Here is a 115,343-nt window from a genome sequence, read left to right on the forward strand (position 1 = left end):
GGAACATTTATGGTTAGCTTTCTTTAAGTTGGCGGAAACCAAGTGAACATCACATTAATATACTTTATGAGAAACTATCCGGTCAATACTTGGTAACGTATCCTAGAGGTTTTTATAAAGTAGAGTTATTTCTTAATGTTCTATCAATCATTGCCCTTTCTGGCTGCACAGCTTATATTTCCGAAGAAATAAAAGAAGCTAGAGGAATAAGGAGACATCAATCCCTAAGGATGGACGCGGTAATGCTGCATTGTATTCTAATTCTTGCTAATTACGCTTGTCTATAATTAGTACAATATATTAACCTTTACCAATCAACAAAATCGCAATATATTTCCTGCTAATAGTGCCTGCACCTAGGGAGTATCTATGAATACATAAAGCAATAAAACTGTCAGCTGTATAACTGACAGTCGAAGTGTTTAGAAGATAACACCCAATGCTATCAAGATAAGGATGGCAATTGAGATTATTCCAGTGCCTATTCCATAGGTGGTGTTAGCATAATATCCAGCCCCGCAACCCGCTACAACTCGTGAGGGAGAGAATCTCCCTGGAGTAGAAGCTGCGCCAATTAGCCATGCTCCGTAACCGCCGTAGCCACCCAGCCACCGTATCCGTACATTTTCTATCCCCATTTATTTCAAATACAGTTTTCGTTAAAAACCAATATCCATGGCAATAAAATCACATTGACGAAAATTTCACCACTACATTTATTTTAGCCATTGGTATCTGTCCCTAAAGCATTAGAAGATGACTCCATCTGAATCTAAGTTGAACTTAACCAGAGGCTTAGTGGCGATTAGCCATCGGATAAAAAATTAGGGGGTTTTAACCCCCCCTAATACTTTTGAAATTGTTAGAAGATCACGCCAAGAGCAATAAGGATGAGAATGGCAATAGCAATGATTCCTGCTCCAATGCAGCCACCGCCGCAGCCACCGCCATAACCACCTCCGAAGCCACCGCCCCAGCCACCATATCCGTACATCAAATCTCCTCCTTTCAAAAAACTTCAGGTCTTAAGTGTTCGTTAAAAAACGATTCCCATTGCGATCAATAGAAGAATGATGACGACAACAATACCGATTCCGGCTCCCCAGCCAAAGCCTCCACCGCATTCTCCGCCGCCTGCTCCAAAAGCCATATCTCTTCCTCCTCCTGTTATATTTTGGTAATCACAATATACTATATGTCCGACGTTCAGTACTTGCTCATCGATTACCAGAAAATATTATAATAAATAACAGAACATCAGTTCTTCTTTAAATAGAATTCCCGCACCACCGTAGTGTTGCGGGAATACAAAGAGCATTTGCTTAGGTTATTAGAAGACACTACCCATCGCAAAGCGGTCTCAGATAAGTTCATCTCTCTAGCCATATAAAGCATACTTTAAGAATAGGAAATTCATCTAAAACACATACACCTGCTGGATTGCCCTTGAATCGTTCAGTAGTAAAAGAGTCTACTTGGAAAATATCAACCATAATTAACCTCCATTATTAGCGAAATCGAAATATATCATGACATGTAACTACGATATTCCCACAATGATGTCCAGAGCTATTGTATGTAAATGGCTCCGGACATCATTGTGGGAGTATTGTCATAAACATCATTTACCAAATTTCTTCCACTATCTCAATGCAATCTATTATTACAGGTCGACAAATTTTCTCAACTATTCATTGTTGCTGGTCCTTATAGGCTTCCTTGATTAGGTTGTACTCGGTTTTGTCATGTCAACGTTGGCAGCCAGGTCTAGCTCATCAATAAAGCAACTGGCCGTCCAACTCGCTCCTGTAATGGATGGAAAGGTGATCATATAGGTGTCGATGTGCTACTTACGAACTTGTTGTAGAGTAAATTTTGACCGTAATCCGAGGTATCGAAGAAACCTTCCACGGTGAACTTTCCGGGATCAGCAAGTCCGGCAATGAATTGTTTAAAACCATTCGGGCTGGACAACGTGGTTACGTCAATGGACGTTCGTTTCATCTGGGGGCTGGTGATCTTGGTAATTGTGTCGATAGCCGTGGCTCCAACCGTTAATTTGGCACTGACTTGTCCACACTCTCCACAACCACGACGACTGCATGGGGTCGGTTCTAATACTGTGCGCATCTTGTTGATTAAGAATAGTTTAGGCGGTCAAAGTGTTTTTCGAGGAGGCATATCCATTTTGCAATACTATGGAATTTCCAATTGCAACTTTCGGTACTTTTATCTTACAACAAACACTCCTTTCTTACTCGGGATGGTGGGTGATTTCGAAATCTAAGACTCCCTGGAACACTCGGGTTCTGACCTCCTGTAGCAGAGACGGCATCATGTGAAAATCGTCCTGGACTTCTAAACTCTGAACAAAAACACCGCCTACTGTCGTAAGCGGCAAGGTTTCCAGGAGATGGCGAATGCGTTTTTGTAAATCGAGAAGCGCCCAGGAATCATCGTGATAAAGTTCAACCATGTAACTGCTGGCGAGCATTTTATAGCTTGAACTCAAATCCATCTCCGGTTCACGCTTATAGCGGCGAAAGACACAATACGGTGTTGGAACAGGATCAAGGACAGCAATATAGTACATTTTATAATCACTGCCGGACTGAAAGTCTGGGATACTCGCTTTCATGAGGGAGTACAAACACCGTCTTCAAGGATATTAATCACCACGCTCATGGTTTATCACAAATGTTCAATCAAGGAATACTATTATATAAGGAAGAAGTTCTTATGTTGCACCAAAGGGATATGGTGTTTAGGGAATACATACCCGCAACATAGGAGACTTCTTCCGCCATTTTTTAGCTTTCATTTTGTACTGCCTTATCAATCCCTTTGGACAATTCTTCAAGGATGGCATTCTTTATTTCGCTCTTTGGTAAGTGTTGCTTTCAAATAGAGAAATTGAGTTATTTTAATTGGCTTAGGTTGGGCAATGGTAATTGGTTCAGTAAACCCTATGAATTTTGATTGCTGGGATAAAAACGATTTCGATTCATATTGTGACGGTGATTGGGATGAAGACCTGTTTTAAACTCCCGAATAAGCACTAAAACCGCCGTCTACCGGAATTACCACACCGTTGATAAAGCTTGAAGCAGGCTTGGCAAGCAGAAATAAGAGTGTACCGATGAGCTCCTCTTCTTCACCGAAGCGTCCCATGGGCGTACTGTCAAGAATCTTGGCCGTTCTGGCTGTAGGAGTTCCATCGTCATTATATAATAGCTGGTGATTTTGTTTGGTAACAAAAAATCCCGGAGCCATAGCATTAACACGAATACCGGTTTTTGAAAAATGCACCGCCAGCCACTGGGTAAAGTTGCTGATCGCAGCTTTGGCACCCGAATAGGCAGGTATTTTCGTAAGAGGCGTATAAGCATTCATGGAAGAAATATTAATGATACTGGCATCTTCTTTGCCCAACATATCTACGGCAAACACCTGACTAGGAATCAGCGTACCCAAAAAATTTAGGTTAAAGACAAATTCAACACCCTTAGGATCAAGATTGAAAAACGTTACAATATCCTTATCCAGGTCACCTTCAAGATAGTATTCGTTTGTTGTTGTTGCCCGCGGATGATTTCCCCCTGCTCCGTTAATCAGAAGGTCACAGCTCCCTAAATCAGCGTTTATCTGAACTCTAGCCTGTTCTAAACTTGCTTTATCAAGCACATCAACTTTATAGGCCTTGGCAAATAATCCTTCTGCGACGATATCATCAGCATATTGCTGGGCATTTTCTATATTACGGTCTAACAGAGCAACCTTTGCTCCACACTGGGCAATGGCTTTAGCAAACATGCTGCAAAGAACGCCGCCCGCACCGGTCACAACAGCTACCTTATTATTCAAATCAATATCAAAAGGTATTTTCACTAAATATTCCTCCTCATTTTTCCAAGAGTCTCCCAGATTCCGGTGATATAACTGGCCCCAAGTGCCCGGTCAAATAGGCCATAGCCTGGTTTACCCGTTTCGCCCCAAATCATTCGGCCATGGTCAGGTCTTAAGTAACCTTCAAAGTGATTTGCGTGGAGAATAGATAAAATTTTTACGATATCCAAGGAACCAGAATCTGAAAAGTGAGCACTCTCTTCAAAACCGCCATCATCAAGAATTTTCACATTGCGAACATGCATGAAGTGAATTCTGCCTCGTGCGCTGTATTTATCAATCATTGCATAGATATTATTGAGTCTTGAACATCCTAGTGACCCTGTACAAAAAGTCAAGCCATTATAAGGGCTATCAACGAGCTTGAGAAAACGATCAAGATTCTCTGCACTGGTGATAATCCGCGGCAGGCCAAAAATATTCCACGGTGGATCATCCGGGTGGATGGCCATTTTGACGTCAGATTCTTCGGCAATGGGAATAATTTCTTTCAAGAAATATTCAATGTTTTCCCATAGCTGCTCTTCATTGATTTTGGCGTATTGCTCAAAAAGGAGCTTTAAGTCTTCTTTTTTGTAACTGGAATCCCATCCCGGCAGGGCTAATTCGCCTGAAAGAGGATCCATCTTTTTCAGCTGATCTTTGTAATAAACCAGGGCTGTTGAACCGTCGGACAGTTTTCTATCAAGCTGGGTCCGAGTCCAATCAAAAATGGGCATAAAATTATAACAAATGCATTTAACGCCAAATTCACCTAGTCTGCGAATAGTTTCTTTGTAATTTTTAATGTATAAATCACGCGTTTGAAGGCCTAGTTTAATGTCCTCATGGACTGGGACACTTTCAACAACATCAAACAACAGGCCTTTTTCTTCAACCATTTCCTTTAGTCTTGAAATACTCTCACGACTCCACACTTCTCCAACCGGCACGTCATAGACGGCGGAAACGATGCTTTGCATATTCGGAATCTGGCGAATATACTCAAGTTTTATAGAGTCTGTTTCACCATACCATCTAAACGATAATTTCACTTTTTCACCCCACTTCTAAATGCGCCCAATGATAAATAGGGTTTCCAACAAAATAGGGTAATATATCGGCAAACACCAAAAACTTTTCTTCGTAAGAAGTGAGATAGTGGGCCCCAAAAATTGACTTTGCTATACATTAATGGGGATTAAGCATCGAAATATAAATTTCACAACTAAAAAATAGGCAAGAATAGACATATCTAAAATGACTGTTTGTTTAATAATTGTGTAGTCTTTAATTTGTTTGCAAGGAGATTAAAAGCAACATAAACAAGCCAAAATCGAATATTTTTTCTTAGTACTATCTTCCTTGTTCCGGCTTAAGTATGGGTAATATCTCCCGTTAATGAAATGGTAAATTTCACGAATCATTACAAAAATGACTATAATGGATACCATTATGTTTGTTATAAAAATAATGAAGCATATTATTTTCTCCCCTAACCAATTCTCTTGGATTAAATGCAACGTTTTTATCTTTAATATTTTTAAATTACTTTAAAAATATTATAGGTAAAGTAACGGTTAAATATCGAAACATTTGGACTATTTCACTTTAAGGTAACCCTCATCGACCAAAAATTGATGAAGGTAGATTAGCTATGTTCTTTAATAAAATAATTATGTTTTTCAGAAGGCCCATCTCCCCTTTTATATATTCACTTTTTAAGGCGAATTGTGTATAATATAAATAAATTTAATAGCGAGGTGAATCAAACCATGAAATATTCCTTTATTACGTCATTTTCTGTCGAAGAATGTGAAAATAAGATAGATCACATTAATAATATTAATGACGAGTCAATTTCCATTATTTCGAGTCCCCATCAAATTGCAAAAATCAACCGAAAAAACAACACATTTTGGACTAGTTCCCCAAATTTGGCAAGAGACGCTTTTCCTTGGATTTTCAAAGGACAATTCACAAAAACAAATGAGGGGACGCTGATCAACGGAGAATTCAGTTTGTCCAAATTTGTCTTAACCATAGCGATAGCGTGGGAACTATTAGCATTTTACGTTTTACTTACCGGTATTGAAACAAACCATCTTAAAGTAATTTTAGCTGCATTTGTAATGACAACAGGCATATTATTATTGTTGTTTGCCGGCATTAATATGAAACGTCAGATGATAATTGATTTTATCATCAAAACCTATGAAGCCAAAACACTTACCCCAAACAGTATTGATTTACCTGTTCTCTCTATTAAGTCAAGTAAAATAAGATACGTAACCGAACCCCGACGACAATAGCCGCCGGGGTTTTAATCTATTAAAAAGATGCCAGTTAAAAAATAACGGAGATTATCTGATTGCTAAGCATGGGAAATATTTGAATTATGTACCGGTACAAACACTATATATTTTTTTCATTAATGATCAAATTTCTATAAATCAAATCACTTCTTCTACTAAAACCAAGGGACTGCCAAAATTTGTTTCCTAAATCATTCGACGAAAACACAACAAGTGCGACTTTGTTTATTTCTTCTTTTTTTAAAGCATTAATCACGTTATCAACCAATGCTCTACCTATTCCTCTTCCACGATAATCCGTTTTGACCGCAGTATGATAGATATATCCTCTTCTACCATCATGACCACACAATATTACACCAACAATGATATTTTCTACTTGAGCAACAAAATTTGTTTTAGGATTTCTTTTAATGAATTTTTCAATACCTTCAATTGAATCATCTAAACTACGCATACCCATACCTTCAGTACTTTTCCATAATTGATTAACTTTGTCATAGTCCTTAACGGACATTAATCTTATATTCACAATTCTCCCTCACCATGCCATTATCTACCCCTTTACATGCTCGGCATAGGTGCCCCGTAGTAACTATCTAAAATTAAGCCATAATTCTTGACCTGCCAACGAAAAGAATCTATTGTAAACAGGTGCATTATCCTTTCCTTTCATCTTTCATGCCGCGTTTGCCGACACTCTCTCCATCTAAAACCTCCGGACTAGGGTAGATGCCCTGTTTTTCCAAAAGTTTGCGCAGTTTTTCAATCTCGCGCACAATAACTGCAGTCGGACTATATAATCCCAGCACATATTGCTGGTATTTGCGTGCCGTGGCAATGGATGCCGCTTGTTCCGGTGAAGAACATTCCAAAAGGCTGAGACGCAGGAACGTGACTTGGCCAAAGGACTCAACCCACTGCTGAACCGTCAGAACGAGATTATCGGGCAAAGGATATGTACTTAAAATTCTCAGGGTTGGCAGAACTTCGGCCGCCGGCATTCCCCGTTTCAGAGCATTCAGAAGATAGGTTTTATCCAAGCGGTATTTTAGCATCTGATCCTCCTGCACAAGCTCCGCGATTTGGCTTAGTTTCCAGCGGGCAGACCAAGAGGCGGAATGAGGCAGCAAGATTTCGAAGTTAGGTTGGACATAGGCAGTATCAGGACCGCTCATGGGATAAATTTGGTCTGTCATCTTCTTTATTTCTGCAGTCTCTGCTTCAAGCCCGTGATTTTGTAATAAATTTTCCAGGATTAACTGACCGAGTGGCGTTACCCGCACTAAAATATCCTTTTCATACTTGCCCCAATCTAATAAACCCAGAAAACGCAGGGGATCGAGAAAGCTGACGACAATTTCATAGTTTAAGAGATTACATATATCTACCCCAAACAGCTTGCCGACCAAATAACCCCAACTAGTCCAGTTAGTACAGCTGCTCAAAACAGGCAGTACTAAGAAAAAGCCCTTATTCCGAACAGCCTCAAAGTGCTCCGGATAAATCGAACAAAGCAGTTCTTCTACTTTAATACTTTCAGGCAATTCTTTTGCTATCGTTGTCAGCACCAAACGATCACCTTTTTGCCCGAGCAGGTGGAAATGCCGGGCAATGGCAAAGAGCCAGAAGAAATAGCTTTCCGGATCAAATTCTTCGGCTGATCCCGCCGGCTCAGTCAGGACTGCCAAAATACGTTTTAAGGAGTGTTTGTTGATCTGGTGACTCTGGGTGACAAGCACGTCTCCCTGATCCACCATAATCAAAAATTTAAAAAGATTATCTAAAGTGCTCAATAAATCTGATTGATAAAGCTTTTGCGGTTCAATGTCTTCATTAAATTGGACTTGAGCGTGAAGAAACCGCCAAAAAGATCGGGCAGCCTCTTCTTTAAAACTATAGGTATTCGGATATCGTCCCTCGTATAAAAAGCCAATCTTAAACCATTTTGTGAGAAGCCTTATTACCTCAGAATAACCCAGCCCCGTTACATTCCAATCTAAATAGTAAAAGCTGGCATGATCATCGTGATCATAACTGCAAAAATAATTGGTGCTTTTATCCTCCAGCCGGGCATAGGCCATGTAGGCAAAGAGAATTCGCTCCACAGCATCCATTCTGGCAAAATAATCCGGCCAAACTTTCGGCTTAAGCCTCTTTACGGGAGCTTCCTTGGGTTTCAACCGAGGTTGTGAACTTGACCGAGGAGAATTCGTTTCAGCCGAAGCCGGATTTTCCCTTGTTTCCTCTGCATAAATGGGCGATTTAAAACCTGACGGCAACTTTTGGCCAAATACGGGCCGCCACTTTTTGGATTGTTCTTGGTCAGAGGGTATCGGCTTCTTCATGGCTCGAGATCCTCCTCTATCATGATTTTATAAGCATACCCCTGTTCTGTTAGAAAAAGCTGGCGATGCATGGAAAATTCCTGTTCTTTGGTATCTTTAGAAACCAGACTGTAAAAATACGCTCGGCTTTCACCCTGCTTGGGGCGGAGAATACGGCCGAGCCTTTGGGCCTCTTCCTGCCGGGAGCCGAAAGTTCCGGAAACTTGGATAGCTACATTAGCGTCTGGCAAATCTATTGCAAAATTGGCAACTTTGGATACCACTAAGCAGTGCAGATGACCGCTGCGGAACTCTTCATACAGGCGTTCACGTTCTCGCTGCGGTGTTTTACCAGTGATTAAAGGGGCCTTCAATTCTCGGGCAAGCAGTTCCAATTGATTTACATACTGCCCGATCACTAACACCAGGTCCTCCTTATGACGCTCCATTAATTCAGAGACTTTGTCCAGCTTGCGGGGATTCTCTGCTGCTAAGCGGAATTTCCCCTTTTCTTCAGCTAAAGCATAGTCCATACGCCGGTCTTTACTCATATAGATTCGCCATTCCAAACACTCAGCCGTGGCAATCCAGCCTTGAGACTCTAAAACCTTCCAAGGAACATCCATTTTCTTGGGGCCAATCAGCGTAAAGACTTCTTCTTCGTTGCCGTCTTCCCGTACCAGGGTCGCTGTCAAACCTAAGCGGCGCTTGGCCTGAAGTTCTGCTGTGGCACGAAAGACGGGGGCAGGTAAGAGATGCACCTCATCATAAATGATAAGTCCCCAGTTCTTTTCATTAAATAGTTGAAAGTGATCGAAATCTCCACCCGCCTTAGAACGGTGAGTAAGGATCTGGTAAGTGGCCACCGTCACCGGACAGATTTCCTTTTTTTCGCCAGTGTATTCGCCCATTTGTGCGACTTCAAGGGTTGTTTTATCCTTTAACTCACGCAGCCATTGTTTGACAGCACTATTATTCGTCGTCAGGATCAGAGTTTCACACTGCAGCTCCATCATTACTCCCATACCGATGACGGTCTTGCCGGCGCCGCAGGGAAGAACCAAGACGCCGCTCCCACCGCGCTCTGAACCCTGTTGGTGAAAGGATTTGACGGCTTCCTGCTGATAGGGCCTCAGGCCAAAGGACTCACCTTTGACATTTACGCTGCGCCAGGCCATGGGCAAAGGACTGCCCTCACTATAACCTGCCAGATCTTCCACAGGGTAGGCGAGTTTCATTAAGAGCTGCTTTAATTGCCCCCGGGCTTCCGGGTTGATTTCTACCTGAGTCAGAGACGGGCTTGAGAAATCACTGTTCCTGGCCTGTTCAGCAAAGGCCAGCAAAAGCTTGACCTCTTTATGACGAACAATTTCCAAAAGAATTACCGGGTCTGCAGTCGTGAGCCGGAGCTTATCTCCATCTCGCAGGAGCTTTACCAGGCCGTACCGGCCCATGAGCTGCTGAATTTCCGTGCGTACAGAATCCGGCAGCGGAAATTTACTGTAACGCTCCAGACCGTTCAGCACTTCCGCAAGTCTTACTCCACTTGAAGCCGCGTTCCATAGCGATAACGGAGTGATCCGATAGGTGTGGATATACTCCGGGCTTTTTTCCAGTTCGGCAAAGATAGCTAACGTATCGCGCGCCTCTTCGTAAAGTGGATTATGTACCTCTAAGAGAACGGATCGATCACTCTGAACGATCACTGGATTTGTCGCAGATAGCATGTTATAGTTTCTCCTCTTGGCGAATAATTTGTACTAATTATAGCATAAATTTTCGCACCGAAAGAATCATTTGGACAGTACTCATGGAGAGTGCCGTCAGATCGTTAAACATACGTTCTCATGTCTGGGACTTAGTTTTTAAAACACGGATGATTTCGACCACCACCTCAACTAGAGTTTAGTGAACTTTCTCAGCGGTACACCATAGTGATTGTTACCCATGATTTGCAACAGGACCGGTCCAACATACGGATCAACTTAGGCAGCTATAATCATAAGGTCAACGAGACTTTTACATCCGTTGACCTTAGTTGTTTGTATTTTTGCCAAATTTCTAGTTTAACTACTACTTGTTTAGCTCAATCTTAAATTTCAAATCTTCTCTTAATTCCACATTATCTAGCGCTGTTGTGCTAACGTTGTATTTCTTGTTTGGATCTAATGCTGTAAAACCAATTGTGAATTCATTAGGGTTCTGTATGTCTTTTCGCTTCACATACGTTTTAGGGGTCAATATTTTCCCAGTATTATCTTTTAAAAAGAACTCAGTTGCCTGAAAATATGGGGCTTTACCTTCTGCTGTGAAATTAATAGTGGTAGTATTATTTTCTGTATTGATTTCATTAATAATCAGCTTCCCAAATCTACCTTGAGGAAGTTCAATAGGATATACTCCATTAATTACTTTGTTTATTTCTACAGGCTCCTTAGTTTCAACACTTAGCTTTGTTTCCTTACCATCTGCATCCATCTTCACACCGCCTCCAGCTGAAGGGATAATCCTACAGGGAATAATCGTTAAATATTTAGGCATATTATTCATGGTCTCATAATCCATTTCACTGTGAAAAGTCTGCGTATTTGAGTTACTGCTTCCTCCGCCAATACCTTTCGGTATTAGTTCTACTCCCTTATCATCAAAAGCGAGCCAATAATCATAATCAAAAAGACTATCTTTTAGTTTCCTATTTTTATCCGTATAATTTCCGCTGACAAAAATAGCTGTATCGATTGGTGAAAAGACAACTTTATCGATAGTTACCTTACTATCTGGGAAATCAACTACTTTTTTAGGGGTAAACACAGTACTATGTTTAGTTAATCCGTCCTTAGACACACTGAATGCAAAATCCCATTTCCCTTTTATGCCCCTGATATCATCAATATCCAAATCCACATTAAATAGATCCGAGTTTTGAGGCAAGTTAGTATGAATTTCTTCACTGCCCACATAAGTATTATCGTCCTGATAATTCCCCATACCGCTGCCGCCTCCTGAAACAGCTTTTCCATTTATCTTTAAGAATTTAGAAATCCCTACTACCTCTAAATCATTAATCTTTTTAGCACTTTTTATTGTATAGCCTATAATCAATTTCGAATTATCCGCAAGAGCTTCATTTATTGTGACTGTTATCCCATTGTCCGTTACGCTTTTATTTATCATTTGTGAATATTCAGCATAGTTTCCATGATATCCAAATTGGTTATTAAGGGCTTGGGTGATCGAGTTCAAGACAGGAACATTTTCGGCAAAGGCAGGATAAGCTGTGCCGATTCCAATTAAGCACACTAACCCAACGGCAACTGCCGTGGAACAATATTTAAATAATTTTAAACTAAAATTGCCTTTAATCCTTTTATTTAAATATTTTTTGATCCTTTCTTTTTGAAGCTTCGATATTTCATCACAATCCATATCATTTATCTCACTTTCATTTTCCTCAAAGCTTACTTGATTAAATAATTTAAAGATATCTTTTTCTTCAAGATTAAAATCTTTGTAATTCATCTTACATCTCTCCTTTCAAAGGAATAAGCTTCTCCTTTAAGAATTTCCGTCCTCTTGAAAGCCTCTTATCAACTAAATTTCTATCAACATGAAAGGTTTTGGCTATGCTTTCAATTTCCTCAAACAAGAAATATCTTCTAATGAATATTTCTCGATCCTCATCTTTCATGTCATATATTGCCGTTAATAGTTCCTCTCTGTTTTCCTTTGAAATTATTATGTTTTCCGTACTTTCTTCATCAGGGAAGGTATAATCATGAATACATTCAGTAGTATTTTGTTTCAAAAGCTTTCTTTTGAAGTCAATTGCCTTGTATTTCGTTACCGCAGTAATCCAATATTTAAAATCACCTTTACTCTCGTCAAAACTTTGAATATTGTTCCACACTGACCAAAAAACTTCATTGACACATTCTTCAATATGTTGAGAAAAGAAACTTGTATTCAAAACACTACGTACAACTTTGAATGCCAAATTACTGTAACTGTCAACTACAAATTCCAAAGCTCTACTCTCTCCCTTTTTCATTTGTAGGATAAAGTTAGTTTCATTTAATTCCACCCTTTAACCCCTCTCTTTTCATTTAAGAAACTTCTCACTTTCTAATACGAGAGAACAAGTAATTATCTGACAAAATTATCATTGATTTATAAAATAAATATGACCATGATCGATGCATCAATTTCTTAATTATAGCTGATATTCTTGCAAAAAATAGGGGATGTGTAGTGTAGAAACTTAACCTTTAAAAATAAAAGTGGGTTCAGATAGCGAAAGGCGATCTCGCTTCACTGATATTGTGGAGTGAGATCGCCTTAAATTGAATGATTAGCAAGGAAAAGTGGGGACTCAATTAGGGTTAGATTATTCAATTTTTTACTTACCGACTCGATAAGACTCAGCCAAGATTTGAACAGTATGCAATACTTCTCGGTCAAATCCAGCATTTTCGATCCCACTTTGCAGCTGCAGCCGACAAGCCGGACAACCCGTTGCTACAGTATCCGTATTAGTCGTCTGGATATCTGCTGTTTTACGATCAGAAATTTGTACGGAGAGATCCGGGTGTACAAGACTGAATGATCCAGCCATACCACAGCAACGACCCGGCTCTTTCATTTCAATCAATTCCACACCGGGAATGCTTTTTAAAATTTCACGCGGTTCTTTGCTAATCCCCTGTCCACGGTTTAAGTGACAAGGTTCATGATACGTCACTTTACGCGTTACTCGACCCAAACCTTCTTTCTTAAAGGGAACTTGATGAATCAGGAACTCAGAAATATCATAGGATTTTTTAGCCCATTTATCCGCCAGGGCTTTAAATTCGTGATCATTTTCAAGCAACTCTCCATAAACATGCTTCCAAGCAGTACCACCTGAAGAACAGGCGACAACTAAGGCATCCGCCCCCATTCTCTCAAATGCCCGCAAATTACGTTTGGCCAAAGAACGTGCTGAATCCACATCCCCATTGACCGAGGCTGGGATACCACAACAGGCCTGGAACTTAGGAATGACAACTTCGATGTTATTTTCTGTAAGCACCTCGATCACAGCTCTGCCGATGTCCGTGTAAAAATAGTTGATCATACAGCCCGTGAAGAACCCAACTCTCATATTTGGGTTTTTAATCGTAACCACTTCAGGGAACTCGGAACGCAAGGTCTTCTTGGACAACATTGGGAACAATTTCTCCTTACCTATCCCAACATCCACGCGCATACGTGCTAATTTGCTGTGTCTACTCGGCGCGTTTTTCAAGGCAACACCTTGGAAGATACTTCCCGCCTTCATCCCGAAATCGAACATTCGCTGCATCTTCAACGCAGTAAAGGCAATTTTTTTGACTGGATGCAGCCCTTTTTTTCGGACGGCTTCCGCTCTTGCTGCCAGAATAATTTTATCGAACCGAACCCCGCAGGGACAGTTGGTATTACAAGCCATACAGGTCGTACAAAGGGAAAAACGATCTGCCATTCCCTTAGTCATCTCTGCTTCTCCCGAGAGAATGTATTCCGCTAAACTAATCTTTCCCCTGGCAACTCCGACTTCTTTGCGTGTTTCCTTGTAAATGGGGCATACCGCCATGCAATTTCCGCATTTCATACATTTATGGAGTTCTTCGGTAATCGAATCCAGTGAATTATATACGGACACGATCAGTCCCTCCTTACCATCTTCAAGGGGTTCAATACATAGTTGGGATCCATGGCTTCTTTAATACGCCGCAAAGCCGCCACACCTGCTTCTCCAAATTCCAAGCCAAGATATTTCATTTTGGCGATACCAATTCCATGTTCACCGGAAAGGGTTCCTCCAAGCGCTATCGCCGTTTCGAAAATCTCGTCTACTGCCATGTGCACTCTTTTCATTTCTTCTAATTCACGTTCATCGGTTAAAATTGTGGGATGTAGATTCCCGTCTCCTGCATGGCCGAATGTAGCAATTTGCAGATTGTATTTTGTTGCAATTCTACGGATTGCTTTAAGCATATCCGGAATTTTACTTCGGGGAACGGTCGCATCTTCAAGTACGGTCGTCGGTCGTTTTTGAGCGAGAGCAGGAAGCGCGCTGCGACGAGCCAACCACAAAAGATCGCGCTCTTTATCATCTTTAGCGATTTTTACCTGAACAGCTCCTTCCTCTTTCAAAATGCGTTCTACCAAAACAGCTTCTCGTTGGACAACTTCCTTGTAGCCGTCCACTTCACATAAGAGGACTGCTTCCGCGTCCATCGGAAGTCCCGCATGCACAAAGTTTTCCACGGTCTGAATAGTCGCATTATCCAAGATTTCAAGCGTCGCCGGAATAACTTTATTGCGAATAATGGCTGCGATGGCCCTCCCCGCTTTATCAATGTCATCAAAGACCGCTAAAATGCTTTTGCGTGCTTCTGGAGCTGGAATTAGTTTAACGATTATTTCAGTGATAATCCCCAACGTTCCTTCGGCCCCAGTAAAGAGAGCTACTAAATCATACCCTGTAACGTTCTTGACCGTTTTTCCTCCCCAACGAATGACTTCTCCGTTCGCCAAGACCATTTGCAAGCCCATAATATAATGTTTGGTTACACCGTATTTCAGCCCACGCAATCCACCCGAACACTCTGAAACCGAGCCGCCCATAGTTGCTGTGGTGACTGTACCTGGATCCGGCGGGTACAACAAGCCGTATTTTGCCGCTTCATCATTGAGAGCCTGAATGATCACCCCAGGTTGAACTGTTGCTGTTAAGTTATCCTGGTCAACTTCCAGGATTTTGTTTAGGTTAAGCATTGAGAGAACGATACCCCCTTCAATGGGAATAGTTCCCCCACTTAGGTTCGTTCCAGAACCACGAGGGTAAATAGGGACATGGTGACGAAGGGCGATTTTCACGACATCTGCCACCTGTTCAGTAGATAGAGGTGCAACCACAACATCTGGCTTATGATGTTTCATCGCCGCAGTTGCGTCATAAGCATAGGTCAATAAGTCTTCCTGCTCTGTGAGGACATTTTCACGACCGAGCACTTGAACAAGGTCTTCCAAGACTTCATGAGCTAACATCCTTATACCTCCTTATAACCCTTCGGATATGTACGCCGGTCAGACCACATAATGTAAAATCATTTTAAGCAAACTTAAATTTAAATAAGTAATTATAATTCTCGACTTAACAAACTAAGTGGGAAGGGTCACATATCACCTCTTCCCACAAAGTCAGGATGCAAACAAACAACAAGAGACATTACCTAAAGAGATACGCTTTAAATTTCTATTAACTTATAATTCAGAAACAAGTTCAATTCAGAAATAAGTTTTCTACACTTAGAAATTACAGCATTTCACTAAAACTTTGAACTCTGGTTTTAGTCTGTTCAAAGGATGTTGTTTCAAGGTCAATTTCTATAAATAAGCTTTTAATTCCAGCTTCTTCAAACTGTCTATAGTAGATTGGATAGTCGAATTCTTCGGGGTCACAGAACTTCATCATGCAAACCACAACGGCATCTGCCTTAGATGATTTAACCGTATCGATAAGCATTGGACCTCTTGATTTCTTCGCATCTGTAGCAAGAGAACAACCATCGAATTCTTGCCACCATTTAGCCAATCTATAGAGTGGGTCTGGGCCTAATGGAACATCATTTCTGAACTGTCTCGATTCCTGTGCAAGGTCGTCTGCAACAACAGCAAAACCGTTTTCTTTTAGAATTTCTAATACTTCATTTGGTTCAGCCATAATTCCTGTTAAAACAACCCTTTTACCTGTAAAATCTTCAACAGGTAACGATTTAAGCTCTGAATTCAATTCTTTTACCATAGCCGTATGTTTAGATTTTTCCATAAAAGATCTTGCTTTTATAATAGCATGACGTTTTATGGGATCAATAATCTGAGGATAAGCAGCGGCTATGTCCACAAATTCACGCATTACTTTACGATTTTCGTTATAAATGTCAATGCTTTTGGTTAGTGCCTCATCAGTAATCTTAACATCCAATATTCTTTCGAGTTTTTCACGAACAAGCCTATATTCCTCAGCAAGAAACTTATTTGCTGCTTCTAGTTTTCTGTTTTGAGGATGAGTAAATACGATAACAGGTGATGTTCCTTTCCATTTTTGGCTAAGACATTTTAAGGTGTCACAAGGAACGGGGAAAAGTATAGCTTCTAAATTATCATATACACCTTCCAGCTGCATTTCCATAACGGATTGCATAATCGAACACGCAAAGGGAGGTAAAAAGGCACGGGCTTTAGAAATACTCTTCTGTCCTCCCCAAATACCTACTGGAAGAAGACCTGCAGCATGAATTATTTCTTCAGGAGCATAATAAGGCATAACACCTACTGCCCCTTTGCCGGTTTCTTTTTTATAATCTTCCATAGCCTTTTTGGGATTATTTGAAATAGAAGATAATTCACTTATAATAGTTTCAATTCTACTCATTAGAAACTCCCTCCTTATTCTGCTTCATCATTTCATCTAATGCCTGTATACGTGTATCGAATTGTGCAGGAGAAAAGTTACGAGGGTCAGTTTGGTCTCCATCAAAGCTCACATAGGGTAAATGATTTCCTTTTTGTAATATATCGGCAGTTTCTACATTTAGAAAACTCATTAGCTTACAGCTTCTGTTCTGATGATAAATAACTCCGTCACACTTTCCTCCACTAATTATGTCACTAAGAACCTTAACTTTGTTATCGAGACAAGTATTTATATAAATTCTAGTATAAGCTTCTGCCATTGAACTCATATCACCTGGTGTATAAGAAAGATTCCACAGACCAGGATAGGCTGAACCTGTCATTATATTTCCAAGATTCTTTAAGCCTTTAAATGTATGTCCAAGGTGTGGCCAAACAGCTATACCCTCCCATGTTACACGCTTTTGTTCATTTCCTTTAAACGCGTAGATACCATTTTTAAGATTTTCCTCAAGTTCATCTGCAAACTTTTTAAAGGTAATTTCTGCGTAGTCTCTACTTCTTGCACAAACTATCAGTGCCATATAGTTGAAAAGATCAAAACCGTTTAATGGTGATGGTTTATGTGATGACAAAGAAGCGATTCTGTTCCATTGGGCAACAGAACGTTGTGTTTGTTCCTGTACTTTTAAGAATTTGTCGTAGTCGAATTTCTTACCACAGATTTCCTCAAGCTGAGAAATGGCATTCTTAAACTGTTCTGCGATATAGTCCTTAGAATACTGTGGTATTGGCATTGTATGATTAAATGGAACATCAATGATGATCAGAGGAATATTTAATTCAACGGCAAGATTCTCATACCACTTAAGCAATGTGTTACAAATATTGTTGCATGTTATTACTAAATCAGGAAGTGGTATTCTTGCCGCTGGAGATTTTTCAAGCTTTTCTGGTGTTTTTCCCGTTAAAGCCTCTTGTTTTAAAAGTTCCATATAACCCATATTTACTCTTGCATAAGAGCAAGTATCCACGTTATAGCCTTTTTCATCTGCAACTTCAAGAACATCTAAGGCACCTTTTCTTGCACCAATACCCGCAGCGTGTGTTTCAGGATATATCATAGCAATATCCATAGTGACACAAAACTCAGAAGGAGCAACAGATGCAGACCAACAAACAAGTTTTCCTTCTTTTTTTGCCCGTCTCGCTTCTTCATATAATTCTTCTTGATAGAAACCTAACAATTCTTTGGCACTCATATTCGATGTATCAGTCATTTTCCATACCTCTTTCCTTTATTTATTTGCTCCAATAACTTCGTCGAAGGCAAATATAGCAGCTCCAAGTGCAGCTGTAGTTTGAGGATTAGGCGCTACGATTACTGGTTTTTTTAGTTCTTTGCTTATTGCCCTAACTACCCCTAAGTCTTTGGCAACACCTCCGCACATAACAATGTCCTCTTCCACCCCACATCTATAGGCAAGTCCACAAGCTTTGCTGGCAACTGACTGATGAACCCCCGCAATAATGTTCTCTTTAGCAACTCCGTTTGCAAGCTGAGATATTACCTCAGATTCCGCAAAAACTGTGCACGTGCTGCTAACAGTGGCAGGTTCCGTTGCACGAGAATCGTATTCTGCCATTTCATTAAGACTAACTTCAAGTACTCGTGACATAACATCAAGAAAACGTCCTGTTCCAGCAGCACATTTATCATTCATAAAAAACTGCTTAACGCAGCCTTTACCGTCAAGTTTAATTGCCTTAACATCTTGACCACCGATGTCAATAATTGTTTTTGCTGAAGGAACTAAAAAGAAAACTCCCTTAGCCTGACAACTGATTTCGCTGATTTGTTTGTGTGATTCTTCTACTGAAGATCTTCCGTAACCTGTAGCAATAATTTTAGCCATGTCTTGCAATTTAAGACCTGACTTTGAAAGAGCTTCATCTAGTACACGTTTTGGTCCAGTAGAACCTGTTCCAATTTGGATGACTTCAGCAGCGATAATATTCGATCCATCTTCAAGTATTACAACCTTTGAGGATGATGAACCAATATCAATCCCCATAGTAAACATAGATTAATCTCCTTCTTTAATTATTTCTTCAACTATTTCAATCATTATTTCTTCAGGTTCATTTTTTCTTCACTAAAAAGCCTTGGGTCCATAGTCTTAACATTTTTGTCAATCATAGGGGCAAAATCCATTAAATCTATAATTTGTGTTTGGATATCAATTCCAGGAGCAACTTCTATTAAGTTAAGCCCACCTTCTTTTAATTCAAATACAGCTCTTTCTGTTATATATAAGACGGGTTGTTCGGTTTTAATTGCATATTTTCCACTAAATGTAACTTGTTCTACTTGTTTTATAAATTTCTTTTGTCTTCCTTCTTGTTCTATTATTAATTTTCCATCTTCAATTTTTTCTTTTAGGCCACCCGCCGTAAATGTACCAAGGAAGAATACTTTTTTTGAATTTTGGGTTATATTGATAAAACCTCCACAGCCTGGTATTTTGGGACCAAATTTACTAACATTAATGTTACCCTCTTCATCGCATTCAGCTAAGCCTAAAAATGCCATGTCAAGACCGCCGCCATCATAAAAATCAAACTGACTATTTTGGTCAATAATAGCATCAGGATTTAACGTAGCACCAAATCTAGCTCCACCTTGCGGACTGCCTCCAATTGCACCTGATTCTACAGTTAATGTCATGTAACTTGCAATTCCTTCTTCACTTGCAACTTGAGCAACATACTCAGGTGTTCCTACACCTAAATTAACAACAGTATCCTTTACCAATTCCATAGCTGCTCTTCTGCCAATAACTTTTTTAATAGTCAAGGGGGTCATTTCAACATTACCTTCAGGTGCTCTTACTTCCCCGCAAAGTGCCGGATTATATTCTTGTCCAACACTTTGTTCATGATCTTTCATATCAACTACTTCTACAACAGCATGAACATAAATACCAGGTATTTGAACCAGTCTGGGGTCTAAAGTACCACCCTTTACAACCTTTTCCACTTGAACAATTACTTTTCCACCATTATTTTTAACTGCCTGTGCTATAGATGTAACCTCAATAGTAGCTACTTCTTTTTCTAGGGTTACATTTCCATACTCATCCGCATAAGTACCTCTAAGGAAAGCGATATCTAAAGGAAATGCTTTGTAGAAAAGCTTTTCTTCATTGCCAATTTTTATAACTTCTACTAAATCTTCTGTCGTCCTGGCGTTTATTTTACCTCCGCCATTTCTTGGATCAACAAAAGTACCCAATCCAACATGGGTAATTGTACCAGGCCTATGTCCCGCGGCATCTCTAATAATATATTCCAAAGTACCTTGTGGTAAGTTGTAACCTTCACATTTATTAGCTAGACACAGTTCGCCTAACTTTGGAGCGGTATTATAATGACCTGCTATTACTCTTTTTACCAAACCTTCGTGGGCAAAATGATCACCGCCTGTGCCGTTCCTGCTGCCTTGTGATGCTGGATAAAACAAAGTTATATTTTTAGGGCTGCCGGTCTCTAAAAATTTCTTTTCTATGGCTTTATAAAGTGCTTCTGCAAGAAGATTTCCAACAAATCCACATGTACAAAGAGTGTCCCCATCTTTAACTAAATCAACAGCCTCTTCTGCTGTCAGAATAGCAACCTTTCTCATATTAGGCCCCTCCTCCAATGTTTTCCTCAGTGACTTAACCTGCCCCGCAAATTGCGGGGCATTGAATAAGAATATTCCAATTATTAAGTCACTGCGGACACGTCAGTCATATGTGAGAGATTTCTTATGTCGCAAACTATTTGGTAACAGTTATTTTAAATATAGTCCTCTGCATAAAGATTTATGAATCCACAATTTAAACAAACATACTTTATTATCTTTTGGCTTTGTGGAGGACTGTCAACTACTTCACTATTCTCTATTAAGATAAATGCATCATCTTTTGTTATGATATCCACCTGTTTTATTTGGCCAGAATGACAAGCAATACACTCTTTCATTCGTATCTCTCCTATCAACTTAACGACATCACTCCACAAACCGTCGGTTGTTCTTAAAAAAATAAATTATTTGAAAATATTTCCGGCAATAATCATTCTCATGATTTGATTTGTTCCTTCATAGATCTGAGTAATCTTAGAATCTCTCATCATTCTTTCAACATGATAATCCTTCATGTAGCCATTTCCACCAAGCATTTGAACGCATTCTACAGTTACATGCATCGCTGCGTCTGTGCAAGCCATTTTTGCCTTCGCTGCTGAAACTGAATAAGGTCTTCCAGCTTGTTTATCAAGAACTCCTTTGTACAAGAGATACTTAGCTTGTTCAATTTCGATCTCTAATTCAGCCATTTTAAATGCTAAATACTGATTCTTGTATAAAGGCTTGCCAAACTGGATTCTATCTTTCAAATATTGTTTCGCTATATCAAATGCTCCTTCTGCGAGACCAAGTCCTTGGGCTGCAACTCCGAATCTTCCGCCATCAAGAGTCTTCATTGCAATGCCAAAACCTTTTCCCTCTTGTCCTACTAAGTTTTCAGCTGGGACAATACAGTCATCAAAAAGCAGTTCTGAAACTTGAGTAGCTCTGATCCCACATTTGTTTTCAATAGTACCTATTGAAAATCCCGGGAAACTTTTTTCAATAATAAACGCTGATAATCCTTTTGTTCCTTGACTTATATCCGTTGAAGCAAATACTAAAAAGGTCTCTGAGAGAGGACCATTTGTAATAAAGCATTTAGAACCGTTTAATACATAGTGATCTCCATCTCTTTTAGCTGTAGTTCTTACACCTGCTGCATCTGAGCCCGCATTTGGCTCAGTTAATCCGAAAGAACCAAATTTCTTTCCAGAACATAGATCTGGAAGATATTTTTTCTTTTGTTCCTCTGAAGCATTTTGATATATTCCTCCCATACAGAGAGAGGTACTTACCGAATATGAGATACCAACGGCACTATGCACTTTGGAAATTTCTTCGACGGCTAAGATGTAAGATAAGTAATCTCCGTCGGAACCACCATATTCTGATGAGAATGGTAAGCCCAACAAACCCATCTCGCCCATCTTCTTATACTGTTCTACAGGAAATATACTATTTGCATCGCTCTCATAGACAATAGGTTGAAGTTCCTTTTGTGCAAATGATCTTGCCGTGTTCATAATCATTTCCTGTTCTTCCGATAAACTAAAAGAATTAACATCCATTTTTAATTGCCTCCTCCTAAATTTTAAATAGCCTCTCGGCATTTGCCGAGGCAGTTGGGACAAGAGTTTCCTTGAACCAACTTTATTTTCCCCGGTGTTGGTACCTTCTACGACTTCTTCAAACGCCTTTGGGCTGCCCGTAGAGACAATCTCAAGCCCAAAAAAAGGCCGAGAGACGCAAGAAGAAAACTAAGAGAGGTAAAAAGGGAGAAAAGGCTCAACGACCACGCCGGGTAAACTTAAACGTTTGGTCGAGCGGATGATTCTATTCCACATTTTTCGGACTCGAATTCTTGACATCTCCGCGAATCATGGTTTACTTGGAGACGTGAAGGCGCTTACTATAAAAGTGTTACCATTTGCTCAGCTGGCTTAGAGATAAAACCTAATGGCCGCGGCAACCTCAGAAATCGTCAAATGTCGTTTTGCTCAAGGACAACTTACGACTGTTCCCTGAGAAACTGTGTATTTCAGACAAATGAAAGTGAACAAGCCTGAAAAACGATTATTTGCCTTGTTCATCTTTAGAAAGAATATTTAATTGTTCGATACTTGTCTAAAAAATATAGATTTTCTATTCAGCCTACTTCAATAGGTTCACTTGATGTTTCGTAACACAATAAAAATCCCATACCACCTCCCCTTGCCGAATTTGCAATTTCACAAATATTCAAATATGCTTGACAATTATATAATACATCGAATTTTCAATTTAATCAATATTCATATTTAAATGAATATTATAATTAATTGTCGTGTCTTGTCGCCTCTTACCTCACATGCATTTTTTGCTTGTAACATCTTTATGTTAAAAATAAAAAGAAGCGCCAAAACGCTCCCTCATCGCCAAAAAACTAATATATTGTTGGCATCAACGTGTATTGATGTGTTTACTGCAGCAGAGTAAAAAAGCAACTAAGTCCGATGCTTAGTTGCTATATGTTTCAAGTTGAACTTAATGCCCTGCGCTCCTAGCTTATTCGACGGGCACCAAGGTAAGAGCTCTTATAGTAAGGATCATCAAGGTTAGAAATACAAATGCCCTTATTGGAATCAGCTGCGATGAACTTTCCGCCGCCGATATAGATACCGACATGCGATGCTCCCGGAGCATACGTAGAAAAGAATACTAAATCACCAGCCTGCAGCTGCTCCCGGCTCACTGAGACTCCCGATTTAAATTGTTCTTCAGCAGTTCTTGGTAAAGAAATACCGACACCCTTAAATACGTATTGAGTATAACCCGAGCAATCAAACCCACTACGACTGTTTCCACCGAAAACGTAGGGAACACCTATTAGGCTTAGAGCATCATCCACTAGTTTTGAACTATCTGATCGCGAAACTTCAGGCACGGATGCCGTATCCGTAACAGTCTTCACGGTTAGATATAACCCAGAAACCCATCCAGTTTGACCATTGTAGCTGACGTTATACCAATTACCGGTATTCTTGGCTATCACCTCAACTTGGGTGTTTTTGGGAATAGTAGTAAGTACTGCTGAGGTAGCTGCATCTGTTTTACGTAGATTAAGGGCCGATGCTGTAACTATTCCAACTGTCTTCGTAATAACTGATATAGTTTTACCGTTCCCGGATATTGCACTTGGCGTAGTTTCTGATGATGTGTCAGTAACCGTCTTAAGTATTAGGTACGCTCCCGAAACCCAACCAGTCTGACCATTATATTTGACATTGTACCAATTACTTGGGTTTTTAGAAATCACATCAACTTGAGTGTTTTTAGGAATGGCAGTAAGTACTTTCGAGGTAGATACATCTGTCTGACGTAAATTAAGCGCCGATGCAGTTACAATTCCAACTGTTTTAGTTCCGACTGATTTCGTTTCACTATTCCCGGACGTTGCCGCCAACAAGCTTCGAGGTGATGCCAGTAGACACATAACGATAACTAATAATGTAACTATTTTCTTCAACTATTTCACCCATCTTTATTACATGTATCATTTATATATTCTACCTTTCTACAATATTTCCTGTAGGAATTGAATATTTTTATTAAAAGTGAGTTAGGCAAGTAAAAATTGAGGAACACCAAGCACAGGGTGGTTTATTTTAATCAAACGGGTGCCATAAACACTGGTAATAATTTCTTGGTCCATTACCTCTGTTGCATTTCCGCATGCTCTAATATGTCCCTGTTCCATCAAGAGGAATTTATCACAGTATTGTCCGGCAAGGTTTAAATCGTGTAAGACCATGATTACAGTAATGCCTTTTTTAAAGCGCCAGCGGCGTACATGCTGCATCACCAAGACCTGATGACCGATGTCCAAATAGGTGGTAGGTTCATCCAGAATCAACACAGTAGGCTGTTGAGCCATAGCACGTGCTAAAGATACCAGTTGTCTTTGGCCTCCGCTGAGGGTATTAACCGATTGGTCTTGTATCTCCCACAGACCTAGGGTCGTGAGCACCTCTTCGACAATCAAATCATTTTGGCGGTTAAGCTCACTAAAAGGTTTTAACCAAGGATAACGGCCCATGGCAACAACTTCTTTTACTGTAAAAGGCAAGGGGGCAGTTCCTTCTTGTTCTAATACCGCAATCTGCCTGGCAAGTTCCCTCTTGCGGTATGAATGTACAGTTTTGCCCCGAAACCGTACTTCACCTTGGCTCGGAACGAGCAGACCGCTAATAACACGAATCAACGTCGATTTACCGCTGCCGTTCGGCCCGATAATACCAGTGCTTTCGCCTTCGGTTAAGTGAAAGTTAATGTTTTGCAGCACTGGCCCCCAGCCATAGTCCTGGCTGACACCGCATATTTCAAAAAGACTCACTTTTGCCCCTCCTTAACCCTTTTTTTAATAGATAAGCAAAAAACGGCGCACCTACAAAGGCTGTCACAACCCCTATAGGTAATTCCTGAGACGGTATTACAGCTCGGGCAATTGTATCTGACCAAAGGAGGAAAATAGCACCTGCCACAGTAGATAATGGTAAGAGAACCTTGTGATCCGGTCCAATTACCAAACGCATCAGGTGAGGTACGATTAACCCTACAAAGCCGATAATGCCAACTTGGGATACAGCCGCAGCCGTAAGTAGAGTACCCGCAGCCAGTATAGCAATTTTCTTTTTCTCCACTTCCATCCCTAAGTAAGTTGCCGCCCGTTCACCTAAAGCAATGACATTAAGATCGCGGTATTGCAGTAACAGGTAGACCATACCCGCTATAAAGTAAGGCAGCAGAATAACCACGTTCTGCCAGCTGCTATTAGCCAGGCTGCCCATCATCCAAAAGACAATCTCTTGCATCTGGTGCCCTGCAATGGCAATGAGGAAGGTCAAAAAAGCGCCAAAAAGAGACTGAATGACTACACCGGAAAGAATTAAGGTTTCTCTATCCCGCTGCCCATGATGTTCCGCGAGTACCAAGACCAAAGCTAGAGATACGATGCCTCCGGCAAAAGAGACTAAGGGCAGACCCAGTTGGCCTAACCATGCTATGTTGTGCAAATAAACAATGTAGCCTGCAGCACCCAGTGCTGCACCAACCGAGACCCCTAAGATATAAGGATCAGCTAAAGGATTGCGTAAGATTCCTTGAAAGGCAACACCGGAAGCCGAGAGCATTGCTCCCACTAAGACAGCCAGGAAAATTCGCGGAAGCCTCAATTCCCAGATAATTGCATTTTGAACCAGGCTTCCGGCCGGGGGCATATACGGTAAATGATCGAGAAGAATTCGGAAAGACAAGCCAAAAGGCACATACACAGACCCGATTGATAGGCTGGCCAATATTGTAAGAAAGAGCAGGAAGAGTAATCCCACCGTCCATGGTATAATTTTACGTTTCATAAACATACTCATCTTATTGGAATAAACTGGGGTACAATGCCTTAGCGATGCTTTCCATGCCGTCGATAATCCTTGGGCCTGGTTCTGTGACCAAATCGCTGTTAAGCTCGACAACCCTGTTATTCTTTACTGCGTTAATATCTTGCCAACCTGGTCGTTTCATAATAGTTTGTTTGGCGTTGACGTTATACTCGCCATAGGTATATAAAATTACTTGGGGATTTGCCGCCATTACCTTTTCACTACTGTATTGAACCCAACCCTTGACATTTGCCGCGATGTTTATACCACCAGCCTTGCTAACCAATTCATCCATAAACGTGCCGCTTCCTGCTGTATACAAAGTCGGGTCAACTTCAATCCAAACCTTGGGACGATCTGTATCTTTTACCAGGGCGACTTTCTTTTCAATCGCTCGTTCTTCATTTTGCATACTGTTGATGACTTTCGCCGCGGAAGCTTGAGTATCGGTAATTTTGCCAAATTCCTTGATGGTAGTGTAAACATTAGCCAGATCCTGGGGGTTACTAACAATTACCGGTATCTTTAAATTGCGAATTGCTGCAGTGGTTGTAGGGCTAATCTCTCCCAGAATGATTAAGTCCGGTTTGAGCTTAACAATCTGCTCTATGTTCGGGTTTAAAGTATCCTGAAACACATACTCTACCTTTTTTTGTACATTAACTGGATTGTTATCATATTTGGTTACAGCAATAACATTGTTGCCCGCTCCTATCGCGAATAAGGTTTCCGTGGCACTCGGTAAGATACAAATAATTCGCTCTGGCTTAGCCGGTATAGAAACTTCTGTCCCGGAATCATCTTTAATTGTTAGGGGATAGTTGGTTTGTGCTGAGTTTACTTTGTTTGTTTGATCCGTCGGATCCGTTGCTTGTTTAGCAGTTTGAGTCCCGCAGCCAGTCAATATTCCCAAAACTAAAACCATTATGAGTAACAAAGGCAAAGCTTTTTTCATTACGACTAACCTTCCTTTCATAAGTTAACCTTTTAAAAACAAAAACCCTTCACTAACGGAAGGGTAAAAGTCTTGCCGGTATCAGGTATGATTACCGTTAACTTAGGTATTTATATCCTAACATTCCCGTAGGCAGTTGAAATTTGTGGAATTTTTCATAGTTTAGTATACGACATGTAGGTTGTCAAGCTATTTCGACATTATATTGTTTTACGTCGTGCATTCTGATTACCATCCTCTGTTGTAACTTTTAAAGCAATCGCCGCATACTGTTTTGCCATCCTGTAAACGCATTTTGTGCTCGGGAGCGCCTTCGCCGCAGATTTCGCACACGACAGTATTAAAGAGCCGCGCTCTTTCGGGCAGCTCAAATTTAGGTTCGGAAAAAGTAAAGATTTCATCTACAGGAGTGTTTAAGAGGTACTCTTGCCACTGCGTCCGATCCAGGTCTTTGTTTTTCCCAGGTTTCAGGCAAACGCGCAGCTTTTTACCGTTGCTGCGATTAAAGAATGAGAACGCCTGTTTGCCGGAATCGTGATATATCAGATTTCCTTTTCCCATTGTGCAGCTTAGCAGCGCCTGAACGGCATCCACTCCGCAGGCATCGTTTTCAGTTACACAAACGATCTGCTCATCATCCGAGGTTCCGATCCCCATTTTTTCGATGGCTGCTTCGCATGCTTTAAACCCGATTGCAAGTCCGGGACATTCATGGCCGTGAAACTCAACAGCCTTTTCCCAAAGTTTTTGGTCCATTTCATTTCCTCCCTTAAAAGTTCTTATAACTTTTGTATATTCTCCGAACAACTAAAGCTTACTAAATCTAGCTGAACGAGTTCACTGACTAAAAAAAACCGCCTGTGAGCATAATTTGCAAACTATCTTTAACTGTTCGTACAGGCGGTTTCAAAAAGGAGGTGTATTACCAGATTCTGCCCGAATCTAATAACCAAAACATTAAAGACAACCAAATAAACTGTATTCAGAGTCTAAGTGTTACAATATAGAAATTGACAGATCTCATTCAGTATCCCCTCAAACAAAAAAACCATGAAAATCCGCCCTTCCTAAAGGCAAGACCTTCATGGTCATGTTTAAAATATAGAGTTTTCTGTGTAACAAATTGATCTTGGTATCTTCTTGATACAGTATCATCTTTTTTATATTCTATACTTTTCTTAAAATTCCTTCTTAAAATAAAGGCTATTTCCAAAAAATTCAGATCACTATCCCTCAAACACATAAGTATATAGAATATTTCGTTTCCCTCAATTGATTATATCGTGGATAACCCCAAATAATGGATGTTTATAGGTATATGTCATTTTAGCTTTTAAACGCTAAATAATTTTGTTGTTTTAAAGCGGGTATTTCTCTCCTTCTTCCAACATAGTCATATCAAGGATAAGGTCGGATGGAGGGTAAAACAGTGCAATTCAATATCTCTCAATTATTTCTTTCTACATTTCTAATTCATATTATTGATACCTTTGCTTATTCCGTACGGCTTAATTCTGTTAAAAGCAGGCAATTCGCCTTGTCCAATACTTTTTTTAACCTTTTCTACCTGGTTTCTCTGGCGGCACATACCCTTCAAGCCCCTTTAATTGGAGGATTGATGGATATTTCTCTTAATCAAAAGAACAATCCACTTCCATCTATGCGCAAAGTCATCTGGATAGCGGCATTAGGGGTTCTTATGGGTAGTTTGTTAACCCCGACTTTTTTAAGTTGCTTCTCTAAAGCAGTAAGCAACCTCGAACGATCAGGTTCTGTACCATCCATTATTATGAATACCTTAAGATTCGACAATATCCGAAAATTCTTTTGGTACATTAAATTACCGTCAAAGAACATGGTAAATACTCTGCCCTTTCGTAAAATCCCGGGCGAATTAATGGCGCTCAATGCTTTCGTCACCGGCCTCTATACAATTGGAGTGATGTCGGCTTTCTATTCCACATTACTGGTTAATACTGAACACCGTCTGGCAGCTTCGGCGTCGGCAGGTATCATTAACACTGCTGCCAATATTATTCTCATGCTTTTTGTCGATCCAAAGTCTTCGATTATTACTGATCAGGCTTTAAGGGGAAATCGACCCTACGAAGATGTCAAGGCCCTTGTCGTTATGCTGATCGGTTCTAAGTTAGCTGGAACCTTGATGGGGCAAGCGCTTCTTATTCCGGTTGCCCACGTTATTGCAATTATCTATCGGTAATTATATAGTGAAACAAGAAATGTGAGGGATATTATGGAAGGTCAACGTCATCTGGGCATTTTCTCTTGGTTTGGCTTTGTACTCCCTTTTCAAAAGCGTCTCAGCTTGATCAAGGAAGCTGGATTTGACGCAACATCCATCTGGTGGGAAGACGAAGATAAACCATGGCTAACCAAAAAAGAGGATATGCCTAAGTTAGTTGAAAATATGGGGTTAGTGTTAGATAACTTACATGTACCATATAATAACTCTAACGAATTATGGTCGGAGCATACATCCGTCCGATCAGAATTTATTCAGCGACATATTCGCTGGCTTAATGACTGCGCCATTCATCACATACCGGTTATGGTTATGCATTTGACGGAAGGTCTTAATCCTCCTGACCCCAACCACTATGGACTACAGAGTTTTTGCCAGCTTGTAGAGGCTGCGGAAGAGCTTGGAGTAACCATCGCCATCGAAAACACTCGGCGCAGTGATAATCTTCCTTATCTGCTCTCCGGAATCCCATCGAACAGTCTGGGTTATTGCTATGATAGTTCTCATTACTTTTTATCTAACAAACAGGATTATGACTTACTGGATAATTTCAGTGAGCGCCTTGTTGCGACTCATCTGTCAGACAATGACGGACTGGAAGACCGGCACTGGCTGCCCGGGCATGGCATTATTGACTGGGTAGGTCTAAGCAGACATTTTCCGACGGCTTATCACGGAGGCTTAACCTTGGAAGCTTATCCTACCGTCGAAGAACGACAGCAATCTCCTGAAGCTTATCTTGAAGCTGCCTTACAAAAGGCTAAAGATGTCTGTATTCTATTGGGAAACTCTACAGTTTCAGCGATCCGGTAATCTCTTCAATTCTCTCCGGTTCTCAAAATCAACACCATAATATATTTATTAGAGTAGTTTATATTCGACCCCGGGTTCATTAATATAGTCCATAAATACTAAGTAAAAATTTTGTAAATGTTGTATAAAAAGGAGGCCACCGGCCTCCTAAAATATCAAACCTCTTCCACATCCTGTTTTACAATCATATTTTATCCAAGAGTTTCTTTTGTGGGAACATATTGTAGTAGAAGAAAAGATTAAAATAAATATTAACGTTCCTTTCGATTAGAAGAACCACCGCGTCTTCCAACTATATTCTTTTTGAACTTAGCACTTCCATAAAGGCAATCATATTCTTCTTCTTCTCCAACAGGCGTGATTACGTCGGTTAGACCTGCTACCATAGTAATTTCATTATTTGTTGAGACATCTAATAAAGCCGCAGCTTCAAATAGAGCAACTACGACATCTTCTTCAGTTTCGATACTTACATCAATTGGTTCAAGAAGAGCCACAGAATGATCGTTCGGATGGGAAATATAGACTTTGGTCAAATCAATAATTGTTTCTGCTCCTTCAGGAAGGCTCATTGAAACTGCCACTCTACCATTCGGTCTGACATACCCACGTTTAATTTCAACAGTTACTTTATAACAGTTCATATAATCCCCCTCAAATTTTTTTTTTACATTGCCCGCATCCATCTTCCCCATCCTCTTCTGCTGAAACAGGTACAAACCCCAAAATGCTGCGTATCGAGTAAACTCCAATTTTAGGTTTGGCCGTTGCTTCACCGTGTGAGAGTTCTAATTTAAGAAGCCCTCCATCAACCTCTTTGACAATACCAGTAATATTTGGGGGCCTCCCCGCTGGAGGACTTGTACTCATTAGAAGCTGAATCCTTTGTCCTTTTACAGACATCAATGCCTGTTGCATGTTATTACTACATACATAATGCACGATTTGCAATACTAATTCTTTAATACCTAAGGCATTACCATCCAATAATAATCCCCCCATTCCATAACCATACTAACTTATTATATGGCAAAATCTTCCACGTGTTATTCGGCATGTCTTTGAAACCATGCATAATCTACTTTTCGATATTTTGTTAGCTTGTCGCCTTAGAAACTACTGAAACATAAAATAATTAAAACTGTAATGATTGGAAGAGATATTATGTTTTTACAAAACTGTAAATCTGAGGACATTAAAACCATCTGGACTAATCTTATAACATTTTTGGGGTATATCAACTCAATATTGCTCAAGACAGACATCGAACAAAATCTAGGGAACTGGTCTCAGGGACAAAGAGTTTTTATAGCTTGGGAAGGCGGTACAGCTCAAGGCCAGATTGCGAGAATCAACATCGGCGGAATTACACTTTATAATGTCGTTGTAAATAATATGGCTATGGAAACGCTGAACATTCGCATGGCCAAAATCATTGCAATCGGTATTTCTGCGCCAGAACCAGAACCAGAACCAGAAATAGAGAAAACGCCCGTGTGGAAAAGACTTTAAGAAATCATCTGAGGATATTGAGAAAATCTTTGTGCTTGTCACACCTGTCCCTTTCAAACATACATTAAATTAGAAAGGGACGACAGACCTTTCGAAAACTTGGATAAGGAGGTGTTTTATAATGCCTGAAGGTGGAGGCTTGTTTGATTCTTGGACTCAGGGACAACAATTAGTAATTGCCTATTCAGGTGGAACCGCCAGAGGTTACCTCGCTGCTATGCAAGGTAACATTGTATCCCTTTATAACGCAACCCTCAACGGAGTAGCAGTCACGACTCTCAATATATTAATGCCTGACATTATATCCGTCGGCTTAGTTGGAACCTAAAGCACGATATTATTGTTAAACTTGTCATAATCACAAGTATTAAAAGAACTATAAGAATTCTGGTAAGGGAGCGTCGCTAAACTACTTTTTGAAGTAGTAAGTGATGCTCCTCATATCTATCAGCTTTAGCTGAACAAGTTCACTGATTAATGAATAATCCGATTTAAATAGAGTATTATATTTTATTTTATAAAGTTTAAAAATAAAAACATTATTCCAAGCATTGTAAGCTAATTTTAAATATGTAATAATTAGTACAAGCAGAAGGAAATATCAGGTTTAATATAAAATTTGCTTCTAATGTACATTAGAAGCTGCTCTGTATAGAAAGGAGTTGACTATAGATTTGCTTAACAAAAACTTTTTAAGCGATGTTCGGGAAGCTTTAACAATAAATCAAAAATTCAGCGAAAATAATTTTCTAGTTAAGAAAATTGAAACCCAATCCAATATTACTCTTTCTATCATTTACCGTTTTGACCCGGAGTTCTATTTCCAAGCCAGCGTACCTAAGTCAGAGGATATTAATTATAGTATCCCAACCCAATTTAACCCTAAAACTACAGCAAATGCTGAATTGAAGAGAGTTACTGATTTGAAAAATTCTATATCTTCATGGACTGAGCAAATATACAAAGAACTCATGGTTAGATTTTATAACTAATACGATAATGTTTTACCAAACTTTCTTGTTTTAATACAACTTTGACGTGCAGATCAATACACCGGCTTTTCTTTATTGTTGGAAAAGCCGGTGTATTTTTATCTATTGTCTTAAAGCAGGCCATACCGAAGGTGATCAATCTTAGAAACCTATATCCCATATAGCTATTTTGTATATTCACGTTTTAGATAGAGGCTTTATAATTTATAAATGGCTATTGAGATAATTGTCGAATTGTATGGTATTGTTGCTGTTATTCTAGAATATTGTCATTATCGTAATCAGTTTATAATTTTGGGGGAGGGCTTTATGACTGAAAGTGAGAAGTTTACAATTCCGATTTCTAGTGATCTCTTTAGGTTATCCAATTATTGCTTATGGAGTGGAAAGGACGTTCAATTATGAGTAAAAAAGAGCAAACACCGGTTTCTTCCGAGCGTACTATCGATTGGAAGCAGGGCCTGGCCATTGCAATGGGTGTGCCCTTGCTGATTCTGCCATCCATCGGTTACTTTACAAAATATGTTCTGGGTTTTTCAATCATTGTCTGGGTTCTTTCCATATTTCAGGGGTTCATGCAAAATACGGCATATGGCGAAATGGCTTCCGTTTTCCCCCAGGCATCTGGTTTGCCCGGTTTTTCTCAGGAAGCCTTCAAGGGAACCACCATTGGCAAATATGACATCGGCAAACTTGTAGGTGGATTCAGCGCATGGGGCTACTGGTTCTCCTGGAACTCCGTTTTAGCCGTATACGCCATGTTAATCGGCCAGTATCTGCACAACCTGCTGCCCGCATTTGCAAATGTCGATACCACGGTTTTATCGATTCTTTCCGGCCTCGTTGTGTTCTCTCTTTTAATTCTAATCTGTTATCGCGGTCTGGCCAGTGGAGCCATCCTCGGCTATATTCTGAGCATCGTTTCCATTGTTCCCCTGGTGGTGCTCTCTGCCGCCCCAATGCTGAACGGAAAATTCCATCTCAGCAATATCACGCAAAATATGCTTCCCGCTGCTTGGAGCTGGAGCAGCGGCCGAGATCTTCTGATATTCGTAGGAATTATGGCCATGGCTGAATGGAGCGCCTGCGGCTGGGAAACTGCGGCTATCTACGGACCAGAGTATAAAAATCCCAAGACAGACATTCCCAAATCCCTGTTCTCCTGCGGCATTATCTGCGCTTTTATTTATGTTTTCGTACAGGCGGCTTGTATCGGAGCGCTTGGGACAAATGCTGTAATCAATGAGCCAAACTCGCCCATGTTGTTGCTCGCCCAGCAGTCTTTCGGAAGCGTCGGTGCGACGATTGCCGTGTTTATGCTGATTGCCTCTATGATTCTGATCATCCAGACTGCGTTTTTCGGCTCCGCCAGAGCGATGGAGTCTATGGCGAAGGAGGAGAATCTCCCGGCAATTTTCGGAAAAACGAATATGTATGGAACTCCAGTGATTGCAATGGTGGTCACAGCACTATTTAATATGGCGCTGATCACGCTAAAATCTCCTGCGGCCGTTCTTGCCGCTTCAGCAATTGGCTACATATGTGCCAACGGCATCAGCCTGTTCGCCTATGTAAAAGTATACTCCGACAAAAAGCTTCGTTCGCTGCACAGAGAATTTAAGGCTCCTTCTGGATGGAAGATCATCGCGCTGATTTGCGCACTGGTCAATATTCCGCTGTACTTAGTCGGAATCACGTATCTGAACGCCATGGACTCCGGTTGGTCGTCCACACTTGTGGGAGTGGGTGTGCTGCTTTTATATATCCCGCTGTGGTTTTATACCCAGCACCTTGTCTCGAAAAATCAACAATACCATGCTGGCAAATCAAAAGCAGCTTAAGCGTTTTACAATCAGCACCTTGTTTAGAAGATGCACCTCTTCCCCTAAAGCCGCCTACATACAAGGACGAGTGTGCAGACCTTATTCACAAAAAGCACGTGTCGGAAAAACTCCAGTCACGTGCTTTTGTGCTTTTGAAAGGGCGATCATTCTCGATTTGCATATTAATGACGGACTCTTTTGCTCCCCCATAAAATAACTCAAGACCATCAGCTATCTCAAGGGATGAGCCACATAGGATTCATCGACAAAACATACATTGCTGTTGTCACAAACGTGGAACCATTGTACTACCCATTTCTACTCGATTTCTTCCATTTTCTTTTGCAATATATAAAGCTGCATCAGCGTTATTTAATAGCTCGAAATAACTACTATTTTTCGCTGGAACCATTGTGGCTAGACCAACGCTAACTGTTAAATAATCACATACTAACGATGATTCAAATCGGATTTTCAAATCTTCTACTGATTTTCTAATATTTTCGGCGATATTGCGTGCTCCTTCTAGGTTGGTATTAGGGAGAATAACCGCAAACTCTTCCCCACCAAATCGTGCGGAAACGTCACCGGCTCGCTTAATTTCTTTTATTAAGGCTTTTGCAACCTCTTTTAAACAATAATCACCTGTATTGTGGCCATATGTATCATTGAACTTTTTAAAGTAGTCTATATCGACCATAATTATGGAAATCGGCTTTTGTTCACGTATAGCCCGAAACCACTCCTTGGTAATTGCTTCATCAAAATACCGTCTATTATGTATACCCGTTAAAAAATCGTGGTTAGAACTAAAACTAAGTGTTTCATTAATGAGCTCTAAATCTCTTGTTTTCTTTATTAGGTCATTTTTTAAAGATCCAACAATTAAAATCATTATTGGCATAAATATACAACTTATGAGAACACGTTTCCAATTATCTGGAGAATACCTTAATAGATGTCCAGAACTTGAGAAAAAAACTAGCGAATAAGTTATTGTAAGCAAACAACTTATAGCACCGGAAATATAACCACCTAAAAAAGTAAAATAAACGATTAATGTGATTAATATAATATTCGGATTTGGTATTTTAGTAAGATATAGAACTATGATCGTTATAACTGTCGAGATAAAACTAGTTATTGGAACATATTTTTTAATACTATGTTTGTCACTCAAATAGATCCTCTCCAGTTTTTACCACATCCATATTAACTTTCACTGTGAATACATATATTTACATACGCATTCATTATTATAATCTTCTTTTTTTCTAACCATTCCACATCTTTCCTCTATTTCCTCCTATGTTCGTGAAATTAATCTAAAATAAGCATAAATTTAATTCTACTTCATAGAGAATAGTTCTAACATTCCTTTTAGGTAGTATCTACCCTAAAAGTGCATACTTCCATATTTTTATCTATTATATATAATTATACATATAGCTCGCACATAAACTAAACGTTGGAGCAAAAATAAGAACATGTTTAAAAGTATTTATTAAAGCAAAAAAGAAGGGGGATTTATCATGGAAATTAATGAATGGCACAATGAAACAATTGGGCGCAAGGCTGTTGAAGCTTTAAAAAAGAATGAGTTTGACGCAGTGTATTTTGCAACCGCTGAAGAAGCGGCGGCTTTTATTATGAATCACGTTAAACCAGAAATGACCGTGGGTTTTGGCGGCTCAATGACAATCAAGAACATGGGAATTCAAGATAAGGTTAACGCTGTCGGCGGCAAGGTTTTGGACCACGGTGCACCAGGTATTGCCCCGGAAGAAAAGATAGCTATTTCCAGGCAAGAAATGCTGAGTGACTTATATCTATGCAGCAGTAATGCCATTACTCTGGACGGTATGCTTGTAAATGTTGATGGCTTAGGAAATCGAGTCGCTGCCATGAGTTTCGGTCCCAAAAAAGTAATTATCGCAGCTGGTGTCAACAAACTCTGCCAAAATGAAGCTGCCGCCTTTGCAAGATTAGAAGGGATCGCAGCTCCTATGAATAATAAAAGACTGGATACTCCAAATCCTTGTACTAAAAGCGGTGTGTGTGTTAACTGTCAATCTCCAACCAGAATATGCAGGGTATATTCTGTAATGAGGAAGAAGCCGATGGCGGCAGATATAACGGTATTAATTATTGGCGACAGCTGCGGATATTAATACTGCAAGAGCATTATTTAATGAAGGATATTGCAAATGCCTCTTCTTCTCTATTTTGGGGTATATTATTGTTGAAGGTTTTTAGGAAACAATAAACTCCAGGTAGGAAATTGGAGGGCTTGTGATGATTAATTTATTAGGGAGAACATTAGCCGGATTTTTAATGCTTATAATAGCCTTGGCTGCCTTTATTTTTTTACCTGCATGGACAATTAATTACCTGCAGGCTTGGGTCTACCTGCTAACATTTTCAATTTCGGTGATACTGATAACTCTATACTTATTTAAAAGGGACCCACAATTGTTAGAACGTCGTCTCAAAGCAGGGGCAACCGCTGAGAAAGAAAAAAGCCAGAAAGCGATACAAGCCCTGGCAAATTTGTTTTTCTGTTTTGTATTCATTTTTGCAGGGCTTGATTTTCGCTTTCATTGGTCCCGAGTACCCCTAAATATTAGTTTATTGGCCAATGTTTTTGTTGTCTTAGGATTTTATATAGTATTTCTGGTTTTCAAAGAGAACAGCTATACTTCCGCCATAATTGAAGTAGATAAAAATCAGAAAGTCATTTCAACAGGACCCTATAGGTTGGTACGTCATCCTATGTATTCTGGGGCAATACTAATGATGATATTTTCACCTATTGCTTTAGGTTCTTATTGGGCTGTACTCTTTGTAATGCCGTTAATCCTTACCATTGTTCTTCGGCTTCTGGACGAGGAAAAATTCCTATCTAAAAACCTCTCAGGTTATACAGACTATTGTAAAAAGGTTCGTTATCATTTGATACCTTTACTTTGGTAAATATCTAATGACGTTCAGAACGCTCCGGCAGGATGTTTACACTTTGACCTTGAAATTCAATAGTGCATTATATATCGATTCAAGAACATCCACCACTCTATTTAAAACGATTTCTGTAACAAATTGTTTCTGATCATGCCTCTTCATTATCGGGACATTTATTTTTTCCGCAGTTGCTTGCTCCGCTTTAAATACGATTGCAAAATAGACAACCCCTGCTTCGCTGCCTTCATTATGTACATCAATATTTGAGAAGGTTCCGGTTACTCCAACACTAAAATCAGCTTGGGTATTCTTCTGGCCAATAACAGCCATGGCCTTTGCACACTCTAAACTATATACGCCATAGTTCTCTAGAATATCTTCAGAAATTCCAATAGCTAGTTTTTGGCGGTTTGAATAAGTAACATAACCCCCTGGAGTGACATCCGATGCTCCTTCTACATCTGTAATCGCGGAAATGATATGTCCTCCTGTACAACTCTCAACAGTTGTGATGGTTGCAGACAGCTCTTTAAGCAACTCTACAACTCTTTCTGCACTCATAAAAACTTTGCCTCCTTAGGAATGATCGCCAACCTTATCAAGGAATATTTCAAAACTATTCTGGGACAAATTATTAAATTTATGTCTTAAGCTAGTAGAGTTTTACAGTTCAAAATTAATGAAGAGAAAACCTCCGGAGATGACTTCGGAGGTTTTCTCCACTTAAAACATTTCCTTGCTCACTTTATCAATCTCGGAGCTTACACAATCATAGACACCGGGGAAAGAACTGACGCCCAGACCTTGGGTTAAACAGGGGATGAAGTAAAGCTTTCCGCAATGTGTGCAAGCCCTTCTGACTTCTTCAGCACAAATCTCCTGCGTCCAGTCCGGAAAGTCGATGGTACCGCTGTCCAAATCGCCCATGAAAGAGATTTTCCCGCCATATTTCTTGATCAGCTCCGGCGTGTTATTGGTCGTCATGACTCCCTGCCAGATGTCAATTCCCATTTCAATCATATAATCGACTAGGTTGGCAGCATAAGAATCACTGTGGTGAACGATCAGTTCGACGCCATTGGCCTTATAGAAACCGTAGACTTTTTTATAAGCGGGTAAGTAAAACTCTTCAAACATTTCCGGAGAAATAAACGAATTTTTTTGACTGCCCCAATCATCATGATGGAAAAGTGCATCGGGATGGATGTGGTCGATTATTTCTTTTGCATAAGCCAGCTCAAAATCAACTAGGTAATCAATCAGCTCATGCATAGCTTCAGGCTCTTCATATAAGGCCATCAGAGCATCTTCCATGCTCATAAGGTTATGGCACTGTTCAAAGATTCCCGGTGCAACAAACGCTGTCACAAATTTTTCATTGCGGTCCACAGAGTTGGCATGCGCTATGGCTGGACCCCAGAATTCATCAGACGTCGGGATCACCGGTGCTTTGACGTATTTTTTCCACTCGGTAATATCTTTCAATACCTTGTGCTCGTCGTCATGCACAGGAAACTGTCCGAGCTGCCCTTCGGGCCATCTGTAAGTGATTCCCCAGCTGTTTACGCCCTCCCCCCCGATTGGAAGCTTTTTATCAAAACGGGTTTCCATGATTATTTCCATGAATTCATACTGGTTGACAAAACGATCAGGTTTGCCACCTCTGATTGTTTCGAACAAATTCTGTCTTGGGGTTAACATGATTCGGCCTCCTTATTACTACTATAAGATTCGAAGATTTTCAACAACTACCACAAGCGGGTTTAAAATAGCAAATTGTTGGAATATGTATAGCGATTTTATTATCTTCCGAAACACGTTAAAATACAAGATGTTTTTGGTTACAATATCCAAATGACGGAAAGATTTAACTAATTCCTTAAATATATTTCCTGAATAAGAAAAAATCCAGAGCATTTCGTGCTCTGGATTACATTTCACCAATTAGATTCCCCGCAAAGCCGTTTAGATTATTTGGTTTTTAACCCCGCTCTCGCAGGTGGGCATTTTCACCCTACTTTTCAGTCTTCCTCTAACAGCAGAGGCCTGACCTAATCAGTAAGTTTCTCAAATTCCCGAAATTTCAAATAGGATCAAAACCAAATCAAATCTTCGCACATCGCAGGTTTCTTGGAAATTCATTATAACAAGGTTAAGTTCAAAAAGCAAATAGGGGATTTATGGTTACTATATAGTATTGCCTTCTATTCCAAACTTGACTCAGAGCGCACCGATGAGGATTTCAGTTATTGTGCTTAACCAAATAAATACATCTGCATATGTTCTCGACTTTAACTCTCGCTTGACTACCGGCTTGCTTTTAGCATGGCATAGGCACTTTTTACCGTTCTTTTATAATCTTGATAAATTCTTGAAACAAAGCTGATAAAATATCATGAACTTTATTGTATTCTAATTGCAGAGGAAATCTCAAAGATAAAGATAAGAGAAACCATGAAAAAGACTAAAAGCCGCCCTTGCTGTGGGGCGGCTTTTAAATTAAAGGCTTTGAAAATGCTTTGCTTGATTGCAAGCAGCTATTCTTCCAGATCTTCAGTTAGAAACCATATTCCCTAGAGGTAAGCTCAACTCATAGGTTTGTTCAATCAATTTCCTTCCCCACTCCTTATTTTCATGTTCCGCCACTTTCTTAAACCCTACGTTCATGTACATTTTGATTGCAATTTTTTGGTCATCTGTAGTTTCTAGAAATACCTGTTCATATCCTTTCTCCTGACAGTATTTCACAGCTTCATTTAGCAGAGTGTTTCCCAAGCCAATTCCTCTGAATGATGGATGAAGAATGAACCATCTTAACTGAGCCCGTGTCGCAGAATGTCCAATAATAGCAATGGAGCCAATTATTTCTCCATTCGCTTCTGCAAACCAGAATCTATCCTTTTCCACGTTGTATTTATTAAACATATCGAAAATCGTTTTGCAGACATATCCTTCAAACATATAGTTATATTTACATTCTTCCGCATAAAACCTTCCATGAAGATGAATTAAATAACCCACATCTCCCGGTCTCAATTCACTGCGAATTGTAACCTTTTCTTTGATTTTTATAGGTTTTCCTGAGAAAGCGTTTTCGATAGTTTTCATACTTTCTACAACACTCATTTTATCTCGTTCTGGCAGACTGCTGATTAAGTTATAGATTTGGTCATTAGACAAATCATTCAACTTTGAAAGAGTATTTTTGCCTTTTTCCGTAAGGTAAAGGTAATATAACCGACCATCTTCCGGGGACTGTACTCTGTATATAAGGCTATCACTCTCAAAGCGTTTTATTATTCTGCTTAGATAACCCGGATCAATTTTTAACTCTTCTATCAATTTCTTAGCTGTACAAACTTCCATATGTTCAATATCGTATAAAACCCGAACTTCTGCAAGCGAAAACTCGCTTTCATAAATATGCTTGTCCAGTAATCCCAAAATATTAGTGTAGAACCGATTAAATCTCCGAATGATATGTATCAAATTCATGTTCCGCGAATTCACGATGCACCCTCCTCCATAATATTAGGCACTCAAATAGATATGATATCATTGTACTAATTTATTTGACTTTGTCAACTATTTTTAGAAATTTACATTGAAAAGGTAAAAGGGCACCTTACATTCCAAATTATGAGGGGGGTTGCTGACTGTTTTGTGGCAGTCTTGCAACACCCCCTTCGCTCTCAACCCAAATTCACTTATTACTCCATTTGTTAGATGTAAGTTAACTATTTAAGATTTTTTTAGCAAATTCGTCTTGAAAATCCGTAATAAAGGGGATTCCGGTTTCGCGCTCCGTCTCTCGATTAGCGGAAGAAATATCCGTTCGGGCAATTTGCTTGAGTGAGAACTTTCGTGCTCCCGCCATAAACTGCTGAAGCCCACCCGCGAGTTTATCGGCTAAAGTCCAAACTGCGATAGCGCCGTAGGGAATTTTCTTCATGGCATCAGCGCCAACCTTACTTTGAACATCATAATAACCTGCAAAGATTTCCTCTGCTTTTGAGCCATGCTCAAGAACATTTTTCGGCAGGACGTCCCAGTTTCCATTTACTTGAGCTCTGCGTTCAGGATTAAGTACACCTTCAATATTTGAACCGACAAAAGCTGGGATCATTACCCCTCTTCCCATACAGACCATTTTGGTAAAGGGAGCTCCTAAAGCCAAAGCCTTGAAAATGTGGTCTTCTCTGGCTAACCCGCCGGCAAAGGCCATATCAACCACTTTGTGTCCTTTAGCAGCTAAAATCGAAGCATATTCATAAGCTTTCGAATGCAGAAGGATTGAGGGGACTCCCCAAGTTTCCATCATGTTCCATGGACTCATTCCAGTACCTCCGCCGGAACCATCAATAGTTAATAAATCAAGGTGAGCTTCTGTAGCTAATTTGATAGCGGCAGCTAATGCTTCCATTCCATAAGAACCTGTTTTCAAAGAGATTCGTTTGTAACCTAATTTTCTAAGATACTCGACTGATTTCATGAACTCTGCCTGTACTTCGTCGTAATTGTAAAGATCGGTGTAACCCAATCGACTGTGTCGCGCAAAGGATTTAAGAGCTCCATTCTTAAAAGCTGCCTGGACCTCCGCTTTCTCGGGATCGGGGTCAACCACATATCCTCGATTTTTCAGGAACTGAGCATATTCTAAACTGGTTACTTGAATTTCTCCGCCAATATCTTTGGCTCCTTGTCCCCACTTCAATTCTAAAATGACATCATTACCGTATTTGTCGATAATGTATTCCGCGACTCCATTCCGGGTATCTTCAACATTCATTTGGACGATGATGGCACCATAACCGTCATAATAATTAAGATAAGTTTGAATCCGTCGATCCAATTCTGGTGCTTTAACAATTTTACCGTTTTCCATAACAGATTCTTTATCGACACCTACGACGTTTTCACCAACAACAATAGGAAATCCAACTAATGCCGCACCGATGGCAAAAGAATCCCAGTATTTTGCGGCAATAAAGGTTGAACCCAGGGCCCCCGTCATAATGGGTACTCTAACTTTTGTTTTAATTTCGCTGCCAAATTCTGTTTCAGTACTGACATTTGGGAATATACAATCATCGGCGCTCTTTGTCAATCCGTTTGGCAATCCATAAGCCCCGTAATTGAACCCTTGAATCCGTAAAGAATTATAGTTAATGCCAATATGAGTCGTATTGGAACTTCCTGCTGTTACGGTGCCAAAATGCCGCGGATATAACATTTTTCTCCCTTTTAAACTAGACATCCAGTTTTCGCACTTTCCTTGACAATCTGCCCGGCATAGCGTACAGAGACCCGATTCGCTCGCATTTCCCCGGTTAACAGTACCTAATACATCATTCGCTTTTGGCCACTGAAACATTCTTCAACTCCTCCTCATATGTAGAAAATAGTTCTTATGTTAAATTATACCATTATTGTATTACTAATGAATAAATTCCATCAATGTATACTTAATACATTGTTCTCCTTGGCTAAAACTATAGCGAAATGGTTAGAAACTAAAACGAGCATAAATATCGGCAAGCTCAAAATGCAGCTTTTAGGCAGTTTACAATTTTGTATCAAACTCTTCTTGGAGGAATACACCATATTTGAATAAGTCGGCGATAACAAGAATAAACCCTCCACTTAATACACCACTTAAGATACCACTCAAATGGACATTTGATAAATCCAAAGTAAATATTCTGGTTACAAAAATTAAGTATAAAAGGCATGATAAGATATCCACAGCGACCGAATAAAAAATTATCACATAAGCAATTTTTTTAATTCGTTTGACGTTGCGAATTACATATGGGGCTTTATCGTTTGCAATAGAATTTAAAAAATCTGCAGCTTGTTTTACACCATAAATTATTAAAGAGACTTTAACGAGCAATAAAAACATACTGGTTAAAAATGCATGTTTTGCAACAACCATGCTATTTTCTAACGGCTGTAGAATGTTTAAAGGTATATTAATAAAGAATGACGAGCTGCCTGTTAATTTATGTGAATAAAACCTGCTCTTTTCTGTAGGCTCTCTAAATTATCTCGGCTCACATATATCCCCTCGCTATCATTAATTTTTCAAGTCATACGGCTCTTACTGCTCTTAGGTGCGGCGGTCATACCAGGCATTTAAACATAATCATAATAATTCCACTATTATCATTTATTTCCTGCAATAAAAGCAAAAAGGAACGTCCAAAAACGCTCCTTCACAAAACTGATTTCCCTCTTGGTATGGAAAGGCTGTTCCTTATTATTTAAGAGCTAAGTTTACAGCCTCTTTAGCATGAAGTACGGTTGTATCAAACAATAGTACTGTCGAGTCCTCGGGTTTAACTAATAGACCAATTTCTGTACAGCCTAGAATAATTCCCTTCGCGCCCTGCTCAATTAGGTTCTGAATAATTCGCTTATAGTTAGCTCTAGATTCTTCTAAGATTTGTCCTAAGCATAATTCGTTAAAAATCACATCATTTACAATTACTCTATCTGTTTCCTGAGGAATCAAAACCTTGATGCCCTGAGCCTCTAAACGTGATTTATAAAAATCTTGTTCCATTGTATATTTCGTACCCAAAAGGCCAATAACCTTGATTCCCTTCGAAATAACTTCTTGTGCTGTGACATCAGCAATGTGCAATAAGGGAATATGAATGCCTGCCTGAATCTCATCCGCAACTTTGTGCATAGTATTCGTACAAATGATAATAAAATCAGCACCGGAGGCTTCAAGACTATGAGCAGCACCTGTCAGAATTTGAGCAGCCTTTTCCCATTCGTCATTTCTTTGGCAGATTTCAATTTCCTCGAAGTCAACGCTGTAAAGAACGCATTGAGCGGAATGCAGGCCTCCGAGCCTCAGCTTAATTTCTTCATTAAGAATACGGTAATATTCAGAGGAGGATTCCCAACTCATCCCTCCAATTAAACCTATTGTTTTCATAATAATCTTCCCCCTTGATTCCCTCCAATATTAGTAGTCTATCCCAAATTATACAAACTGTTTTAAAGTTTCTCCAAGACATTTAATACCTTCAATTATCCTCTCCTCAGGCATGTTAGAATAATTGACCCTAAAGGTGTTCTCCTTTCCGCCGTTAGGAAAGAACGAACCACCCGGTACAAAGGCGACTCTTTTTTCCAGACTTTTTTCCAAGACGTCTCTGGCATTAACGTTCGCGGGCAGCTCTACCCAAGCAAATAATCCCCCTTGAGGTCTCGTAAAGGTTACACCATCTGGAAATTCCTTTTCCATAGCTTGGACCATTATAGTTTTCCGTCTCTTATAGACCTCACGTATGATAGCAATATGCTCATCAATATCATATAACTCAAGGTATTTGGCAATTTCCCTTTGGGCAAGGGTATTGCTTTGCAAATCTGTCCCTTGCTTAACAAGGACATACTTCTCAATAACCGACTTTTCACCTGCAACCCAGCCAATTCTATAACCTGGACAAAATGTTTTGGAGAAAGTTCCATAACAGAGCACACAACCGGCCTGGTCAAAGGATTTAACAGATGGCAAATTTTCGCCTTCAAACCTCAGTTCTCCATAAGGATTGTCTTCAATGATCATAACATTGTGCTTTGTTGCCGCCTCAACCAGATATTTTCTTCTCTCAAGACTCCAGGTCCTTCCCGTTGGATTTTGAAAGTCGGGAATGATATAAATTAATTTCACTCGTTTAGTGTTTGTCAGAATTCTATCCAGTTCTTCCGGTATCATCCCCTCATCATCAGTAGGAACCTCTACAAACTCGCAGCCATATGCTCTGAAGGCACTTATAGCAGCAAGGTATGTCGGACTTTCACATAGGACAATATCTCCTTCATCAAGAAAAACTTTACCCGTCAGGTCAAGCGCCTGCTGAGATCCGTGGGTTATCAGTATATTTTCTGTATCGAAGCTAGTCCCTAACCGCTGATTCATTCTTTGGGCTATCCATTGCCTGAGTGGATTATATCCTTCAGTGGCTGAATATTGTAATGCTTTTGCGCCTTCTTCCTCAAGCACAATCCTGCATACTTCTTTGATTTCTTCTACTGGGAAAAGTTCTGGTGCAGGTAAGCCTCCAGCAAATGATATATACTCCGGTCTCTCAGCAACCTTTAAAATCTCTCTGATCTCAGACGCCTTGATGTATTCCATTCTCTTTGCATACTTAAAATCCATACTAACTCCTCCTTCATCTCACTAAAAATAAAAACCAACTATATTAAACAATGGGATTAATCTCCAGTGCAGGATAAACGTCGCAATAATTTTGCTCATCTATTAACTCTTTCATAGCTGCACATAACCTTTGAATCCCATCTGTAATATCTTTAAGTTCTTCAAAGGTAAAGTTTAAACGTATATAATCGTCACCCTGCCCCGAGGTGAAAAAAGGAGTTCCCGGAACAAAAACCACCTTGCGTTCTGCCGCTTTGGTAATTAGTTTTGCTGCCGAAACGCCGCTCGGAAGTTTACACCAAATGTAGTAACCTCCTCTAGGCATATTCCATAGCAAATCTGACGGCGCATTTTTAGTCAGTGCATCGTACATCGCATCTCTTTTTTCTCGATAGTCTTTACAAAGCCTGGGAACATGCGCTTCAAGCCCCCCGCTTTTTATAAACTGTTCAATTATCCATTGGGATAAACTACTGGAATGCAAATCCATAATTTGTTTTGCAGCAGCAAATTTTTTTACAACCTTTTTATGCGCCGTCATCCAACCCAATCTCAAACCTGAATAAACAGTTTTGGAAAAGGTACTTAAATAAATAACATAACCATCATTATCCATTGCTTTCAGCAAAGGAAGTGAATGACCTTCATAACAAAGGTCTCCATAGGCATCGTCCTCAATAATCAAAACCTTATATTTATAGGCAAGTTCAATCAGTCGTATCCTTCGTTCCAACTCCATTTCTGTCCCTGTAGGATTGTGAAATGTTGGTATTGTGTAAATCAATTTTGGTCTGTACCTTTGTAATAACTGTTCAAGTAAGTCGACTCTCATGCCCTTTTCATCAATTGGAATTCCCATGACTCTGGCGCCAATGGATTTGAACGCCTGAATCGCGGGAAAAAATGAAGGTTCTTCAACGACAACGATATCCCCTGGATCAAGGATCATCCTTGCTGCCACATCCAGACCTTGTTGTGAACCCGAAAGAAGCATGATCTCATCATAGCTGCAATATACTCCACGTTTATGCATCAAACCGGAAATAGCCTCACGTAACGATCTGAAGCCTTCTGTAGGAGAATGAAGCAAAGGCTTATAATTTCTGCTTTCAATTAATTCTTTCTCGATGCCAAGAAAAGCATTTAGCGGCCCGGTTTCCGGAGAAGCCATTCCTGTGGCAAAAGAAATCACGTCTTTCCTGCTTGCTAAGGTTAATAAGTCCTTTAGAATATAGGAATCAAAATCATTGGCATGATGACTAAAAATCTGATCCCAAGCAGGTTCCTGTGAAGTGAAATTGAGTAAATCCGACTCGTCCTGAAGACAGGAAAGGACAACAGTTCCATTTCCAACATGAGAACCTACCAATCCTTCAGCTTTTAACTCGCGATAAGCGTTTAAAATCGTCGTCCTATTGACGCCAAGACTTTGAGCCAACTTCCTTTCAGGCGGAAGTCTGAAACCAGGTGAAAGCTCACCGGCCACAATCATCCTACGTATCTGCTCAAAAATCTGAATATAAACAGGTGTATGATTTTCTCTATCAATGACTAGCCGCATACCAAATCACCTCATTGGATTCATCCAATTTAATTATTTACCTAAAACAATTCCAAATCAACTACCAATACCGAAAGTATTTATTCAGCCAATTTTAGGGCTAAAAAGAACACTTAGATTCCCGAGAATTGATCCCGGAGTCTAAGTGTTCTTTTTTTGCCCCTCCGCCTTGCCAAAACCATTTGGCAAAAATCCAGAGACTCTTGACGCTTTATCAAGATACACAAATAATCATTTTACATTGATGAACACTGGATTAGAATAAAACCAAAGATCGCTATAGGCTTTAGTAGAGTCGTTAGTTCCTACCAAAGAATCACTTAAGGGGTTGCCGTTATGATCTGTTTGATTTTGTACATCTACGCCCAAATTGGTACCTCTTAGGCGGAAATATTGGCTTCTGTCTATGTTTTTAAGGATATACTGGACTGTATACCACCCGTCTGCATATTTCCAGTCGTTACTGGTAAATTGGGCAATTACCTTTGTACTGTTGTTATGATCACTATTATACTCTTGAGTACCTGGTTCAGCTTTAGCTGTCACGTCACCTGCAATTAGATCAATATGATTCACCGAAACCAGATCACCGTTGTTATTATGTTTTGGACTTTTAAATTTGATGGTTATTTCAGCATCCTTGCCTTTATTGGTCACAAGAGTTTGACCCATCGCAGCAGTGTTGCCACTTTTAATGTTAAAATCCAGTCCATTTATTAAGTCACCTAAAACAATAAACGAATTTCCAGAATGCATGCCGTCGATAAGATATTGGTAATTATTTTTATTGACGTCTAAGCCTTTGCCTTTTCCGGCTTCGTGGATATTACTATTAATCCACGTATAAGATTTGGAGTATTCTCCAGGCCAGAAGTCACCAGCGGTTGAATGAAAATCAGAATTAGCGAACATCCAAATTTTTCGGCCTTCACCGAGTAAAGAATCCCACAAGCCACCAACTTTAGCCAGCATGTAATCTGCCCCGCCATAAGTTTGTGCTTTAGGGTCAGTGGACTCATATCCACCACGGAATGATTCTTTCTGATGACCAGGGATACCTTCGAGACCAATGAAGACATTCGGTGCCGCATTATTAAAGTCACGGACGTCTGCAGCAGTGAATTTCAGTTGTCTGGATGGATGATTAAGCAGCAAATAACTGGTTGTAGGATAATTTTTCTCCAACCATTTAGCACCGTCAATAGCACCGGTATGACTTGTATTGTCCTTAACAACTCCTTCGGCCGCTCGACTGCTATCTGTGTCACTAGCATCAAACTTGTATTCAAAATCACTGATTGAGTTTGGTTCATCGCTTACAATTCCAACGCTGGCATGCTCATGGGTTGGAACATTCCATTCGACTCCCTGCACCAATAATTTACTCGGGTATTGCGTGCGTAAATTTTGGATAATCGGATATGACAAATCTTTTAAAGTAATCCAGCGCCAAGTTGGATAGGTAAGATTGTTTCCTAAAGGGTCGCGTTTTGAGGTCCCACCATGTTCGGAATTTGCCATCCAATCCAAGCCATACTTTGTGAAAGCATTGTTAAGTACATCTGCCTCAGTATTACTACCATCTGTCAAGTAGGTATGAGTATGAAAATCTCCGGTTACCCACCGCCCATTGTTGGTCTGCTCCCTCGCTATTGCTGGAAGAGCAATGCTGCTCAAAATAAAAGATGATGTCAGAACTATTGCTGCTATCTTGCTTTTGTTTTTGTATTTAGTACTCATTCCACAACCTCCCTCTTGAATAAAATTCATTACGGACAGATTATAGCATTGTATTGTAAATTTGGTTTAAATTGGATATTAAGTATTGGTAAAGTTCTTGCCAAGAAGATCCGCCAACAGCGTTTCAAGGATTTTTCGATAATAATCAATGACTATATTCAAACATACGCTTACTGAGAAACGAACATATCCGGGATGATTAATCACCAAGAAAACAAAAAGAGCAGCATCAAAATGCTGCAATAAGAAAAGAAACAATCTCCGTTATTTTCTATTTAACTCACATTTTCCAACAAGTCTTCATCATTGATATTACTATTCTTTTCCTTCAATAGTCCAAAACCGTATACCAATAAGAAAACAACCATAAAGATATCAGAAAATCGATACATTATAGCATAACTCTTAATTTCTGCAATGAGGCTTAATACTATTGAACCAATGGTAAAGCTTAAGTCCATTGAGGATAAGAACGTTCCATTTGCCGCACCTATACGCTCAACTGGTGATCTGTTTACCGCCCAGGCCTGTAATGATGGCTGAACTGCACCATATCCAAACCCGTAAAATAGTGACGAAATAACCAGAGTAGTAACAGAATGTACGTAAGAGAGTATTCCGAGTCCTATGATCATTGATATTGCTCCGGGTATAATTACTACAGCATGACCTTTTCTGTCAAATAACTTTCCAACAAAAGATCTTGTCACTAAAATCATTGAGACATGTCCAATAAAATATATCCAAATGTTAGATAACTTTATTTCTTGACCATATAACATGATATAACTCATAATTCCGCACAAAGGAATTACCAATAAAAAGCAAAGAAACGATGGAAACAGCGCTCTCTTTTCAAATAAATCTCTCAATACAATAATATTTTCTTTTTTATGACCTAACCTTTGGGTCTTATTGTGAGGAATCTTCAATAATTGTAATAATAGCATTGCAACACCAACTAGAATTATAGAAAACACAGCGACTACATTGAACTTATAACTATTCATAACCATAATTGCGATAATTGGCGCCAAAGACATCGAAATTATCATAGATAGTGAATAATATCCCATTCCTTCGCCTCTAAGTTTACCGGGAACCATTTCCGAAACCACGGCAGCAATAACTGTAGATGACATTCCCCAACCAACCCCTTGAAGAATGCGTACAACTATGACTGCCGATATTGGGAGGAACATATAAGAAAAAGTGCATACAGCTAAAATGAAGAGACCAATTACTAAAAGCGGCTTCCTATTCACTTTATCAGCTAGATTTCCGGTCACTGCCCTACATATAAGCGAAGATATAGAAAATCCACTTACTACTAGACTGGCTTGTAAATTACTCCCGCCAATCTGTTTAGCAAATGCAGGTAAAGTCGGTACCAATAAATAAAAAGCAATGTAAACAAATAAATTTATGATTAAAATTAAGGTATACCTTTTCGTCCAAAGTCTGTCCGAAGATTTTAAATTTAGTCCTTGCAATTATTTCTCCACCTTTTCTTGAATAGTAATATTTCTGTTTATTTTCAAGAGAACACGTTTATAAGTTTCTATTTCCTCATCCGAGATTCCCTCAACTATTGTTGCAAATAAATTTTCAAGAAGAGGTGTCACATGCTTCTTTAGGTTTATTCCTTTCTCAGTCATTTGAACACTAAATGCTCTTCTATCCTTTTCATTAGGTTTTCTTTCAACAAGTTTTTTCCTTTCTAAAATGTCCAATATCCTTGCCAAAGTAGGTTGATCCTTATCTACATTTTCGGCCAATTTCTTCTGTGTGATTTTATCTTGCTGTGATAATTTCAATAATACAATCCACTGCTCAAGAGTAATATCATACAATTCAAGTTTTGAGTTTAAATAGCGCATTATTAGTTTATTGGTTTGATTTGTCAGTTGTCCTACCGATTCATCATAAGTTGTAAACATATACATACTGATACCCTCATTTACTTGTTGCAACAATTATTGTTATACTAATTGTATTTCAGAAGATAACTAATGTCAACAACATATACTAATTTGATATGCTTTCAGTCTAGAGTAGATCCTCTCTTCTCCACAATTCCGGAGGATTCATTTCATAGATCCCATTCTCTCGATACATATAGTTGTTGATAATAAACTCACGCCGAATAGTAGCGTAATCCGGATGATATTTTTTAATATGCTCGTTAATCTCTTTTTCCAAATATCTTTGCCCAACAATGAATCCCTCTAATATGCGTTCCAATACAATTAGTTTTTTCTTTCGTTGAACAGGAATCTGTTTTAATTTGCCATCAGCCGTAAAGAAATTCCTAAGAACGGTCTCTCTTTCTCTTTCTTGTCTAATATTCATTAAATTTTCTCCTTGTTCTTCTCCACTGAGTGTGTGGGTGACTGATTGAAGAATGACATTCACAGCTGCCTGAGCATCCCGTTGTAATGTCATATCCTCTAAATAAAAATAAATTATGTTTTTCTCCCGCCTGGTTCTCACAAGGCCTGCATCACGAAGTTTTGCCATGTGATGAGTAATAGTTGGCGGCCTCAGTCCGAGGCGTTCTGCAAGAGCCTGACCATGGTAAGGTTCTTTAGCTAAAAGTGCCAAAATACGAATACGCGTGGGATCAGCCAATGCCTTATGAAAATTTACAATTCGATTTAGTTGCACCCGAATTATTCATCTCCTTTTTAAAGCGGTTCTAAGTACAAAATGTCTAACCTAAAATGTTATAAGAAATCTAATTAGATATATATCTAATTAGATTATATCCTAATCGTATCTTTATTTCAATAAATAAAACGGAGCACAAAAATTGCTCCGTTTAATAATTGTATCGCTTAACACTCCGGTTTTTCCATATTATCATCTGCTGGCCACCACCAGAAGCCAAACCCAGTATTTCGGCATTCTTCATTTCACAAAATCATTCCATTCCCGCGAATCATGCCCAGCATATAATCATTATGACCATATCTATTCCGCCTTAGTATAATCGGTATAATCAGGTTTAAACCATTTTATCTCTATACTTTTTCTGCCTTTTTCATCCCGAGGGTTACATTGTATATCATCAGCATTTATTGGATTCATATTTAAGAACAAGTAGGTGCTCGATGGATCATTGACATAAAACGTGAGTCCGCGAACCTCATCTATTGACGGAATACTTGAACCTAAGACTTGATCGTCTATGGTATTAATATTGATGTAGGTCTTACCGTTTAACTGGACGAGTGAATAATGTACATGTTTTTGACTTCTAGCATAATCCAACAAGCGGGAAGTTCGAGCAACTAATATTTTTCCATCATCATTGTAACTTTTCAATAAATTAAGTGTTTTAACTCCTTCCGTAGTAAAAGGAAAACCTGTATTCCCTTTACCTAAATGTTGGGTCACAATCGAATACTTATCTTCTTGAACAAGCTGATCCAGCCTTGTTTTTGTAAGTTGCCGTGATATAAATTGTGTTTCCCAAGTCCAATTAATCTTACCTTTATTTCGTTCATTCGTATAACGATGGAAACCCCAGACCTTTTGACCATCACGTAAATGAATTGGAAACAAAGGGTCATCCCAGCTAAACTGATTTTCCCCCATAGAATCCCAAACATAACGAATCCCATTCTTAAGCGTCAGGTCTGTATGATAGTACGGCGATTTAGGGTTATCCCCTTGCTGGTATTTAAAAAGATTATGAGAATTATAAATTCCGAAGTTCTGAACATTCGTTTCAGATCCATGGTTAATCCAAACTTCAGGTTTAAATCCACTCTGGTTCATTGCATTCCATGCGGCGACAGCTAAAGCGCGCGTGAATTTAATCGAGTGATCATTTCGTGAAAAGTCCCCAAAGGTATGCAAAGAATCAATCCACCCAACTTTAAAATAATGGACTATTTTCTTCGCGTCTTTAAGCTTATTTGGATCAATGCCTTGGAAATAGGACATTGAATAGTCAATAGCGTGTCCTTCTTTATCAACTTTTTCTTTGGTGTCATTCGCGATATATAGCCAGGAGGAATCTCCAATATCCAATCCTAAACCTTGCCCATAGGGAGTTTGTTCCTTAGTATTTAGAAATCTATGATACTCTTCAAACTCCCCTAACGTAGTCATGTCGATATCTGAAGAAATAGCTAACATGGCCTTAAAAGGATAGGGGAATTTTCTCAGTAAATCTGGATGTCTCGCTGAAGCTGCTGCTTGGAGAGCAGTTTTAACTGCGTCGGGAATTTTGACTGTTGAGGACTGGGGCGTTACGGAGATCGCATTACTGTTCGTCATTTTTCCGGTGTGTTTAAATGTTATTAAGCAAAGAACGATTACTAAGAAAGCAAATGCAATTAGCCCAAATCTATTTCTTCGTCGACGTCTCATCGCACGATGCCAAGCTTCGGAATGCTCTATCACTTAATTATTCCTCTCTCGCCTATAATGATATAATTACGGATACTTAGCTAAGCCCCTCAGCGTAGAATTATTATAAAAAGCTCTAAGAAATCCTAAACCTTTCAGAATAGTATTCTCCATTAATTTTCAATATCCTGTGTACAAATTTTCTAACTTCAAAAAAATGGGTTTACGCTCGCTTTGTTAGCGCGCATACCCAAGCATAAAAGTAAATACGGAAACCATATAGGTGTATTACAACTAAAAAAATGTCGGGATACAGAAGCATCCCGACTTAATCTTACCGATCATATCATAATATTCCCATTGCCTACTGCTTTGGCTGACCAGTTTTACCTGGGCCTTTCTCTATCAAAGTTCATTTTACAGAGCAGCAAAAACCAGAATTGGACTTCAAAAGCTTATCATGCCTGCCGATACCCATCCAGAAAATCGCCTAGGCGGTCACAGGCAATTTTTAATTCCTCGATTTTGGGTAAATATACGATCCGGAAATGATCAGGCATAAGCCAGTTGAATCCACGCCCATGAACCATAAGAATGTGTTTTTCATGCAGAAAGTCCAGGATAAATTTTTCATCATCCGTGATATGGAACCGTTTGGTATCAATCCGGGGGAAGACATAGAAAGCAGCTTTAGGTTTTACCGCCTGAAGACCAGGAATATTGTTTAAAGCCTTGACTATATAGTCGCGCTGCTCATAGATCCTTCCTCCAGGTAAAAGAGTGTCGTCGCATGTATGGATGTCTGAAAGGGCTGCTTTAATGACGTACTGCGATTGTACATTTGAACACAACCGCATGGATGATAGAATGTTTAACCCGGCAATATAGCCGCGTGCCTGTGACTTGTCTCCGCTCAAGCACATCCATCCGCAGCGGAATCCGGCGATCTTATGGGATTTTGAAAGGCCGTTCAGAGTTACAACAAATAAATCAGGAGCCAATGAAGCAATGGATGTGTGCTGAAAACCGTCCATCATAAGTCGGTCATATATTTCATCAGAGAAAATAATAAGGCCGTGCTGCCGGGCAAGTTCTACAATCTGTTCCAATATTTCGACTGAATAGACCGCACCGGTCGGATTGTTCGGATTGATAATAACAATGCCTTTTGTTTTGGGGGTTATTTTTTTGCTTATATCTTGTATATCCGGATACCATTCGGACTGCTCATCACAGATGTAATGGACGGCTTTTCCACCTGCCAATGTGACAGCTGCTGTCCACAGCGGATAATCGGGGGCAGGAACGAGAATCTCATCTCCATTGTCGAGAAGTCCCTGCATAGCCATCACAATTAATTCGCTGACGCCATTGCCGGTATATACATCGTCTACCCCAACATGCGGTATTTTTTTAAATTCACAGTAATTTACAATTGCTTCACGAGCTGAGAGAATACCCTTGGAGTCCGAATATCCCTCAGCATTGTGCAGATTTTCAGTCATCTCGTGAATTATTTCTCCAGGAGCATCAAAGCCAAACGGTGCAGGGTTGCCGATATTTAAACGCAAAATATCGATGCCTTGACTGCGCATGCGCTCTGCTTCCTCCAGCACAGGCCCACGGACATCATAACAGACATAATCCAGTTTCTTTGACATATTGAATGTTCTCATAACAAATCACCCTTCTACAATATTTTTTGCAATCGCCCAACAGATCGCTGCTTTTACGATAAACAAGCTAAAACCCATAATAAAAAGCCCTAAGCTGTTTAATCAGCTTAGGGCGAAATAGCATATCCGTGTTACCACCTAAATTCAGAGGTTACTCTGCACTCTGCCGGCACAAAATGCCGCTTCCGTTATAACGGTCGGAACTCCGGTAAAGCTTACTGATAGATATATTCGGCTAAACAGCTCAGAAATGGCTTCCCTGTTTTCTTCACGAAGATTTTCACCAACCATCTTCTCTCTGCGCATATTAAAACAAGTACTATTTTTCGTCACAGCTTTGTGTATTTAATTTTTGCCATTATAGATCATGCGTTTAAAAAAGTCAATACAATCAATAGTTTTTATCAGCGTAACCGACCCAGCCCTCTTCTTTAACTAGAGTTTTGTCAAACTCGCCGACTTTGAAATCTATTTTTTCTGACTGGTCTGATGAAGTTACAACAATCTTATCGTTATCAATGTCAATGGATATTGAAGTGTCTTTGCCTGCATAGGTCTCAAAAAGATATTCGATCTTATCCTTTGGTAATTCGATAGCAAACATACCGCAATTGTACATGTTCTGTCTGAATATCCTGGCAAAATTTTCAGCAATCACGACATTGATTCCATTAACTTCCAAAGCCCAGGGAGCATGTTCTCTGGAAGAACCACAACCAAAATTAGCTCTTGTCACAATGACTGCTTTGTCCTTGACATCTTCTTTATTTTTAAACCCGGTAAGAGACAAATCCTCTAATAGATAAGGTTTTAAGGCCTCTTTAGTGATTTCAGTAAGGTACTTCGCTGGAATGATTTCATCGGTATTGATATCACACCTATCCAAGAATAGGACTTTTCCGCTAAATTGTTTCATTGTTCCCTCCATTACTCACGCTTTATATAATTGCGAATTAGTTATTTTTCCTTCGAGCGCTGAAGCTGCGGCTGTAGCAGGACTCATCAGATGAACGGTACCGCCCTTGCCCATTCGGCCATTAAAGTTCCGGTTTGTCGTCGAAGCACAAACCTCACCAGCAGCAAGAACTCCATTGCTCATGCCAAGACATGCACCGCAGGTTGGGTTTGTAACACAAAAACCGGCGTTTTGGAAAATCTCAATTAATCCTTCTTTTAAGGCCAGCGAATAAATAGCCGGAGTTGCAGGACTTACAACGGCACGCACATCATCACTGATTTTTTTGTCCTTAAGAATACTTGCAGCAATTCTCAGATCTTCGATACGGCCATTGGTGCAGCTCCCTATATAAACTTGATCAATTTTGCTGCCTGACATTTCCTTAACGGTTTTTACTTGGTCCGGTTTGTAACCAAACGTAACCATCGGTTCTAAATTGGTAACATCATAGTCATAGACCTTCTCATAAGAAGCATCCTCATCAGAAACCCATTTGGTGTATTCTTTCAAGGCGTCTTCCTTCGTTTTAAATTCATCTTTTATGAATTCCCATAAATACTCAACGGTTGTCATATCCGGGTAACAAATGCCACAAGTGCCTCCGGCTTCAATGGCCATATTGCAAAGAGTCATACGTGATTCCATGGACATGGCATCAATGACCGGTCCTGTAAATTCTATAACCATGTTTGTAGCACCGTTTACAGTCAATTCTTTAATAAGAAAAAGTATCAAGTCTTTGGCATAAACGCCGGGCTTTAAAGTACCCCGAAGTACAAATTTAAGGGTTTTCGGAAAGTGGAAAGCACAAACACCCTTAAGAATTCCTACTTCCAAGTCAGTCGTACCGACACCTGCAGCAAAAGCTCCAAAAGCTCCATGAGTACAGGTGTGAGAATCCCCCATAATCACTGTATACCCGGGTCTTACGAATCCCTTTTCTGGGAATATGGCATGACAAACGCCATTTCTTCCGATGTCAAAAAAATCTTTGATACCATGCCTTTTAGCCCAATCCCGCAGTATCTTTCCCTGTTCAGCCGTTTTAGAATCTTTGGCAGGTGTTACATGGTCTATGACTGCTTTAATTTTCGTGGGATCAAAGACTCTGTCCATTCCCCTTGCCATAAGATCTGTAATAGCAATCGGCGTGGTAATTTCATGGCAAAACACCCTATCCAATTTTAAAACATGCGTATCTGGAAAAGGCATGTTTACCCTATGTGCGTCAAATATTTTCTCAGCTATTGTTTTACCCATTTTCTTCTCCTTGTTTTTCATCTAAATCTTTAAAATTGACTGGTTGTATCAAATGTCTATACTCATTTTACAACAAATTGTTATAGTATAAAAGCCAAAATTTGAGACCTGTTTAAAAAACAATTTCACAAGACAATTTACCACCATTGCCCCAGTGTCATGTAATGAGCTTTATGTAACTTACCTTACGTACTCCGCCAGCACACTATCCTCTATTTCCTGTATTAAGAACGCTAAAAGAGCGCCCACAGACGCTCTTTTAATTAGCAAATTTCGAATTCTGTCAAACTAGTGAACTCATCGATAACTTTCACCCCAACCAGCCCATCAAGCTTCTAAGCCAGCCTTCTGCGATTTTTTGTCCCTTGCTTGTTCATCAACAACGTTCAGTATTTCCTCTGTTGGGAATGCGCTGGCACTTCCCCAGAAGTAGAAAATAACTGCTCCTATCATCGCGACAACTTGATCCATGGGGTATTTGATAAAATCTTTGCCTCCGAACTTAGAGCTTCCGAGGTAGCTGATGGCAATCATGAAAACCATATAAACCACAAGCCAGATGCCAGCTTTGATATGCTTACCAATATTTATCCGTAAATCAGGACGAACTACCAGAAAACCGACAAATAGTATGAGGCCAAAGAGATTGGCAAGCATTACGACCGAATCGGTTGCCCAACCACTCCAATAGATGATCATAGTGCTAACGATAAAAGCAATACCAGCCACAAAACTGAAACCTTTAAGAACAAACGGGCGGTGAAGTCCGGGAGCGGTACGGCGAAGAGCTACAAGGCTAATTGGGCCAATCATATACGTGAAGACAACTGCTCCTGAAACAACACCAACTAATTTTCCCCAAGAAGGGAAAGGGGCTGTCCAAACCAAGGCTAGCACCACAGTCAGCCAGAGAGCAGGCCGTGGAACACCTGATTTAGCATGTACTTTCTTAAATACTTTCCACCAAAAACCATTTTCCGACTGGGCCATGATCAAGCGTGAGGTTGTCCCCATATAAATGTTACCAGTCCCGGCAGGAGAGATAACCGCATCTGCAAAGAGGATTGCAGCGAGCCAGTTAAAGTTAAGAAGCATGGCTAACTGGGCAAAAGGAGAACGGAAATTGATATGCCCCCAACCTTTAGCCAGTTCACTCGCAGGTAAAGCCCCAATAAAGACAGTTTGTAAAAGAATGTATAAAATGATACCCAGGCCAATCGCGAGACCAATTGCTAATGGGACATCACGCTGAGGGTTTTTAGCTTCTCCAGCCATTACAACTGCTTGCCGAAAGCCAAAATACGAGAAAATAATCCCACCTGAAGAAATAGCTGTAAACACTCCTGGTACACCAAAGGGAGCAAAACCACCCGCGGCCATATTCCCAGCATGGAACTGGGTTAAAAGGACAATGACAGTTAAAGCAGGAGTTAGAAATTTCAAAGCGGTTATAATAGTATTACTTTTAGCAAAAGCCTTTGCACTAAGATAATTGAGGAAGAAAAATATAACGATTAAAATGGCTGCCAAACACCATCCGGCGGCCGTCATCGCGCCTGCAGTGTTATTATAAAGTGATGGAACATAATAACTAGCATACTGAACAACTGCTTCTGCTTCGATGGCAATAACCGTTGAATCGGCAAGTATGAGGGCAAAAGCCATCATGTAACTGACGAAACTTCCATGAGAGTACTGGCAATAACGTACAAGTCCTCCGGATTCGGGAAGCATGGCACCTAATTCAGCATACACTAAAGCAATAAACATAACCGCAACGCCACCGCCGAGCCAAGCGAAAATTGCCGCTGGGCCGGCGAGATTACCCGCCTTCTGCGCGGCGTACAACCATCCGGAACCGATTATGGCCCCTAACCCCATCATTGTTAAATCAAGCAAACCAAGTTCTCGTTTTAGCCCTTGCCTCATGCAGTCGCTTTGTCCTGATTTTTGCGGACAAAGCAATTCACCTCTTTTCTCTTTAATTTCTTATCAATAAAAGTACAATTATAATGAAATACTTCTAATGATTTTTAAGCTATTATACAACTGAAACCAAAAGTAAAGAAATATGCTCGCAATCGTATTTTTTTATTGTTATAAATAGTTAAAATTTTAATTATAATTTAAAAAATGGAAATTTATATTCCATACAATGGGATAATATCAAATTTAAGCAATAATTTGGTTCGAAATATATTATAAGTTCAATAATCTCTTATATAACACTTTATAATTTATATTTTAAATTATAATACCGAGTAATTATTTGGTATTATTTTGGTTAGCACCTACAAAAGACAGCATTTGTTATTTAATAATCAAATTGACATAATACAAAATATTAAAGACCATAATCTTTAATTGTACTACAACAATGCAGAGAAACCGCCAGCAATAATTTGCCGGCGGTTTCCCTTAGCCTTTATCCACAAACTCCAATGACTCATAGGTTTCCAATAACTTGGGTAAATGAGCCGGATCAGCTTGCAAATAAAATCTTTTACTATCTTCAATACTAAAGAACTCATTTAGCATCACATAGGGATAACGACCATTTGATTTTGTATTCGTTCGACGGTAACCGGAACTCCATAGGCCTGTGCGATATTTTCTGCAGTCATTACCTCTAAACCGCCGGCTGCGAAGACCTTGGTATCCTGAAGCAACAAAAATTTATCTGAAAAGCGCAAAGCCAAGTTGAGGTCGTGCATAACGGCTATCACTGCGATATTTTTCTCTTTTGCTGCGATTTGAATAGTTTTCAATACTTCCATTTGATTTTTTAAGTCCAAATTACTTGTTGGCTCGTCTAAAAGCAAAACCTCTGGTTCCTGAGCCAAAGCTCTGGCAATAACGACTTTTTGCAATTCTCCACCACTCAGCTCATCTAAGTAACGCCAGGCAAATTCCCTTAAACCTGTTTTTGCCAGAATACCATGTACCAATGTCAAATCCGCCGCTGTCGCCTCCCACTTGATATGGGGTTTGCGCCCCAAGAGCACTGCATCAAAAACAGTCTGGCGGCAGCTCTCAAAGTTTTGAGCAACATAAGCCATTTTCAAAGCGATAGCTAAACGACCGAGCTTAGTCACTTCCTGTCCTTCTAATAAAATGCTTCCCTTTTTCGGCAGCAAGATCTTGTTTAAAGTCTTGAGCAACGTTGACTTCCCAGCCCCATTATTACCTAAAATCGAAAGGAACTCACCTCTCTGAACTGAAAAACCTACCTTTTCTAAAATTGTTCGACTTCCATATCTAAACTCAATACCGTTAACCGTCAAGATCATCTCAATTTAGCCCCCCTTATCAAAAGATAGAGAAAGAGCGGAGCTCCCAGGAAAGAAGTTACCGCTCCAACCGGCAGTACAATAGGTGCGATAATTCGCCTTGAAAGGGTATCCGCAGCCAAAAGCAACAGAGCTCCCATCACACCGGAAGCCGGAATAAGAAAGCGTTTGTCTCCGCCAATGATACGTTTGACCAGGTGCGGAGCTACAAGACCAATAAAAGCAATAATCCCCAAAAATGAAACAACTGTAGCCGTAATCAATGAAGCAAAAAACATTCCCCACTGCCTCGTCCTTTCTACATTAACCCCTAAGCCTTTGGCTGTTTCGGCTCCACTGTCCAGAGCATTGTAATTCCACCGGTTATACAAGAAAAAGATCAGTGAGACTAAGACAATACAAGTCATAATCGCCAGCTCGCCCCATGATGCTCGCCCGATATCACCAAAAGTCCAGAAGACGACGGCAGCTACATTGACATCATTCGTAAAATACTGCAAAAGCATTGTCGAGGCTGAGAAAAGGGAACCTAAAGCGACACCGGCTAAAACCATTGATTCCGGCGACACTCCTTTGTACTGGGCCAAAAAAATTATGATCATGGTTGTTAGCATTGCCGCCACAAAGGCAGCCATTGTAACTATATAGGGATTGTTAATGAGAAGCTCTCCTCCGCTAGTACCTGAAGAACTGCCTGCTCCCCAACCGATAATTGCCAGCGCAGCCCCAAAAGCTGCGCCTTGAGCTATCCCCAGGGTGCTCGGAGAGGCTATAGGATTTCTGAGAATAGTTTGCATGACGGCACCGGCCACCGCTAAACCTACCCCAGCTACCATTGAGGCTAACACCCTGGGCAAGCGAATTGACCAAATAATAATCTCCGCATGCCCATCTGTTTGACCAAGCAGTGTAAGTATTACATGCCATGGTGTAAGTTCGGCTGAACCGGCACTAATAGCATATAGGGCAAATACAGCCGTCATAATCACTAAAGTTAACATCATCAATTTTTTCTTCCAGGTGTAGTGCAAATAGTGTGTTATTTCGCTTTTTGAGACACTTCCACTGTTTAGCAACAAACGCACCTCCAATTCGAGCTTTTTAAAGCCGCCTAACTCCTGTTTCATTTCCACATACAATGGTTTACCTAGGAGAAAGCGGTATATTTCGCCGCTGTTCCATGACTTCCTCTCCACAGAAGGTGCATTGTACTGCCACACAACGTTCCCAATCCATCTTAACTTGTTCATCCATCTTTAGCCGCTCCTTATTTCACTTGCTTGTTCCTAATTTAAAAATCACGTATTTCATTCAAACTAATTCGGGCACTCTTTTACATCAAAAATCGTTATCCTTTTCTCCCTGTTAAGAGATAGCGCTGGGGTGAATCTTCGATCGTTATATTTTCAAAATCGGCTTCTAAAAATATTGCGCGCATCACTTCCTTTTCTGGAATCATACAATTCTTAACCGCACCGCCAAGAGAAACATGTAAATTATTAATATAATCTCTGCTATGCGGATGAAATACAGAAACTCTGCCTCCACGTTTCAAAACTCTACTCATCTCTTTGGCGGCTTGCCAAAGATCATCAAAGTGAGGAAAGGCTGAGTTGCACACGACTTCATTAACTGACTGATCTGCCAGCGGGATATTCTCTGCATTCCCTTCCAAGATTTCCAAATTTGGCAATTGATACTTTTTACGTGCTTCTGCCAACATCTTGGGCGAGAAATCCACAGCGATCACGACTCCCGATGGACCTATGTCCTCAAGCAGCATTGGAATAAGCACTCCTGTTCCGGCACCCAGATCAAGAACGCTGCTTCCCGGAGACAAAGCCAGTTCCCCTACGATACTCTGTAATCTAAGGAGCACCTCATCTTCAATTAAAGAATCCCAATTTGCTGCTTTGTCATTAAAATAATCTTTTTTATTATTCATATCCTGCCACCCCCACAATCACTACTACATGCTCCCAGTTTTCTTTTTCTTACAACCTACGGATGAAGTAAATCAAGCTTCTTGAATCCGCCATAATCCTTAACCATTTGTTCATAGATGGGTTTGCCTAAAAGAAACGTATAGATTTCATTCACCTTTTTGACAGGATCAACATCCTGGAATTGTTTGGGAAAAATCACTTTTCCGGCATAATAGGCATCTGCTAAAGCCGTATCAATGTTCGTCGTATAAAAATTATAGGGGATCTGACCGTAAACTTGTCCGTTTTTGACCGCTTTCAGTGACTTGTAAAATTTAGGGTTCTTTTGGACATCGGCAAGCACTTTACTGTAACCTCCTTCGTCAATAAAGAGAATGTCTGGATCCCAGCTTACCAACTTCTCGCGCTCAATCATCACGCTGCCGCTTTTTCCAGTTTCATCGACAACATTACGAGCTCCAATGTTCAGAAAGGGGGGATACTTAGCCTGAGTGCTTTCAATACCCTGAGTTCCTTTTACGCCTATAGCTCCGACATAAACTTTCGGCTTCTCTGTGTCGGCGATACCTTGTGTGCGCTCTCTCAAATCCTTCTGGCTCTTCTCAAGGTAGTTGATAACTTCCCCGGCCCTCTGTTGAGTTCCAATAACCTGTCCTACCAGGCCTAGAGAGTGATAAACTTGATCTTCATCAAACGTTGCCAATGACCCATAACTTAAAACAACGACAGGAATTCCGGTTTTAGCCTGGAGATTGTCAGCCTTAACCTTGTCCACGAGGTAGCTGACAAAAATTACATCGGGTTCGACACTAAGTAACGCTTCTTCATTCGGCGCTGAGTCTGCTCCTCCCTGCCCAATTGTTGGTAAATTCTTAAGCTCTGGGTGGGCAGCCATATAAGGTCTTCCCAGAGGAACTTTCTTTTCCATATCCTCGATTCCAACGACTTTGTTTGTTCCATTAGTGTATGTAACTAACCTCAACGCTCCAGGCCCTATGGCCACAACCCGTTGAGCTGGAATTTTCACTTTGACCTCCCGACCAACCAGATCAGTTACTTCTTGGATTGCAGCACTTCCTGCTTCTTGCACTTTTACAGCAGAATGTCCCGTCTCAGAATTATTGGGATTACTTCCGACCCGAGCAGTCGCACAGCCTATTAATATTTGCCCAATTAGCATCAAGCAGAAAAACCAAATGCTTACCTTCATAATCTTTCTATACATTTCAACGCCTCTTTCTTTTGCTTAATATCAACCCATATTTTATAGACAGCACAAACTTATTGACTATTCTGACAGAGATTGAAACCGCCTGCGAACAAATCTTCTATGCTGCCATGTTTGAGCAGGCGGCTTTTAAGAAGAGGTTGTATTAAATCTTTGCTTCTAGCTAAAAAACCATGAAAACCCGCCCCTTCTTTAAGGCAAGACCTTCATGGTCAATTTATCCTAATTATTCTATTTCAGTTATTTCCTTAAGTCGGATGGGGCGTTTCATAGTTTCTTAATGATAATTCTATGTTCCACCAAAGCCATCTCTACAATCTTACCCTTTATGATTTTTCTATTACCAAAGATGTCTTCAAGAACAAGTATATCTCCTTCAGGGATAATTTTGTCAACGGACTCTAATATAAGCTCCTCAACGTCGCCATTTTTTATGAAAGCATTTGCTTCACACATTGGACTCAGACCTTTCGGACATTATTTTTTGTAAGTGTTTGACCAACATCTCAGCCATATGAGGCAGCGGTTCTAACTGGGTACCAATCACACTAACATTAGAACGGTTAATTGGAAGCAGTAATTTAATTGCTTCACTAGACCCAATTGCCGCAGCCATGTCAGGTGTTAACTCACCCAACATAGAATTTGGTATTATGATAGATATTGTACCTATAATGAAATCAACATGATTCATGTTATATTTCATCGCATTTTCTCCCGTAGCACCTTGGTTTGCACCAGCTTTAACCATCATCATCGTAGCCACAGAATTTGTACCTAATGCCAATATTTCAATTGTCTCCTGAAATTCCTGCCTCAATTTTCCTACTAAAACCTTCCCTATTCCTCCACCTTGTCCATCAATTACAGCTACTTTCATTCTATCTTTCAACATCCCCTCCAAAAATAAAACCATGAAAATCCGCCCCTTCTTTAAGGCAAGACCTTCATGGTCATGTTCTAAATATAAAGTTTTCTGCGCATCAAATCTTTTTAGGTATCTTTAGGTATCTTCTTGACACCTTATTCTTGTTATTATTATTCTATAGTTTTCCAAAAATTCCTTCTTAGAATAAAGATTAGTTTCTAAAATTTTTCACAATTTGCAAATATTATAAGATTTAACGCATTCAATGAACCCTCTCAAATCCTGTTCCACCTAAAATGGCCCCTTAGTTTCAGTTGTTTCTTGACCTAATTCTCTTTGAAGGTGAACTTTTGCTTAGCCTGAAAAACCGGATTAATTTGTCAGCACAGGCTTGTTTCCTATAATTTTATAAAGTGAATCAAGGTTCTTTCCGAGGGCAGACAAATCACCATATTTCTTGGCAATATCAGCGCGCAAAAAGGTTATAGAGGAACCATACTTTGCGGTATCAAGATCTCCCTCAGACGGAGTATTCCTAAAGGCAAAGGTAACTTTTTCAGCATTATCAATCATGCAGAATAGAACAAGGGCATTTTTTTCTAAAGCTGATTTCATAGACGACTTTGTGATGTCAATTGGCCATTCGCCTTGATATTGTTTGTTTGGAACTGCTTCATAATAAACAGTAAGACCGTAGGGATGGGCCTCTGTCTGCAAGGAAATATACTGCTGCTTGAAAGAATGATCAGGTACAGGCAGAAGGCTGGTAAGGGCAAGTACTTTACTATTGTTTCCGACATAAGGTGTTCGATATTTGGCAATGCCGGTTAAATCATATAGGACAACATTCGCCACAAATCCATAACTTACTGTTCCTCTATCCTTAAAATCCAATATCAAACAATATGTATATTCACCAGCATCCAGAGGTGCCTGTAAATAAAGATTTTTGCCCAAAAAGCTCGGCTTAGCAGTCTCGAATTTAACCGGTTTACTATCTTTGTAAACGGAGATTTGCTTAATTGTAAAATCATATTCTTTATCCAACTTTATCTTTTGGGTGCCGATAATTAACTGTCGTCCGGCTGCTACATTAACGATGTTGTCTGGACCGTACTTAAAATTGACAGGGTCATCCGCATCGGCATTGATGGTCGTGTTTAGATATTTCCAGGTGTAACTTCCCGAAAGTGCTTCTTTCGTCTTATCGTCTTCCGCATTTATGTAAATTCTAGGCGGCTTATCACCAACAGGCCTGACACTTGCCCCTAGTATTGCTGCCCCAAGGACTGCCGCAGCCAGCAGCAGCACTGAAATTGTTATGATGAACCTAGACTTTTTGTTATGGTTCATGATCGCCAGCAGCCTTTCCTTTAAGCTCTTTTTCTCCTCGCTCATCGTTACCTGCATCACTCCTAGAGGATATCTATGCTCCGCGGCAACAGCTATCAAAGTATCACCGTAAACTTGTTTTTCCGCGGGAGTTAGGTTTTTAATAACTGCTTCATCGCAAGCCAATTCACAGGCATGATTAATTTCCCTTCTTATAAAGTACATAAGGGGATTGAACCAGTGAATTGCCGCAGCCAACATAGCCAGCCATTTTATGGCTACATCGAAGCGCTTCAAATGTGAAATCTCATGAAGGAGAATGTTTTTAAGCTGTACTCTGGTATAGTCGGAATCAGGAATTATAATACAGGGTCTTAAAATTCCTATCAGCATCGGTGTGGTAACAAAATGATTTCGAACAAGCTTGACCTTGAGTCGTCCATTCAGCAGTGTGTTCAATTGTTCCTTTTGCTCGTCGCTTGCCGGCGTATTACTCTTTCTTAGATAGTTTAAAAAGCGAGCATAGCCGATTGAATTTGCAGCAATCACAATGAGTACGCCGAGCAGCCAGAGGTCTAAGGAATATTGATTCAATAAGTCCTTTAAATATCTGTTGTGATCAGTGTCATTATCATAGACACCCTCGGCCACATTTTTTTCAACCTTGGTCGGTATCGCAGAACTGGCGTTGTTGCCGCTTACGCCCGAAACTGGTTTCACAGCATTTTGAGAGCTGATCGTCACAGGTACTGTCTGACTATTAAACACATAATTCATAAGGCTCCCTTCAAAGGAAAAAGGAAATAAAAGCCTTACCAGTACTACGAGCCAAACATAATATTGGATTGACTTTGACAGCCTGTTCTTAATGAATGGCTTTGCTGCGAATAGTAATACTGCCAGAATACTGCCTGATAAGGAAAGTGAGAGTATCAGCTTGATTGTATCATTCATCGTTGTCACCTACCTTGAAGAGACCGCGCAGTTCTTCTATGTCTGAATCATTAAACTTCTTACTTCCTAATAGTGATGCTACCAGTTTTTTGGCGCTGCCGGAGTACAAGCGGTCAATTAGGTTTTGCGTACTATATTCGTTGTATTCTGATTCGCTGACGACAGGCCTGTAATAATAGACTTCCTTTTTAACTGCCAGCACGACTCCTTTGTCGCATAAGCGGCGAAGAAGTGTCTTTATGGTGGAGGTCTCCCACTTACTTGTCTTCTCAAGCGTTTTTCTGATATCCGCCAGAGGAAGCTCTTCACCCGCTCCCCATAAAACACGCATAACTTCAACTTCCGACTCAGATATCTTTGAAGCCAATGATTTCATTACTGCACTCTCCTCGGGTTACAAATGTGACCTATAATTTATAGTCTACACATGTAACCTTGATCTGTCAATATATAGTTTTTTATCCAATCGTAAACTCCCACTTCAAGTGAGAGCAGTTCCTATATCTTGCTTCGGTTAGGTAGAGTCCCCCCACAAAAGCCTCGATGTTCAGCTTTAGCTCAACGAGTTCAGTAACAAATAGCAGCAACCAAAGAGGTCTGGTTATCTCAACCAGACCTCTCTCTATCTTCGAAATTGTAATTTGTTAATGCTTTCCAGATAGAAGCATTATTTATCAGGTGAGTGTAACCCCGAGAGCCCATAGGCCCTGTCCAGTGACCATGGATGGTTTTATAGGTCAATCTGGCTCGGAGGTTATAATTCTATTTTCCACATTGATCATACTTCTTTGCGCTAATCGTATTTGCGAAGACTATAAGTAATGAGTAAAGTTATATTAGTTTATGCTAGTCCTTTATCCATCTAATCACAGTAAGTCTCTTTGAAGGTGAACTTTTGCTTAGTTTTTTAGAGTAATGCTGATTTTTGTAAAGAACGATAAACGCTCTTCGTAAGGATTCCTGCTACGATGGTTCCGACTAAGGTAGTTAGCGCAGAAGACAAAATGGCAATTTTCCAATCAAGATGAAAGACATTTATCAAGCCTATCGCAACACAAAAGTTACCAATAACAGTACAACCTAACATAGCTATCAAATGATGACTTAGTTTTTTCATGGACAACTGAGAGGCAATTAATGAATACGCAATAGAACCTAGGGTATTTGCAAATAAGAAGAAAAATGCCAGGGGGGAATAAGCAGTTGCCATAGCTACAAAAGCTTCCACCAATCCGGCGATAATACCTGCCGGTTGTTTGTACATCAAAACTATTAAGCCCGTAAAAAATGCCCAGCTGGTTCCGTTAAGCAGCAAAAGGGTCGGATCTAAGATACCGTCGATTCGCCCTGTTACCTGGTCCATAATCAGAAATACAATACCGATAATAACAGCTCCCACAAGTGCTTTGGTGTCAGTCCTCAACAATTTTTCTTTCACTTTATTCTCCTCCTTAAATCATTAATTATGGTCTTAGATTAATGGCAACAGCCTTGTAATAATGCTGAGGCTTATTACCAAAAACATCGAGGCAATTAAGACAACATCGTAATACTTCAGGACAATTTCCGATGAAAACGTTCGGTTTTTACTCCGTCCGTAACCTCTTAACTCCATAGCTAAGGCTATTTCCGTTGAGCGACGAACAGCGCGATACAAAAAGGGCAGGAATGTTGGAATAATTGCTTTCAGATCATCCCAAACGCTATCCATTTTAAGGCCCCTGGTTCGCTGGCTGTCGATAATCGACTGGTATTCTTCTTTCATAAGGGGCAAAAAACGAACACCTAATCCCACCAGCATGGCAAAACGATAAGGAATTCTAAATTTTATGAGCATCAGGGTAAAGTCTTGAGCTGAAGCAGAGGTAAAGAACTGTAGACTGGCATAGAAAATAAGTGTCGCTTTCAGTATGCCGGTAATCGCCAGCGGCAGAGCATCACTGTAGATTTTAAAGATACCCCATTGATAGACCAAAGTACCTTCCCGGCAAAACAGCAACTGAATAATCAAGATCTGAAGTCCCAAAAGCAAAAGAATGATGACCATAGCCTTAGAGTGTTTAAATGAACCACTTAGAATTAACGAGGAAATAATACATCCCAGTAAAGTGATTCCTAATTGAGCAGCAGTTTGACTTAACAATGAAAAGTAAATCATCAAACTATACCAAACAAGCTTAGTACGGGGATCAAACTTCGGAAGTGCCAGTGTCATCATAAACCTCCTTGAAAGTAACAGTGTTTGGGAAATTCAGGCCAATAGCTTTCAGTTCCTCACAATGTCGCTGTATGTCTTTTGTCTCAATATCCAGCCTGATGCGATGCTTATATAAGGCAACTAAGCGGTTTGAATAGTCTTTTGCCATGGCCAGATCATGGGTAATCAACAGAATGGTTTTGCCGTTATTCGCTAAGTCATAGAGTTTCTCCATGATCATGTAACCTTGGTTCTCATCCAGGCCAGATGTAGGCTCATCAGTAATAATGAACTCCGGATCACCGGCAAGTATCGAGGCTAATGCCAGAAGTTGACGCTGACCACGGCTTAGACGCTGGGGATGCATTTCCTTGTAATCCGCCAGTCCTACGAATTGCAAACATTCATCAACTTTCTGATTTAGATTATCATTTCGTTCACCCCTTAGCTTTAAGGAAAAGCCCACCTCTTCCTCCACTGTGCTGGCAAAGATCTGATGGTCTGGGTTTTGAAATAAAAATCCGACACGTGCCAAAATCTTGCTCAAGTTTCTTTTAGCAATTATCTGATCAAACAAGCGAATTTCACCCATAGCAGGCTTTAGCAAACCGATAAGCAATTTCGCCAACGTCGATTTGCCTGAACCATTTAAACCGACGACTGATAAAAAATCGCCCCTATAAACTTCTAAATTAATTTCTTCACAACCAGGCAATTGATTATTGTACAGAAAAGAAACATTACTGATTTTAGCTATGCTCTCCCTGGGTTTATTACTGTCAAGAGTATAATGCCTGCTATCTCTGAGCAGTTCTTTCCGGTACTTGATTTGGGCCCAGTAATATTCCCTGGGTGAGTAAGCTTTACTAATTTCACCGTCTTTAAGCATTAAAACTCTGTTAGCATAATTAAGCACTTCTTCAATCCGGTCCATAACCAAAACTATCGTGAGATTCTGAGTTTCATTTAACTCCCCCAGCCTCTTATATATCTCCTGGCGGCCTTGTGGGTCCAGTTCGGCAGTCGGTTGATCAAGAATTAGAATCGGAACTTTGAGGGCTAATACTCCCGCTAAAACAACGCGCTGGGCCTGCCCGCCTGAAAGAGACGAAGTTTGTCTTTCTTCGTAACCACGCAAGCCCACAAACTCCAGCGCATTTTTTACAACCTGCTCAATTTGTGCAGAAGGAAGTTCTTGATTTTCGAGTCCGAAGGCAACGTTCTCGTAGACATCTAAACTAATGATTTGATTATCGGGCTCCTGCATCATGTATCCCATATAGTCCGACATTCTATTGAGAGGCATTTCTTTAATATCTTGCCCCATAATTGTTACGGTTCCTGTTAATTCTGCGTTATGGTAATGAGGAATCGCACCTGTTATGACGTGTAATAATGCTGATTTTCCCGAGGCCACCCCCCCGGTAATGACGATGAAATCTCCTTGCTTAATTTCTAAATTAATGTTTTTAAGTACCGGCTTCTCATTATTCGGAAACTTGAGTTTCTCAATTCTAATTTTGGCAATTACTTCCATAGCAATCTCCCCGTAATTTTGACTAAGAACAAAAAAGTTCTAGCTTAAAAAAAGCTAGAACTTTACCTTTGTCCTCTTTGCATTATTTTATAGGCAGGTCTCCTGACTTATAGACTCAAATGTACGCCTTCCCAGTTACCCAGTGGCATATGTACATTTTCAACGTCTAACTACAGTGGTGGGTCCGTCCAGGATTTTTACCTGGTTCCCTATTATCCTCGATTTGAGGCACCTATAAAAAATTTTTTATTTAATTGTGTTAACTATAAGAATAATAAAATAGTTTGTTTAGTTTGTCAAATGAATTTATTGACTTCTAGAAGCCTCAATTAGGCAATTCACTTCGCAAAAGAGACACAGGGGGACGGTTCCTCTGTGTCAACATCTAAGCCTTTCGGACAATGTGGAAAGAAAGCCATAGCTGAAGCCTATATTTAATCTAAACTCGCTCTCCTCGCTTACGCTTCTCTGTCGAATCACTTGTATCTCCCCTCGTTTCACCTTCTAAAAGTAAGCAGTGATAGCGGTTATGATGCCTCTGCTGGCTCCGAACAGTGGCGTGACCGTCCACTCTCAATTAGGTTTCTGTGCAAAATCAATATTTAGCTTTCAGTTCCATTTGCCTGTATTTTTGACACTCCCACGGCTAAAGCCGATGGGATTCTTGGGTGATTAAACCGAAGTACATTTCTGCTATCGGAGTATGACCCCAAGTTCAGGGCTATGCCATTAGCCCGTCCTAGAGCAGTACACAATGGTACTCTAGGCTGATAGCCTGTTACCAGCTACCACAGTTTCTTTGAAAACGATCGTTTTAACGTCTTTTTTCTTGACGACACATAGAGTTTTACCTGATAGACGCATTAGCTATCAGAACCTCTTACTCTATCCAGTTTTCAAAGATCAAACTAATACTAGTTTATCATAGTGCTAAGACATTTACATTTACATGAAATTACGAAGCCGCCTTCATCCCACGATTAAAACCGTGGGCTTTTGGCTACGTTTCTGTAATTTACGCCCCCTTAATTCCGAGAGACTGTAGTATACAACACATTTTAATGGGTTAAACGGATAAATTTAGATAATCTGATCGAGCTCAGCTTTGCCTCGCATCGCATCGGGAACGGAGCCTCATCGAATTCTACATAATCATTTAAGCCGACGATAGCGATTAGCTTTTCGAATTTAACATAATTAACCACACCCACGTCATCCAGATCAATCTCAATCCTCATTAATTTTCTTTCCACGTTATTTACTTCTCAAACATCATCAACAAATCCACTTCCAACCCCTCCAAAACCTCTATCCGCACGCTACCCGTCTTATCGTAAATCTTAGCTCGCTCATAGTTTCCATAAGTATTTAATCGATAAGCCATCATAACTTGATCTATCGGCTGAACAATCCAATACTCTTTAACTCCAAACTTCTCATAGAGTTCTAATTTGCGTATGTAATCCATTGAAGCTGTTGAAGGGGAGACCACTTCAACAATAAGGTCCGGACTTCCGTTACATCCCCTGTCATCCAACTTCGAAGGATCACAAACGATGACTAAATCCGGTTGAACAACGGTAGTTATTTCTTCATCCTTGTTTTCATCTTTTTCCTTTAAGCGAACATCAAAGGGTGCAATATAAACATCACAATTCTTATCTTGCAAATAACCTTTAATTTGAAAAAACAAATTTCCTAATACTTTTTGATGAAGTCGAGAAGGTGCCGGAGTCATTGCATAAATTTGCCCTTCAATTAACTCAATTCGATCATCAGACCAATTTAAATAATCTTTATAGTTGTAAATTTTATTTTGCTGATTCGCTATATTCACCACAATAGCAATCCTCCTTAAATCACACTGACAAAATCCAACTGACCTAATCCAAACAAATTATTTTTACCTGCTCCAACCCATCTTCCGAACTCCAGAAGTAGAGACTATCGTAACGCCCAGTACCCTAAACATTAATTCACTCTCCAACTTTTACCACCAACCCATATCTTCTCCAATTTTCTTTAATTTCCTTCTATGTTGCTTTTATTTCACACTCAACTCCAGCTTAGGATCAGTACCCATAGTATTAGATTCCAATTCATCCCATAAAAAACCAATATTCTGAAAGATAATCAAAAATATGAAGCATTTGTATAGCAGTAAAATTTATATCTACTTTCATGACAGGTAATTCCTCTGGCAGCACTTTTTTCTCTAATCGCTATGAATACTCCCAGGAGGATATTTATGGAACACCATCGAATTTAAAATAATACAGATTTTATCAAAGTAATTGACAGCTAGACTGTCGTACACATATTTGATGGGAGGAGTTCGCATGAAGTATCTTACAAAGGAATGGTACAAGTTGTGCCAGCGTACAGGGCTGCATTTTGGCATGAATGTGCACGACGGTGCAGCTGTTTATGACGAAGCACTCCATTTGCAGCTCTATCAAAGAAAAGAGAAAGAATTCATCAAAAGTCAGCGCGAGGTTTATGATGTTGACCCACGTTTTATGTTGCAACAAGACGGGTGTACCCTCATGCCAGCTGCTAAATTTATGAACGGAGAATCGATTAAAGAAGAAGATAAAATCGTTTACGTTATGCCGCCCGAAGAAAAAGAGCGCATCCAACAGCTGATAGCGGATTATGATGCCCGCCCGCCCTTCGACATGCGTCAATGCCAGGAGGAGTTCCCTATTTTTCAGGAGACGTTCCAAAAAGAAACCTCCGACCGACTTCCCCGTGAACTTTTGGAGCAAATAGCAGATATACGTGTCTTCTCCCTAGGTTATTGCACCAAAGACATTCTGCAGCAATTAATAAGCCTGAGTGAAGAAAACAGCAAGACTGTACAGCGGGTATTAAACGAGTATTCCAAAGCCCAGCAGACGGAGGACATCCCTCAAGCCATCCGGGAAAGATTCACTTTTCACGATTGCCTGGTAACAGCGTTTAATGTTGGTCAAGATGTTGTCATGTATCTCGACACTCGGGGCGGATTCACGAATTATAACAGGATTACCTTTACCGCCGCTGAAATGATCAGGCGGGAAGAGCCTATTATCGGGAGCACTTGGCTTTATCAGGAACTGTATCGCACGGAAAAGGGTTATGAAGCTCATATTCTTTTGGGCAGGAAAAGAATGCTTGAGCTGATTATCCGCTGTCAGGATATCATTGTCGAGGAAGTATGAAGAACAACAGGACACAAGGGGACGGTTCCTCTGTGTCAACATCTAAGCCTTTCGGACAATGTGGAATGGAAAGCCAGTAATCCTACATATTTGCCGCAGGCTTAATCCCTCATTTTTTAAACGCCTCAATATTTTGTTTTGTACATCCTGATCCATCTTCTGTAACACCGTTATTGGTTTACCTTTCATTATTTTCTTAGTGATTTCATAGGCTTCGCTTTCGCTGATTCGTTTAGTCTTATCGCAATCCAAGCAGTGGTCTTCGTCACCCTCTTCTGTGAATTTCTTTAGTCCTTCTATTGCTTTTTCCTTTTCATTATGTATTATGCTTAAGATTAGACTGGTATCAGGAAATATGGCAGTATTTCGATCCGCTTGATAATAAGCAATGCAACTGCTCCATTTATAATCCTCTGGTTTGCTGATGATGAATGCTTTGACGGGGTTTTTGTGGATGTAGCGTATGACTGTCAGTAGATATGCGTCAATCTCCACGCATTCACTCTTAAATCGATCTTGAAAAACGTGTCCAATTCTTTCGTATTTCCAGTTGAACCAGTAAGCGTAACTTATACCCAAGCGTTTCATAAACACTGACACATCGCCATAGTCTTCTCTTAGCAATAAATGAACGTGATTGCTCATCAAGCAATACCCCAGTACGCTTATACCGCTTTCTAGCGATACCTTTTTTGTTGTATCCAGGTATCTCTGAAAATCGTCTTCTTCATGAAAAATATCCTGCTGGCCGATTCCCCTTACGATAACATGGTAGATTCCGGTTTCACTCTTCTTTCTTGGCTTCCTAGGCATTCCTTCACGGCCTTTCTTCCCTTTTCACAGATTATACCAAGCGTTCTAACTTGACACAAAAGAACCGTCCCCCCGTGCCCCAAAAGAACCGTCCCCCCGTGCCCCCTGTGTTGTTTATACGACTGTGCCCCAGCCATTCTGCTATTAAAGGAAGCGGAACGTCAGCCATATATAAGTGCATAGCTCGTGTATGCCTCAAATGGGGAGCTCCCCATTTGAGGCATTCTATTGAGAGGCATTTCTTTAATATCTTGTCCCATAATTGTTACGGTTCCTGTTAATTCTGCGTTATGGTAATGAGGAATCGCACCTGTTATGACGTGTAATAATGCTGATTTTCCCGAGGCCACCCCCCCGGTAATGACGATGAAATCTCCTTGCTTAATTTCTAAATTAATGTTTTTAAGTACCGGCTTCTCATTATTCGGAAACTTGAGTTTCTCAATTCTAATTTTGGCAATTACTTTCATAGCAATCTCCCCGTAATTTTGACTAAGAACAAAAAAGTTCTAGCTTAAAAAAAGCTAGAACTTTACCTTTGTCCTCTGGCATTATTTAATAGGCAGGTCTCCTGACTTATAGACTCAAATGTACGCCTTCCCAGTTGCCCAGTGGCATATGTACATTTTCAACGTCTAACTACAGTGGTGGGTCCGTCCAGGATTTTTACCTGGTTCCCTATTATCCCCGATTTGGGGAACCTATAAAAAATTTATTCAATTATGTTAACTATTAAGATAATTGAATAGTTGTTTAGTTTGTCAAATAAATTTCCACATCATATGCCTGACTTCCAGATGCCTCAATTTTACAATTCACTTCGCAAAAAGAATGATTTATTATCAATCGCTCTCATCGTAGCCAAGATCCCGTCGAGGTGGTCATACTCATGTTGTAATAACTCTGACAAATCACCCTCAAGCATCATTTTTTGAGGTTTCCATTGCAGGTCTAGGTATTCAATCATACATCTTCTATACCTCTTTACCCTAACCAGGAGTTGAGGAAAGCTCATACAATCGTCAATAATCTCCATCATTTCAGCATCGATAAACTCTAACGTTGGATTGATGAAAATGACAGGTTCATCAATATACATATATAATAGTCGTTTAAATATGCCTATCTGAGGAGCTGCAATGGCTCTACCTACGCCGTATTTATTTCTAAAATCGATCAGTGTATCATGCAAATCATTGACAATCGCCGCTAACTCTTTGAGTTCGCTTTCTTGTACTGTTTCACTAACTTTATATAACTTGGGATTACCGAGTAGTAGAATCTCTCTGATTGCCATCTCTAAATTTTCACCTTTCTTTCAGTCTGCCAACATTTAATCTTTGCAACGCACTCCAGGTACGAATTTCCCACTTCGGAACTAAACTACCACCAAGACTATATCGCAGCAGTTATTCTTTCTTGAATATAAAATCTTCTTCTGTATAAACCCTAATACCGTTTTCCATTAATAATTCGGCAGTGAATCCATAGCCATTTAACAGAGTTCCGCTAAACGTCCCATCATAAATCAGACCAGATCCACATGAGGGACTCCTTGCTTTTAAGATGGCGGTATTTATTCCGATGGTTTTGGCAATAGTTAATGTTTTCTGTGCACCACATTTGTAAACTTCAGTAAAATCTTCATTGCTTCTACTGATAACCTTTTTCTCACCGTCATCAGTAACTAAAATTTCACAACTATCTCTTGGAATACATAGACCTGCAATTACTTCCGGACATATTGGGATTGCTTTGCCATCTTTAACGAGTTTTACTATCTCTTCAATTTTAGTGTTTTTGCCATCATATCTGCAATTAATTCCCGCAAGGCAGGCACTAACTAAAAGCAAACTTTCCCCCCCATTTTTGATAATATTTTCTAAAGCTTAAGACGCTTGCCAGAGTCCCGAGACGCTAAAGCCCTCATCAAACGCCCCCAGCTTGTAAACCGCCTGCAATGCCCCTGACCCTACACAACACTCCTCACTCGAGCATCAGCTAACCTTTATCGAGACGGTTACTTCGTCTTAAAGTTAACGGGGCGCGGATAGCATGGAGTGAGAGGAAAGAATGGAAAATTTAACTACTAATTAAGCTTATGTTTTTTGCTAATCCTAAAGATAATTCGTAATCTAGTCAGACAAACAGCTGCACATTAAATTTTCAAGGGGGGCTCCATGACGATAAATAGCAAAATTAATCCTAAAGTTGAGGAATTTTTGAGCAAAGCCCAAAAGTGGCAAGATGAATATGAGCAGTTGAGAAACATCGTTCTTAACTGTGGGTTGACCGAAGAACTTAAGTGGATGCATCCTTGTTACACATTTGAGGGAAAAAACATAGTTTTAATCCATGGATTTAAAGAATACTGTGCTCTTCTGTTTCCCAAAGGTGCCTTGTTAAAAGATCCAAATGGTATCCTAATCCAACAAACGGAAAATGTTCAGCAAGGGCGCCAGATTCGCTTCAACAATGTTCAGGAAATAGTCGCTTTGGAAGCCATCTTGAAAGCCTATATTTATGAAGCTATTGAGGTGGAAAAGGCCGGCTTGAAGGTGATTAAAAAAGAGACTTCGGATTTTACGATTCCTGAAGAATTTCAAAAAAAATTAGATGAAAATCCTGCCTTAAAAGCTGCTTTTGAAACATTGACCCCTGGACGGCAAAGGGCATACATTTTTTACTTTGCTCAACCTAAACAATCCAAAACTCGAGAGTCAAGAGTTGAAAAATATATACCGCAAATTCTCAATGGAAAGGGATTAAATGATTGACCACCAGCGAGGCTTTAGGAAAGTGGCTATTCTTTACCTTAATTAGAAAAATAATGAACTAATTTGCTCCTCTATTGTCCGAAATGACTTGATTTATGATTTTATGATAGCGTTTCGCCTTTTCTTCCATAAATTCAACTCTTCTTATTGCCTCCTCCAATTGCCCCCGTGCAATTTCCTTGTATTTTAAAATAATTTCATAACGACGAGGAATTGAAGAATCTCCTTCTAGGTACAAATCAACAAAGTGTTTGATGTCCTTTATCGACATACCGCAATCCTTAAGATACTTCACCCTTATCAGCCAATTAAGCGATTCTTCGTCAAAAAGGCGATTGTTATGTTTGTCGCGTTGTATGTTTGGTACCAAACCCTTGTCAGTATAATATCTGATGGTATGCTCGGTAAGATTTGTTTTCTGAGCTATTTCTTTGACTGTGTACAATGCTCTCTGACTCCTCTTTGAAAAAAGCCTTGACTTCGTGTTACTCGAAGGCGCTATAGTAACCTTATCAAGAAAAGGAGGCGAAGTAAAGTACCCGACTACCCTCAAATTAGAGTACTTCACAATAATGATAAATTATCAGAGGAGGAAATCAATGACAATGCGCATCATTACTCTTGAAGAGCATTTTGCCTTTCCGGGCTTTATAGACAGAATTGGCCAACAAGCCTTTCATAACAAGGGTGAGCAGCTGTGCGACCTCGACGAACGTCGGATCGCTGATATGGACGCCGCCGGTATTGACATGCAGGTGCTCTCACTGACCTCTCCCGGTACGGAGTCGTTAACTGGTGAGGAAGCGGTGAAAATGGCCATCAGCGCTAATGACTTCCTGGCAGCGGCGATAGAACGTCATCCCAGTCGCTTCGCGGGCTTTGCTGCCCTGCCGACAGCTGCTCCCGACCTCGCCGCTGCTGAACTGGAACGTATGGTTTGCCAACATGGTTTCAAGGGTGCGGTGATCAATGGTCACATTCAGGGCCGCTACCTGGACGACAAATTCTTTTGGCCCATCATGGAACAGGCAGAAGCGCTTCAAGTGCCAATCCACCTGCACCCAGCGCCACCGCCGCAGCCGATAATCGACGCCTACTACACCGGCAATTTCTCATCGGAGGTGACCAGTATACTTTCGACGGCAGGCTGGGGATGGCACATCGAAACTGCTGTCCATATCCTGCGTCTTATTCTCAGCGGAGTATTCGACCGCTATCCCAAACTGCAGATCATTATTGGGCACTTGGGCGAAGCTTTGCCTTTTATGTTGCCAAGGATCAATCAAGTTCTGCAGCCGAATCTAACTAAATTACAGCGTCCGATGGCAGACTATCTGAGAGAGAATATCCATTACACGTTCAGCGGCTTCAATTTTACCGCTGCTTTCCTTAATCTGTTGTTGGAAGTCGGCAGCGACCGCATTATGTTCTCAGTAGACTATCCGTACGGTTCGATGGAAAAGGGGCAGGCTTTCCTTTCTCAGTTACCGGTCAGCAATTCCGACAGGGAAAAAATCGCTCACGGCAATGCCGAACTACTCCTGCATTTGTAAATCGGAACCGGCGTTTGACCACCATCTAGCAGAGTTTTTCCAATAACTTACCTTTAAAAATTGTGACAGCATTCCCTCTTAATAATACCCGATCTTCTAACACTTCTATATTTATTTCTCCGCCACGTTCAGAACACTGGTACGCTTTGAATTTGGCTATACCTAATTTGTCACTCCAAAATGAGGCGAGAACACAATGTGCCGAGCCAGTTACTGGATCTTCAGGAACTCCAACTTCGGGCGCAAAAAATCTTGATACAAAATCATACTTACCTAAACTTTTAGCTGTTACAATGACTCCGTGCATCTCACATTCTAACAGTCTGGAAAGGTCAATCCGTATACCTCTAACTTCTTCTTCGGTTGCAACTTCAAGTAAATAGTTTTCTCTCGATTTACCTTTGAAAGTCGGGGTTATTCCTCCTAAACCGTCTATTAGTATACTCGGAACTTCATTCACCTCTGAATACTCTAGACGAGGAAAATCCATTTCGATTAAATCGTCATTTATAAGATTAACAGTAAGCTTTCCACTTCGAGTATTGAATATAATAGGTTTCTCTTTTTCCCAAAATCCTTCTGTCCATAAGATATGGGCTGTTGCTAAAGTAGCATGTCCGCATAGATCTATCTCAAATGTAGGAGTGAACCACCTAAGTTTAAACTCAGAGTTATCTCTTACCACAAAAGCAGTCTCAGATAAGTTCATCTCCCTAGCCATATTAACCATACTTTTAGCATCAGGAAATTTATCTAAAACGCAAACACCTGCTGGATTGCCCTTGAATCGTTCAGTAGTAAAAGAGTCTACTTGGTAAATATCAGCCATAATTAACCTCCATTAACTAACGTAATCGAAATATGCCTAAACCCCTTTTTTCTCCCTGGCCATTCTTGTGAATTTTTCTCGCGTGTTCCGGGGAGGAACATGCAAAACCGGTCGTCGGCTCATGGTTAATGCGCCAGTGGGGCAGCCGGAGGCACATACGCCGCATCCTATACAAGCCTCTTTATTTACAACTGGAATTTCCGTTCCATTTCCGTCATCCTGCATGGTAATAGCTTCAATGGGACAGCGGTTAGTGCAGGTACCGCAGCCCACACAATTTCCAGATTCTAATGCAGGAATAAAATTGCTGGGGTGCGTCACATATGTCCCGAATTCTTTGATGCCGGTCAGAATTACGCAGCAGCAGCTGCAGCAGTGGCACATATAAGCAGGCTTGTTCATCACATTATCGCAATTATGGACCAACCCAAGCTTTTCTGTTTCCTCAAGCACCCGCAGCAAATCGTCCACTGTGGCTGGTTTTCCCATACCTCTGCGTATGACCCACTCTGCGGCGCTGCCCATAGATGTACATACTTCCAAAGGAGCGTCACAGGCTTTGCCAAGATGAGATGCCTTATGACGGCAGGGGCATATGGAGATAGCACCTCCACCGGACTGCCGGATAATTTCTCCGGCCCTTTCGTAGGTTAATACCTCGGTTTCCACAGCTAACGGTATAAGGCGTTCATATACTACTGTCCTCATCATCTTGGTATCAGACCTAGAGATTTCATCCCTGACTTCCTTGTCATGAAAGTAAGCTTGAAAAAGTTCCGCTAAATCCTTCATATTTACATTATCCCGTACCCGCATGAAGGTATATTCAAAGAATCCAATGACCACCGGAGCCAACATGTAATATACGGTGTCCTTCCGTGGGATGTCCAGCACCAATCCTTTATCAGCCATACCGTCCAGTACAGTCTTCAATTGCACTCCCTTAATCCCGGTAATGCCTGTAATTTGTTCCAGAGTCATGGGAAGCAAAGGAAATTTACTGCCTACCTGGGCTTCGCTCTCGGTAAAGAGACGATGCAGAATTGCCATCAAGGTTTCGTTTATCGACGCCCCTTCTGGGCTCCTGCTAATACGCTCCGCCAGTAACCTGTAAACCTCGTCTTTGTCATGAGTTAAGTGTCCCATAAAATATCCTCCTTTAAAATATTTTAGCTCCCGTCATTAACTGTCATTGACGAAAAAATAAGACGACTGCTCAATAATTGACATATAAACTATATAGCCGAACAAAACTACTTACAATATTTCTGTATTTTCTTCACGAAGGAAATGACTCCATTCCATTCCGCATCATTTAAGGCTAATTTCAGACTATCATTGAGATCTTGAGAAACGGGAAGTATTTGTTCAGCAAGAGTTCTGCCTTTTAGAGTAAGGTTTATCTGAAAAGCCCGCCGATCCTCGGGATCAGTTCTTCTTTCCAGAAGATCTTCTTTCTCCATTCTATCGATTAATCCAGTAATAGCTGAGCTATCCAGAAACAGGCGTTCAGCTAACCCTTTTACACCTAAACCATCTTGTTCATAAAGAGCCAAAAGAATAAATGATTGAGACAAAGTAAGTCCATAATCGGAATATTTGACGTTATAATATTTTTGCAATGTCCTAGCAGCAATTCCCATTTGAAAGCAAACATAATCCTCAAATATAGGCACGGCGATAATCTCCCTTATAATAGTTTATGTGTTAACAGTTTATGTGTTAATATTCTATTACTCATTTATTAATATATCAATAGTTATGTGTAAATATATTTTATATTTTCTGAATATAGCAAAACATGCAAAGCAATACATGCATCTCCGAATTCCTCTGCCGTTCTAAGGTTCTTAAAACCATCAAATAATCGATACTAGATGTCGTTATCGACAAGTATTGATAGATAAAGTAAACATGAGAATTGCCGCAAGACACGATATCACAAAAATAATATACCATACTGAATTTACTCCATTTGTGCCTATGTATACACCCATTAGTGAAGTTCCAAGCGATCCACCTATTGCATTACTTATGTTACTTAAAGCACTAAATCTAGCCCTATAATTTCTCGGACTATTATTGGCAATGTAGGTACCAAAATTTGTTGCCATAAGAATTTCTCCAAATGTCCATAAAATAGTAGATATGATGAAGAGAAAAAACGTATGGATTTCTCCTATCATGCCAAAGCCTATGGCATATAGAACGCCAGCTAAACCAAGATTATTTATAGGCTTAACCCTTTTGGTAATAGTTGTAATCCACATCGTTGAGGTGATAACTGTTAAAGCATTGATACTCATAAGCCAGCCGAATTTTTCTGGGCCTTGAGCTAAAAAAGTGTTATCTAACATTATTGGCAGAGAGAATCTATGCTGCGTATAAACGGCACTATAGATTATATAAATCATTAAGAGAATTATAATATGCGGCCTCTTATAAAGAGCCTTAAAAATATTCTCGGACTCATCCTTTTCTTCTTCAGTTACAGCTGCTTCGGCGGAAATAGAGTTGACTTCGCTGACATACCTTACAACAAGGGTAACCGCAAAAAATGACGTTAGTGCATCGCCTAAAAAAAGTAAGGGCAGAGAATGGTTAAATAGAAATCCTGCCACAATCGGACCTAAAGCCACTCCGATATTAATCCCTAAATAGTTTAAAGAATAACCTAACTGTCTCTTATGCGGCGGTAATATATCTGCAATGATCGAATTAATTGAAGGCCTTACCGCTCCGTTGAAAAGAGTAGCTAATAGAATACATATTATATTAATAGAAGGATTTTTTTGAAAAGCACAAGGTACAAGTAAAACACCGGCAAGTGTTTGAGCTAATACATAAACTTTTTTTCTGCCCAGAAGGTCTGCAAATTTACCACCAAAAAGAGAGCCCGGAATTCTTACTAAAGATGCAAGCATAACTATTACACCGGTAGCTTCAAATGACAAACCCAGCTTTTGGGTTAAGTACAAGGTTAAAAACGGAACTACAAAATCTCCAAATCTGTTTACTATTTGAACTATAAAAAAAATATATATACTTTTAGGTAACCCTCGATAAGCGTTTATCAAATTCTTACTGACACCTCTTTTAAGTAACTCTTCTTTAAGCATGAAAAAGGCCCCGTCAGTTTTACAACTGTTACGGCGCCATTGCCTTATAATGCAATGTTAATTATGTAGTTTCCATTTGTCAATTGATGTAGTGTTCATAATTGTCACTCTATTAAATAAGACATATGAACTAACTCCCAATACTGCAGCTTTGGAGCAAAACCCCCTGACTTTGATATTCTGTTAAGAACATGAATATTAGAAGCCAGGAGGTTTTCATTTCACCACACCTCTTATTTATTGGCTTGAAACGTCTCGTGAAAATCTTCTTCAACGTCAAAAATACTTTTATACCGTTGATTGACACCCATTAACCTTTTTAAAAGTAACAGTTCCTTTGGCTGCAACAGTAATTCGTCATACCAAGGGCGCTTCTTGAAGCCTTTGAGTTCAAAAGAAGAGTAATACAGGTGCAGCAGGAAGTCTCCCATAAATGCGAAATCCATATCAGCCCTGTATATCTCGTTATTAATCCAACGAGCAAGCCCAAAATCAACAAGGTTAACCGTTTGACCATCATACAATGTATTGGGCACCCTTATATCTCTATGAACTATGCTCTTTGAATGCAAGTACTTTAAAATTTCGACAAGTTGGCATCCTACTTTATAGATCTCTGCTCTTGCAAACACGTGTTTATCGAGATAAATTATGTCCGCGAACGTTTTACCCGCCTTAAATTCAAGTACATAGCCATAGAAGTCTTCACATTCAATCTTTTTAATAAACCGAGGAACGCTCTCATGCTGTAGGCTCTTTAGAATTTCCTCCTCAAATCGAGCCTTTACTCCCGCTTTCTTAAGCATTCCCCTTTTTAGTTGCTTGAGAATATACGATTTCTGATCCTGAGAAACCTGATAGCAGATACCAAATCGGCCTTCTCCTATCGTTTTCTCGATTATATAGTTAGCTATTTGCTCAGACGGCTTATATAATTTGTCCCGTCTAAATAGGTTTAAGACCATGAACTCTTACGATGATGACTCGATGAATACCTGTTGTGGCGGTTTGAACCAGACAGTGAATGCCTTCTTGAACTCGAACCTGTCAAGGCCTCAAATATTTTACCTAATATTCCTCCCGAGCCATGCGGCCTTTTATAATGTCCGCCGCCATGATTTGGATCCGGGTAATGTCCTCTATTTTTTGATCTTGAAAATGAGCTCATAATCAATCCTCCTAATAATCGTTATTTAATATCACACCTCGGCATTCTCATTAGAAATCGTTTCCCTAATTTCGTGAAGCTAATATTTAAGCACAACAAAAAACACCCTATGATTTTTCTTTAGTTACGCAATAAATGTCTAACTTTAGACACCAATTACTGGTAACAAATCAGAGTGATTCTATTGTGCTTGTATTTACTCCCATAGAAGTAGAAACAGAGGAAAAGGAATACATGATGAATAGAATCTTTAGAAAAGCGCCCAAGTCGCATATTGAACAAAGTTAACAGAATCGTTGCTAAAACAAGCCGATTCGATAGTATTTGTGTCATCCTAAATAGTTTGTTAATGAAAGACTTAGATTTCTCATGTAATTTTCTCAGAGTTGCGACTGGTTTGTTATTATTTATAATAAAATTAAACGGAGTTTCATAACTATGTTGCTCTGAGTTCTCAACTAAGCTGTGAGGCATATACACAGCCATCAACGAAAATAGCAAGAGAAATATTATCCAAAACAATTTATTTTTATGTATGAAGCTAAAATGCAGCGAATTCACGAATGCCACCCCCAACTTAACGAAAATACCTGTGGGATTATAATTATATTGGAATTATAGTCCCACAGGTATTTTATCCTGCTGCCAGCTCTTGCGCTGGCCCAGCCCCACACACTTTATCGAAGTGTATCGCCTGCTCTATTTAAGAAATATCAACTTACTTTTTTTGTTAATTAGTATATGTTTAGCAAATGATTTTGTCAATGGTTATCTCTAAAACTCTTTTAATTTAGTTAAGATTCAGGTTATTAATTAATAATATTACAAAGCATTTAGGTCTAATTCTTTACTAACAGCCTTTTAAGGGGCATCTTCAAATTTCTTCCACGGCGTTGCAAAGCTTCAATCCTAGCTAATAATTCAGCAAAGGCAAACGGCTTACAACGATAATCATCTGCACCCGCCTTTAGACCAGTTACTCGATCGGAAACTGCATCCATGGCTGTTAGCATAAGTACAGGCGTTATACAGTTTTTATGTCTCCATTTTTGCAACTAGTCTTCACCCCATACTTACTTGTGCCCGTATTGGTCCGGTGCCTCACCACGCCTACCAACAACTCGAGGAATTAAAGGCAACGGCTTATGTGAGTGTATTCCCTCCACTTCCACCTTAAACTCCCATCCATTACCGAAATCAAAGAGGTAAAGAAAGGTTTTACCTGGGTATAATCCCAATTCTTCAATCGATACTTTGTCTGCGCGAGTCCCTTCATCGCTAGATGAATCATACCGATCATCTGACCATTTCTTATTATCCATAAAGAAGCTATACAAGTAATCATCGCCGAATTCAAAAGCCTCTTGTATCGCTAAATGCAATTGATGAAGATTATGTTTTGCCGCCATTTCAATTCTTCGCCATTTCCCTCTACTCAAAGATACTTTGAATAAGTACATGTTTTCTGTGATATCAAAGTGACCTCGAGTAAGGGTATGCATTAGTTCACCTTTGGGAACCAAAGAGACGAATTTCTTATAAAACGGTTCTTCTAAACTTTCTTGCCGGGCTTGAGTCAATTCAGTAAAACTATGCAGTATCTTACCCATACTCAGCATTATAATCTCCTGACCTTCAAGGACAACTTGCGACGTCAAATTTCCCTTTCGTATATTCACTCGATTCCAGTCTAGGTAGTCCCTGTATTTATACAAAATTGGTGCTATAGTTACTCCGAATTCTGTCGGTGTTAGGGTTTTAGCCTTAATGTTACGTCGTGATCCGACCTGAGCCTCTTTATCGAGAGTAAACTGCCAAAAACCAAAGTATGTGAAGTACCAGAGAAAATTTCCCCAATTAAATAATAAGCTGTGCCAAGAAGACTCCGTTCCTTTAACATTTAACGTTTTTCCCGGTTTAGCCCAAGCTAACTCTTGCCAAACAGAGGATATATTGCGAACATTTAGGATACGTCCATCTGTCACTTTTTGCAGAGCTTCCCAATCAACATCGACCCAAAGTGTCTCAAGAAGAAAGAAGTATTGCTCGGTCATCGTCAATTTTAAGTATTCTTCGTAGCGTTCTGATACCTTTAGATGAAATCTCCCGCCCTTACTTGGCATCATAACTACCAATTTACTAACCAACGCTAAATGACAAAACATATGCAACAGTGGATATGATCCCTGACCAAGCTTTGGGTTAGCATTTTTCGTCTTAAAACACATGAGTTGATTTAATTCCCATAAGAGTTCCTTAGACATATAATGATTTTTAGGAGATAATACTGCTTCCTCCGTCTTTAGGCTATCTATAAACCTCTTAAAGTCCTGCAATAAAGGAGTTAGATAAGTAGTCGTAATCTCAAACATGCTTTCATCTCCTCTTCGATGTGCCTTTTTAAATCTGCTTTGACTCTCACATCTTCTCACGTGAAATGTGTTGATGTTAACTATAACTGACTAATCTGAAATCAACCTGAATGCACTTGTAAAACGAAATGCGTTGGAGTGAGAACTTCTGATCCTCACAACCAACGCATTTTAATATTTGTTCATTGAATTAAACGAATCACGCACTCGACGTACTGCGCTCACGATTGTTAATTTGCCGTTACCATCAATTTTTATTAATAACTACATTAGCCTGTCCTTCGTAACCCTTTTCCAAATATCCGACCACACATTCTTCATAGGAATTACCATTATTGTCTTTGTACGTTAAAATTATTGAGTTCTCGCCTTGGATTGTATTAGTATCAATCTTACCTCTCCAAGATTTGTGGGGTTCTATCTGTGAAATAGTTTGTATTGTGTTGCCAACTTTATATTTTAGTTCTAAACATTCAGCAGTTTTATCAGTATTATTAGTAATAGTAATTTTATATCCGCCATTAAATTTGTCAGCACCGACAACTCCCAATAGAAACGCTAATGATAGACTTATCATACTAATCATAACTATTTTCTTTTTATTCATGAAACCCTCCTAGTTGCTTTATGATGTTAATTGTTGTCATAGTACAAATACGACATTATGATTTGCAGAAAAAATCTATAGAACTTGTTTATAACAAACAGACCGCTCATTGGATCCGATTTCTCAATGAACGGTCTGTTTAATTGTGAAGCTATAAAGAGATTATTTGCTGAAGGCTATTGTTCAGCTCTACATTGATCTAATATTCAAAAACATCAACCGCAGCCTCGAGTGCCGAGGAATCGCCGTCAATAACAATCTCTGAAACAGCCCAGACATTAGGAACCACATTATGCAAGTAGTATTTCGCTGTCGCAATTTTACCCGTATAGAAATTATAATCAAAGTGACTTGGTCCCACTTCTTTAGCCTTCTTGTCTGCTAAGATTGCCTGATCAAGAATTTGACGACCACAAAATAGTTGGGCAGAGGCCGTAAGAATACGACGGGAATAAAGAGGAATCAAGCTTATATTTGTCTTTGAATATTCGGCAACTGCCTTAAGCATAGCTTGATAAGAGTTTAGCGCCTTGCCTAGAATGGCAAACTCTTTGCTCAGGGCGTCGTTATCTTTGTTGGCTGCATAGAAATCGGCCATTTCCTTAACCCAGGCTTTGAAAACCGAGCCGCCCTTCATGTTCATCTTGCGGCCAAGCAAATCCATGGCTTGGATATAGTTGGTGCCTTCCCAAATGGAGTAAATCTTTGAGTCACGAGCGATTTGGGATAAAGGATATTCTTCACAGTACCCATACCCGCCATAGGACTGGAGGGCTTCTCCAATGAGCCACCAGGCTTCGTCGGAAGGATAGGCTTTGCAAAGCGGAGTACATATTTCAATGAGGTCACTGGCAGCTTTCCTTACTTCCGGATCTGGATCACGGTGTCTCTCATCAAAAGCGAGATAAACCCTAAACATCATGGCACGCATTGCTTCAATATGAGCTTTCCCCATCATCAGAGTACGTTTAATATCTTCATGATTAATAATCGCTACTCGTCCTGCCTTGGGATTTATCATGAGGCGCCCTTGAACTCTCTCTTTAGCATTATCCCGAGCGTTGGCAAAGGCGTTACTAATGCAAGAAAGAGCCATATGTCCGGTTTCCATTCGAGCCATGTTCATCATTTGGAACATTTGAGCCATACCTTCACCCTTGCCGTCATTTTCACGCGGGTCAAGACCCAGCAGCCAACCGCGGCAATTTCCATTTTCACCGGCTGATAAGGCTGCCGTTACCGAACCGTGCAGACCCATCTTGTGTTCTACGCCAGTATTGACAAAATCATTATCTTCCAGGCTGCCATCTTCGTTGACCCAATACTTGGGCACTACAAAGAGAGAGATGCCGCTTGTTCCCGGCTTAGCACCCTCAATGCGAGCCAAATAAAGGTGGATGATATTTTCAGTAAAATCATTGTTTCCGCCCGTGATAAATATCTTATTGCCCTGGATCTTAAAAATTCGCGGATTTTCCGTTGGGTAGGCCTTAGAAGTAATGTCCCCTACATCAGAACCGGCGCCAGGCTCGGTAAGACACATTGTTCCCGCCCAAGTTCCGTCCATCATCTTAGGAAGGAACATTGCCTTTAATTTTTCATCACCAAACGTTTGGATTAAGTTAGCTGCTCCGCTGGTCAATAATATATAAGGCATAAGGGAAGGATTGCCAGCACAAATCAATTCCCAGGCGGCAGCATGCAGCATTTCCGGTAAAACCATGGCCTCAGGTGATTCATCGATATTACTAGTCCCCCACCCCTCTTCCTGCAGCTTATGAAAAAGAGGTCCCAAGCCTGGCGGGGTCGTTACCTTGCCGTCAGCAAAAGTAACGGGATGGGTCTCACATTCGCCGTTGGTCGGCTCTATGACTGCTTTACACATTTTTAGAACTGGCTCAAGCACCGATTTAATATCATCTTTGGAATAGTAGTCAGCAAACTGGGGGTAATTAAATATTTTTTCTGTTGGCAGCCATTCTTGGATGATAAATTCAAAATCTCTAATACTATTCACCGCAAAATTTGAAGACATTACATTCCCTCCAACTCTAATTGTTTATTTCTTTAACTTGAAAATAGATGTCTTTACCGCTCCGATTAACTCGTCTACGCTGTAATAACACCAAATTTTCCATCTAACCTATTGGTAAATGACGGGAAAATCTTATATATCTCTTGTCCACAGGGAAGCCATCGATGCTCCTCCACCTACACAAAGAGAAGCGCCGCCGATTGTTTTCCCAAGTCTCTCCAGTTCATAGTAGAGGCTGACAATGATGCGCAATCCAGTCGCACCAACCGGATGTCCCAAACCAATTCCAGAACCATTATTGTTAACGTTACCATCCTGTTCAAACGTACCTATGTTCACAGTGATGCCGGTATCTTCTTTGAGCTTCTTTTTAACGCCAATGACTTGAGCCGCAAAGGCCTCGTTGATTTCCCAGTAATCGACATCTCCATAGTTCATTCCGGCCTCTTTCAAACATCTTGGTATTGCAACGGCTGGACCTAACCCCATTACACGAGCTTCCACCCCTTCATCGCAGATATTAATCAACTTCATGAGAGGTTTAATCCCCAGTTCTTGAGCTTTTTTCTTGGTCATCAAAACCGCTGCGGCGGCAGCATCATTAAGCCCCGAAGAGTTACCCGCTGTGACAACTCCGTCTTTTATAAATGCCGGCCTTAGCTTTGCCAAGCTTTCCAGGCTTGCTCCCCGAATTGGATGTTCGTCCTGCGCAAACACATATTCTTTTTTCCCTTTTTTGACGGGTACCGGAACAATCTCTCTCTCAAAACGGCCTTCATCAATAGCCCTTACTGCTCTCTTATGGCTGAGAAGTGCCAGCGTATCGCATTCCTCCCGTGTTATGCCGTACAATTCAGCAACATTTTCAGCTGTTCCGCCCATGTGAGACCCAGCCAGTTGACATACCAGCCCATCAGCAAGCATAGCATCCTGTAGTTTGGCATCACCCATCCTGGCACCCCATCTGGTTGTCGGTGAGATGTAGGGGATATTACTCATACTCTCTGTACCGGTTACCAGAGCAATATCGTATTTCCCCAGCTGCAGTTTCATGGCGGCTATTTCCAAGGCCCGCATTCCTGAGGCGCAGTTTTGGTTGACCATAGTGGCACTTGATTTTGGATCCATGCCTATTTGCATCGCTACAATTCGAGGTGGACATGACCCATTACCATGCCCTAAGCACATTCCTGCCACAATTTCATCAACTTGTTTAGGGCCAATTCCCGCACGTTTTATAGCCTCAGCAGCAGCAATCTTAGTCAACTCATTGGCCGCCACCGGTTGGAGAGAACCTCCATAATCACCAATAGGCGTTCGGCAGGCACTGACCATTACAACATCATTAAGTTCAATTGCCATCGTAAATTCCCCCTCATTATGTTTATGGTATTTGATAATCGTTTCTTTTAAGATATCTTGCTCGATCTTACCCATATTTTTTGGGCATCGGCTTCTTTAATGAGTTCTTCACGCAAATCAGGATGGGCAATATTAATTAAGGCTTCAGCCCTTTGCCATGTACTTTTACCCTTAAGCATTGCCATACCATATTCAGTAATCACGTAATAATTAATACTTCTCGGTACTGTAACAGTTGATCCCGGCGTTAAAACAGGTTTTATACGCGATTGCAGCTTGCCTTCTTTGTCAACATAGGTCGAGGTAAGACAGATCAGACCCTTACCACCTTTAGACTTATAGGAGCCATAAATAAAATCCAACTGTCCTCCCGTTCCGGAAATCTGTCGCATACCCGATGATTCTGAGGCAACTTGTCCATAGAGATCTACTTCCAGCGCGTTATTAACACAAATCATCTTATCATTTTGGCAAATTATATCAGGATCGTTTGTATAATCGACCGGATAACTTGCACAACTTGAATTGTTATTCAAGAAATCATAGAGTTTATTGGTTCCCATCGCAAACGTATAGACCATCTTACCTTTGTCAATCTGTTTTCGCACTCCCGTAATTCTTCCGGCATCATACATATCCACAAAGGAGTCAACCAGCATTTCAGTGTGAACGCCAAGGTTTTTTAAGTCCGATTGAGCGATCATTTCTCCGACTGCATTCGGCATAGCACCAATCCCTAACTGCAAACAGGCACCATCTTCAATTTGTTCGAGAACAATTTTGGCGATCGTTCTGTCAATATCGGAGATAGGGACTTTGGGAAGTTGAAGAAGGGGACGATTATCGCCCTGAACAAAATAATCAATTTCGGATACATGTAAGGCTTCTCTCGAGCCGCCCAGACATCTCGGTACAGCATCATTGACTTCAGCGATAACTATTCTAGCTGCATCACACATGGCATGAGTCATGGAATTTGATGTGCCAAAGTTTACATAGCCATGCTTATCGGGAGGAGTGACCTTGATCATAGCTACGTCAACAGGTACGTAACCGCGGTCAAAAAAGCTTGGTGCCTCATGATATGTTAGAGAAATATAATTACACAAGTTTTTGTCATGAAGCTTTCTGCTTGCCCCACTGAAGTGCCAATCATTATAGATAAAATGGCTTCTTTCTGGATCGCTGATAATGGTTTGGGGTGTAAAAGGGCAGCAAACAGTATTAATAACAACTCCGTTTAATTCATCTTTCCTCTTAGCTAAAGCTTCATCTAAAACATGAGACGCCATCATAAATTCACCGTAATGAACGACATCATCGGACCTAACAACCTTAACTGCTTCATCTACAGAGACAAATTTACTCTCGTACTCACTCCTAATATCCAAGTCAATTCCCCCTTGTAATTTTCGAAGGTTTTGGCTATATCACCAGCGATGCAATGCTTAGCAACGGAGTTTTTCCTGTCCCTCGAATCTCAAAGAACTATGCATCGCAAAACTCTGCTTTTAGGAAGTTAAGTTACATGTAATTATAAAAGCCTTTGCCCGTCTTCTTGCCGAGGTGACCGGCACGTACTTTTTGCCTGAATGCCAATGAAGGACGGTATTTGGAATCAGCAAATTCCTTAAAGAAAAATTCACAGACTGCCAAGACAATATCGATCCCTACCATATCAGCCAGTGCTAAAGGGCCCATGGGCATTCCCGCACCCAGTTTCATAGCCTTATCGATTTCCTCTGCTGAAGCAATACCTTCATAGAAAACGTTAGCAGCTTCATTCATATATGGGACTAAGATGCGGTTAACGATAAAACCGGGACTTTCCTTAGCCAGTACAGGCTCCTTGCCCATTTTCTCAGCCAATTGTATGACTGTCTGAGCAGTATCATCGGTTGTAACAATACCAGGAATTACTTCAACTAATTTCATAACGGGTACAGGGTTAAAGAAATGCATTCCCAGCACTTTGTCGGAGCGATTAGTAGCCGCAGCGATCTCAGTAATACTCAATGCTGAGGTATTGGTTGCTAAAATCGTCTCTGCTTTACATAGTTCTCCGAGTTGTTTATGAACTTTTTTCTTAAAATCAATGTTTTCAACAATTGCTTCGATTACAATATCAACATCTCGAAACTCATTAATATCTGTGCCGCAGATTAGTCTGGCATTATAATCAGCCACATTTTCTGCTGACACTTTTCCTTTTTCCAATGCCTTAGCCCAGGCCTTGTTTAAAGTCTTGCGTGCCTTATTCGCTATTTCTGGAACTACATCGATCAAAACTACGCTATATCCCGCTTGAACACTAACTTGAGCGATCCCAGCACCCATGATGCCGGCTCCTAATACTCCAACTTTTTTTATTTCCACGCTTATTCTCCTTTTTATCAAACTTATAGCAAGTTATTAAATGAGTGATCTTTGCATCGAAACTCCTCAAGCTTCACTCCTTTCATCAGGCTTAATATGCAAGAATAAATCCAACTTTCTGATTTTTTATAGTAAAATATTAGCAATGAAAAAATGACCAGGAAAATCCTAGTCAGAATAACACATTGAGAGATATATTTTATTTAACCATTGTGAATTTTAAAAATATTTTGGATAAATTGCCTCTTATTCTGAAGATACTATGTCGCAAATTCAAGACATCCTCTTCCAATTAATCGACACAATGTCTCAATTGCAAGACATAGTGTCTTGACTATAATTCCCGCGATAAAGTCTCACTATCGAGCCCGTGCTTTGTTAGTTTCTTATACAGAACTGATCTGTGAATTCCAAGAATTTTAGCTGCTTTTACTTTATTTCCCTTTGTCCGCCGCAAAGCGTCAAGCACCAAATCTTTTTCAGCCGAATTTAAGAAAACATCCATCCTATTTGGCCTTCTACCTTGATTTTCATCCGAACCGACGATAGACTGCCTTAACTGGACTGGTAAATGTTCCGGATAAATGAATGACTCGTCAACCACATTCATCGTTCTTTCTAAGACACTTTCCAATTCTCGAACATTACCCGGCCAAGAATAGCTTTGAAGTATCTGTATAGCTTCACAAGAAATACCTTCCACATTGGTCTCCAGTTTTTGGTTCAATTTGGTGACCATAAAATTCGCCAGTAATTCAATGTCATCAGGCCTTTCACGTAAGCTCGGCAACTCAATGGCCATAACATTTAGCCGATAGAAAAGGTCGTCACGAAACGTTCGTTCTTGTACCATATCATATAATTTGCGGTTAGTAGCTGTGATAATACGCACATCAATTTTGCAAGGTCGTGTTCCGCCGACCCTTTCAATTTCAAGTTCTTGGATAACTCGCAAAAGTTTAGCCTGCATTGGCAGACTCATATCAGCGATTTCGTCCAAGAAAATAGTGCCATGATTGGCCAATTCGAATTTACCAGGTTTGCCGCCTTTACGTGCACCAGTGAAAGCTCCTTCGGCATAGCCAAATAACTCTGATTCTAATAGTTGTTCGGGAATTGCAGCACAATTAACCTTTATAAATGGACCATGGCATCGCGAACTGCCGTTATGAATGGCATGGGCAAACAACTCTTTTCCGGTGCCGCTTTCTCCTGTTAACAGTACATTTGAGGTAGTTCGAGCAGCTCGTTGGGCTAAATTAATGGTCGCAATAATTTTAGGGCCTTCACCAATAATATCTTCGAAATCATAGGATGCCCTGTGAATTTTACGCAACTCCTCCTTATAAAACTTTAAGTCATCTTCTAATTGGTTTAATTTTCTCGCAAAGACATGCGCCAAACCCATATCTTTGAATAGGGTTTTGCCAAACGCACCGATGATTTTGCCATCTTTTTTAATAGGTGCTCGGATAATCATAAATTCGCGGTCCCGTACTGTCCAGTGCTCTGCAAATTGGGCTTTTCCTGTCCGAATGATCTCTGGAAGTTCAGAATGTGGGGTAAGTTCATGAATATGATGTCCTAAAGCTTCTTCTCTGGTAATCCCCAAAGCCTCCAAATAGAAATTATTAATCATAACCACATGGCTATTTTCGTCAATGACTATAAGACCCTCATATGGATTTTCCACGACCGTCTCTAAAGTAACAATGAGCTTCTTAGCATCATTAAGTTCTTGCTGAGACTCCCCCACCATTCTTACCAGGTAATCAAACAGTGACCACAGCTTTAATACCCCAAGCATTCGTCCTTCCTCGTCTGTGACTGGAATTTCATATGCTCTCTCTTTTAGAAAGAGGGAAAGCGCTTCTATAATAGAACTATACATGGCAAGGCACTTAGGTGCTTTGCCTATTAGTTCTCCTGCGTGTTTTTGTAATGAACTGTGACCTTCTACCTGCATCATTGTTGCTTGATCTAAAACACCTAATAATTTACCCTCTAAGCTTAAAACATATATATAGTTATACGATTGACCGAATTCTAAATAAACCTCGGAAATTTTTCGATCCTTATTAACCTTTGGAAAATTAAGTGTAACGATACTTTCTACTCTGTCTATCTCAGGCCTGCTGACAAGATTCGAAAAACTACACAACCCACATCCTCCTTTTTGTGTTCAAGTATCCAAAGAGCCAACGATTCCAAACTCTATTTCCTTTTTTCGAGGCTTATATCATGGAATTTCCGGAGTGTGACTAGAGAGAAAACCGAACCACATAAAGCAAAAAACATATCCCACTGTGTGTCCCATACATCTCCTTGAGTTCCAAGAAAAGCATCCGCCGCACTCCCTGTGGCCTCCGCTACACCCCACTCAATTAACTCATATGAAGCACTAATTGCAAGACAAATGCAAACTACCAGGAAAGATAATAGTTTACCTCTCCCTATGGGTGACTTTCGCAACAGTATTTCCCTAGAAATGATCGCAGGAACAAAACCCTGAGCCAAATGGCCCAAACGGTCATAATAATTCCTAGCTAAGTGAAAATAATCTCGCAACCAATTAAAAAAGGGCATTTCAGCATACGTGTAGTGTCCACCAATAACGAGAATTAAAGAGTGCAATAATATTAGTACATAGACTAAATTAGTCAGTCGAAACCGAGGATATGTAAGAACGATAACTGCCAACCCTATAATGGCTGGTGCTACCTCTAAAAACCAGGTAAAAAGATCCTTTGGATTAATGGCTGACCAAATGAGGGCAGATAAGAAAATCAATAACAAGCCCACATGAAGCGGCTCAATAGTCTTTAATCTTTGAATAAGACTCACCTAACTTCCTTCTTTGTAATTTGATCTCATATCAAGAGCCCGATCCCAAGCCCAAGAGTCCGTGAAATGTTAAGGTATCTCTTGCTAGGGAATAGTACTATCCAGCCAAACTATTCCGCAAATCTTTATGATTTCCTTCATTATTATGAGAATTATAAAAAAATTTTTAGTGTCATCAGTCATCCCATTCTGAAAAGCACCTGCTTCTATTTATCCGGCAGATGCTTTTCAACACGAATAAACACAACATAACCGGAGCGCCCATAACGCTCCGGTATTACATTTACTTAGTATGATCGCAGTCATTTAACTGAAACACTTGAGTCTGTTGTGCTGCCGGCAATTTCTGGCCCCAGAGACCTAGAGTTAGCCATTGGGTTTTAAAGCATATAGTTCAATAGAGTTTGATCGGCCTCCAAATCCACCGAAACCTTGATATCCCTTTGTGCTTTGTGACGTTGTGGAATCCTGCCATTCACTCGCCGGAACAAGCTTCCCATTTGTTTTTATCCAGTTCATGATAGCATTATTTGAGTTATTTCCCACAGGTCCACCCATTCCTCTAAACGAACCTGCATTGACCATTGCATATCTTAGTTCTCCATCAGCAACTAATTGTTTAAACTGGTCTAAAGTGAGAATTGGATCTGTTCCCATAAACCCACCCAGCGTTAGAACAGGTTGTCCGGTTTTAAGAATTAAATCTGAGCCATAAGTCATGGCTGACGGAACTTCAACAAGGTATTTTGCATTTTGTCTATTAGCTTCTAAAAAGTTGATAAGCTTTGAATCGTTACTTGTTTGAGAATTTCCGAACTGCCTGCTTGAAGAAAGCTCCAACCCTGCAGAAGGGCTGCTGCCATTCATGGGATAAAACACCGGGGTAAACGACCAAACAATTGGAGCTATTAAAAGTCCCAGAAAAGCGGTACTGATGAGCAGCTTATTTAATTTAGTGTTTCCGCTCTTTATTGGCTGAACTTGATCGGTATTTTTTCTAATTCTCCTGATGTTAACGAACGCGAGAATTATTGAAACTAGAATACCTATTAGCCCTGTCAGCAAAATTACTATTTCATAACCATTTGACAAGTGATAATTATAGGACAGAATTAAGATCTCAACATACCCGTTAACCAAAAACGCCATTGGCAGAATCCATATCTTCCACCCATCTTCTTTGAAACACTTCCACATAACTGCCAATCCGATGCCAACTAAAGCAGCGATAGACGGTGCCATGGTGGTTAAATAGTAGGTGTGAGTAATATTACGGGAAAAGCTAAAATATATAAGCTCGGGCAAGAGCCACATAGACCATAAAAGTAAGCCTAACTTTCTTTTGTTATCAAATGGAAATTTGAATTTTTCCTCTATCGCAGCGACGGCAAATCCGATCAGTGCAAGGGGCAAGAGCCAGCTTATTTGATCGGACATATTATTTTTAGAAAACAATCTCAGGATACTAGACTTTGAAGTCCCCCCCATGCCAAATTGTCCAAAATTTGCCCTCGTGGGAGCACGACCTGGCTGCATCTGCGGCCTATCATTATTAGATAATCCTTGCGAACGTTGTCCTTTATCAAAATAATTGCCATCTTTAGGGAAATTGATCCCATCTCTTCCAAAATTCTTACCGCTTTTACCAAAACTGTTACCACCTATGCCGGCAATGCCAATTCTCTGTAATCCATTGTGGCCTATTATTAGCTGCATGACTGAGTTATTAGTACTACTGCCTATATAAGGTCTGGCATTTGCAGGTACTAAGTCTGTGACTACAGCCCAAGACAATGATACAACTAAAAGAACAACTGAACCTACCACAAGATGTTTAATTTTCTTTTTATAAGGAAGAGCTGAAGTAAGGAGATAGGTTATATAGAGAGCGGGAGCAACCATATAGGCTTCTACCATTTTTATATTAAAACCAATTCCCAAAAGGACTAAACTTAGGATAAGGTATTTAAATTTTCCCTTTTCAGCCGCTGCAGATAAAGCCCAACAGGCAAGCAGCATAAATAAAACAAGTAAGTTATCAATTGTATTGTTTCTGCTTGAGGCCACGAATATGGGAGTTACTGCCAGACAGAGAGCTGCAATTAGTCCTGCGAAGCTTCCAAAGGACCTTTTAACAAGATAATAGATAAGCCAAACTGAAATTACTCCGGCTAAAGCTTGGGGAAGAATTATACTCCATCCGCTAAAACCGAATATTTTGGCGGATATTGTTTGTATCCAGAAACCAAAAGGCGGCTTATCAATAGTTACAAATCCAGCAGGATCAAAGGATGCGAAGAAGAAATTCTTAAGGTTCATCATCATGCTTTTTACTCCGGCAGCATAAAAAGTATTAGCATACCCTTCTATTCCTATATTCCCAAAATTCACTACTGCCGATAACATTAAAATAAGCGTTACCCAAAAGGATTCCTTTTTAACTCCTTCTTTCAAGATGACGACCTCCTTAAAGACATATCAAGAGAAAAATATATCTCCTTATTTAATGCACTGATTAGACCGCATTCATACTACTCATTTTGTTCGGCTAAAATCTCGTACCTCTCTCCACCTCTATTAATGAGCCAAACTTAAAGACCCATAGGCGGTTTCCTGCAAAATTAAGCCCCAGGCCTGCTCCTATAGCTGCTATTTTGCAAATAATCATTGGCCAGGCCAAGTACTTATTGACCCCAACCATCAAGACGTAAGTGATCATCAATGTCAAAAAATTTAGCAGCAGGAATTTGGGCAATTGCCCCGAGGTATGACTGCTTTGCTTGAATGTCCATTTTCTGTTCAGGAGAAAACTATTTAACCCTCCGCAAGTATAAGATAAACTATGCGCCATTAAAAGCGAAAAACCCCAAGAGGAAAGAACCGCAAATACTACTAAATCAATTCCAGTATTAACTGCGCCGACTATACAAAATTTTATAAACTCCAGGGGATTTTTAGTGATATTTACTAACATACTTTCACTTTCCGTTCTTTTTTCTTCGTCCCATAGTATTCACTTACAATATATAAAGGACGGTCTCTTACTTCATCGTAGATACGTCCGATATACTCTCCAATAATCCCCATCATAGTCAGAAGAATTCCGGTCAACACCAGTTGCATCACCATAACCAGATTCCACCCCGCAATCACGTTGGAGGCGGCAGATAGTTTTAGGAATAACAACCCTGCCAAGAAGATTAAACCGCAAAAAATCAGTATAACTCCTGCATAGATTGCCATTTTGATCGGCTTAAAAGAAAAAGAAGTAAGTCCATCTAAACTTAGCTTTATCATCTTCTTCAGCGGATACTTACTTTCTCCAGCCAGTCGTTCATCTCTCTCATACTCAATTGCGGTTTGACGGAATCCCACCCAACTCACCAAGCCGCGAACGTAACGATTTTTTTCAGGCAGCCTCTTCAGCTCCACGCAGACTTTGCGATCCAGCAAACGAAAATCACCGGTATCCGTCGGAATCTCCAGATCCGTAGAAGCCTTTAACATTCGATAAAAGAGATGAGCTGTTTGCTTCTTAAAAAATGTTTCACCCTTTCGCTTCGTTCGTTTAGCGTAAACAACGTCAAACCCTTCTTTCCACTTGGCAATCATCTCCAAAATCAACTCAGGCGGATCTTGCAAATCCGCGTCAATCACAACGACAGCGTCACCTGATGCGTAATCCATACCAGCTGTAATTGCCACTTGATGACCAAAATTACGAGAAAAAGTTATAAGTTTCACAGCATCATCCTGACCGCCGAAATCTTTGATGATAGCAATTGTACGATCTGAGCTGCCATCATTGACAAAAATCAACTCATAAGGCTCTCTAGTAGACTCCATCACCAGTTTTAAACGCCTATAAGTTTGCTCGATGACAGCCTCTTCATTATAGACAGGGATAACTATAGAATAGCGAACCTCTGAATTCATGCCCTCGCCTCCTACCTTAAATGTAATTTACCTCGACTTTTTACAATAACCAAGGTTGTTTACGATCTGAAGATAATTCAGAACAAACAAATGAATATCTTTACGGTTGCTGCTTAAAGTTATTATAGAATGAACATGTTAGTGTTCCTCGACAATCCTATGGAGAATATGTGAAGAATTGCAATTAATTCAATGACTCGATCTTTGTCGAAACAGATTATTATTTAGAATATTGTGTCTACTTCTATTGACAAGAACGGACTCCAACTTTAATATAAGTATAAACTGAATATTGGTAGTGTAGTAGGACAGTAGGGAATGGGCAAATGCACTTCCTGCGGAAGTGTTTTTTATTGTCCAAAACAGGGAGGATGAAATTTATGAAAAGGTTTATGGCATTACTCATTATTTTTTCCCTCTTAACAGCGGTGGTGACAGGCTGTGGAAGTACTGCGGCCACAACGGGCTCCAATAGTACAAGTGAAAAAACCGTCAAAGTAGGAATTATTCAAATTGTCGAACACCCCGCTCTTGACGCTGCGCGCAAAGGATTCCTGGAAACGTTGGCAGCGAACGGGTACACAGAAGGTAAAAATCTGACTGTCGATTACAAGAACGCCCAGGGCGATCAATCAACTCTCAATACCATTGCCCAGCAATTTACCTCAGAAAAGCTTAATCTTGTCTTGGCAATTGCTACCCCTTCGGCACAAGCTATGGCTGCTGCCAGCAGTACCATTCCTATTTTAGTTACTGCAGTAACTGATCCTGTTGCTGCCAAATTAGTGAACAGCAACGAGAAACCGGGAACCAATGTCACGGGCACGACGGACATGAACCCAATCAAACAGCAGTTCGAACTTCTCAAGAAACTGGTACCCCAGGCAAAAAAAATTGGCGTCATTTACAACGCCGGTGAAGTTAATTCGCAGGTTCAGGTTAAAATGGCCAAAGACGTTGCTGCTGCGATGGGACTCCAGATAGTTGAGGCAACCATAGCCAGCACTGCTGACGTACAACAGGCAACAGAATCTTTAGTCGGTAAGGTAGACGTAGTGTATGTTCCAACCGACAACATGGTTGTTTCTGCAGCTCCAACTGTTCTGCAAGTTACTAATAAGGCTAAGATACCAGTAATTTCCGGTGAAAGCAGTGTAGTTGACAAGGGAGCACTTGGCACTATCGGGATAAACTATGAGAACTTAGGTAAACAAACTGGTGAGATGGCTCTGCAAGTTCTTAAGGGAGCAAAACCCCAAGATATGGCTATCCAGAGCCAGAAAGAATTTGATACAGTAATTAACAAGTCCAGTGCCGCTCTCCTCGGTATAACCATTCCAGATGACTTGAAGAATGCCACGTTTGTCGAGACTAAATAAATTTGAGCCTAACAAACGACATGAGTGTCGTCAGGAGAAACCACCGGGCAGAAGGCAGAAAATATAGACCGACGAGGTGTTATTTATGTCCTGGCAAGTATTTTCCGGAACATTTGAACAAGGTTTAATGTATGCGATCATGGTTCTTGGTGTTTACCTCACCTTTCGTGTTCTTGATTATGCGGATTTGACGGTTGATGGCAGCTTCACTCTTGGAGCTGCCATTGCCGCCCGTTTAATTTTCGCTGGCCAAAATCCTTGGCTGGCCTCAGGAATAGCCTTCATTGGAGGATTGGTGGCTGGGGCTTTTACAGGTCTGTTGCACACGAAATTTAAGATCACGCCTTTGCTCTCCGGTATCTTGACTATGACCGCCCTATACTCTGTTAACTTGAGGATCATGGGCAGGCCAAATATTCCCCTCTTGCGCATGCGGACCATTTTTACAGATTTCGGCAAGCTTCCCTTTATGGATCAGTATGGAGTGATGGTCCTAAGTTTAATTAGCGTATTAATCCTGGGGTATCTGCTGTATCTTTTTATGGAAACAGAGATTGGTGTTGCTTTGCGTGCTACTGGGGATAATGAAATGATGATTCGGAGCCAGGGCGTTAATACGGATATGATGAAGATTCTTGGTCTATCAATATCCAACGGTCTGGTCGCTTTTTCCGGCAGCTATGTCGCTCAAAATAATCAGTTTGCCGATGCCAGTATGGGAATTGGCATGATCATCGCCGGCCTTGCCTCAGTTATCATTGGGGAGGTATTGGTGGGAACATCCTCGGTAAAACGAACGATTCTAGCAGTGATCGTCGGGGCCATAGTTTATCGGGTTATTATCGCTTTGGTTTTGCAGTTGGGCCTGGGTCCGACTGACTTAAAGTTAGTAACCGCTGTCATTGTCATTATCGCCCTAACAACACCCGACATTAAAAAGAAAATCCTTCCTCGTTCTGGCTCTCATGCTGGAAAGGAGGTAACCAATGCTTAGAGTTCAAAATATCCTCAAAACATTTAATAAAGGGACTGTCAACGAAAAAATGGCAATTAAAGGGATCACCTTAAAGCTTGCTGCCGGGGATTTTGTCACAGTTATCGGCAGTAATGGCGCAGGCAAGTCGACCTTACTCAACTCTATAGCAGGAGACTTTCCTATAGATAAAGGTGAAATCCATATTGGAGATTGTGAGATCACAGGGTGGCCGCAGTATAGGCGGGCAAGTCTCGTCAGCCGTGTTTTCCAAGACCCGATGCGGGGTACAGCTTCATCCATGACGATCGAGGAAAATATGGTTATGGCTTTGCGCCGCGGTCAGTCTCGCCGCTTGCGCCGGGCTATATCAGCCAAGGAGCGGGCATATTTTAGACAAGAACTTACCAAGCTCGGATTAAGTTTAGAGAACCGCCTCACCAACAAGGTCAGCCTTTTGTCAGGTGGTCAGCGCCAAGCATTAACTTTGCTTATGGCTACTATACAGAAGCCTCAACTTCTCCTGCTTGATGAGCATACTGCGGCCTTAGACCCCAAAACAGCTGAAAAAGTCCTGGATTTAACTTGCCGGGTCGCGGCAGAAAATAATCTTACAACTCTTATGATCACGCATAATCTCGATCATGCGCTAAGTGTCGGCAACCGCACTATCATGATGCATGAGGGCCGAATCATCCTCGATCTCCGTGAAGAAGAACGAACAAATATGACAATTAATCGTTTGTTGGAAATGTTCGAAAAAGAAAGCGGCTCTCATATTCACAATGACCGCATGATCTTAGCTTAAAGACATGCACCTAACCCTAAATCCAGGTTCCCTTCTCCCCTTTTATTCACTCCACCCCTACTTTTACGCCGCGTGCCGTGAGTTCCTTATAAAGATCTTCAGCTCCCGGGTAGGATATTTCATAATACTTGTCCTGATATTGCAAGACCACAATCTTACCTGCATGCAAATATGAAAAAACTACTGCTTTCTTTCCGTTTTTTAAGGTAAATTCCCCTGTATCTAAACCTGGCATTCCGACTCCATTTGTTTTTGATGCAGGTGCCCATTCACTGGTGTTAGAAACTAAAGCCATTCTCGATAATTTCAAATTTATTGATGAATTGGAGAGTGGAGCCTTAAACAATAATTCATCACCTTTCAATCTCCATCCCGAACCGATTTCAGAACCAATTAGAACTATAGGGGTCGCCAGAAGTATTAAAAAAGTAACAATACTTTTGGGAAACAAAGGCGTTCCTTTATCATGATACACCTTTTTACCAGCATTAATTATTGCCAGCAGAAGAATTATTGTAATGAAAATTGTCAACGGATTAACTGGCTGAAACCACGCTTTTATTACATCAATAATACTAATTTGATAGCTCAAATCACTTCACTTCGCTTCGCAATTATTTCTTTATTCCGAGATCATTCTCGAATACCAGAGTATTCTGTTGCTCCGGTAAGTATCCTATTTTAAGCTACAACCACACAATTTCTTCCACGGCCTTTTCCTTCATATAGTGCATTGTCGGCTTTCTTTATAACATCATCTATTAACTGATAATCTTGACTATCGGCAATCCCAAATGTCATTGTAATAGAAACTTGATTCCCATTATATTCGATAATTTGTTCTCCGATTATTTTCTTGATTCGATCCATCAATGTATATGCACCTTCGACTTCAGTTTCTGGAAGTAAGAGCAAAAATTCCTCTCCCCCCCACCTAGATACAAGATCTTGTTCTCGCACATTATCCATAAGGCTTTTTGAGATCATCTGAAGAACACAATCTCCGCAGTCGTGTCCATAGGTGTCATTAATCTTCTTAAAATAATCAATGTCCGCAATAACAAGTGAAAATTTCTTTTTTTTAGGTCTTTTGAACTCGCTTTCTATTTTCTCCATAATGTATCTTCTATTATATAGCCCAGTTAAGGGATCTGATCTGGATGTCCACTCCAACCTCTCCATCCTATATTGCATAGATATTATCCGAGATGCTGATGATATCCCGCTAAATACAAACACATATCCCATGATAATAAATACTAAAAGCAAAAGCATGGTCAAGGTATAGTCTAGGCTTTTTAAGCCGCTAATCGACGTAGTATAATTGTTAATTAACAATAAAAATGCAAAAAGTGGGTAAAGCGACATAAAACCTATAGTTTTATTAGATACTTTATTAAAAATCTCTTTGTACGGACTTCTTATATAAAAATAAGTAATCAATAACAGAATTATTTGCAGACACTCTCTAAGAAAGTATATAATCTCAAGATTATATTTGATTTCGTTAATGCCTGTAAACAGTTCTGCAATTTTAACAGAAACAACCAAGCAAATTGTTGAGAACATCCAAATACTAAACATTGCAAATATCTTTTTTGATATTGATTCATTAAATACGATATGAATATATACTATGTACAAACAGGAAATCAAATATAATACATATTCTAGAAGCACTGGATTGTGAATATATTTTTCCGCAAGAATATTAGTTATGTACGCACAAATAGTAGTTATGATAAAAGCATTTATGCAGAATATTATTGACTTTTTCCTAGTAAGCAAGATATGCGTTGTAAAAGTGTTAAATACCGCGATAAAAAACAGGTATAATGCTGAAGAGAATATCAACTCGATCCCCCTCTAGAATTATTAATACTGCTAGCAATACAACATTCTACATATTTCTTCCATATCCTCTTTTAATTAATAGATTATCTAAGAAATACAAACACTTGGCCTTATTGGCAATTCTACACTTTACAACCACTTCTTTGTCCATGCCGTAAAACTTTCATCTGAACACAACAAAAAGTGGGCTGACTAGATAACTTTCTTCTCATCAACCCATTTATATTGCTAAATAATTTTATCTTTATCTTAATAGATCTTCTTTTCTCCTATTAAATTCCTCAACATCGATCTCGCCTTTCGCATATCTTTCGCGAAGAATATCTAGCGCATAGTCATTTCTTTTTGAAAGTACATGATATCCATTTCGATGGCCACGAATTACTTTTACGACGAATACAATCAATAAAATCCACAGTATAAAATGCAGCGCCATGCCTAAAAAGCCCAGTCCCAAAAGGCCAAAGCCCATAAACCTAAACATATTATTTCACCTCTTAAGAAGTATTCAATGAACCTAAAAGAACTATACTCCTATCCTAAGCTTTTTTGATGAATGACTTATGAATAATTTGTTAAAGAATTAATAAGGTTTTTTCCCACCTGAAGTTAACGAAGGACCCACCCCCACTTATAGAGGTGGGGGCCTTAAAAACTGGATAACCCAGAAAAGCGGCCTCAGCACTTTATAAGCTGAAGTCGCTTTGTTTTTGTTTTGATATGGAATATGACTCACCGATAAATTTTGGGGCAAACCAATGGGGATAACTATCAAAAAAATTATAGAATTTTATGTAACTATGATAAAATTAACAACAAAAAAACCAGAGAAAGGTTGATGGTTTTGTCTGAAAATCATAAATACGTTAAAGATTATGCAAAACGATTACAAGGAGTTGTAAATGATTACGAGCATACTATTGAGGATCATCTAAATGAGGATTATCTCAAACAAACAAGATGGCCGGATAAGCTAGCCGATCGAATTGCAGCTTTTGGTGGCAGCTGGAGCTTCATTATTATTTTTGCAACTTTTTTGTCGGCTTGGATCCTAATTAACACTTTGAATATCATAGGCCATTTTGATCCTCCTCCCTTTATCTTGCTCAATTTAATCCTCTCATTTATTGCAGCATTCCAAGCACCAATTATTATGATGAGCCAAAACAGACAGACTGCTCGTGATAAGCGTGAGTCGATTATTGATTTTGCTATTAACTATAAAGCAGAGCTTGAAGTAGATGACATTCAAGCTCATCTTCATAGAATCGAAGATGAGATGGCTCAACTGAAATTATTGTTGCAATCTAAAAAGCAAGAGGGTGCAATTTAGGCAGCATGTAGGATTTCGAACATAATGTATGGGCCAGCATCCGCGGCAGTAGATCCCTGTTTCGCAGGGTTACTGTAAGCAAAGTGACATTGGCGTGCTTTCTAATGTTATCCGTCCAGCCAGTAGCGGCTAGTTTGACAACTCCCTAGATTTATGACTTGGCGCTATCTCCGAAAGTTACCTTCATGGAAATTGTATTTGTTTTTGATAATATACAAAGGACGCTGTTTAATTTCGTCATAAATTCTTGCAATATATTCGCCAAGAATGCCAAACGATAAAAGTTGTACCCCACTGAAAAAGGTGATGGCGACCATCAGTGAGGTCCAACCGGTTAGAGTTGCTCTGCCGATGATCTTTTGAACTAAGGAGTAGACAATAATCAGCAAAGCAATGAATATGGTTATAAACCCTAAAGTCGACATTAACTTCAATGGCTTGGAAGAGAATGAAAATATCCCATCGGCTGCAAATTTTAACATTTTCTTCAGAGGATATTTTGTTTCTCCCGCAAACCGCTTATCCCTATCATATTCGATGAACGTTTGCTTAAATCCCACCCAAGCAATCATTCCTCTGATAAACCGGTTTTTTTCCTGCATCGTGGAAAACACGTCTGCTACTTTTCTGTCTATTAACCGAAAATCTCCTGTATCGACCGGGATATCAACATCAGACATTGCAGAAAGGAACCTATAAAAGCACTTGGCTGACACGAGTTTAAACCACGTTTCCCCGGACCGCTGATTGCGTTTGCCGTAAACCACATCATAGCCTTCCTGCCAGAGTTTAACCATCGGGACAATTTGCTCAGGCGGATCTTGCAGATCAGCATCAATAATTACAATCGCATCACCGCATGCCAGTTGAATCCCACATGTTACAGCTGTTTGATGTCCAAAGTTCCGCGAGAAATCAACAATTTTAACATTTTTATCATCACACGCAATCTGCTCCAGTATCGCCATAGTGCCGTCCTGACTGCCGTCATTGACAAAAAGCAGTTCAAAATTATAGCCGTTATGATTCATTACGTCTAACAGACGTTGATAGCACACCTCAGCAACCGATTCTTCGTTATACATGGGAACCACTACCGAAAGCAGAAACTCTTTTCTCATCCCTCAACTTCCTTCACTTTGAATGTCCAGATTTTATTTAGCAGAAAGTTAGTCCAGATTCCGAAAAACGTAGCAGCAACTTGGCTGACGATTTTGCCTAAGCTAAACGTTACAAGAACGTATAGCACTGAACTATTTAGCAGTAATGTGATAAGATTCACTATAACAAACTTGTAAAATAACTCGGAGTGATCTTTTTGGCACTTAAATACCCATGCCCTGTTCCAGAAATAACTATTTATCGTACCTGCGGAGTAAGCCAAAATATTAGCCAAAAGATAGTTAACCTTTAGAAACACCAGTACGTAATATACCATAAATGTCAGGCTAGTATTCAATACTCCTATCAGAATAAACCTTAACAACTGTATCATCTTTAAGCCTTACGCCCCCAGCCGCAAAAATAATAAAGATCCAAGAAAGCATATAAGCGTATCTGGCCTGTGCCTCAATCAACATCAGGAACAATGCATAACCTAAATAGAGTATTAAAAAGAAGTTTATTTCGATCGGTCTGTCTTTGTTTCTATGTAAACCCAAAATGCTCATAAATAATAAGATTAAATAGAACGATGAAGCTAGACCTGTTAAGATCACGTTTGATTTTGCGAAAAATTTAGCAAAAGCAAAATAATCGACTGCTCCGGGAATAGTCCATATATAAGCAGACATGTCAGGTACTGCCCATTCAGATTCAAACTTAATAATAGAAAAGCCCAACAATTTCAGCTTTGGCGTGTTTAACAATCTGTCTTTAATGATTTGTTTGCTTGCTTCGGTTATTTTTACCGGATCATGCTTGTATAGCTCTGGAATTTCGGCATCGTCCAGATTCCAGTGTCCGTGAGCCTCTATATTGGTGCCCTTGAGAATCGAAGTCCAATAGGGTTCTTTAGAATTCCATAACTGTGTTTCCGTAATTCCACTTGAGGCTAGCAGCGAACTCAAAATGATAATTGGGACAAGGCACGAAATAATTATGACCGGCAGCTCAATTACCAAGCTTTTAAATCTCTTGTAAAATAAGTAATAGAATAAATAGGCCAAGAGAAAAATATAACCGACCATTCTAAACATATGGCCAACTGCAAGTCCTAATCCGCAGAAAACCAGCAATTTAACTTTATCCCACTTGTCCTGCGTTTGATTTTTCACAGCAGCCAGAAAGTAATATGTACTAAGCAAATAGAAAGGTGTGGCAATGTTTTCTTGCATAGTTTGAGAATTATACATTATTGAAGGCAGATATAAGGCATAGAGAAGCATTGAAACCAGTGCTGTTTGCCGGTCATCATATATCTTTTCGACTACTTTATATAAAAGAAATACTGAAAATGTAGAAAATAAGACATTGGCAATTTTAATTAAAAACAAAGGAGCGGAGCTGAACTTATAAAACAAAGAAAAATATAGAACAGTAACCGTATCATGCGCAAATCTGGCAAAGTACCCGTAACCATGAAATCCGCTATAGTCCCCTTGGGCAACTTTCTGAGCATATCCGTACATCAAACCAAAATCCGAAATCGGTTTGGTCGGTATAATAAGAACCCATAAAAGTCTGAGGATAAAGGCAGCTAACAGAATAGCCGCAAAGTTCTGCTTGATGCTTTTTAAACCGCTGAGTACCGGAATTTTCTTATACTTGTATACCAAAAAAACAAATATTGCAAAGAGAAACAAACCGAAAACTTTATAAATCAGTACCCCGATAAAAGAAACACCTAACAAAAAAAGCACTAACCACTCCATAATCTGATTAAATCTTAATTTAACCATCCACAAAACCTTTCTTTATAGAAGAGAACGCAAAAAGTAAAACGCATCCAAATTATACCCTGCACAGAATATGGTAGAATCACTAGGTTACTATAATTTTGTTAATCTCAATTTAAATGCAATTATATTCCAATTAAAGATGAAAATCAATTACTTTTAATATATCACCAAGAAACACAATATCTGGTACTTGCCTATATTGAATATTTTTTATGACCTGCAAAAAATATCCTACGCCCGGTTGTTATCCGGTGTAGGACATGATTGCTCATTTATTGCCATTTAAAGTTTAAATTTTATACAAAAACCACTTGCAGGTATTCACCTCATACTTTAGCTGAAAATGCTTCATTAACCCATGAACCTCGCTCTGACATTCATAGACCTTCATTCGATTACCAGCAATCTTCTCTTCAGATATTCTTTTAATTAGTTCAACCTTCACAACATTACCGTCATGTCGAAAGCGAATCGGGCGCGGTGTGCCGGGGATATCGAACCATGCAATCATTTCTATAGGAGCCATAATGACTTTCATCCTAACCGCACTTCGCCCAATCACCCGTGATGCACTCGGTACATCCGCCAATATGTATGAGTTTGTTCCGGCACACTGGGCATTGATCGTGGGCAATTAACCACTCTTCACAAGGTTCTATACAATAGGATTTGCTATTACACTCAGCACAGACATCTCTCATTTTAATCGCCTCTTAGTACATATATTTGTTCTTTATCGAACTCATGTTCTTATTATATTCGTTCTCCGTTTCAATATCAATCTTTTCTTACACAAAATTATATCAACCCTCATCGACAAAAAATTGATGAGGGCTTCTCAATTTTGAAATCTTAAGTTTTAAAGCTAAACGGCATAAGAATAGAAGTGACATACTCCCACCACCTACGCTAACGCTCAGAGGTAGGGTCTTATTGGTGCGTACCAGCTAAAACCAGTATAATTACCGGTTATTAGAAATAGTTGGTCAAATATCGTTCGGAGCATCTATCAATAACCTTGACAAGACCAAGTACATGATGCATTATAGAAAATGATTTTCTTTAACATGAGGGATAGCAAAATGGAACTTGAACTGATTAAAAGCAAACTACATGAGAGTAATTTCCGTCTCACTCAAGAACGAGAAGTGGTTTTAACGACTTTCATGAATTCGGGGCAAATGTTAACTCCTGCACAATTGCATGAGTGTGTAAAAAAAGAATATAACAGCGTAGGACTTACAACAGTTTATCGGCTCATAGAAGTGCTCACGAAATTAGGATTAGCTACACCTTTTCTTATTGATGGTGAAATTTATTATACCTTCTGCTCGGATCATCATCATCACCATTTTGTCTGTCTTGATTGCCACAAAGTTAAAGACATCTACGAATGTTTAGAAATGACTCACAAGTATGATGACGTGGGCACCGTCAATTATCATCGTGTGGATTTATATGGGCATTGTAAGAACTGCGAGAGGAAGAACATAAATGTTAAATCTTTGGAACCCTAGTCATCTATCATTATCCGTTGGCCTAATTACTGCTTTTATACTCGGAATGATTCACGGAATCACGCCAGATGAACACACCTGGCCCATTACATTTAGTTATTCCATTGGTAGTTATAGCTCTAAGAAAGGTATGCTCAGCGGATTAGTCTTTTCCACAGGATTTACACTTCAACGGGCGATTGCTTCAGAACTGGCATTTATGGCTTTAACTGGATTTCTAATGAGCAGTTCCAGCGAAAACCTTGTTTATATTATCGTGGGAATTGTAATGGCAATATCAGGATATTACATACTGCATAAAGGACGGTCTTTTCATCTCATACCATGGTTAGAAAAGTTGCTGCCTCAAACAGATGATAGTAAGCCTGTACCAATTCGGTTAGCGTTTTTGCATGGTATTATTGCGGGTTGCGGAACAGGAGCTTTTGCTACAATCATCTATACTGTAATTTCACCAACAATGCCTTCAGTGTGGGTTGGTTTTGTTCCTGGCTTACTGTTCGGATTAGGAACACTTTCGATGCAGGTTATCATTGGTGCATTGTTTGGGTGGTGGATACAGAGTAGAAATATTAGTCAATCAAGCAAGGCAAATATAGGTCAATTTGTATCAGGAAATACCCTTCAATATGGGGGCCTGCTGTTCATGCTGGCTGGCATTTTAGGGCTTATTGATCCGTCTATTTCGGACTGGGGCGTGAACACAGGAATTAGAGTTCATAATTTGGATTCGATCAATATAGGAGTAATTCTCGTTGTAATCATCGTCGCTGGAATTGGCGGGGTTTCGATGTGGCTTGCCTTACGCAAAAATAAAGAGAACCCATTAGGAACACATAACGGATAGCCCCATAGTAGATCTCATTTTGCTCTGAATACATATCCGTTCTCCGATGATTCAATGGGGGCAACTGAGAGCGAACCCGATCTACTACCCTCCGGATTACGGCGCACTTCTTCAACAACATATTTTGTATAGCTAAAGTTCTCATACTTTGCCGTTAATTTAATATCTATTTTCAGATTTAGAGCTTGAACATTAGCACATTTAAAATCATTGAGCAATTTTGAAACACGTTTTTGAACCTCCAAGAGTTTTTGTCATGCAATCCAACTTCTTTAAACAATCTCATCAATTTCCGAAGTGTAAAGACCCATACCTTTGGCAAATTGCTCCACATTTTTCAACTCTTCAAATTGTATAAATCATTCTATCTCCTAAACATTATGTATAACTTTTATTCCTTGTTAATGGCATCCGTAACAAGGTATTTCTCATTTCCAGTCTGAAATTCTCAGGCTTGAGCACTTCAAGAAACTCTGCCTGACTAAGTAACCACATTTTGATACCATCACCAAATACCTCAGCTTCAACAATAGCCTTCTTATCCTCCCATCCAATTACATGTGCAGTAGGTAAACGATCAAGTACAGCATCTAATGATGGGCCCCAAAACCGAAAAGTTATTTTCATCAATTTTCCGGCCCGCATAAATTGTACTCTTTTACGAAACTCACCTTCCTCAAATCTGTCTGCTTCTGGGATACGAAAATGTTGATCGCTGATTGAATAGGACTCTATCCGATCTAATCGATATGTAGCAGGAAATTCATAGCCCAAATCCTTGATATATGCTATGAGATAGAAGTAATACTCTGAAAAAATCAGGCCACAAGGTTCCAAGACCCTACAAGTAGTAGCTGATGCTCCAGGTTTCAGATAATTGATTTTCAACAGTCTTCGCTCTCGAATTGCCGAGTTTACATCCCAAATTTTACTTATAAGAGGTCGACCATGAGCAACCGGCAAATAGTGAAATAGTTCATTTTGAATATTCTCAGATACATTTCTTCGAGAATCTGGCAGACACTGAACAATGGTTTTATTTAATAGCAGGTTAAGTTCTGATTTAGAAAATGCCCTGCTTTCTAATAAAATTTTCGCAATGGCTAACACCTCCTGCTGAGTCAGCCAAGAACTTTCACGGATCATTTCATACCCTTTTTTAACTCGATTGTAATTTATAGATATATTACAACCTTCTCCATTTAGACTCTGGTCATCAAGATAAGCCCTTAAATCATTAATATCACGTTGAATTGCTTTCTCACTTACCGAAAAGTTAATTGCAGCTCGCTGTTTGTTAACGATATTGCCTCTGCACAAAGTGTCATATAAGGAAAGTATACGAATTAATTTTGTTCGACTTTCAGGCTCATCCGCATCTTGCCAATCTTGATTCAAGTACCTCTCCTCCACTAAAAGTAGAAACTTCATAAGGATTATTCAGCATTTTCCTCTAATAACTATTTCTACTTCAAAAAACAATATCCTGCAAAAATCGATATCCTTAATCATTTTCCGAGTTGTTTTTAATGCTGATATTAGTTTGTTTTTCATTAATGATCATCGCCTTCTCTTTTGTTAAATCGCAATTACAGTATGGGCATAGCCATAGTCGGTGTTCACTTGCGCTGTATGAATTTTTTCCGCAAATCTTGCATTTCTTTCTTAACATCTCATCAGCTCCTGTTTTTTATATAAACAGCATAGCAAAAGGCATGGACACTCTTTGTCCATGCCAGAATAATTTGTAATCGCGGAGAAGACTTTATCTATCTCGCCTTTTCTGCCGCCCTTTCAGGAACGTATCAGTTGGCAGAAACCATCTTATTAGAATTTCAATCAAAGTATCCGGATCGGAACATGCAAGTTATTGATTCTAAGTCAGGATCAGTGGCAATTGGCCTTATCGCTTTACAGGCGGCGAAAATGATTGAAGCCGGGTATGGCTTTGAAGCTGTTACCCGGCACATATCTTACTTGACGGAACACATAGAGCATGTGTTTACCATCGCTGATATCGGTTGGTTGGTAAAGGGAGGACGAATCAGCAAATTACAAGGAATGCTTGGATCTCTCTTGGATGTCAGGCCCATTCTAGAGGTAAAAAATGGCTTATTACACCTCAGTAAGAAGGCCCGAGGAAATCAAAAGGCGCTTAACTTGGTATCTGATACACTGACAGATAGAATCGAAGGCTTTCCTGAACAGATCATCGGCATCGCCCATTCAGATAATTTGCCGGGCGCAGAAGACCTAAAGAATCTTCTTGCGAAAAGACTCGACACGAACAACTTTATTATCATCAAAATTTGGTGTGTATTAGGCAGTCATTTGGGTATCGGCGGACTAGGAAACTGGTGCCGGCTATTTCGTTTTCTGGTATAACCTTATACTTCCTCAAACGTTTAATTCCTGTGCTCTCATTTGTGAAAGCAACTTTTCACGATTTGTATCCTCCATTGAAGTGAGGGGTAACCTGAGATAGTCCTTGCAGAAACCCATAGCTGCCATAGCAGCTTTGACCGGGATAGGGTTTACTTCACAAAACAGTGCGTTTATAAGGGGGTAAAGTTTACACTGTTGCTCCGCGCTGCCGGCAATATCGCCGTTAAAGAAACGTGTGCAAATCTCGCGTGTTTGTGCCGGCATAATGTTGGAAAGCACAGAGATGCATCCGATTCCACCAAGCGCCATAAGCGGAACTATCTGGTCGTCATTGCCTGAATACAAATCGAGCTTACCTCGTACACGCGCCATCGTTTCAACAATTTTGGAAATGTTGCCGTTTGCCTCTTTAATCCCGACAATATTTCCGTGTTCAGCCAATGCTTCGTAGGTTGCTGGCTCAATATTTACCCCCGTTCTTGATGGCACATTATAGATAATGATAGGCTTTGTACTCTTGTCGGCAATTTGAGAATACATTTTAATTAGACCCTTTTGCGTAGCCTTATTGTAATAAGGGGTAACTACAAGCATTGCATCCGCACCTGCTTCACAGGCAAAACGAGTGAGGTCATGCGCATATTCGGTGTCATTACTGCCTGTGCCTGCAATGATCGGTACTCTGCCTCCCGCACGCTGAACTGCAAAGGTTATTGCTGCTCTGTGCTCTTCATCAGTTAGGGTTGAAGCTTCACCTGTCGTTCCACAAATCACCAGAGCATCAATTCCCTCTGCAATTTGCCAATCGATCAATTTTCCAAACTGCTCATAATTAATTCCCGTTTCGTCAAGAGGAGTGATGAGGGCAGTGGCAATACCTTTGAAAATAGTGTTCTTTTTCATGTTACTTCTCCTTCTCTGTTCATACAAAAAATAAATAGCTGATACGGAATCAGCTACTAAATTACCCACATGAATTTCTGAATCATATGGTAATATAGATAGCTCTCCGCAAATGCGACAGTTGAACAAATCTTATTTTGCCCAACCAGCCCAGTCCCCACGTAATGGAACCGACTTCGGCATCTACACCTTTCACCGAAGCTACGGTCGTACGTAACCTTAACAACTTCGGGTACTGATTGTAAAATGCACCTCTATCATTTCAATTCAGTCTATTCATATTCTTTAAACTTGTCAACCCCAAAATAACATCATTTTTTGCGCAAAACAAAATGTTGCTTTATTGCCGATAGGAAATATGAATATGTCAGTAGTGTCAGAGGTCTTCTGAACTGAACGAAACCTCGGCTAACGCAATGCTTGAACGAGTTCATCATACTAAAACTTGGGAAATCGGAAATGGCCGGTTATTTTAGATGGCCAGCTTTGAAGTTGATCCGTTTCGTTCGCCGTTGGTCCTGCATTATGTAGAATGTATGGAACACCATCTTTTCTCCGTTTATCTGAGATAATTGCAATATGTTCATGTGGATTATCAAAAGTAACAATGTCTCCAGGCTGCCATTGATATAAATTTTCAACGTCACCGGGTTTCACATCCTTCGTAAGTTCTGTTCCGTTCCTACGAAAGAAAACAATTAAGTTAGGAATCCGGCGAAAATCTATATTCGGATCAGGATTTCCCCCAATCCGAGGATATTTTTCAGGATTTTCTCGGATATCTTTATCCACTAATACCTTTAAATCATAACCCGCATCACGCGTAGCCCTCCACACAACATCTGTACACACGCCTTCATTGTCAGGGGGAAATCCCCCTTGATAATATGCGCTGCGATAATGAGGTTTTCTGCTCACTTCCGCTTTAGCCCCTTTAACAATGTCTTGTAAATCAGCGACGCCATCGCTGTCCTTATCACTTGGGCAAGA

At 40.0% G+C, this 115,343-nt stretch carries 108 protein-coding genes, 1 other RNA gene, 1 pseudogene, 4 riboswitches and 1 other annotated feature (2 of these 115 running past the window's edge); of the genes and pseudogenes, 20 read left to right on the plus strand and 90 right to left on the minus strand.

The genetic code is table 11. From position 1 onward, the window contains the following. Positions 1–17, plus strand: partial view of a hypothetical protein gene (locus B5771_RS18795; RefSeq protein ID WP_242966891.1) — the 3' portion only. The gene continues 442 nt to the left of window position 1, outside the view; the window shows 17 of its 459 coding nt (coding positions 443–459); its start codon lies beyond the left edge, outside the window; the stop codon is at positions 15–17. A gap of 845 nt (positions 18–862) precedes the next feature. On the opposite strand, the gene B5771_RS25110 is transcribed toward B5771_RS18795, so the two are convergent. The 5 genes from B5771_RS25110 to uxuA form a co-directional block, all read right to left on the minus strand. Next, positions 863–994 carry a hypothetical protein gene (locus B5771_RS25110; protein WP_282433358.1) on the minus strand — a complete coding sequence of 44 codons (132 nt, stop codon included), beginning with the start codon at positions 992–994 and terminating at the stop codon, positions 863–865. Between the two features lie 833 nt (positions 995–1,827). Continuing rightward, positions 1,828–2,004: a hypothetical protein gene (locus tag B5771_RS24380; protein ID WP_172408311.1), complete on the minus strand. Its 177-nt coding sequence runs from the start codon at positions 2,002–2,004 to the stop codon at positions 1,828–1,830. A gap of 250 nt (positions 2,005–2,254) precedes the next feature. After that, complete coding sequence (locus tag B5771_RS18800) at positions 2,255–2,638, minus strand: hypothetical protein (RefSeq protein WP_088188894.1); 384 nt, start codon at positions 2,636–2,638, stop codon at positions 2,255–2,257. A 401-nt stretch (positions 2,639–3,039) separates the two neighbouring features. Then, the gene (locus B5771_RS18805; RefSeq protein ID WP_088188895.1) at positions 3,040–3,888 is read right to left on the minus strand and encodes an SDR family oxidoreductase; all 849 of its coding nucleotides are present in this window, start codon (positions 3,886–3,888) and stop codon (positions 3,040–3,042) included. Next, positions 3,888–4,940, minus strand: a complete 1,053-nt coding sequence (uxuA, locus tag B5771_RS18810; protein WP_088188896.1) for a mannonate dehydratase — start codon at positions 4,938–4,940, stop codon at positions 3,888–3,890. Before uxuA ends, B5771_RS18805 begins: the two co-directional genes overlap by 1 nt. Positions 4,941–5,660: 720 nt before the next feature. Between uxuA and B5771_RS18815 the strand changes: the two genes are divergently transcribed. Continuing rightward, positions 5,661–6,197 (plus strand): hypothetical protein, encoded by a 537-nt coding sequence (locus B5771_RS18815; RefSeq protein ID WP_047811412.1) that lies wholly within the window; start codon positions 5,661–5,663, stop codon positions 6,195–6,197. A 103-nt stretch (positions 6,198–6,300) separates the two neighbouring features. On the opposite strand, the gene B5771_RS18820 is transcribed toward B5771_RS18815, so the two are convergent. The 18 genes from B5771_RS18820 to B5771_RS18905 form a co-directional block, all read right to left on the minus strand. Further along, positions 6,301–6,732 (minus strand): GNAT family N-acetyltransferase, encoded by a 432-nt coding sequence (locus tag B5771_RS18820; protein WP_088188897.1) that lies wholly within the window; start codon positions 6,730–6,732, stop codon positions 6,301–6,303. Between the two features lie 127 nt (positions 6,733–6,859). Continuing rightward, positions 6,860–8,548 (minus strand): helicase-associated domain-containing protein, encoded by a 1,689-nt coding sequence (locus B5771_RS18825; protein WP_088188898.1) that lies wholly within the window; start codon positions 8,546–8,548, stop codon positions 6,860–6,862. After that, positions 8,545–10,254: a DNA repair helicase XPB gene (locus B5771_RS18830; protein WP_088188899.1), complete on the minus strand. Its 1,710-nt coding sequence runs from the start codon at positions 10,252–10,254 to the stop codon at positions 8,545–8,547. The genes B5771_RS18825 and B5771_RS18830 overlap by 4 nt, the downstream gene beginning before the upstream one ends. Positions 10,255–10,600: 346 nt before the next feature. Next, complete coding sequence (locus tag B5771_RS18835; RefSeq protein ID WP_088188900.1) at positions 10,601–12,046, minus strand: DUF4179 domain-containing protein; 1,446 nt, start codon at positions 12,044–12,046, stop codon at positions 10,601–10,603. 1 nt (position 12,047) lies between these two features. Further along, on the minus strand, positions 12,048–12,608 hold the full coding sequence (locus tag B5771_RS18840) for a sigma-70 family RNA polymerase sigma factor (protein ID WP_088188901.1): 561 nt from the start codon (positions 12,606–12,608) through the stop codon (positions 12,048–12,050). A 315-nt stretch (positions 12,609–12,923) separates the two neighbouring features. Further along, a complete protein-coding gene (locus B5771_RS18845) occupies positions 12,924–14,207 on the minus strand; it encodes a (Fe-S)-binding protein (RefSeq protein ID WP_088188902.1) in 1,284 nt (427 codons plus the stop codon). A 2-nt stretch (positions 14,208–14,209) separates the two neighbouring features. Beyond that, on the minus strand, positions 14,210–15,598 hold the full coding sequence (locus B5771_RS18850; protein WP_088188903.1) for an FAD-linked oxidase C-terminal domain-containing protein: 1,389 nt from the start codon (positions 15,596–15,598) through the stop codon (positions 14,210–14,212). A gap of 268 nt (positions 15,599–15,866) precedes the next feature. Continuing rightward, on the minus strand, positions 15,867–16,985 hold the full coding sequence (locus B5771_RS18855) for a 2-hydroxyacyl-CoA dehydratase family protein (RefSeq protein ID WP_047811408.1): 1,119 nt from the start codon (positions 16,983–16,985) through the stop codon (positions 15,867–15,869). Beyond that, entirely contained in the window at positions 16,978–18,246 is a 1,269-nt protein-coding gene (locus B5771_RS18860) for a 2-hydroxyacyl-CoA dehydratase family protein (RefSeq protein WP_047811407.1), read from the minus strand. The genes B5771_RS18855 and B5771_RS18860 overlap by 8 nt, the downstream gene beginning before the upstream one ends. A gap of 18 nt (positions 18,247–18,264) precedes the next feature. Then, positions 18,265–19,050 (minus strand): acyl-CoA dehydratase activase, encoded by a 786-nt coding sequence (locus B5771_RS18865; RefSeq protein WP_088188904.1) that lies wholly within the window; start codon positions 19,048–19,050, stop codon positions 18,265–18,267. A 44-nt stretch (positions 19,051–19,094) separates the two neighbouring features. Further along, positions 19,095–20,651 carry an acyl CoA:acetate/3-ketoacid CoA transferase gene (locus B5771_RS18870; RefSeq protein ID WP_088188905.1) on the minus strand — a complete coding sequence of 519 codons (1,557 nt, stop codon included), beginning with the start codon at positions 20,649–20,651 and terminating at the stop codon, positions 19,095–19,097. A 155-nt stretch (positions 20,652–20,806) separates the two neighbouring features. Further along, entirely contained in the window at positions 20,807–20,992 is a 186-nt protein-coding gene (locus tag B5771_RS18875; protein WP_088188906.1) for a hypothetical protein, read from the minus strand. A 66-nt stretch (positions 20,993–21,058) separates the two neighbouring features. Further along, complete coding sequence (locus B5771_RS18880) at positions 21,059–22,207, minus strand: acyl-CoA dehydrogenase family protein (protein WP_047811403.1); 1,149 nt, start codon at positions 22,205–22,207, stop codon at positions 21,059–21,061. Positions 22,208–23,178: 971 nt separating this feature from the next. After that, complete coding sequence (locus tag B5771_RS18885; RefSeq protein WP_088188907.1) at positions 23,179–24,144, minus strand: NlpC/P60 family protein; 966 nt, start codon at positions 24,142–24,144, stop codon at positions 23,179–23,181. Positions 24,145–24,237: 93 nt separating this feature from the next. Then, positions 24,238–25,011 carry an ABC transporter ATP-binding protein gene (locus B5771_RS18890; RefSeq protein ID WP_088188908.1) on the minus strand — a complete coding sequence of 258 codons (774 nt, stop codon included), beginning with the start codon at positions 25,009–25,011 and terminating at the stop codon, positions 24,238–24,240. Then, positions 24,998–26,032, minus strand: a complete 1,035-nt coding sequence (locus tag B5771_RS18895; RefSeq protein WP_088188909.1) for an iron ABC transporter permease — start codon at positions 26,030–26,032, stop codon at positions 24,998–25,000. The genes B5771_RS18890 and B5771_RS18895 overlap by 14 nt, the downstream gene beginning before the upstream one ends. Positions 26,033–26,045: 13 nt before the next feature. Then, the gene (locus B5771_RS18900) at positions 26,046–27,008 is read right to left on the minus strand and encodes an ABC transporter substrate-binding protein (RefSeq protein ID WP_088188910.1); all 963 of its coding nucleotides are present in this window, start codon (positions 27,006–27,008) and stop codon (positions 26,046–26,048) included. Between the two features lie 228 nt (positions 27,009–27,236). Continuing rightward, on the minus strand, positions 27,237–27,764 hold the full coding sequence (locus B5771_RS18905; RefSeq protein ID WP_088188911.1) for an FmdE family protein: 528 nt from the start codon (positions 27,762–27,764) through the stop codon (positions 27,237–27,239). A 673-nt stretch (positions 27,765–28,437) separates the two neighbouring features. Here B5771_RS18905 and B5771_RS18910 point away from each other — a divergent pair. Together B5771_RS18910 and B5771_RS18915 are read left to right on the plus strand one after the other, a co-directional pair. Then, complete coding sequence (locus B5771_RS18910; RefSeq protein WP_088188912.1) at positions 28,438–29,229, plus strand: lipid II flippase Amj family protein; 792 nt, start codon at positions 28,438–28,440, stop codon at positions 29,227–29,229. Between the two features lie 33 nt (positions 29,230–29,262). Further along, positions 29,263–30,084: a sugar phosphate isomerase/epimerase family protein gene (locus B5771_RS18915; RefSeq protein WP_088188913.1), complete on the plus strand. Its 822-nt coding sequence runs from the start codon at positions 29,263–29,265 to the stop codon at positions 30,082–30,084. Positions 30,085–30,335: 251 nt separating this feature from the next. Here B5771_RS18915 and B5771_RS18920 read toward each other — a convergent pair whose 3' ends face one another. Continuing rightward, complete coding sequence (locus B5771_RS18920; protein ID WP_140417763.1) at positions 30,336–30,728, minus strand: hypothetical protein; 393 nt, start codon at positions 30,726–30,728, stop codon at positions 30,336–30,338. Between the two features lie 10 nt (positions 30,729–30,738). After that, positions 30,739–31,071: a hypothetical protein gene (locus B5771_RS18925; protein WP_088188915.1), complete on the minus strand. Its 333-nt coding sequence runs from the start codon at positions 31,069–31,071 to the stop codon at positions 30,739–30,741. A gap of 177 nt (positions 31,072–31,248) precedes the next feature. On the opposite strand from B5771_RS18925, the gene B5771_RS18930 reads away from it, so the two are divergent. The 4 genes from B5771_RS18930 to B5771_RS18950 all read left to right on the plus strand — a co-directional run bounded on the left by B5771_RS18930 (position 31,249) and on the right by B5771_RS18950 (position 34,429). Continuing rightward, a complete protein-coding gene (locus B5771_RS18930; RefSeq protein WP_088188916.1) occupies positions 31,249–31,596 on the plus strand; it encodes a hypothetical protein in 348 nt (115 codons plus the stop codon). Between the two features lie 121 nt (positions 31,597–31,717). Then, the gene (locus B5771_RS18935; RefSeq protein ID WP_047811390.1) at positions 31,718–31,924 is read left to right on the plus strand and encodes a hypothetical protein; all 207 of its coding nucleotides are present in this window, start codon (positions 31,718–31,720) and stop codon (positions 31,922–31,924) included. Between the two features lie 346 nt (positions 31,925–32,270). After that, a complete protein-coding gene (locus tag B5771_RS18940; protein ID WP_088188917.1) occupies positions 32,271–32,588 on the plus strand; it encodes a hypothetical protein in 318 nt (105 codons plus the stop codon). A 401-nt stretch (positions 32,589–32,989) separates the two neighbouring features. Continuing rightward, on the plus strand, positions 32,990–34,429 hold the full coding sequence (locus B5771_RS18950) for an APC family permease (RefSeq protein ID WP_088188918.1): 1,440 nt from the start codon (positions 32,990–32,992) through the stop codon (positions 34,427–34,429). A gap of 268 nt (positions 34,430–34,697) precedes the next feature. On the opposite strand, the gene B5771_RS18955 is transcribed toward B5771_RS18950, so the two are convergent. Continuing rightward, positions 34,698–35,591 (minus strand): GGDEF domain-containing protein, encoded by an 894-nt coding sequence (locus B5771_RS18955; RefSeq protein WP_088188919.1) that lies wholly within the window; start codon positions 35,589–35,591, stop codon positions 34,698–34,700. A 352-nt stretch (positions 35,592–35,943) separates the two neighbouring features. On the opposite strand from B5771_RS18955, the gene B5771_RS18960 reads away from it, so the two are divergent. Further along, entirely contained in the window at positions 35,944–36,582 is a 639-nt protein-coding gene (locus B5771_RS18960; RefSeq protein WP_047811386.1) for a lactate utilization protein, read from the plus strand. A 124-nt stretch (positions 36,583–36,706) separates the two neighbouring features. Further along, positions 36,707–37,384: an isoprenylcysteine carboxylmethyltransferase family protein gene (locus B5771_RS18965; RefSeq protein WP_088188920.1), complete on the plus strand. Its 678-nt coding sequence runs from the start codon at positions 36,707–36,709 to the stop codon at positions 37,382–37,384. 36 nt (positions 37,385–37,420) lie between these two features. Here the strand turns inward: B5771_RS18965 and B5771_RS18970 are convergent, their stop codons facing one another. The 31 genes from B5771_RS18970 to B5771_RS19120 form a co-directional block, all read right to left on the minus strand. After that, on the minus strand, positions 37,421–37,930 hold the full coding sequence (locus tag B5771_RS18970) for a nicotinamide-nucleotide amidohydrolase family protein (RefSeq protein WP_088188921.1): 510 nt from the start codon (positions 37,928–37,930) through the stop codon (positions 37,421–37,423). Positions 37,931–38,092: 162 nt separating this feature from the next. Further along, positions 38,093–39,070, minus strand: coding sequence for a uroporphyrinogen decarboxylase family protein (locus B5771_RS18975; RefSeq protein WP_088188922.1), 978 nt, complete (start codon positions 39,068–39,070; stop codon positions 38,093–38,095). Positions 39,071–39,315: 245 nt separating this feature from the next. Beyond that, positions 39,316–39,500, minus strand: a non-coding RNA gene (ssrS, locus tag B5771_RS18980) — 6S RNA. A 422-nt stretch (positions 39,501–39,922) separates the two neighbouring features. Beyond that, complete coding sequence (locus B5771_RS18985; RefSeq protein WP_088188923.1) at positions 39,923–40,879, minus strand: helix-turn-helix domain-containing GNAT family N-acetyltransferase; 957 nt, start codon at positions 40,877–40,879, stop codon at positions 39,923–39,925. A 223-nt stretch (positions 40,880–41,102) separates the two neighbouring features. After that, positions 41,103–42,743, minus strand: coding sequence for a glutamate synthase-related protein (locus tag B5771_RS18990; RefSeq protein WP_088188924.1), 1,641 nt, complete (start codon positions 42,741–42,743; stop codon positions 41,103–41,105). 888 nt (positions 42,744–43,631) lie between these two features. Then, positions 43,632–44,321: an aspartate/glutamate racemase family protein gene (locus B5771_RS19000; RefSeq protein ID WP_088188926.1), complete on the minus strand. Its 690-nt coding sequence runs from the start codon at positions 44,319–44,321 to the stop codon at positions 43,632–43,634. 48 nt (positions 44,322–44,369) lie between these two features. Then, positions 44,370–45,554 (minus strand): PLP-dependent aminotransferase family protein, encoded by a 1,185-nt coding sequence (locus tag B5771_RS19005; RefSeq protein WP_088188927.1) that lies wholly within the window; start codon positions 45,552–45,554, stop codon positions 44,370–44,372. Positions 45,555–45,597: 43 nt separating this feature from the next. After that, a complete protein-coding gene (locus B5771_RS19010) occupies positions 45,598–47,115 on the minus strand; it encodes a PLP-dependent aminotransferase family protein (protein WP_088188928.1) in 1,518 nt (505 codons plus the stop codon). A gap of 231 nt (positions 47,116–47,346) precedes the next feature. Beyond that, positions 47,347–48,855, minus strand: a complete 1,509-nt coding sequence (locus B5771_RS19015) for a hypothetical protein (protein WP_088188929.1) — start codon at positions 48,853–48,855, stop codon at positions 47,347–47,349. Positions 48,856–48,933: 78 nt separating this feature from the next. Further along, positions 48,934–49,113, minus strand: coding sequence for a hypothetical protein (locus tag B5771_RS23980; protein ID WP_140417765.1), 180 nt, complete (start codon positions 49,111–49,113; stop codon positions 48,934–48,936). 17 nt (positions 49,114–49,130) lie between these two features. Beyond that, the gene (locus tag B5771_RS19020; RefSeq protein WP_088188930.1) at positions 49,131–50,348 is read right to left on the minus strand and encodes an MFS transporter; all 1,218 of its coding nucleotides are present in this window, start codon (positions 50,346–50,348) and stop codon (positions 49,131–49,133) included. Beyond that, on the minus strand, positions 50,349–50,801 hold the full coding sequence (locus B5771_RS19025; protein ID WP_242966892.1) for a MarR family transcriptional regulator: 453 nt from the start codon (positions 50,799–50,801) through the stop codon (positions 50,349–50,351). A 103-nt stretch (positions 50,802–50,904) separates the two neighbouring features. Further along, positions 50,905–51,522 carry a metalloregulator ArsR/SmtB family transcription factor gene (locus tag B5771_RS19030; protein WP_088188931.1) on the minus strand — a complete coding sequence of 206 codons (618 nt, stop codon included), beginning with the start codon at positions 51,520–51,522 and terminating at the stop codon, positions 50,905–50,907. Positions 51,523–51,828: 306 nt separating this feature from the next. Further along, on the minus strand, positions 51,829–53,268 hold the full coding sequence (locus B5771_RS19035; protein ID WP_242966893.1) for a hypothetical protein: 1,440 nt from the start codon (positions 53,266–53,268) through the stop codon (positions 51,829–51,831). Positions 53,269–53,672: 404 nt separating this feature from the next. Beyond that, positions 53,673–54,890, minus strand: a complete 1,218-nt coding sequence (locus tag B5771_RS19040; RefSeq protein ID WP_088188932.1) for a pyridoxal phosphate-dependent aminotransferase — start codon at positions 54,888–54,890, stop codon at positions 53,673–53,675. Positions 54,891–54,995: 105 nt separating this feature from the next. Next, positions 54,996–55,232 (minus strand) — a binding site (T-box leader). Between the two features lie 49 nt (positions 55,233–55,281). Further along, positions 55,282–55,806, minus strand: a complete 525-nt coding sequence (locus B5771_RS19045) for a 3-isopropylmalate dehydratase (RefSeq protein WP_088188933.1) — start codon at positions 55,804–55,806, stop codon at positions 55,282–55,284. A gap of 15 nt (positions 55,807–55,821) precedes the next feature. Further along, a complete protein-coding gene (locus B5771_RS19050; RefSeq protein WP_088188934.1) occupies positions 55,822–57,108 on the minus strand; it encodes a 3-isopropylmalate dehydratase large subunit in 1,287 nt (428 codons plus the stop codon). 327 nt (positions 57,109–57,435) lie between these two features. Beyond that, on the minus strand, positions 57,436–59,037 hold the full coding sequence (locus B5771_RS19055; RefSeq protein ID WP_088189009.1) for an APC family permease: 1,602 nt from the start codon (positions 59,035–59,037) through the stop codon (positions 57,436–57,438). A gap of 608 nt (positions 59,038–59,645) precedes the next feature. Then, positions 59,646–60,398: an ABC transporter ATP-binding protein gene (locus B5771_RS19060; RefSeq protein ID WP_088188935.1), complete on the minus strand. Its 753-nt coding sequence runs from the start codon at positions 60,396–60,398 to the stop codon at positions 59,646–59,648. Beyond that, entirely contained in the window at positions 60,395–61,402 is a 1,008-nt protein-coding gene (locus B5771_RS19065) for an iron ABC transporter permease (RefSeq protein ID WP_242966901.1), read from the minus strand. Before B5771_RS19065 ends, B5771_RS19060 begins: the two co-directional genes overlap by 4 nt. A 344-nt stretch (positions 61,403–61,746) precedes the next feature. Then, on the minus strand, positions 61,747–62,343 hold the full coding sequence (locus B5771_RS19070; RefSeq protein ID WP_088188936.1) for a class I SAM-dependent methyltransferase: 597 nt from the start codon (positions 62,341–62,343) through the stop codon (positions 61,747–61,749). Positions 62,344–62,399: 56 nt separating this feature from the next. After that, positions 62,400–63,569 carry an iron ABC transporter substrate-binding protein gene (locus B5771_RS19075; RefSeq protein ID WP_088188937.1) on the minus strand — a complete coding sequence of 390 codons (1,170 nt, stop codon included), beginning with the start codon at positions 63,567–63,569 and terminating at the stop codon, positions 62,400–62,402. 270 nt (positions 63,570–63,839) lie between these two features. After that, positions 63,840–64,028 (minus strand): CooT family nickel-binding protein, encoded by a 189-nt coding sequence (locus tag B5771_RS19080; protein ID WP_088188938.1) that lies wholly within the window; start codon positions 64,026–64,028, stop codon positions 63,840–63,842. Further along, a complete protein-coding gene (locus B5771_RS19085; protein ID WP_088189011.1) occupies positions 64,021–64,452 on the minus strand; it encodes a DUF3842 family protein in 432 nt (143 codons plus the stop codon). The genes B5771_RS19080 and B5771_RS19085 overlap by 8 nt, the downstream gene beginning before the upstream one ends. A 360-nt stretch (positions 64,453–64,812) precedes the next feature. Continuing rightward, complete coding sequence (locus B5771_RS19090; RefSeq protein ID WP_088188939.1) at positions 64,813–66,726, minus strand: M56 family metallopeptidase; 1,914 nt, start codon at positions 66,724–66,726, stop codon at positions 64,813–64,815. Further along, positions 66,719–67,102: a BlaI/MecI/CopY family transcriptional regulator gene (locus B5771_RS19095; RefSeq protein WP_088188940.1), complete on the minus strand. Its 384-nt coding sequence runs from the start codon at positions 67,100–67,102 to the stop codon at positions 66,719–66,721. Before B5771_RS19095 ends, B5771_RS19090 begins: the two co-directional genes overlap by 8 nt. Before the next feature lie 531 nt (positions 67,103–67,633). Further along, positions 67,634–68,164 (minus strand): hypothetical protein, encoded by a 531-nt coding sequence (locus B5771_RS19100; protein WP_088188941.1) that lies wholly within the window; start codon positions 68,162–68,164, stop codon positions 67,634–67,636. Between the two features lie 33 nt (positions 68,165–68,197). After that, positions 68,198–68,941 carry an energy-coupling factor transporter transmembrane component T gene (locus tag B5771_RS19105; RefSeq protein WP_088188942.1) on the minus strand — a complete coding sequence of 248 codons (744 nt, stop codon included), beginning with the start codon at positions 68,939–68,941 and terminating at the stop codon, positions 68,198–68,200. After that, positions 68,916–70,460 (minus strand): ABC transporter ATP-binding protein, encoded by a 1,545-nt coding sequence (locus B5771_RS19110; protein WP_088188943.1) that lies wholly within the window; start codon positions 70,458–70,460, stop codon positions 68,916–68,918. Before B5771_RS19110 ends, B5771_RS19105 begins: the two co-directional genes overlap by 26 nt. Before the next feature lie 74 nt (positions 70,461–70,534). Continuing rightward, positions 70,535–70,711: riboswitch (cobalamin riboswitch) on the minus strand. Between the two features lie 807 nt (positions 70,712–71,518). Continuing rightward, a complete protein-coding gene (locus B5771_RS19115; protein WP_088188944.1) occupies positions 71,519–71,713 on the minus strand; it encodes a hypothetical protein in 195 nt (64 codons plus the stop codon). Positions 71,714–71,718: 5 nt separating this feature from the next. Continuing rightward, entirely contained in the window at positions 71,719–72,300 is a 582-nt protein-coding gene (locus B5771_RS19120; RefSeq protein WP_207652717.1) for a Uma2 family endonuclease, read from the minus strand. Positions 72,301–72,799: 499 nt separating this feature from the next. Here B5771_RS19120 and B5771_RS19125 point away from each other — a divergent pair, with 499 nt between their 5' ends. Continuing rightward, a complete protein-coding gene (locus tag B5771_RS19125; protein ID WP_088188945.1) occupies positions 72,800–73,663 on the plus strand; it encodes a DUF4085 family protein in 864 nt (287 codons plus the stop codon). A gap of 42 nt (positions 73,664–73,705) precedes the next feature. Here B5771_RS19125 and B5771_RS19130 read toward each other — a convergent pair whose 3' ends face one another. From B5771_RS19130 to B5771_RS19145, 4 genes are all read right to left on the minus strand, one after another. Continuing rightward, complete coding sequence (locus B5771_RS19130) at positions 73,706–74,476, minus strand: transposase (protein WP_088188946.1); 771 nt, start codon at positions 74,474–74,476, stop codon at positions 73,706–73,708. A 161-nt stretch (positions 74,477–74,637) separates the two neighbouring features. Then, a complete protein-coding gene (locus B5771_RS19135) occupies positions 74,638–74,946 on the minus strand; it encodes an ATP-binding cassette domain-containing protein (RefSeq protein ID WP_088188947.1) in 309 nt (102 codons plus the stop codon). 73 nt (positions 74,947–75,019) lie between these two features. Beyond that, positions 75,020–75,196, minus strand: a riboswitch (cobalamin riboswitch). Positions 75,197–75,284: 88 nt separating this feature from the next. Beyond that, a complete protein-coding gene (locus B5771_RS19140) occupies positions 75,285–75,773 on the minus strand; it encodes a peptide deformylase (protein ID WP_088188948.1) in 489 nt (162 codons plus the stop codon). 112 nt (positions 75,774–75,885) lie between these two features. Next, positions 75,886–76,329, minus strand: a complete 444-nt coding sequence (locus tag B5771_RS19145; RefSeq protein WP_088188949.1) for a DUF523 domain-containing protein — start codon at positions 76,327–76,329, stop codon at positions 75,886–75,888. A gap of 327 nt (positions 76,330–76,656) precedes the next feature. On the opposite strand from B5771_RS19145, the gene B5771_RS19150 reads away from it, so the two are divergent. After that, complete coding sequence (locus B5771_RS19150) at positions 76,657–77,253, plus strand: YdeI family protein (protein ID WP_088188950.1); 597 nt, start codon at positions 76,657–76,659, stop codon at positions 77,251–77,253. 58 nt (positions 77,254–77,311) lie between these two features. Here B5771_RS19150 and B5771_RS19155 read toward each other — a convergent pair whose 3' ends face one another. Further along, on the minus strand, positions 77,312–77,698 hold the full coding sequence (locus B5771_RS19155; protein WP_088188951.1) for a MerR family transcriptional regulator: 387 nt from the start codon (positions 77,696–77,698) through the stop codon (positions 77,312–77,314). A 154-nt stretch (positions 77,699–77,852) separates the two neighbouring features. Here B5771_RS19155 and B5771_RS19160 point away from each other — a divergent pair, with 154 nt between their 5' ends. Continuing rightward, entirely contained in the window at positions 77,853–78,806 is a 954-nt protein-coding gene (locus tag B5771_RS19160; protein ID WP_207652718.1) for an amidohydrolase family protein, read from the plus strand. A 25-nt stretch (positions 78,807–78,831) separates the two neighbouring features. Here B5771_RS19160 and B5771_RS19165 read toward each other — a convergent pair whose 3' ends face one another. From B5771_RS19165 to B5771_RS19250, 18 genes and pseudogenes are all read right to left on the minus strand, one after another. Beyond that, entirely contained in the window at positions 78,832–79,635 is an 804-nt protein-coding gene (locus B5771_RS19165) for a PhzF family phenazine biosynthesis protein (RefSeq protein ID WP_088188952.1), read from the minus strand. Positions 79,636–79,671: 36 nt separating this feature from the next. Beyond that, a complete protein-coding gene (locus B5771_RS19170) occupies positions 79,672–80,781 on the minus strand; it encodes a 4Fe-4S binding protein (protein ID WP_088188953.1) in 1,110 nt (369 codons plus the stop codon). Between the two features lie 107 nt (positions 80,782–80,888). Then, positions 80,889–81,311 carry a MarR family transcriptional regulator gene (locus B5771_RS19175; protein WP_088188954.1) on the minus strand — a complete coding sequence of 141 codons (423 nt, stop codon included), beginning with the start codon at positions 81,309–81,311 and terminating at the stop codon, positions 80,889–80,891. A 207-nt stretch (positions 81,312–81,518) separates the two neighbouring features. After that, on the minus strand, positions 81,519–82,754 hold the full coding sequence (locus B5771_RS19180; protein WP_088188955.1) for an MFS transporter: 1,236 nt from the start codon (positions 82,752–82,754) through the stop codon (positions 81,519–81,521). A gap of 233 nt (positions 82,755–82,987) precedes the next feature. After that, positions 82,988–83,719: a protein kinase family protein gene (locus B5771_RS19185; RefSeq protein ID WP_088188956.1), complete on the minus strand. Its 732-nt coding sequence runs from the start codon at positions 83,717–83,719 to the stop codon at positions 82,988–82,990. Next, on the minus strand, positions 83,710–83,922 hold the full coding sequence (locus B5771_RS23990) for a hypothetical protein (protein WP_140417766.1): 213 nt from the start codon (positions 83,920–83,922) through the stop codon (positions 83,710–83,712). The genes B5771_RS19185 and B5771_RS23990 overlap by 10 nt, the downstream gene beginning before the upstream one ends. Before the next feature lie 616 nt (positions 83,923–84,538). Next, a riboswitch (NiCo riboswitch) is annotated at positions 84,539–84,634 on the minus strand. Between the two features lie 175 nt (positions 84,635–84,809). Then, positions 84,810–84,947 (minus strand): annotated as a pseudogene (locus B5771_RS19195) (DNA-binding response regulator); the annotation flags it as partial. Between the two features lie 48 nt (positions 84,948–84,995). Then, positions 84,996–86,294: a plasmid pRiA4b ORF-3 family protein gene (locus tag B5771_RS19200; RefSeq protein ID WP_088188958.1), complete on the minus strand. Its 1,299-nt coding sequence runs from the start codon at positions 86,292–86,294 to the stop codon at positions 84,996–84,998. Positions 86,295–86,541: 247 nt separating this feature from the next. Beyond that, complete coding sequence (locus B5771_RS19205) at positions 86,542–86,901, minus strand: hypothetical protein (protein ID WP_242847236.1); 360 nt, start codon at positions 86,899–86,901, stop codon at positions 86,542–86,544. 199 nt (positions 86,902–87,100) lie between these two features. Next, a complete protein-coding gene (locus B5771_RS19210; protein ID WP_088188959.1) occupies positions 87,101–88,936 on the minus strand; it encodes an acyl-CoA dehydrogenase in 1,836 nt (611 codons plus the stop codon). A gap of 132 nt (positions 88,937–89,068) precedes the next feature. After that, entirely contained in the window at positions 89,069–90,298 is a 1,230-nt protein-coding gene (locus B5771_RS19215) for a thiolase family protein (RefSeq protein ID WP_088189014.1), read from the minus strand. 47 nt (positions 90,299–90,345) lie between these two features. Continuing rightward, positions 90,346–91,689 carry an acetyl-CoA hydrolase/transferase C-terminal domain-containing protein gene (locus B5771_RS19220; RefSeq protein WP_047811985.1) on the minus strand — a complete coding sequence of 448 codons (1,344 nt, stop codon included), beginning with the start codon at positions 91,687–91,689 and terminating at the stop codon, positions 90,346–90,348. Positions 91,690–91,822: 133 nt separating this feature from the next. Next, positions 91,823–92,674: a 3-hydroxyacyl-CoA dehydrogenase NAD-binding domain-containing protein gene (locus tag B5771_RS19225; RefSeq protein WP_088188960.1), complete on the minus strand. Its 852-nt coding sequence runs from the start codon at positions 92,672–92,674 to the stop codon at positions 91,823–91,825. A gap of 334 nt (positions 92,675–93,008) precedes the next feature. Next, positions 93,009–94,835, minus strand: a complete 1,827-nt coding sequence (locus tag B5771_RS19230) for a sigma 54-interacting transcriptional regulator (RefSeq protein ID WP_088188961.1) — start codon at positions 94,833–94,835, stop codon at positions 93,009–93,011. A 53-nt stretch (positions 94,836–94,888) separates the two neighbouring features. Then, entirely contained in the window at positions 94,889–95,518 is a 630-nt protein-coding gene (locus B5771_RS19235; protein ID WP_242966894.1) for a DUF2238 domain-containing protein, read from the minus strand. Positions 95,519–95,884: 366 nt separating this feature from the next. Continuing rightward, positions 95,885–97,972, minus strand: a complete 2,088-nt coding sequence (locus B5771_RS19240) for a glycosyltransferase family 39 protein (protein WP_172408312.1) — start codon at positions 97,970–97,972, stop codon at positions 95,885–95,887. A 94-nt stretch (positions 97,973–98,066) separates the two neighbouring features. Further along, positions 98,067–98,492: a GtrA family protein gene (locus tag B5771_RS19245; RefSeq protein WP_088188962.1), complete on the minus strand. Its 426-nt coding sequence runs from the start codon at positions 98,490–98,492 to the stop codon at positions 98,067–98,069. After that, positions 98,486–99,454, minus strand: a complete 969-nt coding sequence (locus B5771_RS19250) for a glycosyltransferase family 2 protein (RefSeq protein ID WP_088188963.1) — start codon at positions 99,452–99,454, stop codon at positions 98,486–98,488. Before B5771_RS19250 ends, B5771_RS19245 begins: the two co-directional genes overlap by 7 nt. 380 nt (positions 99,455–99,834) lie before the next feature. Here B5771_RS19250 and B5771_RS19255 point away from each other — a divergent pair, with 380 nt between their 5' ends. From B5771_RS19255 to B5771_RS19265, 3 genes are all read left to right on the plus strand, one after another. Further along, a complete protein-coding gene (locus B5771_RS19255; protein WP_088188964.1) occupies positions 99,835–100,833 on the plus strand; it encodes an ABC transporter substrate-binding protein in 999 nt (332 codons plus the stop codon). Positions 100,834–100,918: 85 nt separating this feature from the next. Then, on the plus strand, positions 100,919–101,827 hold the full coding sequence (locus B5771_RS19260) for an ABC transporter permease (RefSeq protein ID WP_088188965.1): 909 nt from the start codon (positions 100,919–100,921) through the stop codon (positions 101,825–101,827). Next, positions 101,820–102,614 carry an ATP-binding cassette domain-containing protein gene (locus B5771_RS19265; protein ID WP_088188966.1) on the plus strand — a complete coding sequence of 265 codons (795 nt, stop codon included), beginning with the start codon at positions 101,820–101,822 and terminating at the stop codon, positions 102,612–102,614. Before B5771_RS19260 ends, B5771_RS19265 begins: the two co-directional genes overlap by 8 nt. A 46-nt stretch (positions 102,615–102,660) precedes the next feature. On the opposite strand, the gene B5771_RS19270 is transcribed toward B5771_RS19265, so the two are convergent. From B5771_RS19270 to B5771_RS19280, 3 genes are all read right to left on the minus strand, one after another. Further along, positions 102,661–103,206 carry a PH domain-containing protein gene (locus B5771_RS19270; protein WP_088188967.1) on the minus strand — a complete coding sequence of 182 codons (546 nt, stop codon included), beginning with the start codon at positions 103,204–103,206 and terminating at the stop codon, positions 102,661–102,663. A gap of 89 nt (positions 103,207–103,295) precedes the next feature. Next, positions 103,296–104,198 carry a GGDEF domain-containing protein gene (locus B5771_RS19275; protein WP_140417767.1) on the minus strand — a complete coding sequence of 301 codons (903 nt, stop codon included), beginning with the start codon at positions 104,196–104,198 and terminating at the stop codon, positions 103,296–103,298. Between the two features lie 514 nt (positions 104,199–104,712). Beyond that, positions 104,713–104,952: an SHOCT domain-containing protein gene (locus B5771_RS19280; RefSeq protein WP_047811976.1), complete on the minus strand. Its 240-nt coding sequence runs from the start codon at positions 104,950–104,952 to the stop codon at positions 104,713–104,715. 360 nt (positions 104,953–105,312) lie between these two features. Between B5771_RS19280 and B5771_RS19285 the strand changes: the two genes are divergently transcribed. Next, entirely contained in the window at positions 105,313–105,801 is a 489-nt protein-coding gene (locus tag B5771_RS19285; protein WP_242966895.1) for a DUF1003 domain-containing protein, read from the plus strand. A gap of 164 nt (positions 105,802–105,965) precedes the next feature. On the opposite strand, the gene B5771_RS19290 is transcribed toward B5771_RS19285, so the two are convergent. The 3 genes from B5771_RS19290 to B5771_RS19305 all read right to left on the minus strand — a co-directional run bounded on the left by B5771_RS19290 (position 105,966) and on the right by B5771_RS19305 (position 109,335). Continuing rightward, the gene (locus tag B5771_RS19290; RefSeq protein ID WP_047811973.1) at positions 105,966–106,922 is read right to left on the minus strand and encodes a glycosyltransferase family 2 protein; all 957 of its coding nucleotides are present in this window, start codon (positions 106,920–106,922) and stop codon (positions 105,966–105,968) included. A gap of 327 nt (positions 106,923–107,249) precedes the next feature. Continuing rightward, on the minus strand, positions 107,250–108,701 hold the full coding sequence (locus B5771_RS19300) for a glycosyltransferase family 39 protein (RefSeq protein ID WP_088188971.1): 1,452 nt from the start codon (positions 108,699–108,701) through the stop codon (positions 107,250–107,252). A gap of 289 nt (positions 108,702–108,990) precedes the next feature. Continuing rightward, positions 108,991–109,335: a hypothetical protein gene (locus B5771_RS19305; protein ID WP_348982963.1), complete on the minus strand. Its 345-nt coding sequence runs from the start codon at positions 109,333–109,335 to the stop codon at positions 108,991–108,993. 448 nt (positions 109,336–109,783) lie between these two features. Here B5771_RS19305 and B5771_RS19310 point away from each other — a divergent pair, with 448 nt between their 5' ends. Both B5771_RS19310 and B5771_RS19315 read left to right on the plus strand, forming a co-directional pair. Next, positions 109,784–110,218, plus strand: coding sequence for a transcriptional repressor (locus B5771_RS19310; RefSeq protein WP_172408314.1), 435 nt, complete (start codon positions 109,784–109,786; stop codon positions 110,216–110,218). Further along, positions 110,196–111,065, plus strand: coding sequence for a hypothetical protein (locus B5771_RS19315; RefSeq protein WP_088188974.1), 870 nt, complete (start codon positions 110,196–110,198; stop codon positions 111,063–111,065). Before B5771_RS19310 ends, B5771_RS19315 begins: the two co-directional genes overlap by 23 nt. 14 nt (positions 111,066–111,079) lie before the next feature. Here the strand turns inward: B5771_RS19315 and B5771_RS19320 are convergent, their stop codons facing one another. After that, entirely contained in the window at positions 111,080–111,310 is a 231-nt protein-coding gene (locus tag B5771_RS19320) for a hypothetical protein (RefSeq protein ID WP_088188975.1), read from the minus strand. A gap of 133 nt (positions 111,311–111,443) precedes the next feature. Continuing rightward, the gene (locus B5771_RS19325) at positions 111,444–112,463 is read right to left on the minus strand and encodes a WYL domain-containing protein (protein ID WP_207652719.1); all 1,020 of its coding nucleotides are present in this window, start codon (positions 112,461–112,463) and stop codon (positions 111,444–111,446) included. Between the two features lie 345 nt (positions 112,464–112,808). On the opposite strand from B5771_RS19325, the gene B5771_RS19330 reads away from it, so the two are divergent. Next, a complete protein-coding gene (locus B5771_RS19330; protein ID WP_282433361.1) occupies positions 112,809–113,450 on the plus strand; it encodes a DegV family protein in 642 nt (213 codons plus the stop codon). A gap of 12 nt (positions 113,451–113,462) precedes the next feature. Here B5771_RS19330 and dapA read toward each other — a convergent pair whose 3' ends face one another. Together dapA and B5771_RS19340 are read right to left on the minus strand one after the other, a co-directional pair. Beyond that, positions 113,463–114,353, minus strand: coding sequence for a 4-hydroxy-tetrahydrodipicolinate synthase (dapA, locus tag B5771_RS19335; RefSeq protein WP_088188978.1), 891 nt, complete (start codon positions 114,351–114,353; stop codon positions 113,463–113,465). 91 nt (positions 114,354–114,444) lie between these two features. Then, a riboswitch (Lysine riboswitch) is annotated at positions 114,445–114,618 on the minus strand. A gap of 173 nt (positions 114,619–114,791) precedes the next feature. Beyond that, positions 114,792–115,343, minus strand: partial view of a DUF1287 domain-containing protein gene (locus tag B5771_RS19340; protein WP_088188979.1) — the 3' portion only. It continues 108 nt past the right edge of the window; only the last 552 of its 660 coding nucleotides appear in the window; its start codon lies off the right edge, out of view — the gene reads right to left on this strand; it ends in the stop codon at positions 114,792–114,794.

The sequence above is a fragment of the Desulfosporosinus sp. FKA genome (assembly GCF_002196785.1).
Lineage (GTDB): Bacteria > Bacillota > Desulfitobacteriia > Desulfitobacteriales > Desulfitobacteriaceae > Desulfosporosinus > Desulfosporosinus acididurans.

Excerpts from the sequence above, each read along its gene's own strand:
- B5771_RS19260 (WP_088188965.1), top strand. The coding sequence starts at position 100,919 with ATGTCCTGGCAAGTATTTTCCGGAACATTTGAACAAGGTTTAATGTAT.
- B5771_RS19005 (WP_088188927.1), bottom strand. The coding sequence starts at position 45,554 with ATGGATTTTAAGTATGCAAAGAGAATGGAATACATCAAGGCGTCTGAG.
- B5771_RS18990 (WP_088188924.1), bottom strand. The coding sequence starts at position 42,743 with ATGTTTCAGTGGCCAAAAGCGAATGATGTATTAGGTACTGTTAACCGG.
- B5771_RS19200 (WP_088188958.1), bottom strand. The coding sequence starts at position 86,294 with ATGTTTGAGATTACGACTACTTATCTAACTCCTTTATTGCAGGACTTT.
- B5771_RS19010 (WP_088188928.1), bottom strand. The coding sequence starts at position 47,115 with ATGCGGCTAGTCATTGATAGAGAAAATCATACACCTGTTTATATTCAG.
- B5771_RS19125 (WP_088188945.1), top strand. The coding sequence starts at position 72,800 with ATGAAGTATCTTACAAAGGAATGGTACAAGTTGTGCCAGCGTACAGGG.
- B5771_RS19080 (WP_088188938.1), bottom strand. The coding sequence starts at position 64,028 with ATGTGTGAAGCAAATGCTTTCATAAAAAATGGCGACGTTGAGGAGCTT.
- B5771_RS19050 (WP_088188934.1), bottom strand. The coding sequence starts at position 57,108 with ATGGGTAAAACAATAGCTGAGAAAATATTTGACGCACATAGGGTAAAC.
- B5771_RS19255 (WP_088188964.1), top strand. The coding sequence starts at position 99,835 with ATGAAAAGGTTTATGGCATTACTCATTATTTTTTCCCTCTTAACAGCG.
- B5771_RS18970 (WP_088188921.1), bottom strand. The coding sequence starts at position 37,930 with ATGAGTGCAGAAAGAGTTGTAGAGTTGCTTAAAGAGCTGTCTGCAACC.
- B5771_RS19045 (WP_088188933.1), bottom strand. The coding sequence starts at position 55,806 with ATGAAACAATTTAGCGGAAAAGTCCTATTCTTGGATAGGTGTGATATC.
- B5771_RS19015 (WP_088188929.1), bottom strand. The coding sequence starts at position 48,855 with ATGAGTACTAAATACAAAAACAAAAGCAAGATAGCAGCAATAGTTCTG.
- B5771_RS19265 (WP_088188966.1), top strand. The coding sequence starts at position 101,820 with ATGCTTAGAGTTCAAAATATCCTCAAAACATTTAATAAAGGGACTGTC.
- B5771_RS19185 (WP_088188956.1), bottom strand. The coding sequence starts at position 83,719 with ATGGTCTTAAACCTATTTAGACGGGACAAATTATATAAGCCGTCTGAG.
- B5771_RS18915 (WP_088188913.1), top strand. The coding sequence starts at position 29,263 with ATGGAAGGTCAACGTCATCTGGGCATTTTCTCTTGGTTTGGCTTTGTA.
- B5771_RS19160 (WP_207652718.1), top strand. The coding sequence starts at position 77,853 with ATGACAATGCGCATCATTACTCTTGAAGAGCATTTTGCCTTTCCGGGC.
- B5771_RS19025 (WP_242966892.1), bottom strand. The coding sequence starts at position 50,801 with ATGTATATGTTTACAACTTATGATGAATCGGTAGGACAACTGACAAAT.
- B5771_RS18860 (WP_047811407.1), bottom strand. The coding sequence starts at position 18,246 with ATGACTGATACATCGAATATGAGTGCCAAAGAATTGTTAGGTTTCTAT.
- B5771_RS19130 (WP_088188946.1), bottom strand. The coding sequence starts at position 74,476 with ATGCCTAGGAAGCCAAGAAAGAAGAGTGAAACCGGAATCTACCATGTT.
- B5771_RS19090 (WP_088188939.1), bottom strand. The coding sequence starts at position 66,726 with ATGAATGATACAATCAAGCTGATACTCTCACTTTCCTTATCAGGCAGT.
- B5771_RS23990 (WP_140417766.1), bottom strand. The coding sequence starts at position 83,922 with ATGAGCTCATTTTCAAGATCAAAAAATAGAGGACATTACCCGGATCCA.
- B5771_RS18850 (WP_088188903.1), bottom strand. The coding sequence starts at position 15,598 with ATGTTAGCTCATGAAGTCTTGGAAGACCTTGTTCAAGTGCTCGGTCGT.
- B5771_RS19070 (WP_088188936.1), bottom strand. The coding sequence starts at position 62,343 with ATGAATAATAAAAAAGATTATTTTAATGACAAAGCAGCAAATTGGGAT.
- B5771_RS25110 (WP_282433358.1), bottom strand. The coding sequence starts at position 994 with ATGTACGGATATGGTGGCTGGGGCGGTGGCTTCGGAGGTGGTTATGGC.
- B5771_RS18905 (WP_088188911.1), bottom strand. The coding sequence starts at position 27,764 with ATGGACCAAAAACTTTGGGAAAAGGCTGTTGAGTTTCACGGCCATGAA.
- B5771_RS19060 (WP_088188935.1), bottom strand. The coding sequence starts at position 60,398 with ATGATCTTGACGGTTAACGGTATTGAGTTTAGATATGGAAGTCGAACA.
- B5771_RS18895 (WP_088188909.1), bottom strand. The coding sequence starts at position 26,032 with ATGAAACGTAAAATTATACCATGGACGGTGGGATTACTCTTCCTGCTC.
- B5771_RS19075 (WP_088188937.1), bottom strand. The coding sequence starts at position 63,569 with ATGTATAGAAAGATTATGAAGGTAAGCATTTGGTTTTTCTGCTTGATG.
- B5771_RS19275 (WP_140417767.1), bottom strand. The coding sequence starts at position 104,198 with ATGTTTAGTATTTGGATGTTCTCAACAATTTGCTTGGTTGTTTCTGTT.
- B5771_RS19210 (WP_088188959.1), bottom strand. The coding sequence starts at position 88,936 with ATGTCTTCAAATTTTGCGGTGAATAGTATTAGAGATTTTGAATTTATC.
- B5771_RS18900 (WP_088188910.1), bottom strand. The coding sequence starts at position 27,008 with ATGAAAAAAGCTTTGCCTTTGTTACTCATAATGGTTTTAGTTTTGGGA.
- B5771_RS18875 (WP_088188906.1), bottom strand. The coding sequence starts at position 20,992 with ATGAAAGAGTGTATTGCTTGTCATTCTGGCCAAATAAAACAGGTGGAT.
- B5771_RS18930 (WP_088188916.1), top strand. The coding sequence starts at position 31,249 with ATGTTTTTACAAAACTGTAAATCTGAGGACATTAAAACCATCTGGACT.
- B5771_RS19140 (WP_088188948.1), bottom strand. The coding sequence starts at position 75,773 with ATGGCAATCAGAGAGATTCTACTACTCGGTAATCCCAAGTTATATAAA.
- B5771_RS19300 (WP_088188971.1), bottom strand. The coding sequence starts at position 108,701 with ATGGTTAAATTAAGATTTAATCAGATTATGGAGTGGTTAGTGCTTTTT.
- B5771_RS18825 (WP_088188898.1), bottom strand. The coding sequence starts at position 8,548 with ATGAAGAAGCCGATACCCTCTGACCAAGAACAATCCAAAAAGTGGCGG.
- B5771_RS19040 (WP_088188932.1), bottom strand. The coding sequence starts at position 54,890 with ATGAGAACATTCAATATGTCAAAGAAACTGGATTATGTCTGTTATGAT.
- B5771_RS18870 (WP_088188905.1), bottom strand. The coding sequence starts at position 20,651 with ATGAGAAAGGTTGCTATTCTGACAGCAGAAGAGGCTGTTGATTTAGTT.
- B5771_RS19000 (WP_088188926.1), bottom strand. The coding sequence starts at position 44,321 with ATGAAAACAATAGGTTTAATTGGAGGGATGAGTTGGGAATCCTCCTCT.
- B5771_RS18960 (WP_047811386.1), top strand. The coding sequence starts at position 35,944 with ATGGAAATTAATGAATGGCACAATGAAACAATTGGGCGCAAGGCTGTT.
- B5771_RS18865 (WP_088188904.1), bottom strand. The coding sequence starts at position 19,050 with ATGTTTACTATGGGGATTGATATTGGTTCATCATCCTCAAAGGTTGTA.
- B5771_RS19105 (WP_088188942.1), bottom strand. The coding sequence starts at position 68,941 with ATGACACTGGCACTTCCGAAGTTTGATCCCCGTACTAAGCTTGTTTGG.
- B5771_RS19180 (WP_088188955.1), bottom strand. The coding sequence starts at position 82,754 with ATGCTTAAAGAAGAGTTACTTAAAAGAGGTGTCAGTAAGAATTTGATA.
- B5771_RS19245 (WP_088188962.1), bottom strand. The coding sequence starts at position 98,492 with ATGTTAGTAAATATCACTAAAAATCCCCTGGAGTTTATAAAATTTTGT.
- B5771_RS18800 (WP_088188894.1), bottom strand. The coding sequence starts at position 2,638 with ATGAAAGCGAGTATCCCAGACTTTCAGTCCGGCAGTGATTATAAAATG.
- dapA (WP_088188978.1), bottom strand. The coding sequence starts at position 114,353 with ATGAAAAAGAACACTATTTTCAAAGGTATTGCCACTGCCCTCATCACT.
- B5771_RS18935 (WP_047811390.1), top strand. The coding sequence starts at position 31,718 with ATGCCTGAAGGTGGAGGCTTGTTTGATTCTTGGACTCAGGGACAACAA.
- B5771_RS19095 (WP_088188940.1), bottom strand. The coding sequence starts at position 67,102 with ATGAAATCATTGGCTTCAAAGATATCTGAGTCGGAAGTTGAAGTTATG.
- B5771_RS19055 (WP_088189009.1), bottom strand. The coding sequence starts at position 59,037 with ATGAGGCAAGGGCTAAAACGAGAACTTGGTTTGCTTGATTTAACAATG.
- B5771_RS19205 (WP_242847236.1), bottom strand. The coding sequence starts at position 86,901 with ATGAATAAAAAGAAAATAGTTATGATTAGTATGATAAGTCTATCATTA.
- B5771_RS19310 (WP_172408314.1), top strand. The coding sequence starts at position 109,784 with ATGGAACTTGAACTGATTAAAAGCAAACTACATGAGAGTAATTTCCGT.
- B5771_RS18920 (WP_140417763.1), bottom strand. The coding sequence starts at position 30,728 with ATGAACTGTTATAAAGTAACTGTTGAAATTAAACGTGGGTATGTCAGA.
- B5771_RS19250 (WP_088188963.1), bottom strand. The coding sequence starts at position 99,454 with ATGAATTCAGAGGTTCGCTATTCTATAGTTATCCCTGTCTATAATGAA.
- B5771_RS19280 (WP_047811976.1), bottom strand. The coding sequence starts at position 104,952 with ATGTTTAGGTTTATGGGCTTTGGCCTTTTGGGACTGGGCTTTTTAGGC.
- B5771_RS18965 (WP_088188920.1), top strand. The coding sequence starts at position 36,707 with ATGATTAATTTATTAGGGAGAACATTAGCCGGATTTTTAATGCTTATA.
- B5771_RS18835 (WP_088188900.1), bottom strand. The coding sequence starts at position 12,046 with ATGAATTACAAAGATTTTAATCTTGAAGAAAAAGATATCTTTAAATTA.
- B5771_RS19165 (WP_088188952.1), bottom strand. The coding sequence starts at position 79,635 with ATGGCTGATATTTACCAAGTAGACTCTTTTACTACTGAACGATTCAAG.
- B5771_RS18950 (WP_088188918.1), top strand. The coding sequence starts at position 32,990 with ATGAGTAAAAAAGAGCAAACACCGGTTTCTTCCGAGCGTACTATCGAT.
- B5771_RS18855 (WP_047811408.1), bottom strand. The coding sequence starts at position 16,985 with ATGAGTAGAATTGAAACTATTATAAGTGAATTATCTTCTATTTCAAAT.
- B5771_RS19170 (WP_088188953.1), bottom strand. The coding sequence starts at position 80,781 with ATGGGACACTTAACTCATGACAAAGACGAGGTTTACAGGTTACTGGCG.
- B5771_RS19150 (WP_088188950.1), top strand. The coding sequence starts at position 76,657 with ATGACGATAAATAGCAAAATTAATCCTAAAGTTGAGGAATTTTTGAGC.
- B5771_RS18830 (WP_088188899.1), bottom strand. The coding sequence starts at position 10,254 with ATGCTATCTGCGACAAATCCAGTGATCGTTCAGAGTGATCGATCCGTT.
- B5771_RS19110 (WP_088188943.1), bottom strand. The coding sequence starts at position 70,460 with ATGGAAGTAATTGCCAAAATTAGAATTGAGAAACTCAAGTTTCCGAAT.
- B5771_RS18815 (WP_047811412.1), top strand. The coding sequence starts at position 5,661 with ATGAAATATTCCTTTATTACGTCATTTTCTGTCGAAGAATGTGAAAAT.
- B5771_RS19065 (WP_242966901.1), bottom strand. The coding sequence starts at position 61,402 with ATGATGTTAACTTTAGTGATTATGACGGCTGTATTTGCCCTATATGCT.
- B5771_RS19085 (WP_088189011.1), bottom strand. The coding sequence starts at position 64,452 with ATGAAAGTAGCTGTAATTGATGGACAAGGTGGAGGAATAGGGAAGGTT.
- B5771_RS24380 (WP_172408311.1), bottom strand. The coding sequence starts at position 2,004 with ATGAAACGAACGTCCATTGACGTAACCACGTTGTCCAGCCCGAATGGT.
- B5771_RS19215 (WP_088189014.1), bottom strand. The coding sequence starts at position 90,298 with ATGGCAATTGAACTTAATGATGTTGTAATGGTCAGTGCCTGCCGAACG.
- B5771_RS19315 (WP_088188974.1), top strand. The coding sequence starts at position 110,196 with ATGTTAAATCTTTGGAACCCTAGTCATCTATCATTATCCGTTGGCCTA.
- B5771_RS18880 (WP_047811403.1), bottom strand. The coding sequence starts at position 22,207 with ATGGATGTTAATTCTTTTAGTTTATCGGAAGAACAGGAAATGATTATG.
- B5771_RS19135 (WP_088188947.1), bottom strand. The coding sequence starts at position 74,946 with ATGAAAGTAATTGCCAAAATTAGAATTGAGAAACTCAAGTTTCCGAAT.
- B5771_RS19290 (WP_047811973.1), bottom strand. The coding sequence starts at position 106,922 with ATGAGAAAAGAGTTTCTGCTTTCGGTAGTGGTTCCCATGTATAACGAA.
- B5771_RS18975 (WP_088188922.1), bottom strand. The coding sequence starts at position 39,070 with ATGTTAACCCCAAGACAGAATTTGTTCGAAACAATCAGAGGTGGCAAA.